Genomic DNA, 115343 nt, shown 5'->3' with positions numbered 1-115343 from the left:
TGCTCTCCCAATACCTCATCTACTTCTGTATTGTACCTGATTTCTATGTTGGGAAGGCTATTTACACGATGCTGCATTGCTTTGGAAGCTCTCATATAATCCTTTCGCACCAACATGGTCACTTTATTACAAATATTGGCCAAATAAGAAGCTTCTTCCGCAGCGGTATCTCCAGCTCCAACGATGGCAACATCCTGTCCTTTATAAAAGAACCCGTCACAAACCGCACAGGCAGAGACGCCTCCTCCCTTTAAACGTTCTTCACTAGGGAGTCCCAAATACTTTGCCGTAGCTCCCGTAGATATAATTACGGTTTCCGCTTCTATAGTTTTACTATCGTCTACAGTCACTTTATGAATACCTCCAACTTCATCGCTGAAATCAACAGCAGTTACCATTCCTATTCGTACTTCGGTTCCAAAGCGCTCTGCTTGTTGTTGCAATTGCACCATCATGGTAGGGCCATCTATGCCCTCCGGATACCCTGGGAAGTTATCTACTTCCGTAGTCGTGGTCAATTGTCCTCCAGGCTCCATTCCCGTATACATTACCGGTTTTAAATCTGCTCTTGCCGCATATATGGCTGCAGTATATCCCGCAGGCCCGGAACCTATTATCAGTGTTTTTAGTCGTTCGATTTTTTCAGACATAATTTAATTCTTCTATATAAAATTACAGTATAAAAGTAGTTTTTTTATGAAAAACCTTACGGTAAAAGTTATCAAAAGTTGTTATGTGCTCATAAAGAAAAGTAACTTCTATCTGCAGTGTACATCCTAAGAATCAAGACTATAGTGAATTGGGGATACATTTTTAAGGGTATCGGCCGCTTGTTCGGCCGTAATATCCCTTTGGGGGTTGGCAAACATTTCGTAACCGACCATGAATTTTTTTACCGTGGCAGAGCGCAATAAGGGAGGATAAAAAGACATATGAAAATGCCACTCCGGATGAGCTTTGCCATCTGTTGGCGCCTGATGTATACCAGCGGAATACGGAAAAGAAGTATTAAAAATATTGTCGTAACGTATGGCAATTGCTTTAAGAATAGCTGCATATGATTGTTTTTCTGCCTTAGAGAGGCCTGCAATATTAGGGAGATGTCTCTTAGGAACCAATAAGGTCTCATACGGCCAAACGGCCCAATAAGGCACTAGAACCATAAAGTGTTCATTTTCTACCACAATACGTTCCTTCATTTCCTGCTCTTGTTGCATATAATCGGACAATATACTCCTCCCCGTTTTATTCCAATAGGATAGCAATTGCTCCGATTTCTTGGCAACCTCCTGAGGTATGCTACGTTGCGCCCAAATTTGCCCATGGGGATGTGGGTTACTGCAGCCCATAATATCGCCCTTGTTTTCAAAAATCTGCACATGGTTTATTCCCTCTAAAGCTCCCAAATCCCCATACTCCTTCTGCCATAAGGCAATTACCTTCTCAATGTCACCTTCATTCATTAAAGCCAAGGTCAACGAATGATCGGGAGAAAAACAGACCACTTTGCAAATACCCGATTCCGATGCGGCCTGCAGCAAACCATTTTCATAAGACTGTGGTTGCACATCCTGTAATAATGCGGAGAAATCGTTCACAAAGGCATATGGTTCGGTATATGACGGGTTCTTTGCCCCTCCCATACGCTCATTGCCAGGACATAAATAACAATGAGGGTCATAGGTAGGTTGCGCAGTAAGCGTTTCCTTTTCTGTTTTCCCCTGCCAAGGTCTTTTGGTTCTATGTGGGGATACCAAGACCCATTCCCCTGTGAGGATATTGTATCTCTTATGGGGGTTCTCATTAAAATCCATTGCTTACTTCTTAAATTTAATTGATGTTCCTTCGCTAGGTGAGGCTTCAAATGCCGTTAGTTGAATTCCAAATGCCTTTTCATATGCCTCGGAAATCTTTTGGATATATACTTCCACGGCATTTTCATGCACAATATTAATGGTACAACCTCCAAAACCACCTCCCATACAACGTGCTCCCAACACTTGTTCATTGCTTTTGGAAAAATCTACCAGAAAGTCGAGCTCAGGACAACTGACTTCATATTCATGCTGTAAACCATGATGGGTGGCATACATCAAGCGTCCCAATTCTTCCAAGTTATTTTCTTGTAGTGCCTGAACCGCCGCGAGGACGCGCTTATTTTCCTGTAAGACATACTTGCATCGGCGATACACCGTATAGGTCATCCCGTATCTACAATCCTCTAACATGTCTTCGGTAACATCTCTAAGAGAAGTAACAGCTGGATACTTTAGTTGAACAACCTTTACACCGTCATCACACTCTTCCCGTCTTGTATTATACCCGCTTGTTGCAAGGTTGTGGGATACATTGGTATTTAACAGCACAATTTTATAGGGTGCCATGGCCAGTGGAATAAAACGATATTCCAAGGATTTACAATCGAGTAGGATTACATGATCTTTCCTACTCATGACAGAGGCAAATTGATCCATAATACCACATTTGGTACCTACATAATGATGTTCCGCATCCCGAGATAGTGCCACCAAAGTTTCTTTGGGGAGTTCCAGATGAAATAATTCATTGAGGCCGTAGGCCAGACCGCATTCCAAGGCCGCGGAGGAACTTACTCCTGAACCTATGGGGACATGACTTTCAATAGTGCAATCAAAACCACGAAGTTTATCGGTTTTTTTAGAAATTTCATAAAGTACCCCTAGAATATAATTCTCCCAGGAGATTTCGCTGATGCGAATCTCTTTTAGGTTTACTGTAAACCCGCTATCCAATCCCTTACTATACACATTGCAAAACCTATCTGAAGTATTTCTTTGAAAATTAAAGGTGATTTTTTTTTCAATGGCCGTCGGAAGTACATATCCCAAATTATAGTCCGTATGTTCCCCAATGATATTTATCCTACCGGGAGAAGCGATACTAAGTGAGGGCTCAAAGTCTTTTAGAAACTGCATTACCTTAATGATATTTTCATTCTCCGGTAAAAGTATTAAAAATATACGTATTTTTTACGTTTATTAATTTTTTAAATGATATTCGAACTAGTTCCTTACTGTTGGGTCAGTAAAATTAGTATAATGAGGGATGTAGTTTTTTTAGGGTCCCACTTTAACATGGGAATTTCAATACTTCAATGGCTACTTTTTCTTCATACGTTTCCATTGTTCCGGCGTCATAATGGCACGAAAACCTACATGATCCTGACTGGAATCCTGACTGGAACGCATACGGGCGCTAGATCGATAGCTACTACAGTAACTTCCATTGCATAAAAAAGAACCTCCCCGCTGTACACGTTGGGGAATTAAAGGTTGTTGGGGATCAAATGGTCTTGTTGCCCCTTCCGGGTTTGTCACCGTCCCAACTTTGGCAGTTTCCGCATAGTAATTGGTGTTATACCAGTCGGAGGTCCACTCCCATACATTTCCGGCCATATCGTAAAGTCCATATCCATTTGGGGCATAGCTACCCACTGGTGCTGTCGTAAAATAACCATCGGCCATACTGTTATACAGCGGGAAAGTACCTTGCCAGGTGTTCGCATGTACCCTGATATTGGTATCATTTCCCCAAGGATAAACAGCATTCTCCATTCCTCCTCTGGCGGCCAATTCCCATTCTGCATCTGTGGGCAGACGTTTTCCTGCCCATTGCACATAGGCTTGCGCATCGTCCCAAGAAACTTGAACAACAGGGTGATCTTCTTTTTGGGCAATACTGCTCTCGGGGCCTTGAGGATGTTTCCAATTGGCATCTTTGACCCAAGACCACCATTGGGACCAGTCTAGCAAGTTTTCCGTTTTCACGGGGGTAAATACCATAGAAGCCGGCACTAGAATAGAATCGTGGGGTTTGGGCGTCTCTGGCGGCAATTGTTTTTTCAATTGCTCCCAATCTGGTTTTTTTTCCGCAGTGGTTTTATATCCTGTTGCCGCTACAAAGGCCCTAAATTGTTTGTTGGTCACTTCCACAGTATCCATCCAAAATCCAGATACTGCTACCCTGTGGGCTGGAAATTCATCACTACGGGCTTCTTTATCTTCTTCAATCGCTCCCATAGTATAGGTGTTCCCAGGAATCCAGACCATTCCCGGAGGGCCATCTTGAGGTACATTTTCACCTTTAGTTTTATGGGACTCTTTATCTTCGCCACCCTTACATCCTATACAAAGTAGTATGGAGCAGATCACCACCATATCAAAAACCTTGCTATTCATATTTTAGGATTAAGATCTTTGTTCGTTGGAGATACCCCTTACTATATCCACATGGAAAAGTTATTTCCATTTTCCAGATGGATGGCAAGGCGCCTATATTGAATTTTCATGGACTTTTACATCTCCTTATATCAAATGTAAGGCAATATTTCGTTTCTGCCCTACCGAGATTTTTCTTTCTATTTTCAATCGTGGAACTTCAAAAAATGAAAGGGGGTTGATCCGCGATGGATTTCATACCATAATTCCCTTTGTTCATCACGACCACCCATTTTTTGAACTTCAAGAATAGTATCTTTATGCCATGCGGTTTAAGCGAATTGAAATACTTATACATGTCCTCTTTTGGGTGGCCATGATTTGGGGATGGGTTTTTGGAAATGGTACTATGGATATGGTCGGGACCGAAATGATCGATGGAAAACAGCATAAAATATTGGTTAGAAATCCTGATAAGGTACATGTCGCAATAGTTTCCCAACTCCTCTTTCTGCTATTCTTTTATGGTGAATTGTATTTAATTGGAAAATTAAAAAAACCAAAAGCAGTACGGGGCTTTGTATTAAAATCCATTGGGCTGTTCTTTGGTATCCTAATGTTCTACCTGCTGTTGCTGGCATTGGTCCTCTTTCCGGATCATAAAAAGTTGTGGGAAATCAATGCTTTCGTATTCGCATGCATATTTTATTTGGCCGTAGTCATATGCTATGGCTTTACAAAAAAGTGGGTGCAGCACGAATACGACAAGCAACAATTGGAATTCATCAAAAACCAAGCAGAATTAAAGCTATTACGGCAGCAGTTACAACCCCACTTTTTATTCAATACGATGAATAATTTGTTGGCCATGGTCAACCAAAGTGACAATCCCAAATTGGCGCAGAGTATTGACAAACTTTCCAACCTCTTGCGCTATGTGGTCTATGATACTGAAAACAGAACTGTGAGTATTGCCGAGGAAATTGCTTTTATTAAAAACTTCGCTGAATTGCATCTATTACGCTATGAAGAGGAAGAAGTAGATTTTAAAATAGACGTTCACGGAAATTGGAATGAGCAACCTATTGAACCCGGTATTTTCTTGTGCTATGTGGAAAATGCCTTTAAGCATGGGGTACAGCCAGAGGAGTTCGCCTATATCCATATTCATTTTGACCTATCGGAAGCTCATAAGGTGGATTTCAACATTAAAAATTCCATCTCCCAACACCGCGCAAATACATCCATTGGTGGCTATGGCATTGCATCGAATCAAGAACGCTTGCAATTGACATATCCCGAACAACATATCCTTAGTATTACCACAACCAAAGAAGAATATAACGTACAATTAACCCTATATACCTATGAAAGTAATAGTCGTTGATGATGAACCCAAAGCTATTGAACTGATCAGTTCTTATTTATCCCTTTTTTCCAATTTTGAACTGGTCAAGACCTTTAGAAATGGACTTAAGGCCTTGGAATTTTTGAATGTCAACCCCGTCGATGTAGTATTTCTGGATATCAACATGCCGCATTTAAGCGGGCTTTCCCTGTCCAAAATGATTTCGCCAAAAACGGCTATTGTGTTCACCACGGCATATTCCGAGCACGCCGTGGAAAGCTACAATATCAATGCATTGGATTATCTCTTAAAGCCAATCAGTTTGGAACGATTTTCCAAAACCATTACAAAGCTCAACACCAAATTTTTGACTCCAAATACTTCGGATACCGTAACCGCTGCGGAAACCATTTTTATCAAAAGCGGTCTGGAAACCCATCAAATTGCCAAGAATAGCATAACCTACCTCAAAAAAGATGGCAATTATATGCACTACATCACGCTAAACCAGAAGATAATGGCCAGACAAAGCATTGCAGAAGCCTTGGCACTATTAGATCGTAATTTTATCCAAGTCCAAAAATCCTATATCGTCAATTTTAAAAAAATCAACTCCATCACCTCAGATTACATTCTTATTGGCAACAAACAAATCCCTATAGGGTTGCAGTTTAAAAATGAACTGCTCAAAAAAGTGAATGGATCTCATTAAGTTTCCCCATCCCATCTTTTCGCCCTAATCGGCTTCTGAAAACGAAAAGGCCTTATCTTAGAAGGGTATTAAGTACTATACATAGATGAAGCACGCTTCCTATTACCTAAGCCTTTTACGAAATGATCGATAAAATCAAAGCATTGGAAAAACACTCCCGCTTGCTAAATCCAGGGCAAGCGCAACGGAATGCGTGGGATTCGGCCGTGTGGGATTACGCCAATACGTTTATCCGACATCTAAACACGACGCAAAGCTTTTTTCCTTCAAGCAAAAAAGAAATCAACAGTACCCATTGGAACATCGGTGAAGCAGGAATTTCTATGGAGGAGATATTGAAGACTGTGGTTCAAAATATTGATGAAGTGGGCTTGAACCCGGCCTCGGCAGGCCACATGGGTTATATTCCGGGCGGCGGACTATATCCTGCAGCCCTCGGGGATTATATCGCTGCCGTGAGCAATCGGTATGCCGGAATATTTTATACAGCTCCCGGAGCCGTTCGTCTAGAAAATATGTTGGTGCGATGGATGTGTCGATTAATGGGGTATCCAGAAACGGCCATAGGAAATTTAACTTCCGGGGGATCCATTGCCAATTTGGTGGCCATTGTTACGGCTAGGGAGTCATATCCCATTACCGCAAAAGACATCCCCACTGCTGTGGTTTATATCTCCGAACAAACGCACCACTCTATACAAAAGGCCATCCGCATTGCAGGTTTGTCCGAAGTTCAAATACGCTATGTTCCCCTAGATGAAGGTTTGCGAATATCCGTTCCTGATTTGGAAAAAACCATTAAAGAGGACATAAAACATGGCCTTACCCCCTTCTTCGTAGTTGCTTCCTTGGGAACAACCAATACCGGAGCTATTGATCCCATTGCGCCCATCGGTAAATTGGCAAAAAAATATGGTCTTTGGTTTCATGTGGATGCCGCTTACGGGGGCTTCTTTAAACTGGTTGCCGCTATGGCGGAAAAATTCCAAGGGGTTGAAATGGCAGATTCCATTACGTTAGATCCTCATAAAACCCTGTTCTTGCCTTTTGGCAGCGGTACCATACTCATAAAAGAACCTAAGAAGTTATTGAAAGCCCATCATTATCTGGCCGATTATATGCAAGATACCTTAAGCGCCAACGAAGAAATTTCTCCTGCCGATATTTCTCCTGAACTCACGAAACACTTTCGAGGAATGCGTTTATGGCTGCCTTTAAAGTTATTTGGTCTAAAACCATTTCGATCTGCCTTGGAAGAAAAATTGTTACTCACACAATATTTTTATGGAAAAGTGCGAGAATGGGACAGCTTTGAAGTTGGCCCGGAACCAGAACTTTCCGTAGCCATGTTCCGATATCTTCCCCGAGCAACCGACCCCAATGCATTTAACAAAGCACTTATTGAAGACATTAAAGAAGATGGCCGTATATTTCTTTCCTCTACTACCATAGCAGGCGTATTCTGGATACGCGTGGCCATTGTTATTTTTCGAACACATTTAGCGGAAGTTGATTTGTTATTGGATATCATTCAAGAAAAAATACGTTTAAGGACACTATAATGCTAACTCACCTACTCTTTTGTGAAGCAAAAGCACTTTGTGCTTTAGGGATTGGGGGTTAAGTTTCATTATAAATTTCTTGTGAAATACTTTGTTATTTTATATATTCGTTACTAGTTACGTATTTAAAAACATATATTATGAATTTTGATGAAATTGGTGAAATGGCTTTAGGAAGTAGACTTCGGGCCTTGAGCACTATAGTGACGGAAGATGCCGAACAGTTGTACAAGCTCTATGACATTGCCTTGAAACCAAAATGGTTTCCCGTTTTCTATACACTGCAGCAAGATGGAAGTAAGTCTATTACTTCCATTGCCCATGACATAGGGCATTCGCATCCCTCGGTCATTAAAATTGTACGTGAAATGTCTAAAGCAGGATTGGTATTGGAGCAAAAAGATGCGGGGGACAAACGCAAAAACAATATTCTATTGACCGCGAAAGGAATGGACCTCTCCCTAAAAATTCAGGAACAATATACCGATGTTGAAAATGCCATAAAAAATGCCCTAAAACAGACAAAGCACAATCTTTGGTATGCCTTGCAGGAGTTTGAATATGTATTAGGTGAAAAATCACTTTTAGCTAGAGTCGCCGAAGAAAGAAAAATTAGGCAGTCTTCCGCGATAACTATTGTGGACTATTTGCCAGAACATCATATGGCTTTTAAAACTTTAAATGAAGAATGGATCAAAGCTTATTTTAAAATCGAGGAAACGGATCGGAAAGCGCTAAATAATCCCAAAGACTACATTCTGGATAAAGGAGGTAAAATCTTAGTTGCCCAACAAAATGATAGTGTTTTGGGCGTTTGCGCCCTTATAAAAATGGAAAACTCAACCTATGATTATGAATTGGCGAAAATGGCCGTTTCCCCAAAAGCCCAAGGTAAAGGTATTGGTTTTCTGTTGGGAAAAGCTGTTATCCAAAAAGCAAAATCCTTAAGGGCCCAAAGTCTGTATTTAGAGAGCAATACCATTTTAAAGCCCGCCATATCCCTTTACGAAAAGCTAGGTTTCCAAAAAGTTGTCGGTCATGATACCCCCTATGAGCGAAGTAATATTCAGATGGCGCTCCAGGTATAACCATGGTATTTCTTGAATTTTTACGCTTACAGGAATCCCTATTTAGTCATTATCGGTAAGGGTCAATATAATCATCGTACGTTCTCCGGCCGTAGTACCATTGGGCAGATCTCCAAGGGTTATCGTAAAGGTTTCATCCTCTTCCATGATATCATCATCCAAGGTATTGATATCAATGGTAGCCGAGGTCTCCCCATTCGCAATGACAAATTGAGTGCTTACCAAACTTACAATGTCCATAGTGGGGTCTACCGTTCCATCAAAAGCAAATGGAAAGCTTAGATTTCCTCCCGTAGCATTCGGTGCGTCCAGACTTAAGGTTACTGTGGCATCCCCACCTTCTTCCACGGTATCTGGTTCTAAAGTAAGTGTAGCTCTTAGTAAGGCCACTTCAGGCACATCGGGTTGGTCCGGTACTTCAGGGCTGTCATCTCCGCCGCTGCTACACGAAAAAGACCATAGTACTATACAAAAGAGCATTGCGAACGCATGAGGGGATTTTTTTAAACGCATCATCATAGTTATTTAATTGATACGTAATCAGTCTAATAATTAGGAAAAACTAACATTTTGTGTTAAAAAAATAAATAGTTCATGTTTATTCCTAAAGAACATAAGGACAATGTTTCTGTTTTTTGGAAATGACAGGATTTAGAGAATCCTATAAAACCGCCGATTAAAAGAGCCTAGATATTATTCAAATCTTTTTGCTATTTAGCGAATTGAGTGTGGTTTTAAGGTTTCAAAAACCGTAGGAATAAACCATTCCATGCTCATTTTTGAACTCCAAATTTTGGACCGTTCCAGCTCCCTCAAAATGAATACTACAGCCAAGAATTTTTTTGGGTTCGTCGGGAATATTAAAAGAAAATACGAGTTGGTTGTCAAGCAATATTTCGAGTTGTCCATTTTTTGAAACGCATTTCAATTCCACAAAGTCCTGAAAATCCACACCAAAGCCTGAAAGATCTGTCTTTTTTCCGTCAATCGTTTTGCCAAATGCGTGGAGCATGATATCGGAGATACACCCTTTGTCCGTGAGCATGATACTTATTGGGCCATCCTCATGGACGATTACCAACTGTGCTGATTGGCAGATACTTTTCCCGGACCTAAAATCATTTCGGACCAAGGCTGACATTTCAAAATTGGAAGTATAGAGCTCTCCAAAATCCTTTATCTGATATAACCCGACAGGAGTGCGGGCTGCCCTTGGGTCAACTCCATATTTTTCCAATGAATCAGCCTTTATTGACAGACTGTTTTCAGATTGGTAATCTACCATATCCAAATAAATAGGAATGGAATCCGTTTCGATGACTCCAACCCAATCCTTGGTCGGAATTAGGATGTCCTTTTCCTTAACGATATTTCCGTCCACCACCAATTTTGATTTGAAAAATCCAGGCCTATAATAGATACTAGTAGATACGCTGTCGTTTTTGTTGACGATTACTCTCTTGCTTTCATCCCAGTCCTGTTGTATCTCGATTTTTGACTGATCGTCTGCAGCCGTGGCATCATAATTAAAAACAACCGAGTTGGGAAGTCCGTTGGAGACCGATTCGCCATTGAAGACAAAATTGTCAGAATCATAAGTGGTCCCGCCAGGATTGATATATAGATACGCAGCCGATAAGAACGCTAGTATGAGCAACAAAAAAAGAATGGCATACTTTGTCGGTATTTTCGTTTTGCCCCAATCACGTCTTTTCAAGACCTGTCCGGTTTCTTTATTGGTAAAGGAAACCCAGTTTGGATAACCGATATATTCCGCCAAGGCATTCAAAGTGGCTTTGTTGGGCTGGGATGCATAACTGACCTTTCCACTAAGCCTTTTTAGCGTGGAAACGCTTAACAGCGTACCGGTCTCCTCTTGGATATGCCTACCGAGATCATTAAAATCATTGGTGTCCCACGCACTTGATGGCCCCCTGCCGAACTTTAGCTCCACTAGCTTAAAACAGGATTCAATATGTTCGGTAGACTTTTTCATTTATAGGCCTTTTTTAACCATGAACGAACTTGAACAAAGATGAATGAAATACCCAAATAAAATCTGGGTCGGTAACATTATATTGGCTTTTAAACATTCATACCATAAAGTTAGTATTATATTATGAAAATCAACATTTATAACTTTCTAATATGTATTGTAGGTATCTCATTGGTATCCTGTCATTGTCAGAACAAAGAGAACAATCCTGTCCAAGAATATGCCTTTAACGACAGTCATTGGAGGATCGAAAACCCTGATGGTTCAGTGGATTCCTTGGAAATTGTGGATTACCAAGGAAGGCAGTCCATATTGCTTGAGCCAGGTCAAAAGGCCTTTCTGAAAGCGTCAGAGTTCAAAGACTTTGCAGTGGAATTCCATTGCAATGGCCAAGTCCCAGGATTTGGCTTTAGGGTAAGGGACCCAAAGAACTATGAATATCTTTACCTCCGGATGATGATGAGCGGGAATAGGGACGCGCTACAGTACACTCCCATTCATAACGGAAACCTGCCCTGGCAATTGTACAATTATCCTCAGTACGAAGGAAATGCGACATATCCGAGAATGGAAGTGGCGAAAATACCACTTTCCCTGGAGGATCAACTGGTCAACGGGAAGGCCAGTGATAGCCTTTTGACCGCCCTTGGAAAAAAAGGCGTTGTGTTTTCAGAGGAATCTTTTGTGGATGTCCCTGATGCAAGTCCGGCCTATATCTACGACCCGAAGAGCAGCGAGGCACTGCTTTTTGAAATAAAAGAAGATGGTATTTTCTTTTTGGATATCCGTACTTGGGTACATGTTAAGACAGAGGTATTGGGAAACCAGATGTCTGTTTACATAAACGATATGGATACGCCTACGTTTGTTGTTGAAGACCTAAAACATGATGCCCAAGCGGGCGCGATAAGTCTGTACAGCAATTTTGGTGAAGTCTATTTCAGTGACTTTTCCATTTCTAAATTAGAAGGGAGAAATACCCAAAGCACCGACAATGATGCAAAACAGATTGCTCCGAACTACATTGCGCAGTGGCGCATGTCGGAGATGTTTGCCAAGGACTCTGTCAATTATCGGCAGCAAGCGGATTCATTGCTAAAGCACAGGGACAAATTCAAAGAGATTAGGGCTGATAAAGATGGACTTGTCAATATCAGCCGTTTTTATGATGACATGGATAAAACGGTCGTACTCACCAGTAAAATTGTTTCCGATGCAGAGAAGGAGGTCATACTCAATTTTGATTACGCCGATCATTTAGTCATTTTATTGAACTCCGAAATCCTCTTCGACGGGGGAATGAACTTTCGTCCACCACCCGAAAAGGGTACCGAAGGAAGAGTGTTCGTGCAAGATGAACAAACTACATTGAAATTGCGCAAAGGCTCAAATTGCCTGGCATTCATGCTCTCCGGTGACAATCGCCAGAAATATAATTGGGGCTGTACCGCCAAACTGGAGAACTTGGATGGTATTTCACTGGAATAAATTTTCACATAAAATGTTAATAGCTGGAATGACAGGATTTAGAGAATCCTATTACATCGCTTTTGTTGCAAGTTAAAGCTTTGCTGTAATTGAAGTCAAATGCAAAAAACTCTCGTTAGAAAATACATTTTCTACGAGAGTTTTCCACTTTAACTTGTCGGGATGACAGGATTTGAACCTGCGACCACACGGCCCCCAGCCGTGTGCGCTACCGGACTGCGCCACATCCCGAAATTTCAATACATGCTCGATGTTTACTTTTTTTCAGCATGTTGAAGAGCTTTCTTCAATATACTGTGGTGCAGCCTGTCCTGAGCAAAGACGAAGGGCCACATCCCGAAATTTTATGCTACACTCATGACCGTTCCTATTCCGAAATAGAAGTGCCCATTTGAGTATGCTGCCCCTTGTTATATCATCCAAATCTTCCGAAAAAGATGTTATTTTAAAAAAGGGTTCGGCAAAAATATACAAATTATGTGAAAGGCTATATTTTTCAACTCCTATTTTTATAGAAAAAATGAAAGACACTGAATATCAATATCTTTCCACGCTTCCTAAATTCAGATTATTTTCTTTAGATACAGAACGAAAATTTTACCGCTGCTTTCTTTTACAAATTCAAAAGAAAATAAGCCTGCTTGCCGTTTAACGATCAATTGATACCTTACAACTGCTTTTTAGCATTTTGTCTTCTTTTTGAGCTAATCATTTCATTATGAAACAAATAACTTAAAACCCTCAAAAACCCATAAACAAAGGGGGTTCGCCGCAATAAAAAGCTTTAACATTATAAACCTTACTTATTCTATGGTTTTTATAATATCATTTGTAGAATTAATATGTTTCTTTATACTTCTGATCTTTAGCGGTATAACGCTAACAACTTGAAAATAAAGTTTGGTAACTCCAAAAAAAATGTTAATTTACAAGACTAATTAAAACCAATGATTATGAAAAAAAACTACCTTGTAGGTGGTTTACGAGAACAATTTCGTGAACCCCTGCGCACCCTACTATTTTTCGTAGCATTCATTTGGGGTTCTGTACAAATGCAGGCCCAGGAAATGAAGCGAATGCCCGTAGACCCTGTGGTCTGTCCGGCATCTTTTGAGGACGCCCATTCTAGAATGGGAATGAAACAATTGAAATCGAAAAAAATGCAGGAGATTCGCAAATCGAGTACCATTCCTGGTGTTAATGCGAACAATTCTGCCGAAATCCTAATTACCTTTGGCCCAGGAGCCCAGGGGAATGCGGAAGTTCAAGCGGCATTTCAATTTGCCATCGATATTTGGGCCCAGGAAATCGTTTCCAGTGAGCCCATCCGAATCTCGGCAGATTTCCAAAATTTAGGGGCCGGTGTTCTGGCTTCTGCAGGTCCTACTACTTTAATCAGTAATTTTCAAGGAGCTCCAGAACAAAACACCTTCTATCCTATCGCTTTGGCCAATTCCCTTGCGGGTACGGATTTAGCTCCAGATTTGGAATTTGATCTTGTCGTGAATATTGGTAGTGGTATTCCATGGTACTTTGGAACCGATGGAAACACCCCTGCAGGACAATTTGATTTTGTTACAGTGGCACTCCATGAAATGGGACACGGCCTTGGTTTTATCGATGGTGGTACAGTAAACAATGCCACTGGTGTCGGTAATATCAATGGGGGTGGAAACCCTTTCATTTTTGATACCTTTATCGTAGATGGAGATGGGAACTCTGTTTTAGACCTTCCCAATCCTTCTGTAGAATTAGGGGATTTTCTTACCAGTGGCGATGTATTTGTCAATGGTCCTTTTGCAGTAGCAGCTTTGGGAGGAACGCTACCGGAACTTTTTGCTCCGAACCCTTTCCAGGGAGGTTCAAGTATCGCCCACTGGGATGAGGCTACCTTCCCTGCCGGAGACCCTAACTCCCTGATGACGCCACAAGCGGCACCAGCGGAATCCAATTTTGACATCGGAGATATTACCCGAGGTCATTTTAGGGATATGGGATGGGTACTTGCAGGTCAAGCAGCAATTACCGTAAATCCAAACTCCATCACAGCAGAACTTTTTGTTGGAGAAACACTTTCCCAAGATATTACGGTAACCAACATATCCGAAGGAGATGTCTCGGTTACAGCAAGCGCCAGTGAAGGGGCACAAGTAATTGCCTCCTTAACGCCTGAAGTATTGAATATTGCACTTTCGGAAAGCGGTACCTTAACCGTGGGAATCGATACGGCCGACTTGCCTGGAGGTTTCTATGATGAAACTGTTATTCTTACCATTGAAGGCCAAGAAACTCCTATTGAGATTCCTGTATCCATACGTGTTTTAGATGGTACAGAAGCACCTATACTAGAGGTTGCACCAACTGCTTTTGATGAAACCATAGAACAATTCCAGGTAGCAAACAGAGATTTAACAATCTCCAACCCTGGAAGTGCTGATTTAAACTTTAGCATTACCGTTAATGGAGAAGCACAAGAAACTTTTGCCAGTCGCGCAGCTAAATCTGCTGCAAATATGACTGCACAAGGGTTTACTTCAAGAAACTTCTCTTCCGGTAACAATGGATTGGCAAGTCTTGTGCGTACAGATGCCGGGACATTCCAACAAACGGAAACTGCAATTTTAGCGGAAGGCTTTGAAGCCTTCGCACCAGGCGAATTAAATGGTCAGTCTGGATGGATCGCTGCTCCTGCGGGAACTTTTAACGTTGCTGCTGAAGGAGCTTTTGAAGGAGCCCAAGGAGTAACTGTTGCTCCAAATGGAACAGGAGCGCAGACTATTGCCTTATCTCCATCAATCACTCCTGGTGATCAATCCTTTATGACGGCTTCCGCCCAATTGCGAATTGAAGGAGATGCTGCAAACTTTGAATTTATTCCACAGTCGCCTACTGCAGGTTCCGTAAATACCAGGGTTCGTTTTAATGCTGATGGATCTATAGACGTATTGGATGCCGGTACAGGTGCTTTTGTTCCTACGGGCGCAACAACACCTGAAGGTTTCTTTAGCGTTCGTATCAGTATCGATCGCGATGATTCCTCATTGCGTGTCTTTATCAATGATGAATTGATCCATAGTGGTACTGGATTTGCTCCCTTAATTGAGCAGATTGTATTTCTTTCCAATAATGCCGGAAGTACTTCTAGCTTTGCCTTTGATAATCTAGAAATTACCGATGGGGATGATAACACCTTTTTCTTAACGGTAAGTCCTCTTTCTGGCACTGTTCCTTTTGGAGGGTCACTAGACGCTAACGTGCGTTTTGATGCCCGTGATTTGGAACCAGGGGAATACGCCGCTACCATAAATATTAGCAGTGATGATCCTGAGAACCCAACTTTAGACGTACCTGTAACGCTAACGGTGTTATCTCCACCTACAATTTCAGTAGATCCAGATAGCTTAAGCGAATCAGTGGATGTACAAGTGGACATACCTCCAACGAGAACGGCTACCGTTACCATTAGCAATAGTGGCCAAAGTGATCTCAATTTCACTACGGCCTTAGGGGCTACCGTATTTACCCCTCCAACATCAGATGGTGGTACCGCGGCTTCGGTTGCTGCGATAGACATGCGTCAGTATGGATTGGGTAATCCTGTAGTGAGCCAAATGCAATCCGTTAAGGCAACAAGTCCTTCCGGATTCGCTAGCGCAAGAGCAGCAGCACAATTCGAAAATACGGGAGTTTTCAACGATTCCATCTTCTATGATTCCGGAATCAACTTCCCGGATAGTTTTGGAGGTTTAAATAATGGAACCCCGATCATTACTGCAGTGCAGTTCGATGCGGTCACAGATTTTACGTTGACTGCTGTTCGTAATGCGTATAGAACGGAAGCATTGACCGATGCCAACATTATCCTTGAAATTTATAGAGGAGGCTCAACACCTGCCGATGGGGAGTTGTTATTACAACAGACCACTACTACCTTGAGCACCGATGGTATTTTCCTATTGGAGGAATTAATGACGCCATTAAATTTCGCTGCAGGGGAAAACTTCTGGGTAGTACATAGCTATCCCGCAGGAATCGATTTCCCGCAAGGACAGGATGACGATACGTCCAACGTACGCCCCGATACCTATTTCTTTAGTTCGGATGGTGGGGCTACCTATACCAATATTACTACCTTCGTATTCCTAACAAGAGCGTTGAGTGGTGATACGGATGGAGGGCCATATATTACCTTAAATCCTGCTTCTGGCACCGTTGCTGCTGGATCTTCTGCAGATGTGGAAGTGACTTTTAACGGAGCGAATCTGGCAAACGGCGTGTACAATACGGACATTCTATTTAATAGTAATGACCCTATGACGCCTACCGCAACAGTAGCTACTACTTTTGAGGTTTCAGGGCAAACTTCCGAGATTGCTGTATCCGACGAGTTGTTGACTTTTGATAATGTTTTCCTTGGAAATTCAAATCAAAGGGTTCTAACTATTACCAATAATGGATTATCGACCTTAAATATCTCTGAACTTTCTTCAGATAATCCCGACTTTAGTGTCGATCCTGCTTCTGCAACAGTGGAAGCCGGGGAAGAGCTCGAAGTAACGGTGACCTTCACCCCTTCAGGTCTTGGAAGTATCAATGGCATTCTAAGTATTAGCAGTGATGCTGATAATACTCCTTCTATTGATGTTATCTTAAACGGAATTGGTGTTGATCCGCCAATGGCTGCATTCGATCCTGCCGAAGTATCGGCAACTACGGATGCCGGAACAACAGTGGACGCTCAGATCACCCTGCGTAATGATGGAAACTCTCCATTGACCTTCTCTTTCCCAGAGTTGGCCGCCGCAAATGCTCTGGCCGATCCAAATGTGCAATTGAACAGTTCGGAAATTCTAAGTTTCAACGATTTCGTACCGGGAGACAAAAATACAAGGGATAATCGTGTAGGTACCCCAGTAGTCTCTGCCGTTGGTTCTGATAGTAACTTTGGATATACGTGGATCGACAGTGATGAGCCAGGAGGACCAGTATTTGCCTTTGAGGACATTACTGGAGTAGGAACAGACATTACCGCAGCAGTGGGTCAGGATGGAACCGCTTCCGGTCCTATCTCTTTCCCCTTTGAATTCTACGGTATAGAATATGAATCTGTCTTTATCAATGCCAATGGTTTCTTATCCTTTACACAGCCTACAGGTTTTACCTTTATCAACAACCAGATTCCTGTAGATGATAACATCAACAATGTTATTGCTGTTTTCTGGGATGATCTTGAACCTCTAAATCAAGGAGGCGCTGTACACGTAGCTGATTTTGGAGATCGTTTCGTGGTACAATGGACCAATGTTAATGTATTCCTTGGCGGTGCGGGCGAAAGCGCTACGTTCCAGGTAGTTTTATATCCTGATGGAAACATCGATATCTTCTACCAAGACGTAGATACGGCCAGCTTCCGTGACAATGCTACGGTGGGTATCGAAAATGCCGATGGTTCCGACGGAGCTCAGGTAGTCTTTAACGCTGATTATATAAGAGATGGTTTGGCTTTACGTTTCAACAGACCTTCTATGCCACTTACTCCTTTTATCAGCGCTATTAGCGATGTATCTGGTGCTATTGCTGCTGGAGGTTCTAGAGAACTTACGGTGACCTTGGATGCTACGGAATTGAATGATGGAGTGTTCTTTGATGAATTGAGCGTTTCTTCCAATGCACCTGATAAGAGTAATAGTACTGCTTTATTTGAGCTTACCGTAATTGGTACTCCAGAAATTGCAGTATCGGATGAAATGCTTGTGTTTGAGCCTATTTTTATTGGTTTAACCAGTGAGGCCATGGTGAGTATTGAAAATACAGGTACCAGTGTTCTTGAAATCAGTGAGCTTTCCAATGAAAATTCTGATTTCCAGTTGGATTTATCTGCACCTATTTCTTTAGATCCAGGAGAAGCGACCGCAGTAACGGTAACATTCGCGCCAACTTCTGTAGGTGAAATAACCGACGATATTACTATTGTCAGTAATGATGGGTTTGGTAACGAATCCATTACCATTAGCTTAAGTGGTGAGGGAATAGATCCTCCAGTTCTTGGTATCGATCCTGCTTCCCTTTCAGTGACCCTGACCGAAGAGGAGACCACAACGGAGAATATTACATTGAGCAACAATGGCGGAAGCCCGTTGGTGTACTCTGTAGCACCTCCTTCTGCCTTTACACCTGAAGGAACGGCTACAGCAACTTTCCCAAGCTATGATCGTTTGGATTTTGAGCCATTGAGAAGTAAGCAAGCTGCCGATAACAGAGTAGGACAAACGTTCCGTAACACGAGTGGTGGTCCGGATAGTTTTGGATACACTTTCGTAGACAGTAATAGCGGTGGACCTGCATTTGACTTTATAGATATCAGTGGAACTGGTATCCAAGCCAATGTAGGAGCCGATGGAAACGAGACTGTTCCACTATCCTTTGACTTCTCTTTCTACGGAGAAATTCAAAATGAAATCACGATTTCTGCGAATGGTTATGTGACCTTCTCTCCTATTGTGGGTATTGATTTTATCAATGCACAAATTCCAGGTACAGGAAGTCCTAATAACTTCATTGCTGGAATGTGGGATGATATTGAGCCACAAAATGGTACCGGGGTCTTCTATGAAGGCAATTCCGAACGTTTTATCATCCAATATGAGGCTACACCACGTTTCTTGGCAAACGATGCTCCTGTGACGTTCCAAATTATTCTATTCCCTGACGGTTCCTTTAAGATGCAGTATGCCGATCTTACTACGGCATTATTGACTTCAAGCACCGTAGGTATTGAAGCTCCAGGAGGAACATCAGGCCTTCAGGTAATCTTTAACAATGCGTACTTGGAGAACAATTTGGCGGTTACTTTTACACCACCTATCACGGGAACTTTAGCACCTGGTGAATCTGTGGATATTCCTATTGAAATCAGTGCAGAAGGCCTTGAAGGTGGTATTACTTATACGTCAGCGGCCATTGTAAGTAGCAATGATCCTATCAACCCGGTTACACCAGTTGACATTACGCTGGAAGTATTGGAAGGTCCGGAAGTCGCTTCGTTCACTTTAGTCGATGCGGATGCCAATGCAATCATTGGTCCATTAGCCGATGGAGATGTCATTGACCTCGCCACGTTGTCCACCTCTAGCCTCAGTGTTATCGCCGAAACTGGAGATACGCCTGTTGGAAGTGTGGTATTCGATCTGAATGGTGAAAATGGAGTACAAACCGAAAACTTTGCACCTTATACCATTGCCGGAGACAATGATGGGAATTTTAATGGTATTAACTTCCCATTAGGGGCAAATACTATTACTGCAACGCCATTCTCTGGACCAAATGGTACAGGAGATGCGGGAAGTGCCGCAACGGTTTCCTTTACCGTAGTGGATTCCAATGCTCCTGCGGTAACCGATCTTGCTTTGATCAACGCGGACACCAACGAAGTTATTCAGTTCTTATCTGAAGGGGATGAAATAAACCTTTCTACTATAGGTGCCGATAACTTGAACATCCAAGCGCTTCTTTCTGAAGACGAAGTGGGCAGTGTAGTCTTTGATTATAATGGAAGACGTTTTACGGAGAACTTCGCTCCTTATGCCCTTGGAGGTGATATTGATGGAGACTTCAGACCTTTTGCATTGGATATTGGAGCCAACTCCTTAACCGTTACTCCTTTCTCAGGAATAGCCGGAAGAGGAAACGCTGGAACTTCATTAAGCGTCAACTTCACCATAGTGGATGACGTGGTACCAATGGCATCCAATTTTGCCCTTGTGAATACAGAAACCAATGAAGTCATTAGACCTCTTACAGAAGGTGAAGTAATCAACCTAGGTGATTTCGATAGTGGCTTGAGCATTATTGTTCAAGTAGATTCCGAGGAAGTGGGAAGCGTTCTTTTCGGATTTAACGGAAATAATAATTTCCGAACTGAAAATGTTGCTCCTTTTGCCCTAAACGGGGATATTGAAGGAGATTACAACGCTATTGAACTTCCTGAAGGTGCCAATACTATTACGGCAACTATATTTACGGGTGCCAATCGAACTGGAGCGATTGCTGATGTTGCTACTTTGAACTTCGAAGTAATAAATCTTCCAGCGGACGCAGAAGCCAATGGAGCGATCTTAACGCCTAATCCCGTACAGGATGTAGCGGAATTCTTAATGCAAGACAAGCCTGAAAAACCAGTGCTCTTGACAGGAGTCATTGTCAATCTTTCAGGACAAGTAGTTTCCAAGCCTTTTGCTGTTGATGTAAACACAGATGGAATCGGTACTATGAATGTTTCTAGTCTGGCACAAGGAATTTATGTATTGCGCATAAGCGATGCTAATGGAAATATTGTTTCCAGAATTAAAATGGTGAAGAAGTAAGACCATAAACTTTACATATAACAAGCTGAAAGGGCGTCAAGATTACTTGACGCCCTTTTTTTAATCTCCCATTGATGCCATGACCAATGCTGTATTTCAAAATGCAAGTATCAGTCAGAAAACTTTAGCTTCAATATTCCATTACTCAAAGAGTTCTGCCTATATTTGAAGGTGTTCAATCTAAAAACCACCCTTATCTTTACAGCTATGTTCAAAATACCACTCATAGCATTCTTACTATTTTATATTCTTTCCTGTACAGCACAGGACAAACCATTGGTGGACCTACAAAAACAACAATGGATTCACGGCAGTGCTGAATGTGCGACCGACACTAATGTTTCCATACAAGTAGTACAATATAATCCCAGCACCTGGATCCTACGTCAAAACAAGTGCTTAAATTACGAAGCCCCCTTTTTGTTTTTATTTTTAGGAGAAGAGAAAGCCTTACTTATGGATACTGGCGCGACTGCAGATCCTTTCACTTTTCCATTACAGAAAACAGTTGGCCGTATTATTGCACAATGGGAAACCACGCTAAAAAAGAAAACCCCTTTGGTTGTTGCACACACCCATGGCCACGGAGATCATCATGCTGCAGATGCACAATTTAAGGAAGTCCCCAACACAACGGTAGTTGGTCTCAGTGCACAAGAAGTGCAACAGTATTTCAACATTAAAAATTGGCCTAAGGAAGAGGTTAACATTAATTTAGGGAATAGAATTTTAGATATTCTTCCTATTCCGGGACACCAATCGGCATCCATTGCTGTATATGATCGGGATTCCCAACTCTTATTGACCGGAGATACTTTTTATCCGGGACGACTCTATGTGGAGGATTGGTTTGCTTTTAAGAAGAGTATAAAACGTCTTGTAGATTTTTCAAACACCCATAAAATACACTATATTCTGGGGAATCATATTGAAATGACCCGTACCCTAGGGAAAGATTATCCTATTGGCACTACCTATCAACCCAATGAACAACCACTTCCTCTTTTTAAGGAAGATTTATATGAACTGCATCAAGCCTTGGAGCATTTGGGTGATGTCCCAACGCGAAAAGTTCATGACAAATTTATTATTTATCCCACGAAATAAACTCACCTATGGCAGCACAACAGCACAAACAACCCAACAATCCCTTACACGGCGTGAAATTGGTAGACATTTTGGAGTATCTTGTTGCCACTCATGGGTGGGAAGAAATGGGGCGTAGAATAAATATCAGATGCTTTACCCATGATCCCTCTATAAAATCCAGCCTCCCTTTTCTACGCAAGAATCTCTGGGCAAGGGAAAAAGTAGAACGCATGTACCTAAAGTCCATTAGAAAGCGACAGCCTTAATAGTAGGGAAATTTAATCTTCGTTCTTTTCAAAATAAAATAGGATTTAAAATCAAATGAGGAACCTCTCAAAATCTTGATGGGTTTTTCAACCTATTTTCCCATACTACTCCATAGGAATCCTAAATCATTCTTAGATATCCATAAACCTAAGCCCTTATCCTTTTATCTTCTTGGGCATAATAATACCGTATTTATCAAAGAGGTAAATCAGACTTGTCATGGTAGCTGCTCCTAATTCCAATTCCCGCTTATTCACGTGTTCAAAGGTATCGTTTTCCGCGTGGTGGTGATCAAAATAACGTTGGGAATCGGGCCGCAATCCTGCCAGAACCATCGTTTCATTTTTTAAAGGGCCAATATCTGCTCCACTACCTCCTTTTACAAACATATGGATCAAATAAGGCTCAAATAATTTTTTCCACGTTTCTACTTGTGCGAAATTTTCATCAGAACAATCGAACGAAAAACCTCTAGGCGTAAACCCTCCAGAATCGCTCTCCAAAGCAAAAACATGATTTTCATTTTTTTGACGGGCTATTTCCGCATATTTATTTCCTCCCCGCAAACCGTTCTCTTCATTCATGAACAAAACAACTCTTATGGTACGCTTAGGTTTATAGCCGGTTTTTTTCAACAAACGCAATACATCCATGCTCTGCACACAACCCGCTCCATCATCATGGGACCCATCTCCCAAATCCCAGGAATCTAGATGTCCTCCAACAATCATAACCTCGTTGGGATACGTACTTCCCCGTATTTCACCAATAACATTATAGGATTCTACGTCCTTTAATTGTTGACAGCTTTGTCTAAAAAAGAACTTGATGTCGGGATTCAGTTTTAAGGTTGTGCTTAACAATTCTGCGCCATTGGTACTAATAGCGGCTGCAGGAATACGATTTTCTACCGGAACATCGCCATAACTCATCGCCCCTGTGTGGGGAAAATTGTCCAGCCTGAGGTTCATAGACCGTACAATAACTCCGGCAGCGCCATACTTCCCTGCTTCTGCAGCGCCCGAATACCGTTGATCTACACAACCAGAATAGGCCGCAAAAGTATTGATTTGTGTTGGCTCCATTGGCCTGTTGAAAAATACAATCTTACCTTCAATCTTGGCTCTTCCAAGGCTTTCCAATTCTTCAATCCCTTGTACTTCAATAACATTTGCCTTAATACCATTGCTCGGTGTCGCCACCGATCCGCCCAAGGCACAAATAGCAACATTATTGGTGACTCCGGGATCGCTCTCTATATAGGCAAATTCTGGTGTGCCTCTCACCCATTTTGGAACCATTACGGGTTGCAACCAGACGCGATCCAACCCTAAGGAATCCAATTGTTTTTTTGTGTACAATACCGCTTGTTGTGCTTCCACTGAGCCAGAAAGTCGTCCTCCGATTTGATTGGAGAGGTAATTTAACCAATCATAGGCCTTTCCATCGGTCAATGCAGCATCATAGATTGCCTTCAATTGCTTTTCGTCATCACTTTGGGCATAACTTTGAGCAACCACCAATACTAGTACAATCCATAGTTTCTTCATAGCGCTTGTTTTATTCATTATTCAATTCGTCTTTATAGATGTCTAAATTAGCTTTTATTTTGTCATCTAGCTCAGGCGCAGCAATATCTTTGTATTTTTTTAACTCCTCCAACAAAATCGAAGCAACAATGACTCGGGCCGCTTTTTTATTATCTGCAGGAATAACATACCAAGGGGCATGTTCTTTTGAGGTTCTGGAAATAGCTTCTTGGTAGCAGCTTTGGTAGGCATCCCACAATTTTCGTTCCTTTAGATCTCCAGGAGAAAATTTCCAATGTTTTTCCGTTAAGGCCAATCTTCGCAGCAATCTATTTCGTTGTTCTTCTTTAGAAAGGTGTAGGTAAAACTTAAACACTATGGTCCCATTTTCGGAAATATGCCGTTCAAAGTTATTGATCTGTTCAAAACGCTTATCCCAAAACCTTTGATCAATATCCGCAACACTGTGAATTCCTGGGATATGCTCTCCCATGATATATTCAGGATGCACTCGGGTGACCAAGACATTTTCATAATGGGTGCGGTTAAATACGCCAAACTTCCCTTTTACCGGTAAGGCAATATAATGTCTCCACAGATAGTCGTGTCCCAACTCCAATTCGGTAGGCACTTTAAAACTATGTACCTCTACCCCCCTAACATTAAAATCCTTGAACACTTCCCGGATAAGGCTATCTTTACCTGCAGTATCCATTCCTTGTAAACATACAAGGACACTATATTTACCATGAGCGTACAGCGTGTCCTGAAGTTCCCCCAGATCCTCCCGGATATCCTCCAATTCTTTTTTCAGTTCTTTATCCGAGCTTCCCAAATTGTTCAGTGTAGGGATTTCAGTTAATCTTATCCCATTGTTTGCCTTAAAATTGCTTGCATTTACTTTATCCATGTGTTGAATATATAATTTTTTGTCGTTGTATTTTGCAATTCACCGAAAAAAAAATTACCGTTAAACGGCATAAGTTTCCGATTCGTCCAAAATCATATTTCAAAATCGTATTTCATCGAAAAACAAAATTCAATTGAAGTATGCGTTACTATCTTTACCCCAGATTTCCCCCAAGAAATCTCCCCCATCTAAAACCTACAATATGCAATTAAATTCCTTATTATTTATTTCATTATACCTATTAACTTTTGCAGTATATGGCAACGTACAACCCTGTAAAAGCACAAATTCCAATATAAGTTACGTTAAAGCGCAAACCAAAAGAGCAATTGGCGCAACAGAAATTAACAAGGTCAAATTCTACACCTATAGAGCTATTAACGCTATAGAAAAAACCAGAAAACAATTGATATCCTGCGATTGCAATTACGCTTCAGATAGTATTTTTGAAAGTTTGGAACAGCTTAAATCTGCTACAAGAACAACGTCTTTAGACAGCACCAAAATCTTTTTAAGAAGGGCTATGGAAAGTACGACCTATGGTTTGAATGCTTTGGAAAGGCATGATTTGCACGATCGCAGCTACGCTACCCATCCCCTTTCTTTAAGTACAATTTCTTCTAGAAGGGAAAAAAGAACTTTGATACTACCGGAAAATAAAATGCTCAAAGAAAAAATTGACCAAAGTTTGGTAGATTTTCAACATTCCTTGGATGAAGTAATCAACACTGTAGATTGCAAAGCAGCCTACAATTTTGCCTATACTTTATATAGAAAATGTGAACGGCAATTAGAGAATAAGAAAATACCAGAAGCTAAGCGTTACTACAATATCAAGGCTAAAACCATGGCATATAAAGCCATACAGAAGTTAGAGGATTGTATCCGTTAGCCAAAAAAATTTGAATACCGTTTGTTTTTTTGTTTAAGCCATAATGAAAAACCTTACCATCATATGATGGTAAGGTTTTATTTTTTTAATTTCACTATAGCTTATTCTTGCTCAAGGCTAAGAGGCTATTTTAAAGAAGGTAGTATTGCCTATTTTAAGGGAAAATGAACCATGCTATCTCTTAGGATCTGTTTCCTCTTAATTGTATACGCGACCCAGCTCCTAAACCTCCTCCTGTTCCAGTAACTTGAACACCAGCCACTTTTCCCTGAAAAGTCTTCATTTCTCCCCCGGAGATATTTTTTAGCGCTGTTCCTGTCAACACTTGTACTTTCAATTTTTTCATAATTCTTTAATTTTGATCGATCTAAAAATTGTTCCTTTTCATGTTTTTCTTCTTCTTATTTACTTGCAAACATGTTTACATCTTCCTCGGTAATCTCACTCCCCCCTAAAATGATTAGACGTTCCACAACATTCCGGAGTTCTCGAATATTCCCTGTCCAATCATAACCTTCCAAAAGACCTACTGCTTTATCCGAAAATGTTTTGGGCGCCGTACCTTGTTCGGAAGCAATTTTCTTTGCAAAATGCGTAATCAACAAAGAAATATCTTCCCTTCTATCATTAAGCGCGGGCACTTTCACTAAAATAACAGCCAAACGATGATACAGATCTTCTCTAAAATTTCCTGCGGCTATTTCTTTCGCCAAGTCTTTATTGGTTGCGGCAACTACCCGTACATTTACTTTAATATCCTTGTCCGTACCTACTCTGGAAATTTTATTCTCTTGCAGTGCCCTTAAAACTTTAGCTTGGGCAGATAAGCTCATATCCCCAATTTCATCCAAGAAAATAGTTCCGTTATTCGCAGCTTCAAACTTACCTGCTCGATCTTTAACGGCTGAAGTAAATGCTCCTTTGACATGACCGAACAATTCACTTTCAATTAATTCCGAAGGTATTGCAGCACAATTTACTTCTATAAAAGGTGCTGTACTACGTTGGCTTTTCTCATGAATCCAATGTGCTACCAGTTCTTTTCCCGTTCCATTAGGCCCTGTAATCAATACACGGGCATCGGTGGGTGCCACTTTCTCTATAATATCTTGGATACGGGTAATAGCCTTACTATCTCCCACCATTTCGTAATTCTTGCTTACTTTTTTCTTTAGAATTTTATTTTCCACCACCAATTCCTTGCGATCCAAAGCATTGCGTACAGCAGTAAGCAAACGATTCAAATCTGGGGGTTTAGAGATATAATCAAAAGCACCCAGACGCATGGTGTTGACCGCTGTATCCAAGTCGCCATGACCCGAAATCATAATAAATGGAATCTCGGGTTTAATTTTACGCACCGCTTCCAATACCTCAACACCATCCATTTTAGGCATCTTAATATCACAGAGCACCAAATCAAAATCTTCTTTTTTTATGACCTCCAAACCTTTTAAACCGTCTTCCTCATCAAAGACTTTATAATTATCATTCTCTTCCGAAAGAATCTTCACCAATACTCTCCGAATGGCCGATTCATCCTCTATAACTAATATTCTTGACATTTATCTCTGATTTAAATTATGATTCTATTATGTTTACTTCGCGTTGCGGGAAAGGTATCTTAATCCCCTCTTCTTTAAATTTTGCGTTGATTTTATACCTGATTTCACTCTTGATCAAGGGATCCCCATAACTATCTGTGGTATAAAAACATACCGCAAAATTCAAGGCGAAATCTCCAAAGTCTTCAAAAAGCACAAAGGGTTTAGGCTTTTTAAGGACTCCTTGTTGTTCACTGACAATTTCTTCCAATATCCTGGTCACCAATTCCACATCGCTTTCATAAGCTACACCTACCCTAACAGCCTCCCGGGTAGTTTTATGATTCTGGGTGTAATTGTAAATCGTGTCCGTTAGGAATTTATGATTTGGGATTACAATAACTTTGTCATCGCGTGTCAATGCCCTTGTGGTACGCAGGCGTATTTCAAATACCCGTCCAACTTTATGTTCTACCTCTATAATATCCCCTACATGCAAGGATTGGTCCAAAATAATTAAAATACCCGAAATGATATCCTGAAAGAGGTACTGCAAGGCGAACCCCAATCCAACAAACAAGGCGGCAGAAGCAGTAAGCAATACTGTTAAATCGACTCCCGAAGATTGTAAGATGATGACTATGGCAATAACATAGAAGAGATACTTGAGAAACCCAAAGATGCTTTCAAATTTATTCTTGTCTTCCTGCGGTAATTTTATCGTAATCAATTTACGCACCAATCGCAGGATATAGGTTACCAGGATAATGGCAATAATAATGGTTAAAAAGGTGCCTACGGTAATATGCACGTTTTCATTGTCAAGAATTTTGTAGTTCAAGAAATCCTTGATAGCTGATAAAATATCCTGTAACTTTTCCATATTAATATTTTAACCACTTAAATATCTCTTTATAGCTTGCTTTCTTCCCGTACATGAGAATCCCCACGCGATAGATTTTTGCTGCCAGCCAGACAATTCCTGCAAAGGTCACGATCAATAACCCTATGGATACAGCCAGTTGCCAAATGGGAACCCCTTCTTCTCCAATACCTCCGGACAAACGCATGAGCATTACAATAGGAGAGGTCAAGGGAAAAAGAGAAAAACCAACGGCAATGGGGCCATTGGGATTGTTCAATACGGAAAAGAATCCCACATAAATGGCCAACATCAGGGGTATAAGTACGGGCACCATAAATTGTTGCGTATCCGTTTCGTTATCTACTGCGGCACCAATAGCGGCATATATTGAGCTATAGATAAGATACCCTAGTACAAAATAGATCAAAAAGAAAGTGACCAAAGTAAACCACGGGAATTTCAAGACCTCTTTTAAATAGAGCTCTACGTCGGTATTTAGGGTATCTACGGCATTAAATTTATTGCTCATCTGAGTTGCCACATCCATATTAGACCCCAAATTACCCATATCGATATCCAAAATAAGGAAGCCTATGGTCAGTAATACGCTAGCCGAAATAATCCAAATTGCAAATTGTGTGATTCCTGCGAGGGAAGTACCGATAATCTTGCCCAACATCAACTGGAAAGGCTTCACGGAAGATATAATGACTTCAATAATTCTACTTGTCTTTTCCTCAATGACACTGCGCATAACAAAGCCACCATATATTATGATAAACATCATGATCAAATAGCCAAAAGCTCCACCAAGTGCTAATTTCACTTCATTGATTCCTTTTAAATTTTGTTCTCCCTTAAAAGTACCGGCATGAATTTCAAAAGGTTGATCTAAAATAGAAAAATCCTTTGTTGAAATCCCCAAGTCTTGAAGGCGTCTTTTTTTTAGTCGGTTTTGAAAAATGGTCTCCAGTCTATTTAGAATCAAGGTATTTGGTGCTTCTTTTGAATAAAAGAAGGCATTCTCAGCTACTTTTTCCAAATCAGGGGCATTGGGGATATGCAGCAGGCCATAATATCCTAAATTGATGACCGAGTCTTTTGCACTTTCCAGGTCAATATCCTTAAAGTTAACATAGGAGGTACTTTCGGTACTTAAAAAATCATTGGAAAAATAATCACTTTGATTAAAAACACCGATAATTCTTTTTTCATTATCATTCAGCTTGGTCAGATAAATGACCAATACTACCATTGCCACCATCAATAGCGGACTTAAAAAAGTCATGATCACGAAGGATTTATTACGAACCTTTGCCAAATATTCCCGTCGTATAATGAGCGATAGTTTATGCATGTACTCCCTTATTTTTAACCGTTTCAATAAAAATATCGTTTGCCGAAGGAATCTGTTCCACAAAATGGTTGATGTTATTCTTTAACGACAGAAAAGCCAGGAGTTCCTTGGTATTATCCGTAGGCAATTGCACTTCTAGTCGGAGTTGTTTTTCAGCAGTATCATAGGCGGAGGATACCAGCGTAAAGCGTTCTTGGATTTCTTTTAGTATTGTGGTATTTTCATCAACATCCAGTCCCACTTCAAAAATATTTTTTTTATATTTTTTCTTTATTTCCGAGAGTTTCCCATCCAATATCTTTTCAGACTTATGAATCAAGGTAATATGTTCACACAACTCTTCAACCGATTCCATGCGATGCGTAGAAAAAATTATAGAAGCCCCATTGTCCTTCAGCTCTAAGATTTCATCCTTTATAATATTGGCATTAATAGGATCAAAACCGCTAAAAGGCTCATCAAAAATCAATAATTTGGGTTGATGCAGCACTGTGACAATAAATTGTATTTTCTGGGCCATTCCTTTAGAGAGCTCTTGTATTTTTTTGTTCCACCAATCTCCGATATCCAATTTTTCAAACCAATACAATAGTCTTTTTTTTGCTTCTTGCTTTTGCATTCCTTTCAATTGGGCCAAATAAAGGGCTTGCTCTCCTACTTTCATATTTTTGTACAAGCCACGTTCTTCAGGAAGATAGCCAATCAATGCAATATGCGTTTGGTCTAGGGGTTTACCATCAAAAAACACTGTTCCTTTATCGGGATAGGTTATTTGATTGATAATTCGTATTAAAGTGGTTTTCCCAGCACCATTGGGGCCCAATAAACCATAAATACTATTTTCAGGAATTTCTAAAGAAACCGAATCAAGTGCAGTATGGTTTCCAAATTTCTTAGTGATCTCCTCAGCGATCAAAATATTCTTCATGAAGTCGGTTTCCCCAAAGATAGTAGAATTGCTTTAAAAGATGGCTGCGATTTTAATGGAAAATAACGCAACGCTTTAATTTTATGAGCACATGTAAGATTATAGGAAACCTATAGGATTTCAACACAAAAGGCTGCATGATTCGCGCATTTTTATTCCCTTATTTTTTTATGGATTTGCTCTAAAAAGCAAAACCCACCCTCAATGAATTAAGGATGGGAAAAAAATTGCTATGAAAAAGAAAATTAATATTGGTTACCCAATATAATGCCAAATATACGTTTTTTATTTAACAATGAAAGTTTATTATGTTATGTGAACATATCTTTAACTTTTTCAAAGAAAGACTTATCAGATTTTTCTGGTTTAGGAGCAAAATTATCGTTCTCCTGCATGCGTTCAAAAAACTCTCGTTGTTCCTTATTCAATTCCTTAGGAGTCCATACATTGACATGTACCAATAAATCTCCACTACCATAGCCATTGATACTGGATATCCCCTTACCTCTTAGGCGTAAAATTTTACCGGATTGTATTCCTGACTCTAGCTTAATACGTACTTTTCCATTGACCGTATCGACCTCTTTGGACGTACCTAGCACCGCTTCGGAAATACTGATATACAAATCATAATGCAAATTATCCCCTTCTCTTTTTAGGGTTGCATGATCAATAGTTTCTATGGCTACGAGTAAATCACCAGCTACACCATTACCAGGAGCTTGATTTCCTTTTCCTGGAACCTTCAATTGCATTCCCTCTTCAACACCTCCGGGTATTTTGATCGAAACCGTTTCTTCTTGAACTTTTAGTCCTTGGGCATCGGCATCACTTGGTCTTCTATCCAATATTTGTCCACTTCCCCCACAAGTACTGCAAGTAGTAGCGGTTTGCATTCTTCCCAAGATTGTGTTAGTTACCTTGGCCACTTGCCCCCTTCCATCACAGGTAGTACAGGTTTTATAAGTAACACCACTGGCTTGGACCTTTCTACGTACTTTTACTTTTTTCTCCACACCATTGGCAACTTCTTCTAAAGTCAGCTTTACCCTTATCCTAAGGTTACTTCCCTTAACTCTACGTTGACCACCTCCACCGAAGCCGCCAAAACCACTAAAACCACTGAAGCCGCCACCGAAGATATCACCAAACTGACTAAAGATGTCGTCCATGTTCATACCGCCACCGCCAAAGCCGCCTCCTTCGAAAGCTGCATGACCGTATTGGTCATATTTTGCTTTTTTGTTGGGGTCGCTCAACACCTCATAGGCTTCTGCAGCTTTTTTAAACATCTCCTCAGCCTTTGCATCTCCCGGGTTTTTATCCGGGTGATATTCTATGGCCTTCTTGCGATATGCCTTTTTTATCTCAGCTGCACTAGCGCCTTTGCTGAGCCCCAGTATTTCGTAAAAATCTTCCTTCATATCCGTAGAATTAATTGCCGACCACCACTTTTGGGTGTCGGATGATTTTATCGCCTAGTTTAAATCCTTTTTCCACCACATCGATCAATTTTCCTTTTAGTTTCTTGTTCGGTGCTGGAATCTGGGTAATGGCGTCATGAATTTCCGCGTCAAAAGCATCACCTTGCTTTGCGCCAATTTCCTGTAAGCCTTTGGTTTTTAGCGTTTCCTTAAACTTATTACTAATCAATTCTACGCCTTTGAACATTTCTTTGTCCTCTGATTTCGACAATTCTTTTAGAGCACGGTCAAAATCATCCATGACAGGAAGTAGGGAAACTATGACTTCTTGACCTGCGGTCTTAAAAAGATCCATGCGTTCTTTAGAAGTTCGTTTCTTATAATTTTCAAATTCGGCAAATAGACGTAAAAATTTATCTTTTTCTTTTTCCAAATCCTCTTTGAGTTGTTCTTCAACTGACAATTCTTCTTCCTCGACAGTGTTGGTATCCTCTACTTCGATAGTTTCTTCCTGCAGTTGCTCGTCCACTTGTTCTTTGGATAGTACTTCGTCTATATCTTCTACTTTATTTTTTTTTGCCATGTATTATCTCATTTTAAATACTAAAATTCTAAGATCGCAAAAGTACTGCCAATTCTTTAAAAATGTCAAAATGTCACAAGACTTTATAAAAAAACACCTGAGGAGACAGGTGTTCTATTGCTATTTTATATTGGATAAAATCTATTTATACATATTCTTTGGTGTATTCCGAATCATTTACGCAGTTCTGCCCCTGTTTTGTATATAGGTTATTTAGAGCCAAACAAATATTCCTAAAATTAAAAATAAAACCTTCTCCTTCAATCTTTTTACTGCTAACACGCTGACTTCCCAATACTACAGCAGCCATTTCCCCAAGAATTGTTTTTAGAACAAACTTGGGTACATTGGGTAAAATTAAAGGTTTCCCAAGAACATCGGCAATCTCCTTCGTAAGCTTGGTATTGGTAATGGGATCGGGCGCAACACCATTAAATACCCCTTCTAGTTCATTTTCTAGAATAAAAAGGAACATTCTAGCCAAATCCTCAATATGAATCCAAGATTGCCATTGCTCTCCAGAACCCAAAGCGGCACCAACATAATTTTTTATGGGTCGCGCCATTTCCTTTAGTGCTCCTCCATCCTTAGACAACACAATGCCAATGCGTATTTTAGCCACTTTAATATCTAAATCCGTAAACTTATCTGCTTCATGTTCCCAAGTTTGCACCACTTCCCCTAAGAAGTTTTTATTTTTTTCCGATTCACTTTCGTCATAATAATTGGAAAGCGAATCAGGGTATACACCAATTGCTGATGCAGAGACGATCGTATTAATGTTATAGGCGTCTACTTTCTGAAGCGCCTTGTAAAGCGTCTGAAGGGTATTGGTCCTACTGGATAAAATCTGTTGTTTATACATGCTATTCCATTTTTTGGCAACACTGGCTCCTGCCAGATTAATAATAGCATCTACCCCTTGAAAGCAACGAAGGTCTATTTCATTGTTTTCGGGCTTCCAATAAAAACCTTGATAATCTGTTTTTGAAACGATTTTGGCCTTGTTCGTAGTGAGGTAATTTACAGCAATTCCCAGCTTGAGGCAATGCCTTGTTATTTCACGCCCCACCAATCCTGTCGCTCCAGTGATTAAAACTCTCATCATCAAATTTTGCGTAAATATATGCGTTTTTAAAGCTGCAGACTTATGATTTAGTGCGCATTTAACACTATTGTTTAATCATTTCTTAATAAAACATAAATGTTATGTTATAATTTAAGTTTGTTTTAGAATTAAAGTACTTTCTTCGTTGCCCGTAACATTTCTCGCTTTCCGGGAGGTCCTGGCAGTCGTTCCACATTAAAACCAACAGCTTGCATAGCCCTCCTTACACTGCCTTTTGCCGAATATGTCACTAAAATTCCGTTATTTCTCAGGGCCTTGAACATTTTTTGAAAAATGCCTTCTGTCCAAAGTTCCGGTTGCACCCTGGCACCGAAAGCATCGAAATAGATAAGATCAAACAAGTTTTGGTCATTTATGTCTTTAAAATCCCTCTTTTGCTTAAGTATCTTAAATTTTTCAGAGAGAATAATTTCAGCTCCCCAAGCTTCTCCATGCATTTTTTCAAACCCAGCTCTATAGGATTCGGCTTCCAAAGTAGTGATATACGACAATTCTTGAATTTCTTCTTTGCACACTGGAAATGCCTCTACTCCAGTATACTGTATTTCCAACCCATAGTTTTCGGATTCTATCCAGCTAATCAATGCATTCAAGCCTGTACCAAAACCGATTTCCAATAGGGCAACGGATTGGTCTTTGAATAAGGACAGTCCATTTTTAATAAAGACATGATACGCTTCTTGTACGGCGCCATGTTTGGAATGGTACTGTTCTCCCCAATCTTTTAGTTGAATGGTCTTGGACCCATCTGCTGTAGTTATGATTTCTCTTTCCATAAAATATTGCTCCTTGCCTTATCCAAGGTATTGCTTTTTTCTATCTACACCTTCATGCGTCCTTAAAAGGCTTTTTTTCTTCATCTTTTTTCGCAATTATCACACAAGAAACACAACTATTGTGTTAAAACCGCACTAATATGACAAAAATTCGAGCTTCCAATGAAAACTGCTTATTTTTGCAAAAGTATAAGAAAATTATTCTTGTGATAATTTCTTAATTTTAATCTTCTAAATAATTATACATGGATACATTAACACCCAATTTGAGTATTGAAAAAACTACCACTTCAAAAATAGATCAAGTAGATTTTGACAATCTCTCCTTTGGAAATGTTTTTGCCGATCATATGGTAGTCTGTGATTTCAAGAACGGGACCTGGGAAGCTCCAAAAATTGTTCCCTACCAGCCCATTACCTTGGAACCGTCTTCCAAAATATTTCATTATGGACAATCTATTTTTGAAGGCATGAAAGCCTATAAAGATGCAGATGGCCATATCTGGATGTTCCGACCAGAAGATAATTTAGAGCGTTTGAATATTTCTGCGAGCAGAATGTCTATGCCGGAACTCCCCAAGGAATACTTTTTAGAGGGCCTAAGAGCACTATTAAAATTAGACTCGGCCTGGATTCCAACTTCAGAAGGCAGTTCCTTATATATTAGACCTTTTATGATTGCGACTGGGACAGGGTTCCACGCCTCTCCTGCCGATGAATATAAATTTATTATTGCTTGTGCTCCTTCTGGTGCGTATTTTTCTGGAAAGGTAAAAGTATTGATCGAAGAGAAATATTCCAGGTCTGCCAATGGTGGTGTAGGATATGCCAAAACCGGAGGAAATTATGCAGGACAGTTCTATCCAACACAACTTGCGGTTGAAAAAGGATACAACCAAGTAATATGGACCGATGACAATACCCATGAATATATTGAAGAGGCAGGGGCAATGAATATTTTTATTCGCATCAATGACACTTTAATAACAGGGCCTACCAGCGATCGTATTTTAGATGGCATTACAAGAAAGAGTTTATTGGAAATCGCCGAAGATGAAGGAATCCATACCGAAGTCCGTAAAATTACGGTACAAGAGGTCGTGGAAGCTGCGAAAAATGGTTCATTAAAGGAAATGTTTGGCGCCGGTACTGCTGCTGTCATCTCTCCTATTGCCGGTTTTGGCTTTAAGGGAACGGACTATGATTTACCAGAATTGGAAGACAATTATGCCACATTACTCAAAAAACGAATCACCGATATTCAATATAATCGGTCGGAAGACAAATATGGATGGCGTTTTAAAGTATAAGCACGCTATTGTGAGAGAAAAACAAGGCCCTGCTCCAAAAGAGCAGGGCTTTTTATTTTTTTAATATCGTAGCAATATCCGGTTTAAAATAGTTGGGTCCTTTCAAAACTTTTCCATCTTCCCGATAAATAGGCTTTCCATCGGCACCAAGTTTACTCATGTTGCTGCGCTGTATTTCCTCAAAGACTTCCTCAATTTTGTACTGCATGCCATGCTCCAGAATGGTTCCACATAGGATATAGAGCATATCGCCCAAAGCATCCGCTACTTCCACCATATCATTCGCCTTGGCTGCTTCCAGGTACTCTTTGTTCTCTTCATCCATTAAATTAAAGCGTAACATATTTTTGCTTTCACCCAAATCTGCTTGTTGTTCCTGGGAAACTCCAAGCCCAAATGATTTATGAAAAAGCGCTACTGCGTCAAGTTTACTTTTCATCTAGTAATTTTTATCTTTTTTTAAATTAGCTTTGCGTAAAAATAGGAAATATGTTCAGTCTGGGACAAATGATTTTTGCAGGACTTTTTGTTGTTGCTTTTATTTTAATTATCGCCTTTTCTTATAAAAAAGATAAAAAACTGCACTCAAAAAATTACAAAGGTGTTAAATGGATTGGGATAACATTTATAATTTTCATAATTGTCCTTTTCATTATTAAGTATATCCTTAAAAATTAACAAAAAAAACGCTTTCACCACAAAAATTCGTCATTTCACAACAAATCTTTATTTTTTATTCTACAGTATAAGAAAAGACGTACTTTTGCGTTATAGTATTATAAATCCGATGTATGGTCACTTTTTTAGGATTACTGGCAGTGTTGATTAGTGTAAATGTCATCTTATTGGCATTCAATGCTATTCGCTCATCGAAAGTGGTAAAGGAAAGCATGAAAACCTTATCCAACGCTTCGACAAAAATCTATCCTATTGATTTAAACACCGCGAAATACAAAAAAGCAGTTTAGTTTTATACTTTTATAGTATGAAACAATTCCTTCTCGTTTTTTTAGGTGGTGGTATTGGTAGCGTCCTGCGTTATGCCCTCGGTAAAACTTTCAATACAACGTTCAACAGTTTTTTTCTCGGGACTTTTTTAGCCAATAGTATAGGTTGCTTGCTTATTGGTCTTATATTGGGACTATCTTATAAAGGGAATTACCTTAGTCAAAATCAAATTCTATTATTAGCTACTGGCTTCTGCGGTGGATTTACTACTTTTTCTACTTTCGCCTTTGAAAATCACAGTTTGCTCAAGTCTGGTGATATATTCCATTTTGCCTTATATACCATTATTAGTATCGTTGTTGGAATACTGGCCGTATCCTTAGGATTATGGTTGGCCAAAGCCCTCTAAAGCATCCATATTTCTTTCCCTTCTTTTCTACACACTTTTTTCCTTAGTGTTGTCGCGATATTTCCTATAACTCAATTTTTTTGGCTTCTCCTTTCAACGATAACCTTTTCTAAATTTATCATCAAATTTTCAGTTTTATAATTTAAAAAAGAAATACCCCTAAAATAATAGGGGTAAAATTAACAATAACATAAAAATTAGATAACACCCCCCTCATTTTTTGCCGGTTAACTTTCTTTTAACATATATTTACCACATAATCAACAAATTAATTATGAAGAAAATTGAGGCGATTATTCGAAAATCAAAATTCGACGATGTAAAAAAAGCATTGCACGAAATCGAAGTTAACTTTTTCAGTTACTGGGATGTAACTGGTGTAGGCAACGAAAAACAAGGTCACGTATATCGTGGAATTTCCTATAGCACTACAGACATCCAGAGAAGGTATTTATCCATTGTGGTATCCGATGAATTTCTGGAACGCACGGTGAATGCCATTTTGGAAGCTGCGTACACCGGCAATGTGGGGGATGGAAAAATCTTTGTCTCCGATATTATCGATGCATACAGAATCAGAACCAAAGAAAATGGTCACGCAGGAATCAACTAACTCATACAAAAACTAACTAATACTTAAGAAATGGACGCAGGATTATTTACAGCGAATAATGTTTGGATGATGGTATGTACGGCCCTAGTGTTTTTTATGCACATGGGATTCTCTTTCCTAGAGATCGGACTTACACGTCAGAAAAACACAATCAATATTTTATTTAAAAACGTATTCATCATATGTGTAGGGCTTCTCCTCTATTATGCATTTGGTTTTAACTTAATGTACCCAGGAGAATTTAACGGGTATATCGGTGGAATTGTTCCAGGAATAGGAGCTCCAGAAAATGGAATGACACCAGAATATGCCGATGGAGGATATACATGGTGGACCGACTTCCTCTTTCAAGGAATGTTTGCCGCAACAGCAGCCACCATTGTATCAGGAGCCGTAGCCGAGCGTATTAAATTGGTTCCTTTCATGGTCTTTACCATTATCTACGTTGGCTTTATATACCCAATCGTAGGATCTTGGCAATGGGGAGGTGGCTTCTTGTCTACCTTGGGAAACGAAGTTAATTCTGCCGGAGAAACCATAAAAGAAGCTGGTTTTCATGACTTCGCCGGTTCAACCTTAGTACATTCCGTTGGCGGATGGGCCGCTTTAATCGCCGTTTATTTATTAGGATCTCGTATCGGTAAATTCGGCGAGGATGGCAAACCTAAGGCCATTCCCGGGCACAACATTCCCTTAGCTGCGGGAGGTGTCCTCATTCTATGGTTAGGATGGTTCGGATTCAACGGAGGTTCCGTACTCTCCGCAGACCCAGAAGGAACATCACTGGTATTGGTAACTACCTGTCTTGCAGCAGCAGCAGGAGGTGTTGGCGCCTTTGTTCTTTCCACAATACTCTATAAAAACTTTGACCTTACCATGTTCCTTAATGGAATATTAGGTGGCTTGGTCGGAATTACTGCTGGTGCAGACCTCATGAGTCCCAATGAAGCAGTTGTGATTGGTCTTCTTGCCGGTATCATTATTGTTTTAGGGGTAGCATTGATCGATAAGCTAAAATTGGATGATCCCGTAGGAGCCATAGCCGTTCACTTAATTTGTGGTATCTGGGGTACCCTTGCTGTAGGCCTTTTTGGCAGCAAAGCCGGGGGAGAACAATTGATTTACCAATTGACAGGTATTGGAGCCACCGGAGCATTCTGCTGTATTACGGCATTTATCATCATATTCTCATTAAAGAAAATTTCTGGAATCCGAGTTTCCAAAGAAGAAGAATTGGAAGGATTGGATCTTCACGAGCATGGAATGGATGCATATCCTGACTTTAGAATTAACGAATAAAAATAACAAACGGAGCATTCGGCAAAATGCTCCGTTCTATAACCTTTTCATTTTAAACCTATAGCATTAAATAACAGATTCCTTCGGAGGGATATCTAAATTCAACAGATTTATGAAAACGATTACGACCACAAATTACATAAAAAAATCAGTACTATTGGCCTTATTACTTTTTACGGGCTTCACAAGTATTGCTCAGGATGCTCCTGCTGAAGAAGAAAAGAAAAAAGTAACTGTATCAGGAAGTGTAGATGCGTATTACAGAACAAATCTAAGTGCCACTGATAGAGCCATTTTTGGCGATAACGGTGATGAAGCATTGGCCCCAGGAACGTCTTTTGCAAACCAAACTGGCTTTGCCCTTGGCTTTGCCAATGTAATAGCGGCCTATGAGGGTGAAAAAACAGGTGCGGTAGCCGATCTTGTTTTTGGTCCCCGTGGAGTGCAAGCCATTACTGGATTAAATATTAACCAATTGTATGCGTATTGGAATGTAAGCGAAAACACAAAACTTACCGTTGGGCGATTCAATACTTTTTTAGGGTATGAGGTTATTGCACCTGCAGCTAACTTTAACTATAGTACTTCTTATTTATTTTCAAGCGGTCCTTTCTCCCATACGGGTATAAAAGCCGATTTTGATCTTGGAGGGGATTTCTCTTTAATGCTGGCTTTCATCAATGTTACGGATGTAGACAACAACCTAACCGGGAACTACGCTGCCGGATTACAATTGGGATATTCCGGACAATACCTCAACCTGTATTATGATAATGAAGCCAATTTAGGTTTCGAGATCGATTATACCGGAGGTTTTGATATTACGGATACTTTTTATCTTGGAATCAATGCAGCCTATGCAGATAACGATGGTGACGGTTTTTCAGGAGTGGCCCTATATCCGCAATTGGCAACTTCAGACACCTTCAAAATTGGGTTAAGAGGAGAATTGTTTGGCGCACATGCAGATGCCGTTGACGATTTACCCAGTGTTTTTGCCCTTACCCTAACAGGAAACATTGTTATAGATGACAATTTGATCGTTAAACCTGAAATACGCCTGGATTCATGGAGCGACGATTTTGAGCCTTTCTTTGATAATGACCTTGCGCCAAGTGCCAGTTTATCTTCCTTCTTGGTTGCTGCAATTTATTCCTTCTAAAACAAGACATTGTTGATTCTTAATAAGAAGACCTCTAGAGCACTATTGCTTTAGGGGTCTTTTATTTTTTGTTGAAATCTTTAACACCTGCCTTAATCTCCGTTTTTAAGTCGTTCACTTTAGGAACTATGGGGCAAGAATATTTTTTATTATATGCGCAGTAGGGATTATAAGCTTTGTTAAAATCAATCTGAATATGCGCTCCTTTCGGAATCTCAAGATCAATATACCTCCCACCTGCATAGGTTTGGTTATCATTGGTCTGATCTAAAAAAGGAAGAAAAAGATAGTTTTCATACCCTTCCTCTTTACTTTGCTCAGGGCTTTGGTATATCTCCAATTGATAGGCCTTCCCCTTTAGTTCAAAATGGGCTACTCCATACACGACTTCCCTAGATTGGTCATTGGTTGTGGTAGGCATCATAAAAGGAATAGCATTGGGAGTGCGCACCAAGGTGGCTGTTACGACATAATTGGTATCTGGGGCAAAAAAATCCAGCCCCTCAAAATTCTTCCGATAGCGATCGGGCAATGGGGATGTTTTTGGATCTTTAAAGGTTTTATTAAGATCTCTCTGAAACTTCAGAATATCGTTAATAGCACTTATAGGGGATTCTTCTATGGCTTCTTCTGCAGTATCATGGTATTTCCGTTGCTCTCCACAAGCCATGATCAGAAAAGCAGCACTATAAAATATCAAAATATAGATCTTCCGTATTTTCAGGGTCGTCTTGCCAAATTGAAAGACATTTAAGTCCGGTTTTATTTTTCCCATAGCTCGATACGCTTTTTTATTTTAACATTCTCCTTTCAAAAATACAATATCCCATTTTTTTGATTAGCTTTACACTCAAGAAAATCCAATTATGCAAGTTTTATCAATTTTTACAAAGACGAATGTGTATCCTATACGATGGGTTCCCTGTTGTTGTTAAATTGATTTTAATAATACTAAAAAAGCCCTGTCGTCTTCGCCAGGGCTTTTTTTTTTACAAAAAACCAAATGAAGAAATTATATCTTAATTACCTGGATTCCTTTAAAGGACTATCTCCCGAAGTTTGGTGGTTGGCTTTGATTACCTTAATCAATAGAGCTGGTACCATGGTAATTCCATTTCTATCTCTTTATCTCAAAGAAGATTTAGATTTTAGTCCGGAAAACGTCGGAGCGGTCATGACTTGCTTTGGATTGGGTTCTCTGGTGGGAGCTTGGATCGGGGGAAAACTGACCGATCTTTTTGGCTATTATAAAATTATGGTTTTGAGTTTAGTCCTAACCGGGCTGCTCTTTATGTCCCTACAATTTCTAGATGGATTGTGGCCTGTATGCCTTGGCGTTTTTATTTTGATGATTGCTGCAGATGCTTTTAGACCTGCTTCCTACGTTGCCTTAGACGCCTACAGCAAACTTGAAAACAGAACAAGATCAATAACACTGATACGTTTGGCCATCAATTTAGGCTTTTCTGCTGGGCCGGCTCTTGGTGGTGTTATTATCGCTCATATGGGTTATGAGGGTCTTTTCTGGACAGATGGAAGTACTTGTGTTGTAGCAGGAATTCTTTTGCTGTTTATACTGCATCCTAAAAAAGCGAAAGAAATTGAAGTTACTAAAAATACGGCTCCCAAATCGGCCTATACGGATATCCCCTATCTGATATTCATCTTTGCCATGGTACTGTTTGGGTCTGCCTTTGTACAATATTTTTCCACAGTTCCCATCTATTACAAGGACATCCATTTTTTAAGCGAAGATCGTATTGGTCTACTATTGGCGATGAATGGTTTTCTCATTTTTGCTCTGGAAATGCCTTTAATCAAATATTTGGAGAGAAAGAACTGGTCCAAAATGCTATTGATCATCTTTGGTTTTGCCTTAGTGGGACTGAGTTTTGTCATCCTAAATCTTTCTTCTTGGACAGGAGTACTTCTTATTGGAATGTTGTTGATGACCTTGGGGGAAATGATTGCATTTCCTTTTTCCAATACCTTGGCCATGGATCGATCCAAACGGGGCAACTTGGGAGAATATATGGGACTATACAGTATTGCTTTCGCAACCGCCCATATCTTTGCCCATAATGGCGGGATGCGATCTATAGCGAATTTCGGATATATTGCTACATGGTATGGTATTGGCGTTCTTTGCTTGTTTAGTATTTGCTTACTTTTATATCTTAGAAAAGCCTTAAATACAAAACCTCGTTTTAAATGAAAAATATACCATTGCTCCTGATTGTCTTTCTCAGTCTTTCTGCTTGTAACCAAAAAAAGGAAGCAACTCCCATAAACGAATCAGAAAAGGGAATAGCCATTCCCTTGGAACCCAATCGCTACAATGTGGCTTTCTTGATCATGGATGGCACCTATAATACCGAATTTACGGCTCCATATGATATTTTTCAACATACGCAGTACCGAAAGAACATTAAGGCCATGAACACTTTTACGGTGGCGGACACCAAAGACCCTATAACTACTTTTGAAGGCCTTCGCATTCTTCCCGATTTTGATTATACCCAAGACAACCTACCTCCAATAGATATTTTGGTCGTACCCAGTGCCGAACATCATTTGGACAGCGATTTGGAAAACACAGTGCTGATCGATTTTATCAAGGAGGTCGATAAAGAGGCTTTGTTTATGACTTCGCATTGCGATGGCGCTTTTGTTTTGGCAAAAGCAGGGATATTAGATCAGGTGACCTCTACTACTTTTCCCAGCGACATTGAAGCCTACAAAAAGAAATTTCCGCAATTAAAGGTAAAGGATAGTGTCTTATTTGTTCACGATCAGAAATACATTACTTCGGCAGGAGGAGCAAAAAGCTTTGAAGCGGCCCTCTATTTATGTGAATACCTTTACGGAAAGGAAATTACGGAATCCTTGGCCAAAGGGCTTGTGATTGATTGGGATTTGACGACCGTACCTCATTTAGTTATTCCTCAGTAGGATATCTAGCGGCCTTCAAATAAGTGTCTATAATTTTGTTATACTCCGGTCCTATTTTAATCAAAGTAGTATGTTCCAACGCATAGAGGGAATCTACATCGGTATAACCATTCTTCAGCAACTCCTCTAAATAAAACAATGTAGTGTCATCATCACCGACTTTAGCACTTAACGAAATGACATTTAAATAGTATTGGTATTCTTTGGGCGCAATGATGGTTTTTAACATCCATAGAAAGAGAATCCCTTCTTCGTCCATCTTTTTTTCTGCTTGCAAGGCCTCAATATTATCTTCGGTGAGTGCATTCACATACCCATAGAGGCGTTTGCCCATTTTTTTTACGGCAATCTCCGGACTTTCTTGGTACTTTTTAAGTTCGGCCATTTGATAGTTCCACCACCCCAAATTGTTGAAATTATAGGTAGAGACATCTTCATCTATAGAATAGAAATAATCTTCTTTGATAAAAGATTCTTTGAAAAGAACGGCATTTTCGCTTCTTCTTAAACTTCGATAACTCTTATTTTTACGCAATTCACGTCTTCGTAACTTCAAGGCATCCACGCTTTGATGTGGTCGGTATATTTCTAACATATCTTCCAAAATATCCTCGGCCTGGAGCATCTTATTGTTAGTGACCAACGCCTCCATCTCCTCTATATCTTCTTGATAACTTTTTCGTATAAATGTGGAATCCGATGCTACAAAACCTTTGGCCATTGCAGACAAGGTTAATATTTTCAATGCACGATTTAGGTGTTTTTTTTCAGGCCATTTATGACCTCCATCGTAACGCAATAGTTGGTTGGGAAATTTTAAGCTATTCAAGGTCTTTTCCAAAGTCAACATCTCAGGGAACCTAAAATCCTCTTCCCCCACGAGGCCAATAAAATGAAAGGGTTTCTTTGCATTTAGAATTTCTGCATTTAAGTTACCACTCCCTATGGCAATAACACCTTCTACGTTCTTAATAAAAATGGGAATTATGGAAGAAAACTTACCAGCATTGGAAAAGCCTGAAGCGTACAGTCTATTATTATGAAGCGGAAGGACATCTTTTACTGCATTGATCATTCTATTGGCAATGATAATATTTTGGGCGGTAGACAAACTATCATTGACATTGTTGGATGCTGCTAAAATATATCCGTTATTCTCTGCCACTTCCCTGTAGACGCCCAAGGCCTGTTTCGCCTTTCCGTTTAAATCGAAAACAAAGAGAATAGGCCATTTCTTTGCCGTATCGAAAGTCGAAGGCAAGTATAACGAATAATGCTCCTGGAGACTATCATTGGGGATAGCTATTTTATCCATTATCATCCCTTTTTTAAGGGTCAATTGTTGCGCAGAAATGCTATTTACAAAAAAGAAGATCGTAAAAAGAAGCGGTGGTAATAGTTTTCTCATAAGATGTATTCCATCAAAAATCTAGCCAAAAATGATATGCCTTAAAGTTACAACATTTGAAAGGAGCCGACCCATATTTTTAACCCACTTGTAACATTTACCTTTCCTATGTTTCAAGTAGGCTTAATTCAATACTTTCGAATGATGTATTGCTTCATCATTCCCATAACAAAGCTACCTATGCCCTTACGGGTTTCAAAATTTTAAGAGAAAAAGATAATTAAACTATTCTTAAAGAAATATAGTATCACATCTCTCCCATTCTATTTATAAAAATAGAAAACTATCTTTTTAATGAAAAATGACTTTTGAATTCTTTAGGAACACCTTCCTGCAAATACGATATCCTAAACCAATAATCACTTTCGGGCATTCTTCTTCCTCGAACGGTTCCGTCCCAGCCCGTATTCCCTGAAATTTGAAACAACAACCGACCAAATCGATCAAAAATGGTAATCTCGGGATTTTCAATTTCTTCCAAGCCTACAATATTCCATTGATCATTGATTCCATCTTCGTTAGGTGAAAAAAATCGCGGAAAATCCACAATCGTAAAGGCTTGGGACAAGGTTGTACATTGCTCAACATCCCTTACGAAGGCCGTATGTGTTCCCGGAGCAAGATTCCTAAATTCAGGGTTTTCAACAAAAGGTTCGTCATCTACACTAAATTCATAGGTGCTTTCCCCTTCGGCGCGAATACGAATAGCATTTGCTTCCACAAAAAGCTCCGAAACAATATCCACTTCAAAAACCACTGGCGGAAAAATACCGTTGACCCTAGTGGATAATTCCAAACTGCAACCAATATCCCTATTGGTCAAAACTACAACATATCTTCCTACCCTATCTGCCCTAATGGAAGAACTTATAGCTCCATTAATTCTATTTTCCGGGGCTACCGTATCAAAATACCATTCAAAATCATAATCACTTTCAAGCAATTGGGTATCTATTAAACTAAGCTCCCCATTCGGCAAACCATCTTCCCCGATACAGAGCATGTGTGTCTCGGGCAAACTGAACTCTCCTTCCAAAGCATTCAGGTTTATGACAAAAGAAGCGCTTGCAATACAGGTGTCATTTGCCCTTACCCGTACATATATTGTTTTGGTACTTTCACCGAACACAAAGGTTTCCGGATTGGAAATTGCATTTTGATCTGCATTTAAATCCTCCATGCTTTCATAAAAATCCACGGTATAAATACGATCATCCTGTGTTCCTAAAACTAAAGGAATATTACTGGACAAATCAAAAACTTCACTTCCATCCCCATCAAAATCACAAGCAATGATATCTTCTGGCGGACTAGCGATTTCAGGAGGAGCAACATATTCCAAATTTATCATTCCATTGGAAATACAGATACTTGAAAACTCCACTTCCACACGATACACCCCCGTTTCACTTACCGAAATAACGGGCATATCCCTATACTGCGGCATTTCCACTTCATCCACAAACCATGTATACGATTGTGCACCAACCTCCGTGGCATCCAATACTGTATCTTCTCCAATACATACCGGGTTACCGTTAAATACTATTCGATCTTCCCCTAAATCCACATCAATGGAAAAACTTCCTCCTTCTAGGAATACACCGGAATCAAAGGCAAAATCCGCATTATCGGCGATGACCATTTTTATGGTATAGGTTTCTCCAGGAACCACAATGGCCGAAGCTTGCAATTCTACAGTCTGACCCGCAAAATCCGTAGGAGAATTGACCGGATTTAAGCCTGCAAAAAAATCTTCATTTTCAGGAGGACAATTGTCAGGAACTCCAGGTCTGACCGTAGTAACACTCACCGGTTGATCGCTACCGGGAATCAAGGCCAAATTCCGTTGTTCCCCATTGGGCTCAGTTAAAATAAAGGCAAAAACATCGGAAAAATTACATTGAAAATTTTCCAAGTATTCTTCAGAGGCCATAATAAAGTTGAAACTCATACGACTCGCCTGAGGTACAAAATCAAATTGAATAAAGGAGGCATTGAATAGATTTGACGTTCCCGTGATATTTCTTAGGTCATCATCCCCAACCCAAGCTTCCGAACCCGAAGAAATAATGCCTACATTAGGGCCCGGTGCATTCCTAGCACTACCGGTAGAAAGCAGTATACCTTCCTCAAAGGGAAAATTAGAACCATTTGCATTAAAATAACCAATACCATTGATACCCGAAGCATCTCCGGTAAACGAAACAAAATTACTGACCGTGGCACAACTACTGTTCACCAGCACGTCCCGAACCAGTTCTTCTACCGTCCGATTCTGTTCCACAATAATTTGGGCAGAAGTTAAATAGGTACATAGTACCATTCCAATAAAAACAATCTTTTTCAAAGCTAGCAACTTTCATAAGTGTCTCTAAATATAACATTAATTTATTAGCCTATGGAGGAGTCTGACATACAATTGGTTAACGGACTTTCTTTTCCGATAAACGAATAGCTTTCCTGTACTTTTGCAATTCTTGTTTTACCACAGGTAAAAGAACAAAAAGACCAATCATATTAGGTACCAGCATCGCAAATATCATGGCATCAGAGAATTCAGTGACTGCATTCAGGCTCGCTGCACCTCCAACAATGACAAAGAAGCAAAATAAGCTTTTATAGAGATATTCCACCGAGCGTTTTCGCCCAAAGAGATAAGACCAGGCCTGATAGCCATAGTACGACCAGGAAATCATTGAAGAAAAAGCAAATAAAATAGCGGCCAAGGACAAAAGATATGGAAACCATGAAATGCCGCTTTCCAAGGCATTTGCCGTTAAAACTACCCCCTGTGCATCCGAAATTTCAGCACCCACTACGATTTGCCCTGTAATGACCAATACCAAAGCTGTCATGGTACACACTACTACCGTATCTATAAAAGGTTCCAACAAGGCCACCAAGCCTTCACTAGCCGCGTATTTGGTCTTTACGGCGGAGTGTGCTATAGAAGAAGAACCTATCCCCGCCTCATTGGAAAATGCGGCACGCCGAAACCCTTGAATCATAACTCCCAAGAAACCTCCAGTGATTCCTTCCGGACTAAATGCGCCATTGATGATGGCCATAAAAGCATTGGGGATTTCTCTAAAATTGATGACTAGTATGGTACATACGGCAAGAATATAAAGTACTACCATTGCCGGAACTATTTTGTCTGTGACCTTGGCTATTTTCTTAATTCCCCCTATAATCACAATGCCAACAAAAACAGCCATGACCAACCCAAATAACCAACCTTTACCATATATAAAGCTCTCTTCTCCACCAGTTACATACTCAAACAACTGAAAAGCCTGGTTCACTTGGAACATATTGCCCCCTCCAAAAGACCCTCCAATACACATGATGGCAAAGATGACTGCCAAAAGCTTTCCCAACTTTCCCCATCCTCTTTCCTGAAACCCTTTTTTAAGGTAATACATTGGTCCTCCATATACGGTTCCTTCTGCATCTACCTCCCTATATTTTACGCCCAAAGTACATTCTACGAACTTGGATGCCATTCCCAAAAAACCCACGAGAATCATCCAAAAGGTAGCTCCCGCCCCTCCTATGGACAGGGCAATGGCCACACCCCCTATATTTCCAAGGCCTACGGTAGCGGACAATGCAGCAGTCAATGCTTGAAAATGAGAAACTTCCCCTGTGGTCTCTTTTTCATGGCCACTAGCCTTGTTTTCTTCCAGATCATCGTATTTTCCTTGTATCACTCGTATAGAAGTTCCAATACCTTTTAGGTTGATTCCCTTAAAATACAAGCTAAAAAAGCTGGCGCCTACGATTAATATGATCAGTACCCAAGGGATACCCAAGGTTCCTGTAAGCGGTATCTCGGCAAAAATGGCATCTACAAACCAAGAAGTGGCTTTTTCAAAAGTTTGATTTATAGTTTTGTCCCAGCCTTCAGTTATCGATAGGTTTTTGGGGAATTCCATAATGACAGAAAATAGCGCTATACACCTCATATCCAATAATTTGATTTGGATTCAAAGTTGCTTTTTCTCGCAATGGAAGTAAAGGTTACACAGTATTGAAAATTTAAAGGAACTTAGGTTACGTATATGCTTAACCTATTGGGAATATCATCCTTTTTTGATGGTAGCGTACTGTAAAAGCTCATGGTCCTTGGCATACTGTATCAGCTGCGTTTTTCCTTCGCTTCCGCTAATATTCAGTACTTTCTTGATTTGATGGATATGGGTTTGAAAACCGTCCACACTAATATGCATTTCAGCAGCTATCTCCGTGTATGATTTTTGCATCCCCCATAGGCCCAAATTCCCTAAAACTTCTTTTTGTCGATCAGAAAGTTCAATTTTAGTGGCCTCTTTTAAGTCTAAAAGCTCACGTGATAAGCGTTCAATGGTATCTAAATGACTTTCATTGGCGATGTCCAACTGTTTGATTCGTTTGGTTAAAACAAGGTTTTCTGCGTTGACGATTTCCAATTGTCCTTGTTGTTCTTCTTTTTGGGCTAAAAATTTCCAGCTGTACAGTAAGATCGAAAAAAGGAGAATAAATAAAAACTTAAATGAAATTGCCGTTACCGTACCCAATACACTCCAGGCCGATGGTTCCATCAAGAGAGGAATATTGTCTTGGGGCACAATACGATGAGTGACCGCAATTAGAATCAAAATAAACAATGCCATACTGGGAAGGAACATAAATCGCATTTTCCTATTGGAAAATGCCTTGTTCAGGGCATTTAACAGGGCAAAGGCCACTACAACAGAGATAGGGATATCCATGAGCCAAATTAAGGCATTATCTATTCCGCCCCCGCTGTAGGACAGTGTTACAAAAACTATCGCCAGCATCACTAGTATTCCCCCAAAAATCATAAAAAACTCACGTTCCGAAAAGCGTTCCACCAATTGAATTACAATATTCTTTTTACCACCGTGTTCAATGGATGGGAGCGACAAGAGAATAAAAAAGGAATTCAATAGGGATATGAGAACCCCAAAATAAATAAGCACTTTATGGGTAGGGGGCCATTGAAAACCAGTGACCATAATCAAATTAAAAAGTCCTCCAATACCCCATGTAAAAATAGCCAATCCAAACCACATAATGCCCTTAATTTCCTGAGCCTGGGCATTGGATTTTTTTTCTTTGTGATAGATGCGTTGAATCACTACAGCGGTAATTAAACAAACTAGGGCCGTAACGGTATATTCCAACGTATAGAACATGAAGTAAATGGTTTAAATGAATCGACTAAAGTTAGTCAAAATCTTAAGACATCTCTCTTTTTTCAATAGGGGCATCGGAAATCACATCCGACAAAATAATATGGGTTCTTGCTTCCCCATATTGAATTAATTTATCTATAAATTGTTCTAGATGAAATTGATCCTTAAGGACTACCTGCATAATAATGTTTTCATTCCCTGTAATTCTATGACAATTTACCACTTCTTTAAAAGTGCTTACCTTTTGCAAAAAGGGCTTTAATTTTCCCATGAATGCACGTAAGGTAATGATGGCTTTTAACTGGTACCCCGCTTCCGTATGGGAAACTACGGCCTTGTATCCTGTTAAAATACCTGCATCTTCCATTTTCTTTACCCGCTCGGCCACGGCAGGAGATGTAAGGCCCACTTTCCTACCGATATTGGCAAAAGATTCCCTTGCATTTTCTTGAAGACAGTGCAAGATTTTCCAATTCAAATCATCAATCTTTATATTCAAAATTATTTTGATTTAAAAATTTAGTATTTAAAGCTAAAATAATAATTCTCTTTTAAATCAAAAGCAGAAAAAGCCAAAACTAACGTATTTTTATAGTCTATTAAACTTATAGAGTATTCACAAGATGTCTTATAAAAATTTACGAACTATTCCGGTCTATATGAAGTCCTTGGCGCTGTGCAAAATGAGCCGGGAGATTGCCGCTTATGTATCGTACAATAAAGACTTTTTAAAATTATACCAATCCAATAGCCTTAGGGATAATATTGCAGACGCTTTAATTACAGATGCCATTCTTATTCCTCAAAATATTGCACAGGCAGAATGCTCTGAATCTTATGCAACTCGTCTGAGAAGTGTTCGATTTATCAATACCATTACGCAAAATATACTTTCATATTGCAATGGCTTGGAGAAAGATGGTGTCAAGGAGAAAGAATATCTGAACCTCCTTCGCAATGAAGTTAATGGCTTTAGAAAGTCATTTATTTCCTGGAAAAAATCCATCCAAAGTAATGATGGGTCCAGTATGGGCTAATTGGTCAACACAGGGCGCACCTAAACAAAGAGATTAAAATTCCCTTATCCCCATTTCCCGAGAGTTATTACGATTATGCTGACTCAAAAAGTAATGACCGAATATACAAAAAACCCTATATGAACAACATATAGGGTTTATACTATAACCATGGATTTTGTTTGCAATTTTAATTCGTCACAAGGCGTAGCCCCTTTATCAAAAAACGCTTTGGCTTCACTCAGTATACGCAAATTGCACATTTCACTTGCGACGCTGTCTTAGTTCAATGGCACAAAACACCTATCACCTCATTAAAATACACTTCGGCTTCGCTCAGTATAAGCAAATTGCACATTTCACTTGCGACGCTGTCTTAGTTCAATGGCATAAAACACCTATCACCTCATTAAAATATACTTCGGCTTCGCTCAGTATAAGCAAATTGCACATTTCACTTGCGACGCTGTCTTAGTTCAATGGCATTTGCTTACATATTTCGTCTATACTGTCCCCCTACTTCAAAAAGCGCACTGGTAATTTGTCCTAAAGAACAGCTCTTGGTTACCTCCATAAGTTCTTCAAAAATATTTCCGTTTTCAATGGCCGTTTTCTGTAATTGGGACAATTTAGCATCGGTGTCTTCCTGATTTCTTTGGTGTAAATTTTCCAAAGTGGATATTTGTGCCATTTTTTCTTCCTCTGTAGCCCGTATTACCTCAGCGGGCAATACCGTAGGCGAACCTTTGGAACTCAAAAATGTATTTACGCCAATTATGGGGAATTCCCCAGTATGTTTCAAGGTTTCATAGTACAGACTCTCTTCTTGTATTTTGGAGCGTTGGTACATGGTTTCCATAGCACCAAGGACTCCTCCACGTTCTGTAATTCTATCGAACTCCAATAACACGGCTTCTTCTACCAAATCCGTCAACTCTTCTATAATGAATGATCCCTGTAAAGGGTTTTCATTTTTGGCCAAGCCCAATTCTTTATTGATAATCAATTGTATGGCCATAGCCCTTCGTACAGATTCTTCTGTAGGCGTCGTTATCGCTTCATCATACGCATTGGTATGCAAGGAGTTACAATTGTCATAAATGGCATACAGGGCCTGTAGCGTTGTACGTATATCGTTAAAATCTATTTCTTGGGCATGCAGACTTCGTCCAGAGGTTTGGATATGATATTTCAGCATCTGCGCTCTGGGGTCTGCTCCGTATTTGTGTTTCAATGCCTTAGACCATATTTTTCTAGCAACCCTTCCGATAACAGCATACTCTGGATCTATTCCATTGGAGAAAAAGAAAGAAAGGTTGGGGCCAAATTTATTGATATCCATTCCCCTACTCAAATAATACTCTACATAGGTAAATCCGTTAGATAAGGTAAAGGCCAATTGTGTAATAGGATTGGCCCCTGCTTCTGCAATATGGTATCCAGATATGGAAACCGAATAAAAATTCCGCACCTCTTTTTGAATAAAATACTCCTGTACATCTCCCATTAACCGCAAAGCAAATTCGGTAGAAAAAATACAAGTATTTTGCGCTTGATCTTCTTTTAAGATATCGGCCTGTACCGTTCCCCTGACTTGGTTAAGAGTTTTTAGTTTGATCGTATCATAAACCGTCTTGGACAACACTTGATCTCCAGTAACCCCAAGGAGCATTAATCCCAAACCGTCATTGCCCTCAGGCAATTCTCCTAAGTACTGCGGTCTTTCTGCCCCACTTTTCGTATAAATGGCATTAATTTTAGCAGTTACTTCTTCTTCTAGGCCATTTTCTTTAATGTATTTCTCACAATTTTGATCAATGGCGGCATTCATGAAGAACCCTAATAGCATCGGTGCAGGCCCATTGATAGTCATACTCACTGAAGTCATCGGATTACTAAGGTCAAATCCGGAATATAATTTCTTGGCATCGTCCAAGCAACATATGGACACCCCTGCATTTCCTATCTTCCCATAGATATCCGGGCGATGCCCTGGATCGTTCCCATAGAGTGTCACAGAATCAAATGCCGTGGATAGTCTTTTTGCGGGCATTCCCAAACTTACATAGTGAAAACGCCTATTGGTCCGTTCTGGTCCACCTTCCCCAGCAAACATCCTTGTAGGGTCTTCCCCAGTTCTCTTAAAAGGATATAAACCTGCGGTATATGGAAACTCCCCGGGAACATTTTCTTGAAGGCTCCAACGGAGCACATCGCCCCAAGCATTATACTTGGGAAGTACAACTTTTGGAATCTGCAGATGGGACAATGATTCGGAATGTGTATCAATATGAATTTCCTTTCCTCTTACTTTAAAAGTATATACGGGGTCTTTATAGCGTTTAATTTTAGCTTCCCAATGTAAAATAATTTCCCAATTGTAAGGATCAAGGTCCATTTTTACACGATCAAATTCGTTGATCAATAGCTTTAGAAAAGGGATATCCTCTTCTGATTTCGCCATTTTCAGAATTTCTTCATTATCAACTCCTTTGGTTGAAAGTAAGGCTTCTTGACTTTCCTTCCCTACTTTGACTACGGATAATATGGTTTGAAATACTCCGTATAAACGCTGGGCCACTTCCGTTTGGGAAGCTGCTTTAACGTCATAGGCCCTGTTATTTTCTGCAATTTCCGACAAGTATCGTGTTCGGGCCGGGGGAATGACAAATATTTTTTCGGTTTTCTCTAAGGTCGCTTCAAAAGTGGAGTGGAGATCAGCTCCTGTTTTTTCAATTAAGGTATCCATAACGGAACGATACAATCTGTTCATTCCGGGGTCATTAAATTGTGACGCAATTGTTCCAAAAATGGGAAGTTCGTCATGATCAATATCCCAAAGCCCATGATTGCGGACATATTGTTTCTTTACATCCCGTAAACCATCCAATGCGCCTCTTTTATCGAATTTATTGATGGCCACCAAATCTGCAAAATCCAACATATCTATTTTCTCCAGTTGCGTTGCCGCACCAAATTCTGGAGTCATCACATACAAGGATATGTCACTATGTTCTATAATTTCCGTGTCGGACTGGCCAATTCCCGAAGTCTCCAAAATAATCAAATCAAAATTGGCTACTTTAAGGACTTCAAGGGCCTCGCCTACATATTGGGAAAGTGCCAAATTGGATTGTCGCGTCGCTAAGGAGCGCATATACACACGATCATTATTGATAGCGTTCATTCGAATTCGATCTCCCAACAAAGCTCCTCCCGTTTTTCGTTTTGACGGATCTACAGAAATTAAGCCTATTGTTTTTTCTGGAAAATCGATCAAATATCTTCGAACCAATTCATCCACCAAACTAGACTTACCGGCACCCCCAGTTCCTGTGATTCCCAAAACAGGTACTTTAGCTTCAGACTTGGTGATTTTTGAAAAATGAGTTTCAAATTCATCATGTCTATTTTCTGCCAGGCTAATTAATCGGGCAATGGCATTAACCTCTTTTTGTTTCAGGGCATCTCCTAAACATTCGTCCTTCTTAAGCGTCAAAGCCGGTACTGGAAAATCACTTTGTTGAACCAGATCATTGATCATGCCTTGTAAGCCCAATTTTCTTCCATCATCGGGAGAGTAAATCCGCGTGATACCGTAATCCATCAGGTCTTCTATCTCCTTTGGCAGGATTACACCACCGCCGCCTCCAAAAATTTTAATATGTCCAGCGCCTCTTTCCTGCAACAGATCGTACATGTACTTAAAATATTCATTATGTCCGCCTTGATAGGAAGTCATTGCAATGGCATTTACATCTTCCTGAATTGCACAATCCACAACTTCCGCTACGCTGCGATCATGTCCTAAATGAATGACTTCAACTCCGGTAGACTGTATGATTCTGCGCATAACATTGATGGCCGCATCATGCCCATCAAACAGGGACGCTGCAGTTACAATTCTTACTTTATTTTTAGGGGTATACGGTTTTGTTTGTTCCATCTGTAAAAAAACAACATTTTTATCGGCGCAATTTACGGAAAATGCAAAAAAGAAAGGGATGCAATTAGAATTTTATAAAAATATTAAACTATAGTCCCCTCTGGCCATTAATATTCTAATTTTATCGGCTTAAACCTGTCATTTTGAAAGCAATTATACTTATACATTGTCCCGATACTTATGGTATTATTCATTCGGTTACCGGTTTTATTCACTCCTACGGTGGTAATATTGTTTATTTGGATCAACATGTTGATGAGGCTTCCGGTATATTTTTTATGCGATTGGAAAGTGATTTCAATACAGCCACAACTTCTCTGGAAAATTTTAAGGCAGAATTTGAGCAAAGAATGGCGTTGCCCTATCAAATGGCTTGGAGCATTCACAAGTACGAAAACAAACCTAAGATGGGTTTATTTGTTTCTAAATACAACCACTGCCTATATGATATTTTAAGTAGGTTTAATTCTGGTGAACTTCATGTTGAAATCCCTTTCATTATCAGTAATCATAATGATTTGAAGGGAATTGCGGCACAATTCCAAATTCCATTTTACCATATTCCCGTGAGCAAGGACACAAAAGCCCAAGCCGAAGATGAACAGCTTAAAATTTTGAAACAATACCAGGTAGATTTTATTGTACTCGCAAGATATATGCAAATTGTTACTTCTAAAATCATTGATCAATACCGGAATAACATTATAAATATCCATCATTCTTTTCTTCCTGCTTTTGCCGGAGCAAAACCTTATCATGCTGCTTTTGAAAGGGGGGTAAAAATTATTGGAGCTACCAGTCATTACGTTACAAAAGATTTGGATGCAGGCCCCATTATTGAACAGGACGTTACTACTGTATCCCATTCCCACAGTATTAAAGACCTTATTGCCAAAGGCCGCGATCTGGAAAAAATTGTACTTTCCAGGGCCGTGAAACTCCATTTGGAACGCAAGACAATGGTCTACAACAATAAGACCGTTATTTTTTCTTAGGACAAATCCCTACAATAGCAGTAACTTTACCTAAACTTTAAACATACCCCAAAATGAAAAGAATTTTAGTTTTACTGGTTATTTTTCAATGTTTTGCCTGCGATGGATTGCAGCAAGTTGTGAATCAACTTCCCCAGGGAGTTCCCGTAGGAAATACCGAAATAGCCCAGGGACTACGAGAAGCCTTGAATAAAGGAATAGATAAACAGGTAAGTACCCTTACACAGAAAGATGGCTTTTTCAAGAATGAATTGACCAAGATATTGCTTCCCCAAGAACTTCAGAAGGTAGACAAAACCTTACGTGATATTGGGCTTGGCAACTTAGCCGACGAAGGCTTGAAAATTTTGAACCGAGCTGCCGAAGATGCCGTTAGTGAGGCCACTCCCATTTTTGTGAATGCCGTAAAGGAGATTACTTTTGACGATGCCAAAAAAATACTTTTGGGAAATGACGATGCTGCTACGCAATATCTCACGGCCAAAACGGACAAGCAATTGTACGCAAAATTCAATCCTGTCATCAATAATTCCTTTAAAAAGGTAGGTGCAGATAAAATATGGAACAACCTCATCAATAAATACAATGCTATTCCATTGACCAAAAATGTGAATCCGGATTTAACAGACTATGTCACTCAAGAAGCATTGAAAGGCGTGTTCACTATGATTGCTGTAGAAGAAAAAGAAATCAGGACAAAAGTATCTTCTCGAACCACTGCTGTCCTCAAAAAAGTATTTGCACTACAAGATTAAATTTTCGATAAAGCGTAGTCTTTACAAATATTTTTTCTATCTTTAAAGTGCTGTGCAATATAGCGTTAGGCTAACAAGTATTCGTTGTTATACTACATTTCTTATTAAAGGACAATAAATAACAATTATTATCGTTAGTACTATATATTCATGACAAACACAAATTACCGATATTGGCCTAACTTCTTGGCATAATTGAAAGTAATTTACACAAATATTATTTTGAATTATTAATTTTTGAGTTAGTTAGTTTAAAACCGGTGGGAGCGCCGGTTTTTTTTGTGCACATAAATTGCTTACTAAAAATACTTCAACCCATTTGCTCCCATAAAGAATCAATAGTATTGAAAAATACTTTTATTTTATTTTCCAAGGGTAAGCTATTATCGGGGCTTACTCTTTTTGTGATAATTTTAAGAGGGTCTGCTCGAAATAATCATTAATTTTTCATTGCTAATTCATCAATCAAATCAAACAAATGCAAAAGGGAGTAATAATCACTTTACTGCTATTTGTATGTTTTTCCGTACCAGCCAATGCTTCCTTTCCCAAGGGTATTTTCAATAGCACTGTGGAGATATATGCAGATTCAAATTTGCAGTTGGCAAAAGCCGATAGTCTTTATCATACGCAAAACTATCTCGAAGCTGCAAAAGCTTATGAGAAAATTGCGAAAAATCCTGAACTCTATCAAATTCCCGTACTTAAAAAGTTGGCATTCTGTTATGCCGCGCTGAACAGCCCAAATAGATCCATAGCTTATATTGATCAATATCTTTTGACTGAATTTGACACTACTATTTTAATGGATGATGCCTTTGACCCCATCAAAGATTCAAAGGAATTCAAGGCAGTGGTTAAAAAATATACGCCCAATTTCAGTATTATTTCCTTTATCTATTTTTGGGTGGCACTCATTGGTTTTTTTATCACCATAACACTTAGTTTAAATAAAAGAATTGAAAACATTTCCAAGATTCTGATTGGTGCCTTTATCTTTATACATTCCTTTTTCATTCTCCATATTTGCTTGAATATTACCAATTATCAATACCAATTCCCTCACTCTTATCTTATGTCCACTTCATTTTCATTTTTGTATGGACCCCTATTATATTTCTACTTTAAACGGGTAACTTTACAATATACCTTTAGAAAAAAAGATGTTTTACATCTAATTCCAACCTTACTTTTCCTCATCTACATTGTCCCCATTTATGCGCTCACCAAAGATGAAAAATTGGCTGTTATGTTGGGCAATGCCAGTAAAAACTACAATCCGGCAGATTCTGTATATGTAGGCCTGATCGTAAGTCTAAAATTGGCTTCTTTGGTCATCTACGGGTATTTCATACGAAAACTATACCTCTCGAGTAGAAAAAATGTGGATTATCCTAAAGAACATAGAGCTTGGTTAAAGAATGTATTTGGTATACACTTCTTTTATATTCTCAGCTATGCCATCTATGGGGCTTTGATCAGCAATCATATTTCGTCCGGTTTTTTCTATCATTTTCAAATTGCGTGTATGTCCAGCATGGTCATATACGTAGGTTATATCGCCAATGTGCAACCCAACGTTTTCAATTGGAATTTCGTCGCGAACAATAAACTCAGTTTAAAATATGAAAAATCAGGCCTCACCCAGAGTCTATCCAATGAACTCAAAACACAATTGATTCAATTGTTCAACGAAGAGAAAATATACAAGGAAAGTAATATTAATCTAGAGATACTTGCAAAAAGTCTAAATACGACAAGACATAATGCCTCACAGGTAATCAATGAACATTTTAATATGAGTTTTCATGAATTGATCAATACCTATAGAATCCATGAGGCCAAGCAGATTTTGAACAATGACAACAATAGAAACTTCAATATTATAGATATTGCTTACGAAGTTGGATACAATAACAAGGTTACTTTCAACAAGGCCTTCAAAAAAGAGACCAATCTTACACCAAGTGAATACCAAAGAAAGCAATCCTTCCGAATATCATCGTAAATAAGCCGTAAACTTTCATCGGACAGGTAAACGTTTATAGGCCTTACCCCTAAATACTCCAATAGCTTTTTACTTTGATTCTACGAACTAAACTATATGTAAAAGCAGCTCTGGAAACATACTCCAAAACATAAGCAAACTTCGGTCTTATTTACAAGGGTATTATTTTTTTGAATTAGTCAGCAAAAAATTCAGGGCTGCCATTTTACACTATAAATTTAAAATCATAACAATATGAAAAAAAGTAAATGGTTGTGTATGCTATTTCTATTTGGAGTTTCAATGGCATTCGCTCAGGTAAGAACAATCTCAGGGCTGGTAACCGATCAAGGAGGGCTACCATTACCTGGGGTCAATGTGTTATTAAAAGGTACAACAACGGGAACGCAATCCGATTTTGACGGTAATTATAGTATTCAGGCCAGCACCGGGGATATTCTTATATTCTCATATGTTGGCCAAAAGACCAAAGAGGTCACGGTGACCTCTTCCAATACGCTCAATGTACAAATGGAAGATGATACCCAAGCTTTGGAAGAAGTTATTGTTGTAGCTTATGGTACGCAAAAGAAAGAAGAGATAACGGGTTCCGTAACCACAGTGAAATCAGAAGAACTTACCAACGTGCAAGCGGGTAGTGTTGTACAAGGCTTAGTAGGTAAGATATCAGGGGTTCAGATCATTAATCAATCCGGGGTTCCAGGTGCGGATCCTTCTGTACGTTTTCGTGGTATTGGATCCATTAACTCCTCCAATGCACCTTTATACGTTGTAGATGGGGTAGTTTTTAACGGAAATCTGAATTCGATCAATAATCAGGATATCGAATCCTTAACCTTCTTAAAGGACGCTTCTGCAAATGCCTTATACGGAAGTAGAGGAGCCAATGGAGTGGTAATCATTACAACAAAAAAGGGCGCTTCGGACAGATTGGAAGTAACCGTAGATAGTAAGGTAGGATTTACCACCAGAGCCGTTCCCGAATATGACATTTTCACGGATCCAGGAGAATATTATGAAGCTGCCTTTGATCGGTGGAGAATTGGTTTGATCGATACTGGTATTGACCCTGTGGTAGCTGCGCAGACCGCTGCGAGTCAAATTGTATCTGGTGGAGATTTCTCCTTAGGATACAACAATTACAATGTACCCGACGATCAGGTCATAGACCCCACTACAGGAAGGATCAATCCAAACGCCAGATTACTCTATCAAGACAGTTGGTTGGATGAATCTTATAAAACTGGATTCCGAAGGGAGAACTACCTAAGTTTACGGTATAGAAATGATGTATCCAATACCTTTTTATCTATTGGACATTTAAATGACGAAGGTATTATCATTAATTCGGGCTTTGAACGAACCACAGCTCGTCTGGCATCTGATTTTAAACCTACAAAATGGCTAAAAATAGGAGGTAGCATCAACTATGCCCATACTTTACAGGACAATCCATTTTTAGGGCGAGGATCTGGAAACGTTAGTAATATTTCCAATTGGGCCAGAACCGTGGCCCCTGTATATCCTGTTTTTGGAAGAGATGCCCAAGGGAATATCCTCACCAATACCGATGGCAGTCCTATTTTTGACTTCGGAACAGGAAGTAATGGTACTGTTGGCGTACGACCCGCTTTTAGAGCCAATGCTAACCCCGTGGCTACAGGATTGTTGGATATTGATGGTAATGTGGCCGATAACTTCTCTGGAAGGTTCAATACTTCGGTAACGTTCTTAAAAGATTTTGAATTCACCTATAACCTCTCTGTAGATATTACCAACGGAAACATTACAGAGTTCGCTACACCCATAGGTGGAGATGCGGTACAGGTAAATGGTAGAATTACGACACGTGCCAATAGAGGGGTCACTTTTGCCCATCAGCAATTATTGAACTGGAAAAGAGATTTTGGGAACCATAGTTTAGCCGTTTTATTGGGACACGAAAGCAATGACTTTAACTTTAGGTTATTGCAAGGACAAGTGACCGAAACGGTAATTGATGGTTTGGCCGTATTGGATAATGGTGTCAACATTCAATTTTTACAGGGCTATGAAAAAGACTATACGGTAGAGGGATACTTTTCCCGTCTTACCTATGACTTTGATGATAAATACTTTATCAATGGAAGTTTTAGACGCGATGGCACTTCGGTTTTTTCACCAGAAAACAGATGGGGTAACTTTTACGGACTGGGTGTGGCCTGGTCTGCACATAAAGAAAATTTCTTAAGTGAGGTATCCTGGTTAAACAATTTGAGATTAAAAGCCAGTATCGGGCAACAAGGGAACGATGCCATTCTTTACGAGGATAACCGCACCACTTCTGGCGATTTGGACAATAGAAATTACTACGCTTATACCGACCAATTCGATATTGTAAATGCCGGAAACAATGTACCCGGAATTACCTTTTTTCAATTGGGCAATGAAGATTTGCAATGGGAAACTTCCACAAACCTCAATGCCGGTTTTGAGATGGGCTTGTTCCAAAACAGAATCAGTCTAAATGCAGAATATTTTGAACGAAAAGTAGAAGACCTTTTATTCTTTAATCCCATTGCCAACTCCGAAGGTGTAGGTACGCGGCCAGAAAATGTAGGCGATATGCAGAATACGGGTATAGAAATAGAAATAGGGGCCGATATCATACGCAGTGAAAATTTCAATTGGTCCTTTAATATCAATGGAACCCATTATAAAAATGAGATTACCCGATTACCGGTGGAGTTCATAGATGATCCCAATAATGGTAATTTTAGACTGGAAGAAGGCAGATCCCGGTTTGATTACTTTATGCGGGAATTTGCAGGAGTGGACCCTGTAAATGGGGATGCCCTTTGGTTCACCGATGTTCTGGATGCCCAGGGCAATCCAACCGGAGAACGGGAAACCACCAACGACCGTCCCAATGCCACAGAGTACTTTATAGGGAAAACGGCGATTCCGGATGTATATGGTGGGTTTTCAAGTGCCTTTTCCTACAAAAACTTTGGGTTGAACGTAAGTTTTGCGTACCAAATAGGAGGCTATGGATATGATGGTATCTATCAAACCTTATTGGGAACAAATTCTGCTGGAGACAATTACCACAGAGATGTACTCAATTCTTGGACTCCTGAAAACACACAAGCTTCAATTCCACGATTGGATGTTTTTGACCCCAATCAAGCTGGAGGTTCGGACTTCTTCCTTGTAGATGCTTCTTACCTCAGTTTACAGGACGTTACCTTAACCTATAATTTTAGTGGTAAGCTACTGGATTATATTGGGTTAACAGCGGCAAGATTGTACGCCACAGGAAACAATCTATTTTTATGGACCAAGGCAAGAAGGGGCTATGACCCCAGGTTAAGCGTTACCGGAAATGCGATTAACGAATTTGGTTTGGGAAGAACAACTTCTTTAGGTTTAACACTTAATTTTTAAACGTTATGAAAAAGTATCATTTTTTAAGTTTATTTATCGCCATAGCCTTATTCATGGGATGCGAAAGCGATTTTTTGGATACGGCACCTGCCCGATCTATTTCAACGGAACAAGTAGCTGGAACTCCAGCGGCCAATGATGCCCTTATCAATGGAATATACGCAAACTTACGTTCTTTCGGTATTGGAAACCCCACTCGTGTAGATGTAGATTATGGCCATAAAGGAGTCACTGCCGGTTTTGATATGATGGCACAAGACATTGTGTTGAACAATTTTAATTGGTATATCTTTTTTTATAATTATAATGGGATACAACAGACCAGTAGTAGAACACGGATTGTCTGGAATACCTATTACGCGGCAATTGCCGATGCCAATAGTGTTATTACCGGATTAGAGGACAAGGAAGAAGAACTTACCGCAGAAGAAAATGCGCTATTGGGACAAGCCTTGGCCATCAAGAGTTTTTGTTTATTTAATCTGGTCAGGGTATACGCCTTTACCTATATAGGCCATGAAAACGATCCTGGAATCCCAATTCCGGACCGTAGAAATTTTGAGGGAAAACCTAGGGGGACCGTTCAAGATGTGTACGACCAGATCATTCCTGACCTGGAAAGAGCCATAGGCCTATTAGATGGTTTTGTACGTGCCAACAAACAGCAGATCGATCGCAGTGTTGCCCAAGGAATTCTGGCCAATGTTTATTTGGAAACCGGAAATTGGGCGCAAGCGGAATTAAATGCCATTGCTGCTAGGGCCAATTTTGGATTGATGACCGGAGAACAATGGGCCACTGAAGGCTTTGATGAAATTTCTAACCTGGAATGGATGTGGGGTGCAGACATTGACAGTGAATCTACCACCACCTTCATCTCTTTCTTCTCTCATTTTGACAGTTCCCTTGGTGGGTATGGGGGAGAGCTTGGGGGATATAAATTGATCGATGCCCGGTTGTATGATCAAATTCCGGATACAGATTTAAGAAAAACAGCCTTTGCCGACCCGCTAGACAATACGACAGGTTTCCCAGATTATGCCAATACTAAATTCGACGATGGTACCGAGGCATTTGAAGGAGATTACGTGTACATGCGCGCAGCCGAAATGTTTTTGATCGAAGCCGAAGCAAAAGCCAGACAAGGAAATGCCGCAGCAGCAGATGTTTTATTTGACCTGGTAAGTACACGAGATCCAGGATATGTACGATCTGGCGCCACGGGCGATGCCCTTGTGGAAGAAATATACCTTCAGCGCAGGATAGAACTTTGGGGGGAGGGAGTTTCCTGGTTCGATTTGAAACGCTTAAAAAGACCCTTGGACCGTACTTCTGCCGGCACAAACCACAAAGATTTTGGGTTGATCGATTTTGGTATAGAAGCCAATTCGTTCCGTATGCAAATTCCAGAAGTGGAACTTAACTCCAATGAAAACATCAATGTTGAAGATCAGAATCCAAGTTAATTGATCATAACCAAACACAAACAACTACACAAAAAAGCCTTTGCATATGCAAGGGCTTTACTCGTATTTAAGGGGCATTATTTCATACCCATGGCGTAAATTTCATGTAAAAGTATATCGGAGGAGTAAATGTTTATAGGCTTTACCTAAACCTATCAAAAAGTATTGTTCCTTTAACTGGTAAACTAAATGTAAAGCGGCTCTGGAGCACTACTCCCATAAAGACAAAACTACCATTTATAGTTTGTTTGAGTATGTATTTGAATTAGCTGTCAAAACCCTTCAGAGCTGCAATTTAGACGAATTGGAAAAACGAAGAGCAACATTATATATGGCTATAGCGTACGTTGGGAAAGGTATGCAATAACCTTATCATTAAAAACCTTGGGTTGTTCCACATTGACTACATGACCACATTCTGGCACCACAAAAAGTTCCGATGTGGTGTGCTTTTTTACAATCTTTTCAATGGAAGGAAGAAATAAATAATCTTCTTTACCCATAACATATAAGGTTGGGATCTTAATATCTACGGTTCTAAAAAAACGAAGCAAAGGGTTTATTTCCGATGTAAGCTTAAACCAACGGATGAATTCTTTCTGATATAATTTCTTTGCCTCCCGGACAAATAGCAATCGGGATTCTTTGTGATTCTTGTTGGGCATGATTACAAATGCAAAGAATTTGTAGAGCCACAGATAAGGAATTATAGACTTAAAAATAATCCCCAATCGCATAAGCACTTGAGATCTGAAGTTTAACTTCATAATGGCTCCGCCCATGACCATGCTTTCTACTTTTTCGGGATATTTCTCCGCCAGATTACGAATAAGTATCGTGCCCAAAGAAATTCCTATAAAATGTGATTTTTGAATGTTTTCATGTTCAATGACCTCAACGATATCCTGGGTAATGGAATCAAAGGTGTATTTATCGCTAAAAGCGTCCTTTAGGTTAGGTTTTGAGTTTCCGTGCCCCCGTAAATCCAATAACAATACATTAAAATGTTTTTTAAACTCCCGGACTTGTTTAAACCAAATGGAAGAACTTCCCCCTGCTCCATGAACAAATGTGACCCATTCTTTTGAAACCTTATGAGGATACGTGGTATAACTGAGCACTCTTATATTTTTTATAAATGTAATTGAATTCTATGATAGTAGCACTAAATTCTTGTTTTTTAGTTAAAATTCCGCCTTTGTTATTCATCGATCATATCTGCATTTTCTGTTTTGAAGCTCCTTTTGTCTTATAATTCTCTTAAATTTTGGATAAAATGCCAAAATAATGGACGTATCCCTATAGATTCGAAAACCATAGCATTCTTTAATCCGTATATTTAAAAAAGTACATAATCGAAAAAATCTTATAATGAACAAGCAATATTGTAGAGTGGGAACTGTAACTTCCATCACGGCAGAAAACCATGCCATTACTATTTTAGAATACCAGTATCAAAATTTTATGGAGAAGGCGTCCAATATTAAATATATGGATACCAAATTAGGGGAATTTTTTGAACAAAAAGCCCAGAAAATCAAAAAGACTTTAGAAGATCTCATGTAATTTTCTCTCAGGAGATTTTTTTCAACTCCTCCTGCATTTGACCTTGTAACTCTTTTGCTTTTGCTGCAGCTTTATTCGCATAATCCATTCCGGAAGAAGCATATATGATTCCCCTAGAGGAATTGATCAAAAGCCCTACCCCACTACTCATACCATAACGGCATACTTCTGTTAAACTACCTCCTTGCGCGCCTACTCCGGGCACTAAAAGGAAGTTGTGGGGCACAATTTTTCGAATATCGGATAAATATTCTGCTTTGGTTGCGCCTACAACATACATGAGGTTTTTAGAATTTTCATAGGTTTTGGAAGTTTCCAATACGGTTTTATACAATTCCTTTTCCCCTATCTTTTTGGTCTGGTAGTCAAAAGCGCCTGCATTAGAGGTCAATGCCAAGAGAATAGTATGCTTATCCGCAAAGGATAAGAAGGGTTCTACAGAATCTTTTCCCATATATGGGGCTATGGTAATGGAATCAAAGCCTAAATTTTCAAAAAAAGCCTTGGCGTACCTTGTAGACGTATTTCCAATATCCCCGCGTTTTGCATCTGCAATGGTAAAAATTTCAGGATAATTACCATTTAAGTATTCCATGGTTTTCTCCAGCGCCATCCATCCCTGTATTCCATAGGCTTCATAAAAAGCTATATTGGGTTTATACGCTACACAAAGGTGATGTGTTGCATCTATAATTCCTTTGTTAAATGCAAAAATAGGATCTTCTTCATCCAAAAGATGTTTTGGAATCTTATCTAAGTCGGTATCCAAACCTATACATAAGAACGATTTTTTCTTATGTATTTCTGCAAGGAGTTTTTCGGTGGTCATATTTCTTGGTACAAGCTCTGGTAATCTAGAAAATCTCAGAGGCCTCTTTAAGTTTTTCGGTATTTTCAACAAGCATCAATTCATCCAATATTTTTTGGATATCGCCACCTATAATATTTTGCAAATCGTACAAGGTAAGTCCAATTCTATGATCGGTAACCCTACCTTGAGGATAATTGTACGTTCTGATTTTTGCAGAACGATCACCACTGCTGACTTGCGAATTACGTTTGGCCGCATCCTCTTCCTGTTTTTTGGCCAATTCTAAATCATACAATCTGGAGCGCAATACCTTAAACGCTTTTTCTTTATTCTTATGCTGGGATTTTTGATCTTGACATTGTGCCACCAATCCTGTAGGAACGTGGGTTAAGCGCACGGCAGAATAAGTCGTATTCACCGATTGCCCCCCTGGCCCGGAAGAACAGAAAAAGTCGATCCGAACATCCTTGGGTTCTATTTGCACGTCAAATTCTTCTGCTTCGGGCAGTACCATCACCGTGGCGGCACTGGTATGCACCCTACCCTGGGTTTCGGTTTGGGGAACCCGTTGTACACGATGCACGCCTGCTTCAAATTTCAAAGTTCCATAAACATCTTCCCCTGTTACTTCAAACTGCACCTCCTTAAAGCCTCCGCTGGTACCTTCACTAAAATCTATAGTACTTGTTTTCCACCCTTTAGATTCACAATATTTGGTATACATGCGGTATAAGTCCCCAGCAAAAATACTAGCTTCGTCCCCTCCCGTTCCAGCACGAATCTCCACGACTACATTCTTGGCATCTTCTGGATCCTTGGGTATCAGCAATAGTTTTATTTCTTCCTCCAGTACAGGTAATCCATTCTTGGCCTCTTCCAATTGCATTTTAGCCATTTCTACCATTTCGGCATCACTCCCATCAGCTATGATTTCTTCCGCTTCGGCTATATTATTGGTAAAGGCAATATATTGATCTCTCTTTTCAATAAGGATTTTTAAATCCTTATACTCTTTGTTCAGCTGCACGTAACGCTTTTGGTCCATGATGATATCCGGTTGGATAATCAAGTCTGAAACCTCATCAAAACGTTGTTTTACAATATTTAATTTATCGATCATAATCTAACTTCACTTGGAATGCGAATTTACAATAATTTTGTACATTTAGACCTATCTACACCCTATATGCCGTCTATTTTTAGAAGAGTTACCTATCGCCTCTGTCTTCATTTTTACATAAAGTTTATGTGGACTCCGATTCTGCTCAGTATTGTTATCTGGTATATTAACCAGTCGTTAGTGGCCATAGTCCTATCCCATATCCTATTCTTTATTCTTGTTTACCTTTCGTATTTTGAATCGGGCAGGCGGAAACAATTGGATTTTTATCAAAACTTTGGGATTTCTAAAGGGGTATTATTTGTAATTTCCACTTGTTATAGTCTTTTAGCTGGTATTTTGCTCTACTACATTCTTAACCTCTTCTAATGCTGGAAATAGATAATGTTGAACTGGAATATGGCCGTAAAAAAGTTCTCTACGGTATTTATATCAAAGCCGAAGCGGGAGAAGTTACCGGTATTTTGGGAAGAAATGGTTCTGGAAAAACTTCTTTATTGCGCATTCTATTTGGCACCTTACACCCCAAGTACAAAAACGTACGTTTAAATGGTGTACATCAAAAAACAGATTTATTCAAAACCAACAGTATTGGATACCTCCCTCAACATCAATTACTACCTCCATCAATTTCTGTAATGAAAACTTTCCATCTCTTTCATCAAAACTGGGAAGGCTTCGTTCAAGAATTTCAGCTTTTTGATAAGTACAAGAAGGCAAAAATCAAACATCTATCTTCTGGAGAGCGCAGAGTCATGGAAACTTATCTGATTTTAATGACCAAAAAGGATATTATTCTCCTAGACGAACCTTTCTCCTTTATTGCACCACTTTATATTGATAAAATCAAAGCATTGATCAGGAGGCAACAAAAGGAAAAAATCATCATGATAACGGATCATTTATATGAAGAGATTCTGGATATCAGCGATACGGTATACTACCTGAAAGACGGACGCTCTAAAATTATAGATTCTAAAGAGGTTTTGATAAATGAGGGATATATCAACAATTCCTTGGATTAAGCCCTTTTCTAGTTACCTACGAAAGTGGTTCCAAGGGTAACGATAAAGGAGTTGAGTCCATCACTACGATCATACGCATTCAATCGCAGGTCTAGCGTTTTTAGGCCAAAATGAAATACTTTGGCTTTGGTAAAAATATCTTTATAACGCACGCCCATACCATATTGATGCGCCGTGTAGGCCGACAAGTCATAGTCTGATGTATAAAAATCAAAAGTAGACAAAGCCCCTTCCTTTGGATTAAAATACTCCGCTTGGGTCTGTGTGTAAAACCTGTAGTTGGGGTATATGGTAAAGGCATCGGTTAATTTTACTGGTATTTCCAAACTTGCGGTATGGGAAGTGATATCCCAGTCGTCCGTGTAGAAACGGTAATATGATCGTAGAATAAAAGTATCGTTTAAATAATAGTTTAAGCGGCCCCCGATAGGAATTTTTAGTCGGGAACTTGGCAAGCGCTCCACATCATCTGCCAGTTGAAAATCATCAATAAAAAAATCTTCGACATCCCCAAAGTTCACACGTTGAAAAGGCGTGCTCAAGAGACCGTTTTGCCGCACGATATCTGCAAAAAGTGCCCCCTGCAGTTTTTTGGATAAAATCTGGGAAAACCCCAGAGAAACCGAATATGAATTCCTATTGACCTCCTCAAAAGGATTAACAATAGGGGCATAAGTCCCATTCCCTACAATTCTATCATCAAAAAAGCCCCCTCGCAATTCAATGGGATACCTAGGGTTCCATGTATCTAAATAGACCTGACCACTAATACTGACTTCTGTATTTTTTTCATTGAATAAACGGGTATATCCGCCTCCAAAACCTATGGAAAAGTAGTCGTATTCCGTAGAGAAATACGCATTGGCCGTCCAAATACTATTTCTATCCTCTGAACTATGTTGATAGGAGGGCCGTAAATGAACCAATTCATCCTTGCGTGAAGCTCCGGAACTTGCTATAAATGCACTTACTGGATCATTTGGATTTCCATCTAAAGGATTCACATTACTACTGGAAGCAGAAGTATAGGCCGAAATCCCAATATCTACCGTAAGAATATCATTGGCATTCATAGGTACCCGCACTACAATACTTGAGGTAAGATCGGTTAACTCCTCAGTACCTTCTCCGGCCGTTACGGCAGCATTCTGGCCATCTTGACCGTAATAACTGAAGAGCAAATCGATTTCAGAAGTTTCCAAAATCCTTTTTTTATAACTGGTGTCCCCTTCTTGACAAAAGGCCCAACCGCTTAAAAAAAGACAACATATGTAAGCTAAGATCCTCACTCTGGACAATCCTCTTGAGGTTCATTTAAATTGCATCCGCAACCTCCACCAGTTTTCCCTCCATTGGCTCCGGACGACGCTTCCCTATAAATCTGAAAATTGGTTTCGAAACGCTCCATACCACGGGCAGACAGCAACATTTCTTCATCATTCAGATACACTTTTTCATATTCTTTCACGGCTACGCAGGAAGAAGAAAATAGGGCTAAAAAAAAGATCAGGGCCAGTTTTTTCATAATTGGTGATTATTGGTTTGTATCCAGGATGATGCCATTGCTCTTATGCATCTTATTATTACTGTCTATGATGATGACATCGGTTCCCCGTAATTGATTGATCAGGGCCAGGCCGGTATTGGTTCCCATGATAAATACCGCTGTGGCCAAAGCATCGCATAACTCTGCTTTTTTTGAAAAAACGGAAACACTATGTATTCCCGAAGTAGGATAACCGGTTCTAGGATCTATGATATGGGAATATTTCTTCCCTTCGTGCATAAAATACTTTTCGTAATTCCCCGAAGTTGCCACGGAAGACTCTACTACGGGCAACCAAGAAAAGAATTTATTCTTATCCAATGGATTTGTAATACCCACTAGCCATTTTTCACCATTAGCCTTTGTTCCCCAGGTAGTTAGATCTCCGGCAGCGTTGATAATACCTGCCTTCACTCCTTTAGAAACCAAAAACTCCTTTGCCTTATCCGCTGCATACCCTTTTCCAATTGCTCCAAAGGCAATTTTCATTCCTTTTTCCTTTAAAAAAATGGTTTGCTTTTTCTCGTCAATAATGATTTTCTGATAGCCAATTTTTGCAATCGACTTCTTGACTTCAAGTTCGTTTGGCAAGACCTTCATACTGCCATCAAACTTCCATATCTCATCTATTGAGGCATAGGAAATATCGAATGCCCCATCGGTGATTACGGATAGTTGTTTTGCACGTATGACCAACTGCAAAATTTCCGGACTGACTTTTACTGGTTTTATTCCGGCATTTCTATTAATCGCACTAGTTTCCGAATTTTTATCCCAGGAAGAGATCTTTTTTTCAATCCTTCGAATCTCGGCTATAGCTTCTGCAACACTGATCTGTCCTATTTCTTCATTTTCTGCGACCACAGTAATCTCAAACTTCGTCCCCATAAGAGTCAAGCCCCTATTTACGGTGACAAGATCTTGACCATAGGTTGCAGAATATATAAAAAAACTTAAGAATACAGCTAGCAGTGATTTCACTTCATAAAAGAGTTTAGGTGTTCTATATAGGTATTGGGGTCCATTTTCTTATACCCGGTTTTTCCCAATACCTTTTCATTTTCATTTAATACCAACACTAAAGGGTAATGCCCCTTAGGGTTATACTTTTCTGCCAAGGCCTTGTTTTGTTCCACAAGTTCTGTTGGCAGTTGATTTTTCTTTTTCTTTGGAAAATCTGCATTGTAGAGCACATAATGTTCCTTTGCATAGGATTTAAAGGCTTCAGATTGCCAAACACTTTTGTTCAAACGTTTACAGGGACCACACCAATCCGAACCTGAAAAGACCAAGACGATGGGTTTATGCTCTTTTTCTGCAGTCGCCAAAGCATCGGCATAATCTGTCTTCCATTCCTGAGAAAAGACACTTAAAGTAAAAAAGAAGCTTAGAATAATTAGGGCATTTTGTTTTTTCATCACAGTAGGTTTTTCTTTATTCAAAAATTCGGAGCATATCTCCTGTAAGTTCCGTATTAAATATCTTTAAAGGGTTACTGGTAATACTATTCAGTGGTTGTCCACTCTGATCAAAGCGGGCGCCGTGTGTAGAACACCTAAAGATGCCACCATTATCATCCAGGAAGCGAACTTCCTCTGTTTGTTGGTGACTACAGACCTGACTTGCCGCAACATAATTGCCTTCTAAATTTTTAACAATGACGACGAAGTTTCTTAAAATAAAGTCACCATTATTCTGCAGTCCGGCGCCATCTGCCGAATTCAGATCAATGGTAAAATCAACACCTGTAGGTATGGGTTTCATGTCCTCAGGAGCAACATCGTCTCCTCCATCTGTAGAACAACCTTGCGCACAGGGAAAGACCAAAGCAAATGCCGCACCGGCACCTAAGGTCCTAAGAAATTGTTTCCTTTCCATAGTAATTTGGGGTATAACGTTAAGTTCAGTACTATTAGAACAACGTTATAAAAAGGATAATCGTATATGTGATCTTGCTAATATGTGAAGATTCCGTAGGGGCTTTCTATCGTCAGTTTTTTCTCTTTTGAAGCTTCTACCCTACCCACAATTTTGGCAGCGACTCCAAAACTTTCCGAAATTTCGATAATATCTTGGGCAATTTCCGGATTTACATACAGTTCTAAACGGTGACCACAATTAAAAACCTGATACATTTCTTTCCAATCGGTTCCAGATTGTTCCTGTATTAATTTAAACAAGGGTGGCACCTCAAAAAGATTGTCTTTAATGATGTGCAGATCATCTACGAAATGAAGGATTTTGGTCTGTGCCCCTCCACTGCAATGCACCATTCCATGAAGGTCTTTTGCTGTATACTTTGTGTTTATTTTCTTGACGATGGGAGCGTAGGTTCGGGTTGGGGACAGCACCAATTTTCCGGCATCCAATGGAGCTCCTTCCACCGCATCGGTCAGTGTAGCAGTGCCTGAATATACCAATGCTTCCGGAACAGCAGCATCAAAACTTTCCGGGTATTTTTCTGCTAAATATTTTGAAAAAACATCATGGCGGGCCGACGTTAGACCATTACTTCCCATTCCCCCATTATAGGAGGTTTCATAAGTAGCTTGTCCAAAAGATTCCAGGCCTACAATAACATCGCCTGCTTGTATATTGGCATTGTCTATGACATCGCTTCGCTTCATGCGTGCCGTGACTGTAGAGTCCACAATTATAGTCCGTACCAAATCTCCTACATCTGCAGTCTCCCCTCCTGTTGAATGTATGCGAATCCCATGCTTGGAAAGATCTTCTATAAGTTCTTCCGTACCATTGATAATTGCTGAGATAACCTCTCCCGGGATGTTGTTTTTATTGCGGCCAATAGTTGAAGACAACATGATATTGTCCGTAGCACCCACACAGATCAAATCATCTATATTCATGACCAAGGCATCCTGAGCAATGCCCTTCCAGACGGAAATATCACCAGTTTCTTTCCAGTACATATAGGCCAATGAAGATTTTGTTCCTGCTCCATCGGCATGCATGACCAAACAATAGTCTTCATCATTCGTTAAGTAGTCTGGAACTATTTTACAAAATGCCTTAGGATAGAGGCCCTTATCGATATTTTTGATGGCATTGTGCACATCTTCTTTCGAAGCAGAAACACCACGTTGCTGATAACGTTCACTATGGGATGAGCTCATGGTCATTAGTTTGGCGCAAAAATAGCGCAATACTTAAAAAAGAAAAGACGAATGCCATAAAAATTATATTTATTTATTCACTCTTCCTTAAAAGTAACATTATAATATCGGGGAAACCTGTTATTCCTAGAACTCCCGGTTACTGTCCCAAGATTCCAAATACTCTGCCACGGCTTTGATAAACATACCTCCCAAAGCACCATTGACCACTCTATGGTCATAACTATGGGATAAGAACATTTTGCTGCGGATTCCAATAAAATCCCCTTCAGCAGTTTCAATCACAGCAGGCATTTTACGGATAGCTCCCAGAGCAAGAATTCCTACTTGTGGCTGATTAATGATCGGTGTTCCAAAAACACTCCCAAAGGTACCCACGTTTGTCACCGTATAGGTACCTCCTTGTATTTCATCAGGTTTCAAAGCATTATTTCTGGAACGTGTGGCCAAATCATTTACCGCTTTGGTCATACCCACCAGGTTCAACTGATCCGCATTTTTAATCACCGGTACAATAAGGTTTCCATCGGGCAATGCCGCTGCCATACCAATATTGATATTCTTTTTCTTTATGATTTTATCCCCATCCACAGAAATATTCAACATCGGGAAGTTCTTTAGTGCTTTTGCAACGGCTTCCATAAATATTGGAGTGAATGTCAATTTCTCCCCTTCACGTTCCTGAAAGGATTTTTTCACTTTGTTTCTCCAATTTACAATATTCGTTACATCTACCTCAATAAAACTCTGTACATGGGCCGAAGTCGATACACTGGCGGCCATATGTTGGGCAATGAGTTTTCCCATACGGGTCATCTCAATGGTCTCATCTCCCGCCGCAACCGGTACTGGTGCAGCAGCTGGTTTTGAAACAACCTTGGCCGGAGCAACTTTTTCTGCTACTGGAGGCGTTGTGGTTTTAACGCCTGATTTTCGTTCTTCTACGAAGTTTAGGATATCATTTTTGGTTACTCGGGCTTCTTTTCCCGTACCAACGATAGCATCCAGTTCAGCTACGGAAATACCTTCTTGTTTGGCTATATTTTTTACCAAGGGGGAATAAAAACGGGTAGTCCCATTAAAATCCACAGTGCTGGCTGTAGCCGTATCTTTCGCTACAGCTATATTATTTTCCAATTCCGCAACAACTTCTTCCTCTACAGCACCAGCTGTCTCTTCTTTTGGTGTATCCACTGCGACACTTTCTTCTCCTTCAATTTCAATGATAGCCACCGTCTGCCCTACTTTAATAACATCGTCAATCGCAAAGCGTTTTTCTACCAATACACCATCAACTTCACTGGGAACCTCTGAATCTACCTTATCGGTAGCGATTTCAAAAACGGCTTCATCCATCTCAATGGTATCGCCAACTTCTTTCAACCAAGAGGTAAGGGTTGCTTCTGCAACACTTTCCCCCATCTGCGGTAACTTTAATTCAAACTTTGACATATTCTTATTTAATGGGCTTTCAGGATTAATTTTTTTGCAAAAATAATAAAAAGAAGGCCATATTTTTGAATTTAATATATTTTTATGCTTTTATTTAATTCGCCTTCATGGAATTTTCAAAAGGTATTCTATTCAGAATACTTCTTCCCAGGGTTACTTCATCAGCATATTCCAATTCATCTCCTACCGCAATACCTCTTGCAATGGTGGAAGTCTTTACAGCGGTTCCATCCAGTTGTTTATAAATATAAAAATTAGTGGTATCTCCTTCCATCGTGGAACTCAGTGCAAAAATAAGTTCTTTTATTTTACCTTCCTTAACCTTTTGAATTAAGGAATCTATAAATAGATCCTGGGGGCCTACTCCTTCCATAGGTGAAATCTTCCCTCCCAACACATGGTACAAACCTCTATATTGTCCTGTATTTTCAATAGCCATGACATCCCTAATATCTTCCACAACGCATACAACAGTTTCGTCTCTTTTGGGATTTGCGCAAATTTCACAGAGCTTGGTATCCGAGATATTATGACAACTGGAACAAAACTTAATTGTTCCCCTGAGTTCCTGAAGGGCATTGGTTAAATGTGCCGTTTGTTCCTTAGGTTGTTTTAACAAATGTAACACCAATCGTAAGGCAGTTCTTTTTCCAATCCCTGGAAGTTGAGACATTTCGTAAACAGCATTTTCCAAGAGTTTCGATGAAAATTCCATAGCTACAAAATTACGATATTATTCCCGTAAATTTGGTCCTTCCATCAGATTGTATTCCTTACTTAAGTTTTTGTATTTTGCATCTATAATTTACTTTTTATGACGGCTTTTCAAATTCTACTGCTCATTGGTGGATATTTCCTATTACTTTTAGTAATCTCCCATTTTACGGGAAAAAATGATTCCAATGTCGATTTTTTTAAGGCCGGAAAGAAATCCCCTTGGTATCTTGTTGCATTTGGAATGATAGGCACTTCCCTATCTGGGGTTACTTTTATTTCTGTTCCAGGTTGGGTCGATGGAGCGCAATTTGGCTATATGCAGGTCGTCTTCGGGTATTTATTCGGTTATTTTGTTATTGCCTACGTATTGCTTCCCATTTATTACCGTTTGAACGTCACCTCTATCTACGAATATTTAGAACAGCGCTTTGGGGTCACCAGTTATAAGACCGGCGCTTTTTTCTTTTTTATATCCCGGGTATTAGGTGCCGCATTTCGTCTTTTCCTGGTCACCTTGGTATTGCAACAATTTGTGTTCGACGATTTTGGCATTCCCTTTGAGTTCACCGCGGTGCTCTCTATTGTATTGATCTGGATCTATACGTTTAGAGGTGGAATTAAAACCATTGTATGGACCGATACCTTACAAACTTTTTTTATGCTTTTGGCTGTTGGCCTTTCCATTTATTTTATCAATGATAAATTGGATTGGGATTTTGCAAGCTTTTTAGCTTCGGATGAGCTTAAAAACTATAATACTATCTTGTTTACCGAGGACTTTTTAGCCAAAAATCATTTTATAAAATCCTTCCTCGGAGGCGTCTTCATCACGATTTGCATGACGGGTTTGGATCAAGATATGATGCAAAAAAACCTAAGTTGCAAAAACTTGAAGGAAGCGCAGAAGAATATCATTTCTTTTAGCATCGTACTGGTTCTCGTGAATTTTGTATTTCTGCTGCTAGGAGCACTTTTATTTATTTATGCCGATGCCTTTAATATTGCAACACCTATGATGGATGGAAGTCCAAAAACAGATTTGCTATTTCCGGAAATAGCTATGAATTCCGGATTGGGAATTCTGGTAACCATGACATTTATGCTAGGGCTTATTGCGGCTGCGTATAGTAGTGCCGATAGTGCCTTGACGGCCTTGACCACCTCCTTTTGTATAGATTTTCTGAATTTTGGCAAGAAAACAGAGTTGGAACAAAAAAGAATTCGCAAGAAAACCCATGTGGGTATGAGCGCACTTTTAGTTGTCGTGATCATTATCTTTAAACATGTATTGGATAGAAATGTCATTGACAGCTTACTTACCGTAGCAACATATACTTATGGGCCATTACTAGGGCTTTTTGCCTTTGGTATTTTCACAAAATATAGCATTAAGGATCGGTACGCCTGGATTGTTGCTCTAGTGGCTGTACTTATTATTTATAGTATTGCCAATATTCCAAAGGAATATTTAGGAGGTTATGTAGTGGGTTATGAATTATTACCCATTAACGGACTTTTGACTTTTATAGGTTTATTTTTAATTCGACAATCCAAAACTGGAGGAAGTTTAAAGGCAAAGAATTAATGGGTTTCGTCATATTGATGCGTAGCCAATAGTACTAATGTACAAGCTTGGACCGGTACAATATCATATTTTCTTAGCAACGGATAAAACTCAGGGTTCTCTGTTCCTGGATTAAAAATCACTCGGTTCGGTCGTAATTGAATAATTTTGTCGTAATATAAGGCTTGAATTTTAGGATTAACATACAAAGTGATGGTGTGAATATTTTGAAAGTCATCCAAATTCGTTTTTATTTGTATTCCGTGAATTTCTCCTGGTCGAATACCATACGCGACCACTGACTTCTTAGCATCTACCAAACGTTTTATAGCAATGCCGCTATAACGACCTGGTTTTGTGGAAGCTCCGAAAACAAGTGTTGTCATCATGGGGATATTTTTGGTGTTAAAGTCTGTTAAGTATTGTAACTATTTAAATAAAACCGCGTCTTTTGTAGAAGAGATTAAATCTTTGATAAGTTATATATTTTATAGTTAATGGTTAGTGTTTAGTATAGCTTATCAATAAAAAAACCCGAGGCAAATGCCTCGGGTTTTGAATTTATTTCCTTATTCACCTCATCTCTAGATAGATACTCTATTCCTTTTTAAAAAAATTAATTCAGGTATGTTAAAATATGCATACTCGCGTAACAATTCATATTTCGTTTCGTCATTACTATAACATCGATCAAAAGCATAATTTGGTTAGCTTTACTTAGAGGGTTAGTTGGTTTTCTCTAAAAAGTGCACCAAAAGAAAACCCGGGAGATATCCCGGGTTTTTAAGTATCTAGCTGCACATGTTTGCTACATTCTCCTATTCTTTGTTCAATTCTTGTTCCAGACTTGTTTTCTTTTGCTGCAAGGCTTTCATTTTTTGTCGCTCTTGATAGGTCCATACAGTATGTCCCAGAAAACAAAAAAGCGTATAAAAGATAAGGGATAAGGCTCCAATTTTCAGGTAGTTCATGCCCGTAATATCCCTCATTGTTCCCTCAAAACCTCGTTCATGAAATGGTGCCCAAAGGGAAAAAACAATCCCAAAGAAAATTATTTTAATACGATTTTTTCTAAAAAACCCAGATTCTTTGTGAAGACGTGCAATCTTAGCTTTGGTCGCCAATGGTGCCTTTTCCTTATAGTACCGAGACATTAGGCATGGAGCTTTACCATTTCATAATAACACTGCCCCAAGTAAAGCCACTTCCAAATGCGGCAAGTACCACCAAATCTCCTTCATTCACTTTTCCTTCCTGCCATGCCTCGGTCAATGCAATTGGAATAGAAGCAGCTGTTGTATTCCCATAACTCATAATATTATTGAATACTTGGTCATTGCTAAGCTTGAATTTCTTTTGAACAAATTGGGATATTCTTAAATTGGCTTGATGGGGTACCAACAAATCGATATCGGCAGGTGTCAATCCATTGGTTTGAAGACCTTCCATAATTACTTCACTAAAACGCACTACGGCATTCTTAAATACAAATTGCCCGTTCATATAGGGGAAGTAGGATTCGTCTTCAGGATCATTATCCTCAATAATATCATTGACCCATCTTTTTCCCATTCCTGGAGCAATCAGCGACAACTCTTCGGCATGTTGGCCTTCGGAATGCAAATGTGTGGATAAAATACCTTTTGAAGTATCTTCTTCCCTGCTTAAGACCGCCGCACCCGCGCCATCTCCAAAAATAACAGAAACCGCCCTTCCACGTGTTGTCATATCCAATCCGTGCGAATGTAGTTCTGAACCAATGACCAAAATATTCTTGTACATGCCACTTTTAATGTACTGATCGGCCACAGACACTCCATAAACAAAACCAGAACATTGGTTTCTAACATCCAAAGCGCCTACGGTTTTTATTCCCAAATCCCGTTGCACCAATACTCCGGGTCCCGGAAAGTAATAATCCGGACTTAGTGTCGCAAAAACAATAAAATCAATATCATCCTTATCTATGCCAGCACGTTCAATAGCTATTTTGGCGGCCTTTACGCCCATTGTGGTCGTAGTATCGCCATCGCCTTTTATGACATGACGCCTTTCCCTGATTCCTGTACGTTCCTGAATCCAGGCATCATTGGTATCCATGATTTTTGAGAGGTCATCGTTAGTAACCACATTTTCGGGCACATAGTGTCCCAAACCTATTATTTTTGAGTTGTACATGTTATACGGAAATCTTTATATCTATTGGTTGAATTAAAAATCTAATATAGCCAAAATATTAAGAGTACATTTTTTTCTGCCCCACTTTTTAGCTATAGGTATTTCTTAAAACTGTTTACACTTACCTTAGCTTTTAAATCATGTAAAAGATTATAGAGTCCAAAAAATGTCCTGTTGATATATAGAAAGTGTTTCGATCCACGGTTACCGTTCATTTTTCTGATTTGTTCATCCTTGGAATAACGTTCGCTCAGGGCTGCAATACGTTCCCAGAATCCGCTAGATCCAAAATCAAATTCCTCTTCATGAAAAGGCATGGTAAATAAGGTCAGTAGTTCTTTGAACATTTCAGTAAAAAACTTCAACTCTTTTGGAGAATCTGTGGCAGTAAGAATCTCTAGTTCGAACAGCTTTTCCTTAAAAATAATGTCATTCTCAATATTTTCTTTCTTGGCCAATTCAAAGTAAGGCACGTAAAACTCTTTGGGTACTTCCTTTATACAACCAAAATCAATAGCTATCAAAGTTTCCTTTTCACTGACTAAAAAATTCCCTGGATGCGGATCGGCATGTACTTTTTTTAACCCGTGCATTTGAAACATATAGAAATCCCATAAGGCCTGTCCCAATTTATTTCCAAGTTTGGCATCAAAGGCAGTGCGCGTAAATTCACTAAGGTGTTTTCCTTGCATCCAATCCATGGTAATAATCCTTTCACTGGACAGTTCTTCGTAGTAGGAAGGAAATTCCATATTAGGAATACATCGGCAAGCTCTTGTAATTTCATTGCTTTGTTTCAATTCCAAAATATAATTGGTTTCCTCAATCAGTTTATGCTCTACCTCTTTAAAATATTTTTCGGAATCTTTAGCTTTAAGATTAAACATCCGTATGGCAATGGGTTTCACCAAAGCCAAATCACTACTGATACTTTCTGCTACACCCGGATATTGAATTTTTACAGCTAATTGCTTATCATCTTTTGTTGCCTTGTGAACCTGACCAATGCTGGCGGCATTTATAGAATCTTTCTCGAAGGTATCATAAATGTCCTCAGGGTATTTCCCCAAATACTTCTTAAAAGTTTTGCGTACCAAAGGTGCGGAAAGCGGGGGAACGGAAAATTGGGATAGCGAGAACTTTTCTACATACGCTCTAGGCAGCATATTTTTTTCCATGCTCAGCATCTGTGCCACTTTTAGGGCACTGCCTTTAAGACTTTTTAAACCATCGTATATGTCCTCTGCATTATTTTCGTTCAGCTCATCCTTTCCCAATTCGGGATTCACCAATTTTTTTCCGTAATATTTTATATAATTACCTCCAATTTTGGCCCCGGTTTTGACCAATTTCCCGGCGCGCTCAATCTTCCCCGTAGGTATTTTATCCAGTGTTTTCAAGCTATGTATTTTTTTGAATATGGGTTTAGGCAAAATTCTCTTTATACAAGAACTTTCCAAAATCTATAATACTATCCAAAGGGGTGTTATCGAAAAGGTCGAAAGCGGTATTCACTGACTTTTCAATAGCCAAATCTGTTTTTTCAAAGCCCGCGGAAGTATCATCCATCCAAAATTTCAGCAAAAATAAAAATTGGAGCCATACGCCCTCAGAAAACAATTTTGGATTGTGTTTTGTAATTTTTAATGTCTTTGTGCTGTTCGCTTCTTCGATCAGCATTGTAGCAAACTCTTTTAAGCGATTACGCAATTCCTTTAGCTGTGTCAATCCCTTTAAAGGGCTTCCGCTTTCTTGTAGGGCAAAGAGTACATAACTCCTATTTAGTGTAAGCAACTCGAAAAAAGAAAAGAAAAAAGTGAGGAGTTTTTCCCTGTTGGAAAAAGAAGCGTACTCTTCATTCTTTTCCATTACCGCTTCCGTGTTCTCGTACAACCTCATCCAAATTCTTTTTCGGAGTCCTTCAAAGGAGCCAAAAAATGCATAAAATGCTTGTTCCTCTATCGCATTATTTTTACAGAACTTGTATACCGATTTGGGCAAGACGCCATTTTCAAGGACGTCATCCATATAAAGTGCAATAATGGTATCTTCTGTATGCTTTTTTGAAGTAGATTTTGCTGTCATCGTATTTTATTTTGTATACTCAAAAGTACAATTATATTAAACAATTAACTGTTAACAAAGCAAAAAATGCTTTATAAAAAAAGTACTTTCCTAGCAGAAAGTACTTTTTTGAACAACCAAACCAATTAATGTCTCAATCCATTATATTGCTATAATCGATATGAAAGCTTTAAACAAAGATATAAATTTTGTTTATCAAAAACTAATAAAGATTAAACAAAATTAAAAATAATCGATTTCTTGGTTTCATTTCCGCTTTAAAAAATCATGCCACTTTGTCACTCCTAGGACTTATGGTATTTTTTTTGACTAGGGAAGATTAGAAATAACTTTAAACTATATAAAAATGGCTACAGGCAAAATCAATGTTTCTGTTGAAAACATTTTTCCATTAATAAAAAAATTCTTGTACAGTGACCATGAAATTTTCTTACGGGAGTTAATTTCAAATGCCACAGATGCTACGATCAAACTAAAACACTTAACTTCTATTGGTGAAGCTAAAGTAGAGTACGGCAACCCCATTATAGAAGTAAAGATAGATAAGGAAGGGAAAAAAATCCATATTATCGATCAAGGTATCGGGATGACTGAGGAAGAAGTTAAAAATTATATCAACCAAGTGGCTTTTTCTGGTGCGGAGGAGTTTTTAAATAAATATGAGGATTCTGCCAAAGATGCAGGAATCATAGGTCATTTCGGATTGGGATTCTATTCGGCCTTTATGGTGGCAGATAAGGTAGAGATCATTACAAAAAGTTATAAGGACGAAGCTGCTGTGCATTGGTCTTGTGATGGTTCTCCTGAATTTACCCTGAAAAAGGCCAAAAAAGAAGACCGTGGTACAGAAATCATTTTGCATGTTGCCGAAGATTCTACAGAATTTCTGGAAGACAGTAAAATCAGTGAACTGTTAAAAAAGTATAATAAGTTTATGCCTGTTCCCATTAAGTTTGGAACAAAAACAGAAACTTTACCGAAACCCGAAGGTGCCAAAGAAGAAGATCCCGCACCCACTCAGGAAGTTGATAATTTCATCAACAACCCTAATCCGGCATGGACCAAACAGCCGGCAGATTTAGAGGAAGAAGATTATAAAGGTTTTTATAGAGAATTGTATCCTATGCAATTTGAAGAACCTCTATTTCATATCCATTTAAATGTAGATTACCCTTTTAACTTAACGGGAATTCTCTATTTCCCTAAAATGACCAACGAACTCAACGTTCAAAAGGATCGCATTCAGTTATATCAAAATCAGGTTTTTGTGACCGATAACGTAGAAGGTATCGTCCCTGAATTTTTAACGATGCTAAGAGGTGTTATTGATTCTCCGGATATCCCGCTCAATGTTTCCCGTTCGTATCTTCAAGCCGATGGTGCGGTGAAGAAAATATCGTCTTACATCACAAGAAAAGTTGCCGATAAATTGAATTCTCTTTTCAAAAACAATCGTGAAGATTTTGAGGCAAAATGGAACGATATCAAAATTGTTATTGAATACGGAATGCTATCTGAGGAGAAATTCTTTGACAAAGCCGAAAAGTTTGCATTATACCCCACAGTAGACGGTACCTATTACACTTTTGAGGAGCTTCAAGAAAAAATCAAAGATAATCAGACCGATAAGGATGAAAAATTGGTCATCTTATACGCTTCCGATAAGGAATCCCAGCATAGCTATATTGAAGCCGCCAAACAAAAAGGGTATGAGGTACTTCTTTTGGATTCTCCAATTGTATCGCATTTGATGCAAAAACTGGAAACTTCCAAAGAGAAGGTTTCTTTTGCTAGGGTAGATACCGATCATGTAGACAATCTGATCAAAAAAGAAGATACCCAGATCTCTAAATTGTCCGAAGAAGAGAAAGAAAAATTAAAAACGGAGCTCGAAGAAGCTATTAAGGAAAAAGGATTTACCATTCAACTGGAAGCTATGGATAGTAATGCCTCTCCTTTTATTATTACGGAACCTGAATTCATGCGCCGTATGAAAGAAATGCAGCAGACCGGAGGCGGCGGAATGTTTGGAATGGGTGGAATGCCTGAAATGTACAATTTGATCGTGAATACGAATCACGAATTGGTCAGTACCATTTTAAACACCAAAACGACCAAAAAGAAAGAGCGATTGATCAATCAATCTTTGGATTTGGCACGTTTGTCCAAAGGACTACTCAAAGGAGAAGAACTCACCAATTTTATCAATAGGAGTTATGACATGGTAAAATAATTCCAACATTCTCTTAAAATGATAGAGCGATTGGTTTAAAAGCCAATCGCTTTCTTTTTATCTTTACCCCATGAATTATCCTTGGCACCTATACTTAATGGCCTTGCTCTATATATTTGCCGGCATCATGCATTTTATAAAACCTAAGATGTATTTGCGCATTATGCCAAGGTATTTGCCCTATCCTAAAGCCTTGGTTATTTGGAGTGGTATCGCGGAAATCCTATTGGGCATAGGATTGTGTATTCCCCTATTGAAAACCATATCAATTTATGGCATTGTTCTTATGCTTTTTGTTTTTTTATTAGTGCACTTTTATATGCTTTCCGGAAAAAAAGAAGCTGCAGGAATTCCCAAATGGATTCTTATACTACGAATTCCATTACAATTTGTATTGATGTATTGGGCGTATTCCTACCTTTCACTGGCATAGAAGCCTTTTAGAGGGCAGTATAACGTTTGTCTACATAACGTTTTAAGAAATAAATTTGAACGTAGATATAAAATAAAAGCCCCAAAGCCCCATATACATATGTAGGAGCTATGGATATATTGGAAAAAGCATTTGCTATAGGGTTAATATAGGCCATCATCTTGATTTCTATCCATTCCAATTCGGTGGTAGTACTTCCAAACATTAAAAAGCTGACAAAAATACTTGCCATGATCACAAAAAGGCCAACCAGAGAATTTTGAGATATCAAAGGTTTATAGGTCGTTATATCCAGTTGTTTCTTTTCTAGATTGACTTTTGCCAATACTTTTGAGGTAAAATCCAAAGAAGGAGCCTCCAGGCCTGCTTCTTTTACGATCTTCTTTATAAAAATGTCTGTAGTATTATCTTCTTTGTTCATACTTTTCCACGGTTTCAGGCGTTAATTTTGTTCTTAAAATCTCTGCCAATTTCTTTCTTGCCCTAAACAAACGTACTTTGAGTACATTCGTTTCTTTTTCCATAATTTCCGAAATCTCTCCTAAAGATAGCTCTTCAAAATAATGGAGCGTAATTAAAACGCTATCATCTCCATTTAATTCTTGGATGGCACTTTTTAAGATAACCATTCTATCCTTACGTTCCAAATCGTCCAAAACGGATGAAATAGAGGGAATATAATATTCGGTCCCAACATCGATAGGAGTCGTATCTACCCTATTTTTTTGTTTTTTTAGGACATCCAAACTTCTATTATACGCAATCCTATAAATCCATGACGAGAATTTTGAATCTCCCTTGAACTTTTCCAAATTGCCATAAACCTTAATAAAGGTGTCTTGTGCAACTTCTTCCGCTTCTTCCTTATTTTTCACCAAGCGTAACGCCAACGTATATACCATATGCTTATAGCGCTCTACAACTACTGAAAAGGCATTGGTATCCCCTTCAATAATCTTATCGATATAATATTGATCGTTATGGCGTTGGTTCATCTATTCTATAAGACGACATATACATCACCTTGGTTACATAATAAAAAAAAATTAAGACAATTGTAACCTCTATTAAAAAACAATCGTCCTATGTAGCAAATAGTTTATTCATCAATTAAAAACATGTGATATGGTAGGAGCTGTATTTATTATTCTTTTTATAATCATTTTTGGAATTTTTTATCTATACTTTTCAACGCGAAATAGAGAGCGATTGGCCTTAATTGAAAAAGGGGCCGATGCCAATATATTTGTTAAGGCCAAACCCGAAAGAACTGCCCCCATCTGGAAAATTCTCATCCTGAACACAGCACTCTTGCTAATGGGTATTGGCGCCGGCGTAGTTATTGGAGGCCTATTCCGAAATTTCAATGTTGAGGAAGAAGTTGCTTTTCCGGGCTCAATTTTCTTTATGGCAGGGACAGCACTTTTAATAGGATTCTTTATTACCAAAAACATGGATAAAGAGGACTAGCGTATTTTACACCCCAAAGTTAATCCACTTAAAACCATCGCATTATAGCGATGGTTTTTTATTTTTAACAGCTATCTCCAAAAATGGACCGTCCTGATTCTTGAATATGCACAAAAATGTAGGTCATTGACCACAATTGTCCTAAATTCAGAAATCCAAACCTTTATTTGTAGGAAAATCTAGGCTACATTATGCTATTCTCGCACCTTTGCACCCCGCTAAAAAAACAGCCTTGTTATTGAAGCGAAACAAAACATTGTCGACTCCCTCTCGACATCAAGAACAAACAAAAGTTAAGGTTATGAAGTGTGTTGAATTGAATCCGGTTGATGGCTTTGATGCTTGGGACCCTGTAAAATTGCAAGAATTGAGAAACGAGCCTATCAGTGATGCTGTGGGAACCCCTTTATTTGAAAATTCTACGATAAAGCTTTGGGAAATTGCCCTTGAACCCAATGAGCGTCTTCCCTTTCGAAAAAGAACCAAGAGTTATACATGGACCTGTTTAACCAATGGTTTGGCAATTACAAGGAATGCCAATGGCCAAATAAAACTATTGCGCTTAAAAAAAGGGGATACCGGATACTGGGAGTTCCAAAGAAATGAAATCATTAGCGATTTAGAGAACATAGGAGAAAATAGCATAAAAATTGTCATCGTGGAATACAAGAGAGTACTCCAAAAAATGCACACCTTGAACTAGCCTATTTATAGCCCTAAAATCCCCCGAAAATAGGGCTATTCCATAAGGTCGTCAAATTTTGACGGCCTTATATTGTCGTATCCCCAAAACCAATCGTTCAACTCAAGAAACCCACCAAGATTTCAGCCAGTTCCTCTCCTTTTTCTTCCTGGATAAAATGTCCCGCGTTGGCAATGATCCGATGTGGTAGTCCTTTTGCGCCGGGCACTTTGGCCTGAAAAAACAGATCTCCACCTTTCATGATTGGATCGGAATCTGCAAAGAGCGTCAAAAATGGTTTTTCCCACTGTTCCAATATAGTCCATGCCGCGTCACAGTCCGGAATAGCGCCATAGGGATCTTCCCCATCGAAAGGAACCAAAGCCGGAAACATCCGGGCACCTGCCTTATAGCTTTCATCTGGAAAAGGCGCGTCATAAGCCGCCATGGTCTCTTGGGATAATTCGGAAACTGTGGCCATCTGTAAAACTGCTCCAGCACTAAAATTAGGGCTGGATTGTGAAAAATCGCGCCATTTTCTAAAAGCTTCATTGGCTTTCACCCCTGTTCTGGGCAAAAAGGTATTGGAAACGGTAATGGTCTTGAAATGGGGTTCCATTTCCGCTGCAATACGCAGTCCTAAGAGTCCCCCCCAATCCTGACAAAACAAATGTATCTCTGTAAGTTTCAACTGTAGTAGGAGGCTTTTTAACCAATCCAAATGATTTTGATAGCTATAAGCTTCTTTGTCCACAGGTTTGTCCGATTTTCCAAAACCTATTAAATCTGGTGCAATGGCCCTAAAACCATTGGACACTAAAATAGGTATCATTTTTCTGTAGAGGTAAGACCAACTTGGCTCTCCGTGCAATAGCAAAATCACAGGGCCCTCTCCTTCATCTAAATAATGCATTTCTAAATTAGGTGCCACCTCACAATAGTTGGGAGCAAAAGGATAATCTTTAAGATGATCAAAGCGGGATTTGGGCGTTTTTAAAATTTCCATAGGGTATTCTTTTTTTAAGTATTTAAGCTATTCAAACATTAAGGAAATAAATTCTGCCACGCAGGCGGGTTTGTCCACCCCTTTAATTTCGACAGTAGTATCCCAAGTGACCTTCAATCCATTGTCTCCATAGGATTCTATGGCATGTATTCTTCCCTTTAGCCGCAGTTCTTGATCAACCATCACCGGATGCGGAAAGCGCACCTTGTTCAATCCATAATTTACGCCCATGGCCATGCTCTTTATTTCCAAAAGATCTCCAAGCATCTTTGACAACAGGGATACCGATAAAAAACCGTGGGCCACTGGTGTTTTAAAGGGAGAGTATTTTTTAGCTTTTTCCACATCCACATGAATCCATTGAAAGTCCAGTGTAGCTTCGGCAAAAGCGTTTATCATCTCTTGGGTAACGGAAATCCATTGTCCTTCTGGCAAAGCTTTTCCTTCAAAAGTCCTAAAATCGCTTAAATTGGCACTGATTAGTTTTTCCATACTTCTTTTTAGCGAGAGACCCCGCCATCAATAGTTAAACATATTCCAGAAACAAATTGTGCTTCATCAGAAGCTAGATAGAGGTAGCCATAGGCAATGTCCAGAGGTTGCGCCGCTTTCTTCAATGGAATTTGTTTTTTTATGGCTTCCATGTGTTCCGCAGGGATTTTTTCAACCATTTCTGTTAGCGTAAATCCTGGTGCTATTGCATTGGCCGTAATGCCATATTTTCCCAATTCTACCGTCCAGGTTTTTGACATGGCAATCACCCCAGCCTTAGTGGCCGCGTAATTAGTTTGTCCAAAATTACCGCGTAATCCTACGTTGGATGCAGCCGATACTATTCTACCATAGCCTGCTTCTTTCATATAGGGAACAACGGCCTGTGTACACAGAAACACTCCTTTAAGGTTTACATCGACGACAGCATCCCACTCCATCTCACTCATCTTCTGCAAAGTTTTATCTCGGGTAATCCCTGCATTATTAATGAGGATATCTATTTTCCCGTATTCCTGATATATTTCCTTCACCGTATTTGCAACAATTTGCTTATCGGTTACGGAAATTCGATGAAATACAGCTTTTCCTCCCTTCGAATTGATGGTCTTAGCGGTCTGCTCACCTTCTTCCAAAACATCCCAAATGACCACAATAGCCCCTTCTTTGGCAAATAATTCTGAAATAGCTTTTCCTATTCCTCTGGCTCCGCCGGTAACAATGGCAACCTTATCTTTTAATCGCATACTTCCTTTTTTCTTGTTTTTTAATCAATTCCTATCACCGCTTTTCCTTTTACCTTCCGTTCCATCATTTCTTCCAAGGCCAATGCCGTATCTTCCAACGGGTAAATTTTATGAATATGGGGTTTTAGTTTTCCCTCCCCATACCATTGCATCAACTGCATGGTATTTTTCATATTTTCTTTCGGTTTTTTCATCGCAAAACTGCCCCAAAAAACCCCTACAAGACTACATCCTTTAAGCAAAGGCAAATTCAGTGGAATCTTAGGAATATTCCCTGCGGCAAATCCTACAATAAGATAACGCCCGTCCCAAGTCATGGCCCGTAAGGCAGCTTCGGTATACGCTCCGCCAACGGGATCATAAATTACATCTACCCCCTTTCCTTCGGTCAAGGCCTTTACTTGTTCTTTCAGGTTTTCTTTGCTATAATCTACCAAATGTGTTGCGCCATATTCTTTACACAGGGCCAATTTTTCTGGCGAGGAAGCGGCTGCGATAACTTTTGCGCCCATTAAATTACCCAATTCCACGGCGGCAAGTCCCACGCCACCAGAAGCACCTAAAACCAATAAGGTCTCCCCTTCTTTTAAATTCCCTCTATTCTTTAACGCAAAATACGATGTGCCATAGGCCATCATAAAAGAAGCTGCAATAGGAAAATCCATTTGCGGAGGTTTTTTAAAGCAGGCATTGGCAGGAACAACAACCTCTTCTGCAAATCCACCATGCACCACAAATCCGAATACCTCATCTCCTTTTTTCAAATGCCTGACTTCGGCCCCCACTTCTTTCACATAGCCCGCAATATCACTTCCGGGCGTGAAGGGCAAATTGGGTTTAAATTGATACAATCCCTGAATAATGAGCGTATCTGGAAAATTAACCCCACTTGCTTTTACCTCCACCAATACTTCATTTTTTTGCGGATGCAATGCAGAAATATCTTTAAGTTTCAATGTATTTGGAGGTCCAAATTCTTCGCATACAATAGCTTTCATACAATAGATTTAGTCATTTTTAGGATAAGGCATCAGTCTTCAATAACTTTAAGCACTAATTTTCCCATTTTATCTCCAGTGAAAAGGCGCGCATAGGTTTCCGGAAAATTTGCGATTCCTTCATAAATGGCTTCTCTGCTCTTTAACTTTCCCTGCATTAACCACATGCCCATTTCTTGGGCCGCTTTTCCATAATCCTGGGCATAATCCAATACGACCATTCCCTGCATACTGGCTCTATTCACTAATAAAGAAAGATAATTGGAAGGTCCCTTTACATTCTCCTTATTGTTGTACTGGGAAATAGCTCCGCAGATGATTACCCGGGCCCTTGTTCTTAATCGCGTTAATGCCGCATCTAAAATTGCCCCTCCTACATTGTCAAAATACACATCTATTCCTTTTGGACATTCTCTCTTCAGTGCATCCATCATATTTTCCGATTTATAATCAATAGCTCCATCAAAGCCCAGTTCCTCAACTACATAATCGCACTTGGCTTTTCCTCCGGCAATTCCGATTACCCGACAGCCTTTGATTTTGGCAATTTGCCCTACAATACTGCCAACAGCTCCAGCAGCACCAGATACCAGCACAATATCTCCTTCTTTGATTTTAGCTTCCTGTAATATTCCAAAATAAGCCGTCATCCCGGGCATTCCCAGTACGCCAATATACATGGGCAAGGATGCCAATTTGGGATCTACTTGATACCAATTGTCTCCATTGGTCACTACATATTGTTGTACACCTCCCCAACCCGTAACAAAATCACCTTCCTTGAATTTAGGATGTTGATTGGATTTAATTACCTGGCCCACAGACCCTGCGCGCATCACATCGTCAATAGCCACTGGCTCTATATACGACCGGGTATCGTTCATCCATCCCCGCATGGCCGGGTCAAGGGAAATATAATGATGCTGTATCAGCACTTCCCCTTCTTTTGGTTCTGGTATACTGTTGGTTTCCAAAGCCCAGGTATCCGCATCCGGCATTCCTTTAGGTCTTTTTTTGAATATGATCTGTTTGTTCATTTTTTGTATCTATTTTATCGTTTAAACCTTAAAATTATAGCGATGTACCACCATCCAAGGTTATGGTCTGTCCCGTAATGAATTTTGTATTGTCCGAAGCCAGCCAAACAATAGCTTCGGCTATTTCGGAAGCATCACCATAACGTTTCATGGGGATGACGCTCTTGAGCATGGCGTCCATATCTTCCCGTGCTGACAGGAGCTGGTCTAATAAAGGAGATGAAGTATAACCCGGACACACGGCATTGATTCGTATATTTTTGGTGGCGTACTCCAGAGCCGCGGATTTGGTCATGCCGACTACAGCAAATTTACTGGCACTATAACTTAAATTGTTCAATGATGCCTTTAGGCCTGCCAGGGAAGCCACATTCACAATATTTCCATGTCCTTGTTCCAACATTTGTTTTAAAGCAATTTTCATACAATAAAAGACTCCTGTTTGATTTACTTGTATGACATTGTCCCAATCTTCCAAGGTATGCCTATCTGTCTTCAATAAATATTTGGGTCCTATCCCCGCATTATTAACCATAACATCCAAACGGCCAAATTGCGTTACTGTTTTCGCTACTAGCTCCTCTACTTCCCCATAAATGCCAACATTGGTCTTAATGCTTATGGCCTTACCGCCAATTTTTGTGATTTCCGAAACTACTTTTGCCGCAGTATCCTCATTAATATCGGATACGATTAGCTGTGCCCCATGCTGTGCAAAATGCAAGGCAGTTGCTTTTCCAATACCCGAACCGGCACCCGTAACGACTACTACTTTATCTTTCATGTTCTCTTTGGTTTCGTTTCCATATTTTCCTTTATCCCCAGCAATTCCTTATTTACAGAATACCAATCTGGAATCCTTTAGGGCGCGTTTGCGCAAATGTCCAGGATATCCCTCCATTTCGATCAGGCTTAAAAAATCCCTTTTTGTAGCATAAGTCACAATAAGGATTTCGTCCCAAAGGTCTTCATCTTCAGGTCCAATGACCATTAAAGAAGGGGCTCCCTTAAAAGTAATCTTAGCGTTAATACGTTGAAAAAAAGGCGTGGCTTTTTCCATATATTCCCGATATACTTCTCTCCCCGTTTTTCCCGAACTCTCATCGACCTCTTTATACTTGAGATAATTGATCATATGTACCGGTTTGTGCTCTGGATATGCTAGTAGTTTTTGTAATATATTTAAGTTGACGTCTGTATATATTTTGTTCATTTTATCCATCGATTTTATGCGTTTGAATTGCTTTTAAGGCCAAATTACAGCAAAGCGCGGCCGCTTTATTCAAATTTGCGAAGCGGGGATCTGTAGTATACCCCTGTTTATATCTAAAATAAATTTGTTGGGCAATAACAGCGATCTTAAAAAGGCCATAGGCATAGTAAAAGACTAAATGATTTATGGAGGCTCCGCTTTTTTTGGCATAGTGTTCCACAATTTCACTGCGTTTGGGATTTCCTTCAAAAATGGTTGGAGATGGAATCCCCTGCTTTACCATATCATGATCGGTATGTATAGTCCAATACCCTAATGAAGTTCCTAAATCCATCAAAGGGTCTCCAAGAGTAGCCATTTCCCAATCCAATACGGCACTTATCTCGTTCCATTGATCATTTTTAAAAACAACGTTGTCGTATTTGTAATCATTATGAATGAGACTGTAGCCATATTCCTTGGGTTGATGTTCTTCCATCCATCGCATCACCTGTGCCGCCGCAGGAACATCATCCGTGGCCGCCTTGATATACTGTTTTCCCCAATTGGTTACTTGGCGAGCCACATATCCTTCCGGTTTTCCTAAATCTGTTAAACCCGCTGCCTTGTAATCTACCTTATGGAGTGCCACAAAAGTATCTAACCATGTCATGGCAATAGTCTCGTAGGCCTTTGGGGGGAGTTGCATTTTTTTTGCTTGTTGATGACTTAAAATAAGGCCATCCATGCGTTCCATAAGATAAAAAGGGCTACCCAGTATAGTGGTATCGTCGGTATAGGCGTACATTTTTGGCACTTTTGAAAATTGTGCTTCGATGGCCTTTTGCACACGATACTCACGCCCCATATCATGTCCTCTTTTTATAGCTCCAAAGGGAGGTTTTCGCAATACATAGTCGGTATCTTCCGTAGTTAAGAGATAGGTAAGATTAGAATAGCCATGCGTAAATTGCGTTACCGAAATGGAAGCATTGCTGCTGGAAATAAGCTTATTTTCATACAAGAATTTTTGCAAGGGAACAATATTCAACTCTTCCCCTTTCCTAACCTTTTGGTGCTTATCCTCGGCCATTTTAATGACTGTATTTTTTAATTGTACTTTTTCCCAATTGATACAGATGTACTTCATCCGGACCATCCGCCAGGCGTAACATCCGTGCCGCCACAAAATAATGGGCCAAGGGCGTATCTGGCCCCACACCCTTTCCTCCAAAAATTTGGATAGCGCGATCAATAACTTGGAGGGCCATATTTGGGGCCACAATTTTAATCATGGCTATAAGGTCTTTTGCCACTTTATTTCCTTCTTTATCCATTTTATCCGCCGCGGATAAGGTCAATAGTCGTGCTTGGGTTACCTCACATTGGGATTTGGCAATCTCCTGCCGAATGCTACTAAAGTCCTTAAATGTTTTTCCAAAGGCCATACGCTCTGAAGCTCGTTTGGCCATTAATTCCAGAGCGCGTTGCGCCATTCCTGTCAGTCGCATACAATGATGTATCCTCCCCGGCCCCAAACGCCCTTGGGCTATTTCGAATCCTCTGCCTTCTCCCAACAATAGATTTTCTTTGGGAACTCTTACGTTCTCCAATATAATTTCGGCATGTCCTTCAGGGGAATCATAATATCCAAAAACGGACAATGGCCTGACTATCGTCAAGCCTGGTGTATTCATAGGTACTAAAATCATACTCTGCTGTTGATGTCTCGGAGCATCAAAATCAGTTTTTCCCATAACAATAGCTATTTCACATCTGGGGTCCATTCCCCCCGAAGACCACCATTTTCTCCCATTAATGACATATTCGTCCCCTTCCAAAGTAATAGAGGTCTCTATATTGGTAGCATCGGAGGAGGCCACATCGGGTTCGGTCATTAAAAATGCAGACCGTATCTTCCCTTCCAACAGTGGTTTCAACCATTTTTCTTGTTGGGATACACTTCCATATTTAGCTAAAACTTCCATGTTACCCGTATCCGGAGCACTACAATTAAATACTTCTGAAGACCAAATGACCCTCCCCATAATTTCAGCCAAAGGGGCATATTCCAAATTACTTAAACCAGGACTTAAATCCCCATATCCTTTTGGCAGGAACAGATTCCAGAGATCTGCTTCCTTTGCTTTCTGTTTTAAGGCCTCCAATCCCGGCCAGGTTTTCCATCTGTGCTCCGGATTCGTATGAAAAGCATACACTTCATCTTCCACAGGCAAAATATGGGCTTCCATAAAGCTTTGTAACTTTTTTTGCAATGCCTTTGATCGTGCTGTATATTCAAAATCCATATATCGTTCTTATCCTAGTTCCTATTAACCCGCAATCATATATCCTCCATCGGCCGTATATACACCACCTGTCATATAAGCCCCCGCATTGGAAGCCAGTAAGCATACCAGACCTTCCATTTCTTCGGGCATTCCCATACGCCCTGTAGGTAAAGATCGTTCTATTTTCTGCAGTACTTTTTCATTTTGCCACAGTGCGGCGCTAAATTTTGTCTTGATAAGACCAGGACATAATGCATTGGCCCTAACGTTGTACTTACCCCACTCCTTTGCCTGATTTTTAGTGAGCATGACCAGGGCCGCTTTGCTGGTACTGTACAATCCCAAACCCATTCCTGGAGTCAATGCTTCTACCGAGGCAATATTGATAATGCTTCCTCCGCCACGTTCTTTCATTGTGGGCAGTAAAAGATTGGAAAGCATCCACGGTGCTTTTACATTGACATCCATAATTTTATCAAAAATTGTTTCAGGAGCATCCTCTATTGGTCCAAAAACGGGGTTTATAGCGGCGTTATTTACTAAAATATCCACTCCTCCCAATGTAGAGGTCACCTGTGCTACCAGATGTTTACGTTGGGCTTCTTTTCCAATATGGCAGGCTACTCCCAATGCCTTTAGGCCTTTGCTCTCCAATTCTTCAACCACGGCATCGCAAGCTTCTTGATTTCTACTACTGATAACCACATGGGCTCCATTTTCTGCCAGCCCTATGGCAATTGCTTTTCCAATTCCTTTACTGGAGCCCGTAACGATAGCTACTTTTCCAGAGAGGTCAAACTGCTGTTTAATTGTATTCATGTGCTTTTACCTTCGTGTATTACGCGTTATTTTAAATAAATACCTCTTTTTCGGTTTTTATAGTAAGTGTTTCTGGACTCAAGAGCGTTTCTGCAAGTCCGCTGGTTTTGGGCATTTCATATTTAAAGTAAAACTTCATACTGTGTATTTTACTTTCGTAAAAGGCATTGGAAAAACTGGTATCCTGTGTAGCTATTGATTTTTTAGCATGTACGGCGATATCAAGCCATAACCACCCTACTACAGAAATACTGAATAGTTCCATAAAGACGTTCGCATCGGACAAATAGCGTTCATAATCGCCTTTTTTTGCAAAAGGCACCAAAAATTCCATGACTTCTTGTATGCTTGTTAACTTTCTTCCCAATTGAGATGCATAGGGTTTTAATTCCTCATGCTGCACCGCTGCATTGATGGTTTGCATGATCTCGGCAGTGAGCAATTGCAATCCTTTTCCATTCTCCATAGGTACTTTTCTTCCCAGCAGATCCTGGGATTGGATTCCGGTAGTTCCCTCGTATATTGCGGAGATACGAATATCCCGATAATATTGTTGTAGGATAAAGTCAGAACAGAATCCATATCCACCCAAAACTTGCAAGCCATTATCTACGGCTTCCGCACCTGCTTCCGAAGGAAACGTTTTTACCACGGGAATTATCATTTCCAACAATAAGGCGTATTTCTTTTTCTCTTCTGAATCTTTGGTAGCCTGTGCGATATCTTGATATTTTGAGGCCAGTAAAACCAGGCTCAATGCACTTTCCACGATGCTTTTCTGCAGCAGCAACATTCTTCTTACATCCGGATGCTCAATGATAAGGCTTTGTCGTTCATCAGGATTTTTCTTTCCCGTGCTGGTTAATTTACGTCCTTGTGGGCGTTCATTGGCGTATTCTAAAGATGCGCAATAGGCCGCCATGGCGATAGCAGCAGCTCCTCGTCCAACACTGATACGGGCACCATTCATCATCAAAAACATATATTTCAATCCCTGATGGGGCTCCCCAACCAGCCATCCCCGACAATCTTCAGCATCACCAAATCCCAAATGTGTCGTGCAATAGCCACGTTGTCCCATTTTTTGAAAATCGGCAACCGTTGTGACATCGTTCCCTTCCAAAACCCCTTGGGCATCGGGTCGATGCTTAGGTACCACAAACAAAGAAATTCCTTTGGTTCCGGATGGGGCTCCCTCAATCCTCGCCAATACCAGATGTACTATATTTTCAGCATACTGATGATCTCCTCCTGAAATGAATATTTTTTGCCCGCTAATTTTATAATAATCCTGTGCTGTTGGGGTAGCCTTGGTCACAATATCGGATAACGAGCTACCGGCCTGGGGTTCGGTTAGGCACATAGTACCTCCCCACGTACCTGAAAGCATCCGGGGAACATAGGTTTCCTTTAAGTGTTCATTCCCAAAATGTACAATGAGTTCAGCAGCACCTTGTGTAAGTCCGGCATAACCAGGAAGGTGATTGTTTGCTGCATCCTGAATATAGCTGGTTGCCGTTTGTACCATAAAAGGGATTTGCAGGCCCCCAATATCATAATCGAAAGGAGCAGCGATAAGGCCCATCTCGCCTCCTTTTTTCATCATTACCGCAACTTGTTCATGTACGATTACCGTTCCATTTTTATGATAGGCCGGATTCTCATCCATTTCCTTCACATAGGGGAACAGCTCCCGATCCGAAAACTCTTTTACGGCATCTATGTACAAATTAAGTGACTCTTTATCGTGATCTTGAAAACGCTCATAGGTAAGTAATTCTTCCAGTCCATGGACATGGTACACCAAATATTTTAGGCTGTCCATATCAATATATTCTTTGGCCATCTGTGTCTTTTTTAGGTTGTTGTTTTTGCATTCCCGCTATGCTGCTTTTAGACCTGTACTCCTTTTAAGGGTATAGATTTCCCATTTGTGGAATACGCCTAAATCTATATGAGATATTGCTTACAATAGTTCCTATAAAGTAAAGGAATATTATGCAGAATCTTATTAAACAGGTTTAATAAATCCTATGGGGTCCGTTAAGAAAAGTATCCAAAGAAGGTACCGATCATCACTTGGTCTTTTCCAAACCTTGTGAAAGTCGTTTTCTGATTTTGGAAAGGCCTACAGGGGTAAGACCTAAGTAAGAAGCAATGAGGTACTGTGGTACACGTTGAAACAGATTGGGTCTTTTTTGAAGAAGCCTTACATAGCGCTCCTGATGGCTAAGATTCTTCAAATGGTTGTTGCGTCGGAATATTGCCGCAAAAGCAGATTGCATGGACAAACGCCCAAAACGTTCCAAATCGTGCGAATGATCAAAAGAACGCAAAACGTCTTCCTTCAAAATCGCATAGATGGTGCAATCTTCGGTAGCGCTGAGATAACTGGCAGAAGGGATCTCTTCGATATAAGCATACAGATCTGTAAAAAAAGTATCTTCCGTAAAAAACTCCATCACTTTTACTCCTGAACTATCCTCGGTATAATAACAAACACATCCTTTGTCCATATAATAGAAGTGTTTCACATACTGTTGGGGCTTGATCAATAATTCCCCTTTGGCCACATGCACTTTTTTATAAAATTGAAGTGAATATTCCAAGTCGGCATTATTAACCGTAGTATAGGATTGTATTTTATGTTTTAAATTTTCCAGAAAAGACTGCCTTTTATCCTTTCAAAAATAAGTAGCCCGTTGAGAAATAGCAATTGTTTCACCAAAAAACGATATTAGCCCTCTTTTTGCCCTCAACTTTAAACATAAAAAGTCTTTATTTTAGCCTTCACCCACTTCAGTAATCTTCAATAAAATCGTATCTTGTAGAAGTGCATTTTGACTACTGAATATGGAACTCAATTACAATTTCATCTCACTGTTGGATACCGTTGGCGTAGTACAAGGAATGACCTTAGGCACACTATTGATCATTCTAAATAAGAGGAAGTACAAAAGCACTTTTTTTCTTGGTGTATTACTCATACTCTTTGCATTACAGCGTATCCCTTTAATTCTGAAGGATTTGGATTTTTATTCCTATTATCCCGATTTCCTGAGGCTCCCTTTTAACTTTTTCTGGCTTCTTTTTCCTGTATTTTTTATTTATACCCAACAAGTATCTGTTTTCGCTCAACACAAGACCAAGTATTGGGTGCTCTACCCTGGAATTATTGCCTTTTTTATACAATGTGCCATTTTTATTTTACCATACGGCACAAAACTCTCCCTCACAGAACATATAGGGTTTCAATTTTTTATTGTTTCTGGCATATTTTATAGTTGGGCCATTGGCATTTGGAACCTCAAACTCTTATATCGGCATAAAATTGAGGTGAACAATTACTTTTCTATGGTGGAATCCAAAGAAATGCGATGGGCGAGAACTTTTCTTTTTTTCTTCTTAATAGGATCAATCGCCTATATTGTACAATTTTATGCTCTTCCAGAAAACATCTATTCCAGAATTTTCTACTTGATTTTTGACCTCACCATCATTTATTGGCTATCCTTCCATGGTGTTGTTCAGCGCAATGTTCTTTCCATTATCGCAAAAAAGGAGCTTCTGTTTGTAGAAAACAAGCCTGCATCATCTGAAAATAGCGCTTCGGCCATGACCATTGAAAACAGAAAAGCACTGATCAAAAAGTTGGATGACTATATGATCAATTCGGAGAGTTTTATGCACACCGAACTCACGATTGTTGATATTGCCGAAAAACTGAAAGTACATCCAAGGAGGATTTCAGTTGCCATTAATAGCATCCATCACCAAAACTTCAACACCTATGTGAATCAATTTCGCATAAAAAAAGCAGAAGTACTCTTGGCAGATGAAAACTTAAATAACCTCAGCATTGAAGGCATTGGCCTAGAAGTAGGTTTTCACAGTAAAAGTGCTTTTTATTCCGCTTTTAAAAAAGTTACGGGAACTACGCCATCACATTACAAAAAAACCTTAATTCAGAGCTAGCACAATTGTAAAGGTCCTTAGATTGCGACTTAGGTTTTCATGCATTTTGCATCCAAGCTTATCGTTATTTTCAGCACACTTTATTTATCTTTATGCCATGAAAGTTATCGCTACAAATATTGGAACTTCCACTACAATTCAATGGAAAGGTCAGGAGGTGCAAACAGGAATTTATAAATACCCAACACAGGAACCGCTACATCTGGGCAAAGAGGATGTTGCAAAAGATTCGGTCGTAGATCGCAGGTATCACGGAGGTGTCGATAAAGCCTGCTATCTTTTTTCTGCAGAGCAATATCCGTATTGGAAAGCGCTTTACCCCGACCTGGATTGGGACTGGGGTATGTTGGGTGAAAACCTTACCGTAGAAGGATTGGACGAAAGCCAAATACGTATTGGCAATATCTATAGATTAGGCACTGCTTTGGTGCAAATTTCGCAGCCAAGACAGCCTTGTTATAAATTAGGAGTTCGCTTTAATAATCAGGATATTCTAGGACAATTTGTAGCTAAAGCCTGCCCTGGCACCTATGTACGGGTATTGGAAGAAGGAACTGTTACCGCAGGAGATACTTTTGAACTCGTAGAAGTTTCGGAAAATGAATTAACTGTAAAACAGTACTTTCAATTCTTGTACCAAAGGGTAAAAGACCCCGAAACTTTGGCTCTTGCCCGCACCAATACCGCACTGCCCCAAAGCCATCAAGAAGACCTAAAAAAAATAAAACAGTAATTTTCAGAAAAAGAATATTCCACTGAGTAAAATTCAAATTCAAATGAAGAAACCACTATCCCTACTTCTATTATTGTGCCTTTTTGCCTGTAAAGAATCCGCTAAAGATGCGGAAAAAGTTGGATCTGTTACCGCGGACAATGCCTCCTTTGGCATGCTATTGGACAACTACTATGAAGAAAGTTTAAAATTGTATCCTATGAACGCGACCGCGCAAGGCGATGATAGGTATAATGATCTTTTACCCAATCCCCTCACCGATGCTTTTCAAAAACGGGAAAAAGCCTTTTATACCAATTATAAAAATAAGTTGAATGCGTTTGAGGATAGTTCGTTGTCCGAAGATGAGCAAATGAGTAAGGCCATATTGTTATGGGAATGCGATATTTATTTGGAGAAAAGTAATTTTAGGGAAGATTTTTTTCCAATAGATCAGATGTGGACCTTACAATTGAACATTGGACAGTGGGCAGGAGGTACCAGTGCACAACCGTTTAAAACCGTACAGGATTACAAAAATTGGTTGGTTCGTCTGGAAGCGTATCTCGGATGGATGAAATCTGCTGAAGAACGCATGCGGGAAGGTATGCAACAAGGCTACGTGCTTCCTAAATCCTTAATCCGAAAGGTAATTCCCCAACTTGCAGCCCTAACCACAAAAAGCTTGGATGACCATCTTTTTTACAGCCCGATCAAGACAATGCCCGAAGGCTTCAGCGCCGAGGATAAAAAGACGCTACAAGAAGCGTACAGCCGTATTATCATCGAAAAAATTGTTCCTGCATACCAACAATTACACGACTTTATGAATACAGATTACCTCAGTGCCGGAAGGAGTTCTAGTGGTATTGAAGGAATCCCAGACGGAAAAGCATATTATGCGCATTCCATAAAAGAGTATACCACCACTACCATGACAGCGGATGAAATTCACGACTTGGGACTACAAGAGGTGGCAAGGATTTCATCCGAAATGGAAAAAGTTAAGGAACAAGTAGGTTTTAAGGGAGATTTGAAGGCCTTTTTTAATCACGTACGTCAGAAAAAAGAATTGATGCCTTTTAAAGACCCTCAGGAAGTCATTGCCAATTTCAATGCCATCCATGAAAAAATGAAACCACAGATTGAAAAATTGTTCGACAAGAAGCCTATTACTCCTTTTGAAGTAAGGCGTACAGAGGCATTCCGTGAAGCATCTGCCAGTGCAGAATACAATCCTGGTTCCTTGGATGGCACGCGTCCCGGTATCTTTTATGTCCCCATTCCTAATGTAAATGCCTATAATATGTACTCCGATGAGGATTTGTTTTTGCACGAAGCCATACCCGGCCATCATTTTCAGATTTCGCTGACCCAAGAGAATAAAGACCTTCCCAAATTCAGGAAAAGCCTTTGGTATAGTGCCTATGGGGAAGGTTGGGCCTTATATACGGAATCTCTTGGCACAGAATTAGGCCTATATGAAGACCCCTACCAATATTTTGGCATGTTGGGTGCAGAAATGCATAGAGCCATTCGCTTGGTCGTAGATACAGGTTTACATGCTAAAGGCTGGTCTCGGGAAAAAGCCATTCAATATTCTTTGGACAATGAAGCGGAATCGGAAGCCAGTATCATTTCAGAAATAGAACGATATATGGCCAATCCGGGACAGGCACTTTCTTATAAAATAGGACAGCTAAAAATCCGTGAGTTGCGTGCGCGCGCTGAAAAAGCTTTAGGTGAAACCTTCGATATCCGAGAATTCCACAATCAAGTTTTGGAGACCGGATGTGTTCCCCTTGCTTTACTGGAAGCAAAAATCGATACTTGGATAAGTTCACTACAAAAATAAAAAAGGGGCCATTTAATATGGCCCCTTTTTGCATCTTCTATGCATACTTTATTTTATACGTACTTCGTGGTAATATACACCTTTACTGGTTTTAACCATCAAGGTATAGGTTCCTTTAAACGCATTTTCAAAATTAAATGCTTTTCCCACTAGAAACTGATCTGTTAACGTTTCTTCAAAAATGGTTCTATTCGCCTGATCTACCAATTCCATTTTTACTTTTTCGCCAGTTTGATTTAAAAGATTCATATATAAAACATTTGCTCTTTCGTTAAACACTGGCTTTGCTACCTCTTTTTTATCCAGAATGGTTACCGCTTGCTTATTAATATCCAAGCTATAGGTTACGGTTTTCAAGGCATTATCGGTCTTAAAAAAGTAACGTCCATTCTCGAGATTGGTCAAATCGAATTTCTTTATATAATTCTTCTGATCTTCAACGGACTCTGAATAAATAACATTTCCTTGTTCATCGGTAAGTCTAATGTTCATTTCTTCATTGGACGCATCTAATTGAAAAACGATACTTTTTGTGTCGTTGTCCGTTACCAGTGTATGCTTAGCATTGCTTGCATAGCCCAAATTTGCACATAATACCAAGGCTAAAATTGCCGTAAATTTCAATGTTGTTTTCATAGTTTTTTGATTTAAGTGAATACTAACGATTTACAGGTCAAAATTATACACTTATGTAAGGTGATACTACTAGTCCATTACCCAATTTATATGCTATTTTATCCTGCTTTACCTTTCACTTATAACAATGGGTTAAAATAGCATAGATTTTGGTTAATTTTGTAAAGATATAATTGTTGGGGTCTTTTTAATTTTATTCCATAAACCCAAAAAGAACAATGAAAAAGCAAAAACCTACATTTGAAGCGATCGCTCCTGATTTTGGATACTCATTTACCTATCAAAAATTCGGGAAGAGCAAAGTGAACAATAATGATGTGTGGCACTATCATCCAGAGATAGAATTGGTTTATGTCAATGGAGGGACGGGAAAACGTCAAATCGGAAGTCACGTATCCTATTACACCAATGGCGATCTTATCCTAATTGGTTCCAACCTACCTCACTGTGGTTTTACGGATAGCCTTACCGGAAATAAAAGCGAAACCGTAGTGCAAATGAAACAGGATTTTCTAGGAAGTGATTTTTTTGGTATTCCGGAAATGAAAAAAATCCAAAACCTCTTTGAAATTTCCAAAGGAGGGGTTGCCTTTTATGGAAAATCCAAAGAAGAGATTGGGAAAAAAATGGAGGTTCTGGAAGATCAAACCGATTTTCAACGACTTTTATCCATTCTCAATATCCTAAATGAGTTGGGAAGCTCCCAAGAGTTCAAGGTGTTGAATGCTGAAGGCTTTTCCATGGAAACAGAAATTAAAGATAATGACCGCATCAATATTATTTTTAATTACGTTAAAGCCAACTTTAAGCAAGAAATCCCCTTAGAGTTCATAGCGGACCTGGTCAGTATGACCGTACCTTCTTTTTGTCGTTATTTTAAGAAAATGACCCATAAGACTTTTACTAAGTTTGTCAACGAATATCGCTTGGTACATGCCTCAAAATTGCTGGCCGAAAAACCAATGAGCATTACCGAAGTTTGTTATGAAAGTGGGTTCAATAACTTTTCCCATTTTAACAAACTCTTTAAAGCGTTTACTGGACAGAATCCCTCTGAATATAGAAATCAGCTTAAAACAATATTAAAATAATGACTATTTTTCCCCATAACCCCATTTCTCTTGATCTTCCTGATGCCACTATTGATTACTATCCCGCTTTTTTTTCACAACAGGAAGCTGATTCCCTATTTTTGGAAATAAAAGGCCAAACGCCCTGGCAACAAGATGACATTACCGTTTTTGGGAAGACCTATCCTCAACCTAGGTTAACCGCCTTGTACAGTAGTAATGGGAAACCCTATTCCTATTCCAATATTATCATGAATCCGCATGCATTTACACCAAGTTTGTTGACTATTAAGCGGAAAATTGAAACCGTAAGCCCCGCGCTATTTACCACTTGTTTACTGAATCTGTACCGAAATGGACAGGACAGCAACGGTTGGCATGCCGATGATGAAAAAGCATTGGGAACTAACCCTATTATTGCTTCCGTAAGTCTTGGGGAAGAACGTTTCTTTAAACTAAAACATAAAAAACAGCCGCACTTGAAGTTTAAATTGCTATTGGAACACGGCAGTTTATTGCTCATGCAAGGAAGTACACAGCACCATTGGTTACACCAAATCCCAAAAACTGCAAAACCGGTAAAGGAGCGTATCAACCTTACCTTTCGCGTTATCCTTTAAAGGCATTTTTAAAAAAGATCATTCAATATTTTTGCAAGCCGCAAACCACCTTTTTGTAATTGACTGCGTACAAGATCAGTATATTTATAACTGTATTGGTACCCTACTTCCTCTCCAATCTCAACAGATTTATACAGTTCGTTTGCTAATAGTTTGGATTCCTGAACCCAAGTTAAAATAGATCCAGATTGAATTTTTTTCCGTTCCCTTTTTTTTACGGGAGGCAGATTTTTGGCCAACTCCGTATACCCCATACCAAAGGAATTTATAAGGTTACTATCCCATAAACGGTGTAGGTTGGTTCCTTCTCCAAACCATTGCAATTGAATGTCGTTTCCTCCCTTATCCTCGGCTTGACCTGCGTGTAGGGGTTGATGCAGGTCTCCCACTAAATGCACCAACATCTTCAAATAAAAGTTTTTATCCGCATCACTACTATTTTTGTCCTTTATGATCGCTATGCATTTTCTAATTCCTGTGATAAGATCTCCTTTTGGACTCGGAGAAACATCCGTGTATTTTTTATCTGCAGGAAAATTTACATAATGCCATGGACTAAAATGCGAATAACTACGATCCGCCTTTATCTCATCGGCAAACGTAGATACTAAAGCCAGGCTTTCTCCCTTCAATATTTTCTTAATAGCCCTTTTTGCCCTTCCTTTAAGGTGTTGCTGTGCTACTTCGCCCACAGTTCTATGTCCCGTTTTGGACCATATAATGGCGTTGCCAAATGTAAATTGGACCATAAAAAATGCAAGAAGGGTAATCCGTTTCATGATGTTTAATTTTTTTCAAAAATAGAGAATGGAGGTTAAATTCACATTACGCCTTATATATTTAATTGAAAAGAGCAATCTCTGCTGTAGCGTAAAAAAATAGTCTCCCCGAAATAAGTGTTAAAATCCATTACGCATTTTCATTTCAACAGGGATAACAAACTATAGATATGAGCTGTAGTATTCACAAAGTATATCATAAAAATAAAAACCATCAGAAAAAACAATAGTGTTCCTTAAAAAAATTGGGATTTTTTTAACGACATAATCACTTAAATTTGCGCGGATTAATTCTGTAAAACCTAATGACTAAAACCCTTTCTTCTATTGTCTTTTTACTTTTTTCCATCACGCTTTTTGGACAAAATGAAGACAAGAAATTTGTTGTTAAATATATATCCGATGTTATTGTTGGTGACGGAGATTTAAACGAGGCTGTTTGGGAAACCGCTGAAGCCGCCAATAGTTTTTGGGAATATTTTCCAATAGATTCTATTCAGGCAAAACAGCAGACAGAAATCAAAATGCTATTTGATGACAAAAACCTTTATGTGGGCTTAAAGGTGTATACTGCTGGCCAGGATTATGCCATAGAATCTTTGCGCAGGGATTTTAGAGCGGGAAATAGTGACAATATCACCTTACTTTTTGACACTTTCAATGATGGTACCAATGCCTTCATCTTTGGCACCAATCCTTATGGTGTACGCCGTGAAGGTTTGCTTTCTGGGGGAGGCTCCAATGGTGGACGGGATTTTAATTTTGCCTGGGATGTAAAATGGCGAGGAAATTCAAAAATTTACGATGGGTATTATACCTCTGAAATGATCATCCCCCTTAGTTCTTTTAAATTTAGGGAAGGAGAGACTAAATGGAGGTTCAATACCTATCGTTTTGACACCCAATCCAACGAACAGAGCACTTGGGTAAGGATTCCACAAAATCAGCCTATTTTCAATATGGCCTTTATGGGAGATATGGTATTTGAAAGACCTTTAAAAAAATCACGTACACCTCTTGCTATAATCCCTTATATCAATACGCTTTCACAACGCGATTTTGTTTTGGATGAAAGTAATTCTGATTTTAAAGTTGGTGGCGATGCTAAAATTGGAATTGGGAATAGTCTCAATTTAGACGTTACCATAAATCCAGATTTTTCGAATGTAGAGGTAGATAATGTCATCGTAAATCTTACCCGATTTGAGGTTTCCCTTCCTGAAAGACGACAGTTTTTTATAGATAACAGTGATCTTTTTGGAGGCTTTGGAGGAGGTAGGGATGCCAATCCTTTCTTTTCCAGGCGCATTGGAATAGCAAGAGACCGCGATGGGAATTCCATTGAAAATAGAATTGTGGCAGGGGCACGCTTAAGTGGAAAATTAACCAATGATATTCGACTGGGTCTCTTAAACATTCAAACGGAGGAAGACGCTGAGAACGGAATTCCCTCGAACAACAATACTGTTGTTGCCCTTCAAAAGAAAGTGTTCTCGCGTTCCAATATTGGTGTACTATTCGTCAATCGTCAATCTTTTGACGATAGCGAACTGGTTACGCCCGAAGATCGCTACAATAGAGTTGTGGGAATCGATTATAACCTTGCCTCGGAGGATAATACCTGGAATGGGAAATTCTATACCCATAAGTCTTTTCAATCTGCAGACCGTCCTTTTGGCAAAGAGTTGTCATCTGGAGTAAACCTACGTTATAATTCCAGAAAATTGAACGTATTTACGGATTGGGTCTACGTTGGGGAAGATTTTAGATCAGACCTAGGATTCATTCGAAGAACTGATATCGTCACAGGACTTTTAGGTTTTGAGCGTCAATTTTGGCCCGAAAAAGGAGCTCTTAACCGTCATAGTATTGAGCTTTTCCCAGTGATTACATGGCGTCCCGGATTAGATTTTCAAAATACGGATCGCAATGTTCGCCTTGGGTGGAATGCACGATTCAACGATCAATCCCAATTGAATGCAGGAATCTCATACAGGTATACCTTTTTAACTGGCACTTTTGATCCTACAGGAACCGAAGGGGCAACTCCCTTGCCTGCAGATGTTGGATACAATTATACGGAGTTTCAGTTACGTTATCAATCCGACCGAAGGAAATTATTTTCGTATACCTTAAACCCAACTGCTGGGGAATTTTTTAACGGGTATCGTTATTCTTTACGAGCGAATGCCAATTTGCGCGTACAACCTAAGGTTTTCTTATCCATGAACATCAATTATAACCGTATTGAGTTACCAGAACCTTTTGCAAGTGGCGATATTTGGTTGATCAGTCCCCGAGCGGATATTACGTTCAGCAAAACACTTTTTTGGTCCACTCTCGTGCAGTTTAGCGACCAAAGTGATAATCTTGGTATTAACTCCAGGATACAATGGCGTTTCGCTCCTTTATCTGATTTGTTCATCGTATATAATGACAATTACTTTGTGGACAATTTTCAACCTAGGAATCGGTCCATAAACCTAAAATTGACCTACTGGTTAAATATATAAGATGAAATATCGCCTACTTTGTTCCGATTTGGATGGTACCCTGCTCACCACAAAGGATGATGTATCCGAAGTTACCATATCCCAAATCTCCAGAATAAAGTCATCTACTTCCATTATTCTCGTGTCGGCACGCATGCCACAATCCATAATCTATTTGCAGAAGCGCTTGGACATCTTGGAAGAACCTATTATTTGTTATAATGGCGCACTCATTTTAAAAGGAAGTCAGGAAATCTTATCGGTAACCATTCCCATATCTGATATCGAAGAAATCCAGATTTTGGCTAAAACCTATGGCATTCATTTAGGATTGTATTACAAAGAAGAATGGTATGTCCCTACGACTTCCGAACGCGTTCAAAAGGAAATTCGCCATACGAGGGCCAACCCCATATATGAATCAACAACTACAACCTTAAATCATTGGAAAAAAAGGGATATTGGCGCTCATAAAATCATGCTAATGGGTACCAAATTGGCTATGGACGAGGTCTTCGAAAAACTTCGGCTCACCCTCAATTCCTTGCAGTTTTACCGATCCAATGACACTTTAATAGAAGTTGCTCCCAAAGCAATTTCAAAGCATTCTGCCATCTTAAAAGTATTGCCCCCCAAAACCTCTATGAACGATGTTATCGCCTTTGGAGATAATTATAACGACATAGAAATGTTAACCCATGCCAGCTGCGGGGTTGCTATGGGAAATGCCCGGGAAGAGGTAAAGCAAATAGCAAATTATACTACTTTAAAAAATACCGAAGACGGAGTTGCCCATTTTATACAGGAACATCTTTGAATTTGATTATATTTGGAATTGATGTAATTCTTTTTCCATGATCGACACTACCCATATTAAACCTGAACCATTGATAACAGACGATGCTATTATTTTTGGTTTATTGGCCTTGTGCCTTGGCTTTATTTTCTTTACTTCTTCCATAAAAACAGGTTTTTGGAAAAAATTCTATGGTATTGTTCCTGGGGTATTGATGTGTTATTTATTACCTGCCATATTGGCTTCTTCCGGTATCATAGGTCATGAATGGGAAACGGTAAGTGAATCGGGGGAAATTGTGGAACATAGTTCTAATGTGTATTATGTGGTGAGCAGGTACCTATTACCTGCTGCCTTGGTTCTGATGACACTTAGTATTGATTTAAAGGCCATCGCGAGTTTGGGTTCCAAAGCGCTGATCATGTTCCTTACCGGAAGTATTGGAATTATTATAGGAGGGCCCTTGGCCATTTTGATTGTGTCTATATTTTCTCCGGAGACTGTTGGAGGAGCCGATTTTGATGCGGTGTGGCGTGGACTATCGACCATTGCCGGCAGTTGGATCGGAGGAAGTGCAAATCAAGCTGCCATGCTGGAGATTTTTCAATACAATAAAGATAAGTTTGGTGCCATGGTCCTTGTTGATATTGTGGTGGCCAATATCTGGATGGCCATTATTTTATTGGGTGTTGGAAAAACGAAAAGAATCGATCGTTGGTTAAATGCAGATGCTTCTTCTATTGAAGCCCTAAAACAGAAAGTCTCCACATTTACGGAAAAGATAACTCGGGTCCCTAGCTTGAACGATTATATGATGTTGTTCTTTTTTGCCTTTACTGCGGTAGGTCTGGCTCATTTTTTTGGTTCCAATATCAGTACATATCTCACCGAAAATTTTGAAGTTGTTGCCAATAAGAAGAGTTTTTTATCCTTTCTGGGATCGGGATTTTTTTGGTTGGTCATTATTGCTACTATAGCAGGAATAGCCCTTTCTTTTACCAAAGCGAAAAATTATGAAGGCGCAGGGGCCAGTAAATTGGGGAGAATGTTTGTTTATATTCTTGTAGCTACCATAGGAATTCAAATGGATTTAAGACAAGTTACCGAAAATCCCGGACTGCTTGTGATAGGTCTTATTTGGATCAGTATCCATGCTGGTTTGTTAATACTCATGGCCAAATTGATCCGCGCCCCATATTTCTTTTTGGCCGTTGGTAGTCAAGCAAATGTTGGAGGTGCCGCCTCGGCGCCCGTGGTTGCTGCCGAATTCCATTCTTCTTTGACTTCTGTGGGGGTATTACTGGCCGTTTTTGGTTATGTAGTAGGGACTGGAGGCGCATTATTGTGCGCTTATCTTATGGAAATTGCTTCTGCAATGCCCTAAGACCTCTTTACTTAGGATATTATTTTTTGACCCTAAATAGGGTAAAGAACCCAAAATTTTATGCATATTTGCGCGATTAAATGTTTAGCATGAAGAAAATTTTATTTGTAGGCCTCCTTAGTGCATTTTTTATTGCCTGTAGTGGAGATACGGCGAATACAATGACCGTTAGTGGAAATATCAAAGGGTTGAAAGAAGGGACGCTATACTTACAACATGTACCCGATACGATACTTGTAACTTTAGATTCTATCAAAATAGATGGGGATGCCAATTTTGTTTTTAAAACAGAAATAACCACTCCCGAAGTTTTTTATCTATATCTGAGTAAAAAAGATAATAATGCTATCAATGATCGTATTCCCTTCTTTGGTGAACCGGGTCAGCTGACCATTAATTCTGCTTGGAATACTTTTGATACCAATGCAAAAATTGAAGGCTCCAAAACACAAAAATTGTGGGAAGAGTATCAAGAAATCATGACTGAATTCAATAAAAAGAGTTTTGGCTATATGTCCGCTTCCATGGATACTATACTTCAAAAAAATCCAGCGGCTATAGACTCCTTACAAAAAGCAAGTGATGCCAATACGGTAGCGAAGTATCGGTATGCCATTAATTTTGCACTATTCCATACAGATTCCCATCTTGCACCTTATATTGCCATCAAGGATATACCTGATGCCAATATCACCTATTTAGATTCTATTTATAATTCCTTAGACCCTAATGTTGTTGCGGCAAAATATGGAAAGGCATTGGAGGAACATCTCAAAAAAATGAGAGCGGCACAGTAAATAATAGCATAAAAAAAGCATCCTCTTAGGGATGCTTTTTTTATTAAAATCTCGATTTTATCTTAGGCCGTCAATCCATTTAATTTTTCAATTAATGCCGTAGCCTCCTTTTCCAATTCCGCTCGTATCCCATTAAAATGTTGCTTCTTGTTCTCTACATTCTTCTGATTTACTTTTTCAATAAGTGTATCAAAAATTTTAATGGCATTGTCAATAATGGCTGAGCCCTCTTTTGAATTTTTATTCTTCGTAGCCGATTCCCATAAAAAAACAGCCTCAATGATATCTCCTAAAACAAAATTGATATCTTTCTTTAAATCTCTAATATTTGCCATCGATTATTTTTTTTGCAAAAATACACTTTTTGCCCATATCCTTCCTATTTGTTTCGATTTTGATTCTAGGAATCTTATTATTTTTAAATAGTTACTTCTAAAATTTTAGCCCCAGAAGTTCGCAAGCTAATACGCTTTGATATGGCTGGCAGCAAGACGGTCTCCCCTTTTTGGATGCTTGCCTTCCCAAAATCATTAATCACCTCTACTTCTCCTCCAACACACATATATATCGTAAATGCGTCCCTTTCAGAAACGTCTATTTCCAAGGTTTCTGTTAGGGTTATATAATTGGTTTTAAAATAAGGACAGGTTACCATAGTATTTATGGCATCAGGTTTCTTGTCATAGGCTACGACGAAATCATCCTTTTTTGTGTAGTCGATAGCATCTAAGGCTAAATCAGTATGTAATTCCCTTAAATTCCCCTCTTTATCCCTTCGGTTAAAATCAAACACACGATAGGTGATATCTGAAGTTTGTTGTATTTCTGCCAATAAAACACCCGCGCCTATCGCATGTATTTTTCCAGTATTGATAAAAAAAGTATCGCCTTCTTTCACCTTTTCATAATTCAACAATTCCAGCAACCTATCATTTTCAAGACTTTCTGTATATTCTTCTTTGCTCACATCTTTATTAAAGCCCACAATAAGATTAGCATCATCATCGGCGTCCATGATATACCACATTTCTGTTTTCCCGAAGGAATCATGACGCAATTTGGCCAATTCATCATTTGGATGAAGTTGAATGGACAAATCTTTTTTTGCATCTATGAATTTAATTAGGATAGGGAATTCTTTTCCAAATCGATCTACAACATTCTTCCCCAAAAGGGCTTCGGCATGTTGATCCATCAAGCTTTGCAAAGAAGTTCCCGCAAATGCTCCATTGGCCACAATAGATACATCTCCCGCAACTCCAGAAAGCTCCCAACTTTCCCCAGTAATATCTGAAGAAATTGATTTGCCTAAGACTTCTTTTAATTTTACTCCACCCCAGAGTCTTTCCTTTAAAATGGGATGAAACTTTAGAGGGTATATATTCATACGTTTAGTTTTAGTCGGTTTTTAATTCAGAAACAACACATTTATTAAGCCCATACCAAAGATCATCCGGTATAGGTTACAAAATTCCGCGCTGTTTCATAAAGTACGACCTCCAATTCTTTATCCTTTGTGATATGGGGTCTCAAGGTATCCCAGATAAACACAGCAATATTCTCTGCTGTAGGATTCTTTGTTTTGAATATAGGAACCTCCATATTGAGGTTCTTGTGGTCCAAAACTTCCTCTACCTCTTTTTTAATGAGGTCTTTTAACACTTTCATATCCATCACAAATCCTGTCTCAGGATCTATCTCTCCCGTTACGCTGACAATCAGTTCATAATTATGTCCATGAAAATTGGGATTATTGCACTTCCCAAACATACGATCATTTTCTTCGAAGCTCCAATCTGATCGATATAACCGATGTGCCGCATTGAAGTGTGCCTTTCTGCTAACTTTGACTCTCATAGCGATTTTTCTTCAATAAGATGGTTATAGAATTTCTCAAAGATAATTTTAAACCATGCCGTATACCGCTGTGGGTGTTTTGCGATATCTTCTTGGACTGCTTCGGGCATCATCCATTTCCAAGCAGCAACTTCTTCTGTATTGATCAAGGGAGCTTCCTCATAATTTCCGACCATTACATGATCTAGTTCATGCTCGGTAAGACCATTATCAAAGGGAGCTTTATAAATGAATGAAAAGAGTTCTTTAAGTTCTGTTTCAAAACCCATTTCTTCCTTCAATCTTCTTTTTCCAGCACTTATATTATCTTCTCCTTCCCGTTGATGACTACAACAAGTATTTGTCCATAATAAAGGGGAATGATACTTATGTGCTGCTCGCTGCTGTAACATCATTTCTCCATTTTTGTTTAGGATAAAAACGGAAAAAGCACGATGTAACACCGCTTTTTCGTGAGCCTCCATCTTGGGCATGGTCCCTATTTGTTCATCAAATTCATTGACCAATATTACCTTTTCTTCTTGCATGAAGTAAAAATAAGGTCTTTCCTGTATTCCCCGTAATTCAAGAGGGAATTTTTTTAATTATTTTGGATCTATGTTTTCTTACTTTTGACAGGATAGGACCTTTATTTTCCTGTTCTCTAGCCCTATTAGAAGAAGCGCGGCGTTTTGATATTACCTATGACACGCGCAAAGTCATAGCGCAAGATAACTTCAAAAGACCCGTCATTAAAGCGTGCAGCTCCCAACTCCGTAGTCTCTTTGTCGTAAGCAATTCCAATTAAAAATTCGTTGGATACTTGAAAACCTGCCATGGCACTTAAGGCTGCATCCCATCGATAGGCAAGCCCTGCAACAAACTTTTCCCTTATGAGAAAGTTTGCCGATACATCAACTTGTAAGGGTGCTCCTTGAACAGCTTTGGTCAACAATGTAGGTTTGAACTTTAGTAGTGGATTAAGTTCAAAAACATAGCCTGTAATAAAATAGAGATTCATTTGCTCTTTGGCCGTGGATAAGGATGATTCATCAAAATGGGATGTTTCTAAAAACCGGGGTACGGAAAGGCCTGCATAAAACTTTTCATTATGGAGATATACACCAGCACCTACGTTAGGGGACAATCTATTTTGAATATCAAATTGCAATGTGGGATCAGGACCGTTGGGGTTGGTAAAATCCTGATTCAATTCTGAAAAACGAATATCCAATAAATTGGCACTTCCTTTTAAACCAAAACTCAATTTATTCTTGGTGGAAAGGTATATGGTATACGAAAAGTCAATATCAAAATTGGTTTCCGATGTAGGCCCAATAACATCATTTACAATAGAAAATCCCAGCCCTACACCCCGATAACCAATGGGAGAATGAATATTAAAGGTTTGTGTCTTGGGAGCCCCATCCAGGCCAACCCATTGTGAACGGTGCAATGCCCCAATACTTATATTTCCCCTAGAACCTGCATAGGCCGGGTTTACGCTTACCGTATTATACATGTATTGGGTGTATTGTGCATCTTGTTGTGCATAAAGGCCTGCCGTAAAGAAGATACTTAAAAAAAGTATCCTTAATCCGGTTAATTTTATGATTTTTATGTGTTTATGAGCCATCTGCATCTGCATTATCTATTTATGTATATATAGCCCGAAAGCGATTTCATTGTTCCTGTCGCATCTTCATAATTAAGAATATAGAAATAGGTTCCTACAGGTAATTTATTGTCTCGATTTACAGTAACCCTTCCTGTTGAAGTACCGTCAAAGACATTACCTTGGGTGTTATATGCTCGAGTAGAATACACCAATACGCCCCATCTATTGTATATGTTGATGGTATTGTTCGGGAAATCCTCTAAGCCTCTAATGGTCAAGACATCATGGATACCATCCCCATTTGGTGTAATCACGTTGAAAATTTCAACTTCATCGGCATTCGGATCTAAATCGCTTTCCAAATAATCGGGAGTACCATTACTATTCACATCATCGTTGGCAAAATTTCCATCGCCATTGGAATCTTCATCCACAGTTTCAATACCGTCATCATCGTCATCGGTATCCCTATAATCCGATTCTTCATCTTCATCCGTATTTGGCAAATCATTGAAAGGATCATCTATTTCGTCATTCACATCGATATCAATAGACGTATCGCCTTCATATCCATCATCCAATCCATCATTGTCTTTGTCCGAACCTATATAGGTTACATCTGGCACACCATCGTGATCGTGATCATGCGCTTCAATATTATCGGGTACTCCGTCATTATCACTATCTTCATCTAGATAATCAGGTAAGTTGTCCCCATCGGTATCTATGGGGAAAATTCCAACTTCACCATTCGTCTCATAAGCATCGTCCAATCCATTTCCATTGGCATCAACACCACTTGGAGGGATATAATCTGCCGTAGTCTGTGCTTCCACATTATCCGGTACACCATCATCGTCACTATCGATATCCAAATAATCCGGAATACCATCTCCATCAGAATCTGTTGGATCTGTAGAAGGATCTCCATCCCCATCTAGGTTAAGATCTTCCAAAGTATCTACGATGCCATCATCATCACTATCCAAGTCTACTCCCGGAGGATTTACCACAACGGTTACTGTGGCAGTACTGCAGTTTCCAAGGTCATCACATAGGGTATAGGTGAAGCTATCCGTTCCTGAAAAACCAGGATCTGGAGTATAAATTATGGTATCGTCCGAAGGATCATTTGGAGTTCCATTATCATCTATGGTCACCGTTCCGTTTGCCGGATCGGTTGCCGTCATTGTCCCAAGGGTGGGAATATCATTATCGTTGGCCAATACATCTATGGTAATGGTCTGATCTTGATTGGTAGCCACCATATCATCAATGGCATCTACAATAGGAAGCACATCAATATTCACGGTTGCCGTACTACAATCCCCAAAGGAATTACATACCGTATAATCAAAAGAATCGGGTCCATTATAATCCGGATCAGGGGTATAGGTCACAATATCATCTGTGGGGTCATTTGGGGTTCCATTATCGTCTATGGTGACCGTTCCGTTCGCAGGGTCTGTAGTCGTTAAAGTACCTGTTGATGGCAAATTGCTATCATTATCATAAATAGGCACGACCACTGAAGTATCTTCGTCTACTGTGACCACATCATCTTCCAAAATTGCGGCTTGCGCCATACAAACTACTGTAAAATTTGGCAAGCTTGTTGAATTTCCTGCTTTAGTGACCGTAGCCGTATATCGTACAACACTTTGTGAGGCAATAACCAAAGGACGCAAGGGATCTCCAGTAACAGCGGGACTCCAACTCACTGTAGCTGTTGCTCCTACACTTGCCGAAATATCTAATGTAACTTCATTATCTGGTGTAGTACAATCGGTCAAGATAAAATACCCCGTGGCATTAGAACCACATAGGGTACCATCATAGGTGGCAAAATAGACCCCTGGTCTTGTTGCTTCATAGAAAAAATCAGTACTCAAGACCGTAGTTGTATCCGAAGCTTCGAACCATCTATAGTTATTTTCATCACCGCTATTGGGCGCTTGCAATAAAAACTGCGCATTCCCTACAGCTGTCCCAAGCAATAGTGCTAGGAAAAAAGTGTATAAAAATTGATGTCTATTCTTTGGTTTCAAAATTTGGGTCGGTCCGTTATATTAGTATTTATTTTACGACGAAAACTACATTGATCAATGCATTGAAATCGGCAGGTTGTCCAATAATGGTGTAGGTTAACATGCCATCCGCATCTATGGTCATTTGTGTAGGCCCCGAAGTAGAGGTTGTATCAAAAACCGTAGGATCGGCAAAAGTCACATAATAGTACAATTCATCCGCTGCATAGGTTGGGACTGCCGCAGGTGCTCCAGCACTTCCTACAGTCGGTGTACCGTACTGTGCCACATACTGTGCATGCAGATCAATCGTAAATGTTCCATTGGTAGATGCATCTACCGCTATGGATGGCGGATAAAAGATTCGCGCTGCTTTAGATACTATAGGCGCAATATCCTGAATAACATCTTCAACGGTATCTTCTGTTGTTCCGTCACCATCTACATCAACCGGAGTATCCGAATTTACTTCCGATGCCGTTTGGTCATCGTCAACAGGAATATCGATCCAATTGGTGCCAGTTGCCGTGGAACTCAATATTTGTCCAGAAGTTCCAACATCACCACTACTATCCCCATAAGTTCCTGTTACATTTAAATTGCCCTGTACCGTAGTATTATCTTGTAATTGAATTCCAGTAGCGCCAGAAATTTGAGTAACTCCACCCGTAGATCCCAATTGGAATGCTCCTGTGCTAAAAAACTGTGCGGTAGTACTGGAAAATTGCAAAGCATTAATATTGGTAAAAGTCAGGGAATTATTTCCTCCTGTCAATGTTCTGGATGCTGCCAAAGTACCATCATCTGTATAGATATTCGTATTGCTCGGTAAGGTTACCGTGTTTCCTCCGGAGATTGATAAATCATTGCCAACGAGACTTAAATTTTGTATTTCATTGGTATCGGATAAATCGCCGTCAGCTGCGATATGGTTTGCAAGGTTTACGGCATTTGTCGTAATATCCGCAGATTCTTCTAAACTAGATAAATCTACTGTTGCCGAACTACCACTTTCGATATCTATCTGCAGTTCGTTGCTACCATTTAAGGTTGCACCAGTAAGGTTCTGGTTATCGGTATTGTCCAAGAAGGGCGTCAGGTTCACCGTGCCTCCGTCCTCAAGGGTCAGGATATTTCCTGCCGCCAAGGTCAGTTGCTGGTTGTCCGCCGCTGCCAAGATCGTACT

General features: G+C 39.6%; 103 protein-coding genes and 1 tRNA gene (1 of these 104 running past the window's edge). 39 read left to right on the top strand and 65 right to left on the bottom strand.

The features are described from left to right. The 4 genes from trxB to ACEXOE_RS19355 form a co-directional block, all read right to left on the bottom strand. Nucleotides 1-650, bottom strand: partial view of a thioredoxin-disulfide reductase gene (trxB, locus tag ACEXOE_RS19370; RefSeq protein WP_394750510.1) — the 5' portion only. The gene continues 316 nt to the left of window position 1, outside the view; only the first 650 of its 966 coding nucleotides appear in the window; it begins with the start codon at nt 648-650; its stop codon lies off the left edge, out of view. A 126-nt stretch (nt 651-776) separates the two neighbouring features. Beyond that, nucleotides 777-1814 carry a UDP-glucose--hexose-1-phosphate uridylyltransferase gene (locus ACEXOE_RS19365; protein ID WP_394750509.1) on the bottom strand — a complete coding sequence of 346 codons (1038 nt, stop codon included), beginning with the start codon at nt 1812-1814 and terminating at the stop codon, nt 777-779. A gap of 3 nt (nt 1815-1817) precedes the next feature. Beyond that, nucleotides 1818-2954: a galactokinase gene (gene galK / locus ACEXOE_RS19360; RefSeq protein WP_394750508.1), complete on the bottom strand. Its 1137-nt coding sequence runs from the start codon at nt 2952-2954 to the stop codon at nt 1818-1820. A 183-nt stretch (nt 2955-3137) separates the two neighbouring features. Further along, a complete protein-coding gene (locus ACEXOE_RS19355) occupies nt 3138-4217 on the bottom strand; it encodes a formylglycine-generating enzyme family protein (RefSeq protein WP_394750507.1) in 1080 nt (359 codons plus the stop codon). A 304-nt stretch (nt 4218-4521) separates the two neighbouring features. Between ACEXOE_RS19355 and ACEXOE_RS19350 the strand changes: the two genes are divergently transcribed. From ACEXOE_RS19350 to ACEXOE_RS19335, 4 genes are all read left to right on the top strand, one after another. Then, nucleotides 4522-5583: a sensor histidine kinase gene (locus ACEXOE_RS19350; protein WP_394750506.1), complete on the top strand. Its 1062-nt coding sequence runs from the start codon at nt 4522-4524 to the stop codon at nt 5581-5583. Then, nucleotides 5564-6256 (top strand): LytR/AlgR family response regulator transcription factor, encoded by a 693-nt coding sequence (locus ACEXOE_RS19345; RefSeq protein WP_394750505.1) that lies wholly within the window; start codon nt 5564-5566, stop codon nt 6254-6256. The genes ACEXOE_RS19350 and ACEXOE_RS19345 overlap by 20 nt, the downstream gene beginning before the upstream one ends. 122 nt (nt 6257-6378) lie before the next feature. Continuing rightward, nucleotides 6379-7818 (top strand): pyridoxal phosphate-dependent decarboxylase family protein, encoded by a 1440-nt coding sequence (locus ACEXOE_RS19340; protein ID WP_394750504.1) that lies wholly within the window; start codon nt 6379-6381, stop codon nt 7816-7818. A gap of 140 nt (nt 7819-7958) precedes the next feature. After that, nucleotides 7959-8906, top strand: a complete 948-nt coding sequence (locus tag ACEXOE_RS19335; RefSeq protein ID WP_394750503.1) for a bifunctional helix-turn-helix transcriptional regulator/GNAT family N-acetyltransferase — start codon at nt 7959-7961, stop codon at nt 8904-8906. A 42-nt stretch (nt 8907-8948) separates the two neighbouring features. On the opposite strand, the gene ACEXOE_RS19330 is transcribed toward ACEXOE_RS19335, so the two are convergent. Both ACEXOE_RS19330 and ACEXOE_RS19325 read right to left on the bottom strand, forming a co-directional pair. Next, nucleotides 8949-9425, bottom strand: coding sequence for a Calx-beta domain-containing protein (locus ACEXOE_RS19330; RefSeq protein ID WP_394750502.1), 477 nt, complete (start codon nt 9423-9425; stop codon nt 8949-8951). Between the two features lie 223 nt (nt 9426-9648). After that, nucleotides 9649-10902: a hypothetical protein gene (locus ACEXOE_RS19325; protein WP_394750501.1), complete on the bottom strand. Its 1254-nt coding sequence runs from the start codon at nt 10900-10902 to the stop codon at nt 9649-9651. A 123-nt stretch (nt 10903-11025) separates the two neighbouring features. On the opposite strand from ACEXOE_RS19325, the gene ACEXOE_RS19320 reads away from it, so the two are divergent. Beyond that, nucleotides 11026-12390, top strand: a complete 1365-nt coding sequence (locus tag ACEXOE_RS19320) for a hypothetical protein (RefSeq protein WP_394750500.1) — start codon at nt 11026-11028, stop codon at nt 12388-12390. A 157-nt stretch (nt 12391-12547) separates the two neighbouring features. Here the strand turns inward: ACEXOE_RS19320 and ACEXOE_RS19315 are convergent. Beyond that, nucleotides 12548-12621: transfer RNA gene (locus ACEXOE_RS19315), tRNA-Pro, on the bottom strand. A gap of 722 nt (nt 12622-13343) precedes the next feature. Between ACEXOE_RS19315 and ACEXOE_RS19310 the strand changes: the two genes are divergently transcribed. The 3 genes from ACEXOE_RS19310 to ACEXOE_RS19300 all read left to right on the top strand — a co-directional run bounded on the left by ACEXOE_RS19310 (nt 13344) and on the right by ACEXOE_RS19300 (nt 22108). After that, complete coding sequence (locus ACEXOE_RS19310) at nt 13344-20753, top strand: Ig-like domain-containing protein (protein WP_394750499.1); 7410 nt, start codon at nt 13344-13346, stop codon at nt 20751-20753. A 207-nt stretch (nt 20754-20960) separates the two neighbouring features. Next, entirely contained in the window at nt 20961-21860 is a 900-nt protein-coding gene (locus tag ACEXOE_RS19305) for an MBL fold metallo-hydrolase (protein WP_394750498.1), read from the top strand. Between the two features lie 8 nt (nt 21861-21868). Beyond that, complete coding sequence (locus tag ACEXOE_RS19300) at nt 21869-22108, top strand: VF530 family protein (RefSeq protein WP_394750497.1); 240 nt, start codon at nt 21869-21871, stop codon at nt 22106-22108. Between the two features lie 156 nt (nt 22109-22264). On the opposite strand, the gene ACEXOE_RS19295 is transcribed toward ACEXOE_RS19300, so the two are convergent. Continuing rightward, nucleotides 22265-23659 carry a M20/M25/M40 family metallo-hydrolase gene (locus ACEXOE_RS19295; protein ID WP_394750496.1) on the bottom strand — a complete coding sequence of 465 codons (1395 nt, stop codon included), beginning with the start codon at nt 23657-23659 and terminating at the stop codon, nt 22265-22267. Nucleotides 23660-23669: 10 nt separating this feature from the next. Beyond that, on the bottom strand, nt 23670-24548 hold the full coding sequence (locus tag ACEXOE_RS19290) for a PPK2 family polyphosphate kinase (protein WP_394750495.1): 879 nt from the start codon (nt 24546-24548) through the stop codon (nt 23670-23672). A 202-nt stretch (nt 24549-24750) separates the two neighbouring features. Between ACEXOE_RS19290 and ACEXOE_RS19285 the strand changes: the two genes are divergently transcribed. Further along, a complete protein-coding gene (locus ACEXOE_RS19285; protein WP_394750494.1) occupies nt 24751-25440 on the top strand; it encodes a hypothetical protein in 690 nt (229 codons plus the stop codon). Nucleotides 25441-25621: 181 nt separating this feature from the next. Here ACEXOE_RS19285 and ACEXOE_RS19280 read toward each other — a convergent pair whose 3' ends face one another. From ACEXOE_RS19280 to mnmD, 9 genes are all read right to left on the bottom strand, one after another. Next, entirely contained in the window at nt 25622-25786 is a 165-nt protein-coding gene (locus tag ACEXOE_RS19280) for a hypothetical protein (RefSeq protein ID WP_394750493.1), read from the bottom strand. A gap of 55 nt (nt 25787-25841) precedes the next feature. After that, nucleotides 25842-27005, bottom strand: a complete 1164-nt coding sequence (locus ACEXOE_RS19275; RefSeq protein WP_394750492.1) for a sigma-54-dependent transcriptional regulator — start codon at nt 27003-27005, stop codon at nt 25842-25844. Nucleotides 27006-27021: 16 nt separating this feature from the next. Then, a complete protein-coding gene (locus ACEXOE_RS19270) occupies nt 27022-27867 on the bottom strand; it encodes a mechanosensitive ion channel family protein (RefSeq protein WP_394750491.1) in 846 nt (281 codons plus the stop codon). 1 nt (nt 27868) lies between these two features. Further along, complete coding sequence (locus tag ACEXOE_RS19265; protein WP_394750490.1) at nt 27869-29206, bottom strand: ABC transporter permease; 1338 nt, start codon at nt 29204-29206, stop codon at nt 27869-27871. Continuing rightward, nucleotides 29199-30134 carry an ABC transporter ATP-binding protein gene (locus ACEXOE_RS19260; protein WP_394750489.1) on the bottom strand — a complete coding sequence of 312 codons (936 nt, stop codon included), beginning with the start codon at nt 30132-30134 and terminating at the stop codon, nt 29199-29201. The genes ACEXOE_RS19265 and ACEXOE_RS19260 overlap by 8 nt, the downstream gene beginning before the upstream one ends. 311 nt (nt 30135-30445) lie before the next feature. Beyond that, nucleotides 30446-31558: a molecular chaperone DnaJ gene (gene dnaJ / locus ACEXOE_RS19255; RefSeq protein WP_394750488.1), complete on the bottom strand. Its 1113-nt coding sequence runs from the start codon at nt 31556-31558 to the stop codon at nt 30446-30448. Between the two features lie 10 nt (nt 31559-31568). After that, nucleotides 31569-32141, bottom strand: a complete 573-nt coding sequence (locus ACEXOE_RS19250) for a nucleotide exchange factor GrpE (RefSeq protein WP_394750487.1) — start codon at nt 32139-32141, stop codon at nt 31569-31571. Nucleotides 32142-32286: 145 nt separating this feature from the next. Further along, on the bottom strand, nt 32287-33249 hold the full coding sequence (locus ACEXOE_RS19245; RefSeq protein WP_394750486.1) for a TIGR01777 family oxidoreductase: 963 nt from the start codon (nt 33247-33249) through the stop codon (nt 32287-32289). Between the two features lie 128 nt (nt 33250-33377). After that, on the bottom strand, nt 33378-34046 hold the full coding sequence (mnmD, locus tag ACEXOE_RS19240) for a tRNA (5-methylaminomethyl-2-thiouridine)(34)-methyltransferase MnmD (RefSeq protein ID WP_394750485.1): 669 nt from the start codon (nt 34044-34046) through the stop codon (nt 33378-33380). 245 nt (nt 34047-34291) lie between these two features. Here mnmD and ACEXOE_RS19235 point away from each other — a divergent pair, with 245 nt between their 5' ends. After that, the gene (locus ACEXOE_RS19235; protein WP_394750484.1) at nt 34292-35356 is read left to right on the top strand and encodes a branched-chain amino acid aminotransferase; all 1065 of its coding nucleotides are present in this window, start codon (nt 34292-34294) and stop codon (nt 35354-35356) included. A 52-nt stretch (nt 35357-35408) separates the two neighbouring features. Here the strand turns inward: ACEXOE_RS19235 and ACEXOE_RS19230 are convergent, their stop codons facing one another. Continuing rightward, nucleotides 35409-35795, bottom strand: coding sequence for a pyrophosphohydrolase domain-containing protein (locus ACEXOE_RS19230; RefSeq protein WP_394750483.1), 387 nt, complete (start codon nt 35793-35795; stop codon nt 35409-35411). Nucleotides 35796-36147: 352 nt separating this feature from the next. Between ACEXOE_RS19230 and ACEXOE_RS19225 the strand changes: the two genes are divergently transcribed. From ACEXOE_RS19225 to ACEXOE_RS19205, 5 genes are all read left to right on the top strand, one after another. Beyond that, nucleotides 36148-36324: a hypothetical protein gene (locus ACEXOE_RS19225; RefSeq protein WP_394750482.1), complete on the top strand. Its 177-nt coding sequence runs from the start codon at nt 36148-36150 to the stop codon at nt 36322-36324. Nucleotides 36325-36341: 17 nt separating this feature from the next. After that, complete coding sequence (gene crcB / locus ACEXOE_RS19220) at nt 36342-36713, top strand: fluoride efflux transporter CrcB (protein WP_394750481.1); 372 nt, start codon at nt 36342-36344, stop codon at nt 36711-36713. A 274-nt stretch (nt 36714-36987) separates the two neighbouring features. Beyond that, nucleotides 36988-37326 (top strand): P-II family nitrogen regulator, encoded by a 339-nt coding sequence (locus ACEXOE_RS19215; RefSeq protein WP_394750480.1) that lies wholly within the window; start codon nt 36988-36990, stop codon nt 37324-37326. Nucleotides 37327-37356: 30 nt separating this feature from the next. Continuing rightward, complete coding sequence (locus tag ACEXOE_RS19210; RefSeq protein WP_394750479.1) at nt 37357-38625, top strand: ammonium transporter; 1269 nt, start codon at nt 37357-37359, stop codon at nt 38623-38625. A gap of 112 nt (nt 38626-38737) precedes the next feature. After that, nucleotides 38738-39787 carry an outer membrane beta-barrel protein gene (locus tag ACEXOE_RS19205; protein ID WP_394750478.1) on the top strand — a complete coding sequence of 350 codons (1050 nt, stop codon included), beginning with the start codon at nt 38738-38740 and terminating at the stop codon, nt 39785-39787. 61 nt (nt 39788-39848) lie between these two features. Here the strand turns inward: ACEXOE_RS19205 and ACEXOE_RS19200 are convergent, their stop codons facing one another. After that, complete coding sequence (locus tag ACEXOE_RS19200) at nt 39849-40562, bottom strand: DUF1684 domain-containing protein (protein WP_394750477.1); 714 nt, start codon at nt 40560-40562, stop codon at nt 39849-39851. Nucleotides 40563-40790: 228 nt separating this feature from the next. Between ACEXOE_RS19200 and ACEXOE_RS19195 the strand changes: the two genes are divergently transcribed. Continuing rightward, nucleotides 40791-42002: an MDR family MFS transporter gene (locus ACEXOE_RS19195; RefSeq protein WP_394750476.1), complete on the top strand. Its 1212-nt coding sequence runs from the start codon at nt 40791-40793 to the stop codon at nt 42000-42002. Further along, nucleotides 41999-42739, top strand: a complete 741-nt coding sequence (locus tag ACEXOE_RS19190; RefSeq protein ID WP_394750475.1) for a DJ-1/PfpI family protein — start codon at nt 41999-42001, stop codon at nt 42737-42739. Before ACEXOE_RS19195 ends, ACEXOE_RS19190 begins: the two co-directional genes overlap by 4 nt. Here the strand turns inward: ACEXOE_RS19190 and ACEXOE_RS19185 are convergent. From ACEXOE_RS19185 to ACEXOE_RS19165, 5 genes are all read right to left on the bottom strand, one after another. Further along, complete coding sequence (locus ACEXOE_RS19185) at nt 42726-44147, bottom strand: alpha/beta hydrolase (RefSeq protein ID WP_394750474.1); 1422 nt, start codon at nt 44145-44147, stop codon at nt 42726-42728. The genes ACEXOE_RS19190 and ACEXOE_RS19185 overlap by 14 nt on opposite strands. Nucleotides 44148-44430: 283 nt before the next feature. Further along, the gene (locus ACEXOE_RS19180; protein ID WP_394750473.1) at nt 44431-46497 is read right to left on the bottom strand and encodes a T9SS type B sorting domain-containing protein; all 2067 of its coding nucleotides are present in this window, start codon (nt 46495-46497) and stop codon (nt 44431-44433) included. Nucleotides 46498-46573: 76 nt separating this feature from the next. Then, nucleotides 46574-48118 carry an alanine/glycine:cation symporter family protein gene (locus ACEXOE_RS19175; RefSeq protein WP_394750472.1) on the bottom strand — a complete coding sequence of 515 codons (1545 nt, stop codon included), beginning with the start codon at nt 48116-48118 and terminating at the stop codon, nt 46574-46576. A gap of 117 nt (nt 48119-48235) precedes the next feature. Beyond that, entirely contained in the window at nt 48236-49351 is a 1116-nt protein-coding gene (locus tag ACEXOE_RS19170) for a response regulator transcription factor (RefSeq protein ID WP_394750471.1), read from the bottom strand. 43 nt (nt 49352-49394) lie between these two features. Then, nucleotides 49395-49850 carry an Lrp/AsnC family transcriptional regulator gene (locus ACEXOE_RS19165; protein WP_394750470.1) on the bottom strand — a complete coding sequence of 152 codons (456 nt, stop codon included), beginning with the start codon at nt 49848-49850 and terminating at the stop codon, nt 49395-49397. A gap of 124 nt (nt 49851-49974) precedes the next feature. On the opposite strand from ACEXOE_RS19165, the gene ACEXOE_RS19160 reads away from it, so the two are divergent. Further along, nucleotides 49975-50388: a hypothetical protein gene (locus ACEXOE_RS19160; RefSeq protein ID WP_394750469.1), complete on the top strand. Its 414-nt coding sequence runs from the start codon at nt 49975-49977 to the stop codon at nt 50386-50388. A 469-nt stretch (nt 50389-50857) separates the two neighbouring features. On the opposite strand, the gene ACEXOE_RS19155 is transcribed toward ACEXOE_RS19160, so the two are convergent. Then, nucleotides 50858-54313 carry a methylmalonyl-CoA mutase family protein gene (locus ACEXOE_RS19155; protein WP_394750468.1) on the bottom strand — a complete coding sequence of 1152 codons (3456 nt, stop codon included), beginning with the start codon at nt 54311-54313 and terminating at the stop codon, nt 50858-50860. 143 nt (nt 54314-54456) lie between these two features. Here ACEXOE_RS19155 and purU point away from each other — a divergent pair, with 143 nt between their 5' ends. The 5 genes from purU (at nt 54457) to ACEXOE_RS19130 (ending at nt 62963) form a co-directional block, all read left to right on the top strand. Further along, nucleotides 54457-55308 carry a formyltetrahydrofolate deformylase gene (gene purU / locus ACEXOE_RS19150; protein ID WP_394750467.1) on the top strand — a complete coding sequence of 284 codons (852 nt, stop codon included), beginning with the start codon at nt 54457-54459 and terminating at the stop codon, nt 55306-55308. A gap of 53 nt (nt 55309-55361) precedes the next feature. Continuing rightward, complete coding sequence (locus ACEXOE_RS19145) at nt 55362-56063, top strand: DUF4197 domain-containing protein (protein WP_394750466.1); 702 nt, start codon at nt 55362-55364, stop codon at nt 56061-56063. Between the two features lie 478 nt (nt 56064-56541). After that, on the top strand, nt 56542-58071 hold the full coding sequence (locus tag ACEXOE_RS19140) for a helix-turn-helix domain-containing protein (protein WP_394750465.1): 1530 nt from the start codon (nt 56542-56544) through the stop codon (nt 58069-58071). A gap of 234 nt (nt 58072-58305) precedes the next feature. Then, nucleotides 58306-61497, top strand: a complete 3192-nt coding sequence (locus ACEXOE_RS19135; RefSeq protein WP_394750464.1) for a SusC/RagA family TonB-linked outer membrane protein — start codon at nt 58306-58308, stop codon at nt 61495-61497. 5 nt (nt 61498-61502) lie between these two features. After that, nucleotides 61503-62963 (top strand): RagB/SusD family nutrient uptake outer membrane protein, encoded by a 1461-nt coding sequence (locus tag ACEXOE_RS19130; RefSeq protein WP_394750463.1) that lies wholly within the window; start codon nt 61503-61505, stop codon nt 62961-62963. Between the two features lie 335 nt (nt 62964-63298). Here the strand turns inward: ACEXOE_RS19130 and ACEXOE_RS19125 are convergent, their stop codons facing one another. Further along, nucleotides 63299-64084 (bottom strand): alpha/beta fold hydrolase, encoded by a 786-nt coding sequence (locus ACEXOE_RS19125; RefSeq protein ID WP_394750462.1) that lies wholly within the window; start codon nt 64082-64084, stop codon nt 63299-63301. 250 nt (nt 64085-64334) lie between these two features. On the opposite strand from ACEXOE_RS19125, the gene ACEXOE_RS19120 reads away from it, so the two are divergent. Then, entirely contained in the window at nt 64335-64529 is a 195-nt protein-coding gene (locus ACEXOE_RS19120) for a hypothetical protein (protein ID WP_394750461.1), read from the top strand. Nucleotides 64530-64536: 7 nt separating this feature from the next. On the opposite strand, the gene pyrF is transcribed toward ACEXOE_RS19120, so the two are convergent. Both pyrF and prfA read right to left on the bottom strand, forming a co-directional pair. After that, nucleotides 64537-65358, bottom strand: a complete 822-nt coding sequence (gene pyrF, locus ACEXOE_RS19115; protein ID WP_394750460.1) for an orotidine-5'-phosphate decarboxylase — start codon at nt 65356-65358, stop codon at nt 64537-64539. Between the two features lie 25 nt (nt 65359-65383). Next, nucleotides 65384-66460 carry a peptide chain release factor 1 gene (prfA, locus tag ACEXOE_RS19110; RefSeq protein ID WP_394750459.1) on the bottom strand — a complete coding sequence of 359 codons (1077 nt, stop codon included), beginning with the start codon at nt 66458-66460 and terminating at the stop codon, nt 65384-65386. 368 nt (nt 66461-66828) lie between these two features. Here prfA and ACEXOE_RS19105 point away from each other — a divergent pair, with 368 nt between their 5' ends. Continuing rightward, the gene (locus ACEXOE_RS19105; RefSeq protein WP_394750458.1) at nt 66829-67485 is read left to right on the top strand and encodes an ATP-binding cassette domain-containing protein; all 657 of its coding nucleotides are present in this window, start codon (nt 66829-66831) and stop codon (nt 67483-67485) included. Between the two features lie 8 nt (nt 67486-67493). Here ACEXOE_RS19105 and ACEXOE_RS19100 read toward each other — a convergent pair whose 3' ends face one another. The 8 genes from ACEXOE_RS19100 to recR all read right to left on the bottom strand — a co-directional run bounded on the left by ACEXOE_RS19100 (nt 67494) and on the right by recR (nt 74332). After that, nucleotides 67494-68768: a DUF3570 domain-containing protein gene (locus ACEXOE_RS19100; protein ID WP_394750674.1), complete on the bottom strand. Its 1275-nt coding sequence runs from the start codon at nt 68766-68768 to the stop codon at nt 67494-67496. Between the two features lie 2 nt (nt 68769-68770). After that, entirely contained in the window at nt 68771-69010 is a 240-nt protein-coding gene (locus ACEXOE_RS19095; protein ID WP_394750457.1) for a DUF4266 domain-containing protein, read from the bottom strand. Between the two features lie 9 nt (nt 69011-69019). Continuing rightward, nucleotides 69020-70012 (bottom strand): FAD:protein FMN transferase, encoded by a 993-nt coding sequence (locus tag ACEXOE_RS19090; protein ID WP_394750456.1) that lies wholly within the window; start codon nt 70010-70012, stop codon nt 69020-69022. Beyond that, on the bottom strand, nt 70009-70449 hold the full coding sequence (locus tag ACEXOE_RS19085) for a thioredoxin family protein (protein ID WP_394750455.1): 441 nt from the start codon (nt 70447-70449) through the stop codon (nt 70009-70011). Before ACEXOE_RS19085 ends, ACEXOE_RS19090 begins: the two co-directional genes overlap by 4 nt. A gap of 16 nt (nt 70450-70465) precedes the next feature. Further along, nucleotides 70466-70909, bottom strand: a complete 444-nt coding sequence (locus tag ACEXOE_RS19080; protein WP_394750454.1) for a QcrA and Rieske domain-containing protein — start codon at nt 70907-70909, stop codon at nt 70466-70468. Between the two features lie 77 nt (nt 70910-70986). Beyond that, on the bottom strand, nt 70987-72165 hold the full coding sequence (locus ACEXOE_RS19075) for an AIR synthase related protein (protein WP_394750453.1): 1179 nt from the start codon (nt 72163-72165) through the stop codon (nt 70987-70989). Nucleotides 72166-72291: 126 nt separating this feature from the next. Continuing rightward, entirely contained in the window at nt 72292-73617 is a 1326-nt protein-coding gene (locus ACEXOE_RS19070; RefSeq protein WP_394750452.1) for a dihydrolipoamide acetyltransferase family protein, read from the bottom strand. A gap of 94 nt (nt 73618-73711) precedes the next feature. Continuing rightward, nucleotides 73712-74332: a recombination mediator RecR gene (gene recR / locus ACEXOE_RS19065; RefSeq protein WP_394750451.1), complete on the bottom strand. Its 621-nt coding sequence runs from the start codon at nt 74330-74332 to the stop codon at nt 73712-73714. Between the two features lie 99 nt (nt 74333-74431). On the opposite strand from recR, the gene ACEXOE_RS19060 reads away from it, so the two are divergent. Then, nucleotides 74432-75919: a sodium:solute symporter gene (locus ACEXOE_RS19060; RefSeq protein WP_394750450.1), complete on the top strand. Its 1488-nt coding sequence runs from the start codon at nt 74432-74434 to the stop codon at nt 75917-75919. Here the strand turns inward: ACEXOE_RS19060 and ACEXOE_RS19055 are convergent. The 5 genes from ACEXOE_RS19055 to ACEXOE_RS19035 form a co-directional block, all read right to left on the bottom strand. Beyond that, a complete protein-coding gene (locus ACEXOE_RS19055; RefSeq protein ID WP_394750449.1) occupies nt 75916-76287 on the bottom strand; it encodes a CoA-binding protein in 372 nt (123 codons plus the stop codon). The genes ACEXOE_RS19060 and ACEXOE_RS19055 overlap by 4 nt on opposite strands. Nucleotides 76288-76716: 429 nt before the next feature. Continuing rightward, nucleotides 76717-77052 carry a hypothetical protein gene (locus ACEXOE_RS19050; RefSeq protein ID WP_394750448.1) on the bottom strand — a complete coding sequence of 112 codons (336 nt, stop codon included), beginning with the start codon at nt 77050-77052 and terminating at the stop codon, nt 76717-76719. Between the two features lie 13 nt (nt 77053-77065). Continuing rightward, entirely contained in the window at nt 77066-78076 is a 1011-nt protein-coding gene (locus ACEXOE_RS19045; RefSeq protein ID WP_394750447.1) for a 3-oxoacyl-ACP synthase III family protein, read from the bottom strand. A 92-nt stretch (nt 78077-78168) separates the two neighbouring features. Further along, nucleotides 78169-79476, bottom strand: coding sequence for an ABC1 kinase family protein (locus tag ACEXOE_RS19040; RefSeq protein WP_394750446.1), 1308 nt, complete (start codon nt 79474-79476; stop codon nt 78169-78171). Nucleotides 79477-79501: 25 nt separating this feature from the next. Beyond that, complete coding sequence (locus ACEXOE_RS19035; protein ID WP_394750445.1) at nt 79502-80161, bottom strand: TetR family transcriptional regulator C-terminal domain-containing protein; 660 nt, start codon at nt 80159-80161, stop codon at nt 79502-79504. Between the two features lie 346 nt (nt 80162-80507). On the opposite strand from ACEXOE_RS19035, the gene htpG reads away from it, so the two are divergent. Together htpG and ACEXOE_RS19025 are read left to right on the top strand one after the other, a co-directional pair. Then, the gene (htpG, locus tag ACEXOE_RS19030; RefSeq protein ID WP_394750444.1) at nt 80508-82394 is read left to right on the top strand and encodes a molecular chaperone HtpG; all 1887 of its coding nucleotides are present in this window, start codon (nt 80508-80510) and stop codon (nt 82392-82394) included. A gap of 70 nt (nt 82395-82464) precedes the next feature. Next, nucleotides 82465-82827 (top strand): DoxX family protein, encoded by a 363-nt coding sequence (locus ACEXOE_RS19025; protein WP_394750443.1) that lies wholly within the window; start codon nt 82465-82467, stop codon nt 82825-82827. Between the two features lie 7 nt (nt 82828-82834). Here ACEXOE_RS19025 and ACEXOE_RS19020 read toward each other — a convergent pair whose 3' ends face one another. Together ACEXOE_RS19020 and ACEXOE_RS19015 are read right to left on the bottom strand one after the other, a co-directional pair. Continuing rightward, the gene (locus ACEXOE_RS19020) at nt 82835-83248 is read right to left on the bottom strand and encodes a hypothetical protein (protein WP_394750442.1); all 414 of its coding nucleotides are present in this window, start codon (nt 83246-83248) and stop codon (nt 82835-82837) included. After that, nucleotides 83232-83822 carry an RNA polymerase sigma factor gene (locus ACEXOE_RS19015; protein ID WP_394750441.1) on the bottom strand — a complete coding sequence of 197 codons (591 nt, stop codon included), beginning with the start codon at nt 83820-83822 and terminating at the stop codon, nt 83232-83234. Before ACEXOE_RS19015 ends, ACEXOE_RS19020 begins: the two co-directional genes overlap by 17 nt. A gap of 130 nt (nt 83823-83952) precedes the next feature. Between ACEXOE_RS19015 and ACEXOE_RS19010 the strand changes: the two genes are divergently transcribed. Both ACEXOE_RS19010 and ACEXOE_RS19005 read left to right on the top strand, forming a co-directional pair. Then, a complete protein-coding gene (locus ACEXOE_RS19010; RefSeq protein ID WP_394750440.1) occupies nt 83953-84297 on the top strand; it encodes a DUF6249 domain-containing protein in 345 nt (114 codons plus the stop codon). Nucleotides 84298-84598: 301 nt separating this feature from the next. Continuing rightward, on the top strand, nt 84599-85000 hold the full coding sequence (locus ACEXOE_RS19005; RefSeq protein WP_394750439.1) for a hypothetical protein: 402 nt from the start codon (nt 84599-84601) through the stop codon (nt 84998-85000). A gap of 97 nt (nt 85001-85097) precedes the next feature. On the opposite strand, the gene ACEXOE_RS19000 is transcribed toward ACEXOE_RS19005, so the two are convergent. From ACEXOE_RS19000 to ACEXOE_RS18945, 12 genes are all read right to left on the bottom strand, one after another. After that, the gene (locus ACEXOE_RS19000; protein WP_394750438.1) at nt 85098-85985 is read right to left on the bottom strand and encodes a haloalkane dehalogenase; all 888 of its coding nucleotides are present in this window, start codon (nt 85983-85985) and stop codon (nt 85098-85100) included. A 27-nt stretch (nt 85986-86012) separates the two neighbouring features. Next, nucleotides 86013-86477 (bottom strand): MaoC family dehydratase, encoded by a 465-nt coding sequence (locus ACEXOE_RS18995; protein ID WP_394750437.1) that lies wholly within the window; start codon nt 86475-86477, stop codon nt 86013-86015. An 8-nt stretch (nt 86478-86485) separates the two neighbouring features. Then, a complete protein-coding gene (locus ACEXOE_RS18990; protein ID WP_394750436.1) occupies nt 86486-87223 on the bottom strand; it encodes an SDR family NAD(P)-dependent oxidoreductase in 738 nt (245 codons plus the stop codon). Between the two features lie 20 nt (nt 87224-87243). Next, complete coding sequence (locus ACEXOE_RS18985; RefSeq protein WP_394750435.1) at nt 87244-88221, bottom strand: NADPH:quinone oxidoreductase family protein; 978 nt, start codon at nt 88219-88221, stop codon at nt 87244-87246. 32 nt (nt 88222-88253) lie between these two features. Next, nucleotides 88254-89258: an NADP-dependent oxidoreductase gene (locus ACEXOE_RS18980; protein WP_394750434.1), complete on the bottom strand. Its 1005-nt coding sequence runs from the start codon at nt 89256-89258 to the stop codon at nt 88254-88256. Between the two features lie 34 nt (nt 89259-89292). Continuing rightward, the gene (locus ACEXOE_RS18975) at nt 89293-90042 is read right to left on the bottom strand and encodes an SDR family NAD(P)-dependent oxidoreductase (protein ID WP_394750433.1); all 750 of its coding nucleotides are present in this window, start codon (nt 90040-90042) and stop codon (nt 89293-89295) included. 48 nt (nt 90043-90090) lie between these two features. Beyond that, the gene (locus ACEXOE_RS18970) at nt 90091-90471 is read right to left on the bottom strand and encodes a hypothetical protein (protein ID WP_394750432.1); all 381 of its coding nucleotides are present in this window, start codon (nt 90469-90471) and stop codon (nt 90091-90093) included. A 1-nt stretch (nt 90472) separates the two neighbouring features. Further along, nucleotides 90473-91543, bottom strand: coding sequence for a phosphotransferase family protein (locus ACEXOE_RS18965; RefSeq protein ID WP_394750431.1), 1071 nt, complete (start codon nt 91541-91543; stop codon nt 90473-90475). A 1-nt stretch (nt 91544) separates the two neighbouring features. Continuing rightward, complete coding sequence (locus tag ACEXOE_RS18960) at nt 91545-92759, bottom strand: acyl-CoA dehydrogenase family protein (RefSeq protein WP_394750430.1); 1215 nt, start codon at nt 92757-92759, stop codon at nt 91545-91547. Nucleotides 92760-92783: 24 nt separating this feature from the next. Next, a complete protein-coding gene (locus tag ACEXOE_RS18955) occupies nt 92784-93560 on the bottom strand; it encodes an SDR family NAD(P)-dependent oxidoreductase (RefSeq protein ID WP_394750429.1) in 777 nt (258 codons plus the stop codon). A 31-nt stretch (nt 93561-93591) separates the two neighbouring features. Then, on the bottom strand, nt 93592-95406 hold the full coding sequence (locus ACEXOE_RS18950; RefSeq protein ID WP_394750428.1) for an acyl-CoA dehydrogenase: 1815 nt from the start codon (nt 95404-95406) through the stop codon (nt 93592-93594). Nucleotides 95407-95635: 229 nt separating this feature from the next. Next, nucleotides 95636-96169, bottom strand: a complete 534-nt coding sequence (locus ACEXOE_RS18945) for a Crp/Fnr family transcriptional regulator (protein WP_394750427.1) — start codon at nt 96167-96169, stop codon at nt 95636-95638. A gap of 244 nt (nt 96170-96413) precedes the next feature. Between ACEXOE_RS18945 and ACEXOE_RS18940 the strand changes: the two genes are divergently transcribed. The 3 genes from ACEXOE_RS18940 (at nt 96414) to ACEXOE_RS18930 (ending at nt 100102) form a co-directional block, all read left to right on the top strand. After that, complete coding sequence (locus ACEXOE_RS18940; protein ID WP_394750426.1) at nt 96414-97535, top strand: helix-turn-helix domain-containing protein; 1122 nt, start codon at nt 96414-96416, stop codon at nt 97533-97535. Nucleotides 97536-97632: 97 nt separating this feature from the next. Next, the gene (locus ACEXOE_RS18935; protein WP_394750425.1) at nt 97633-98268 is read left to right on the top strand and encodes an MOSC domain-containing protein; all 636 of its coding nucleotides are present in this window, start codon (nt 97633-97635) and stop codon (nt 98266-98268) included. 43 nt (nt 98269-98311) lie between these two features. Continuing rightward, nucleotides 98312-100102: a DUF885 domain-containing protein gene (locus ACEXOE_RS18930; RefSeq protein ID WP_394750424.1), complete on the top strand. Its 1791-nt coding sequence runs from the start codon at nt 98312-98314 to the stop codon at nt 100100-100102. Nucleotides 100103-100150: 48 nt separating this feature from the next. Here ACEXOE_RS18930 and ACEXOE_RS18925 read toward each other — a convergent pair whose 3' ends face one another. Beyond that, complete coding sequence (locus ACEXOE_RS18925) at nt 100151-100738, bottom strand: hypothetical protein (RefSeq protein ID WP_394750423.1); 588 nt, start codon at nt 100736-100738, stop codon at nt 100151-100153. Nucleotides 100739-100956: 218 nt separating this feature from the next. Here ACEXOE_RS18925 and ACEXOE_RS18920 point away from each other — a divergent pair, with 218 nt between their 5' ends. Both ACEXOE_RS18920 and ACEXOE_RS18915 read left to right on the top strand, forming a co-directional pair. Continuing rightward, the gene (locus ACEXOE_RS18920; protein WP_394750422.1) at nt 100957-101829 is read left to right on the top strand and encodes an AraC family transcriptional regulator; all 873 of its coding nucleotides are present in this window, start codon (nt 100957-100959) and stop codon (nt 101827-101829) included. Then, nucleotides 101829-102428, top strand: coding sequence for an alpha-ketoglutarate-dependent dioxygenase AlkB family protein (locus tag ACEXOE_RS18915; RefSeq protein ID WP_394750421.1), 600 nt, complete (start codon nt 101829-101831; stop codon nt 102426-102428). Before ACEXOE_RS18920 ends, ACEXOE_RS18915 begins: the two co-directional genes overlap by 1 nt. Before the next feature lie 8 nt (nt 102429-102436). Here ACEXOE_RS18915 and ACEXOE_RS18910 read toward each other — a convergent pair whose 3' ends face one another. Then, nucleotides 102437-103207 (bottom strand): S1/P1 nuclease, encoded by a 771-nt coding sequence (locus ACEXOE_RS18910; RefSeq protein ID WP_394750420.1) that lies wholly within the window; start codon nt 103205-103207, stop codon nt 102437-102439. A 305-nt stretch (nt 103208-103512) separates the two neighbouring features. Here ACEXOE_RS18910 and ACEXOE_RS18905 point away from each other — a divergent pair, with 305 nt between their 5' ends. The 4 genes from ACEXOE_RS18905 to ACEXOE_RS18890 all read left to right on the top strand — a co-directional run bounded on the left by ACEXOE_RS18905 (nt 103513) and on the right by ACEXOE_RS18890 (nt 108676). Further along, a complete protein-coding gene (locus ACEXOE_RS18905; RefSeq protein ID WP_394750419.1) occupies nt 103513-105720 on the top strand; it encodes a DUF5916 domain-containing protein in 2208 nt (735 codons plus the stop codon). Nucleotide 105721: 1 nt separating this feature from the next. Beyond that, complete coding sequence (locus ACEXOE_RS18900) at nt 105722-106516, top strand: Cof-type HAD-IIB family hydrolase (RefSeq protein WP_394750418.1); 795 nt, start codon at nt 105722-105724, stop codon at nt 106514-106516. 37 nt (nt 106517-106553) lie between these two features. After that, on the top strand, nt 106554-107879 hold the full coding sequence (locus tag ACEXOE_RS18895) for a DUF819 family protein (RefSeq protein WP_394750417.1): 1326 nt from the start codon (nt 106554-106556) through the stop codon (nt 107877-107879). An 89-nt stretch (nt 107880-107968) separates the two neighbouring features. Beyond that, nucleotides 107969-108676 (top strand): DUF4369 domain-containing protein, encoded by a 708-nt coding sequence (locus ACEXOE_RS18890; RefSeq protein ID WP_394750416.1) that lies wholly within the window; start codon nt 107969-107971, stop codon nt 108674-108676. Between the two features lie 62 nt (nt 108677-108738). Here the strand turns inward: ACEXOE_RS18890 and ACEXOE_RS18885 are convergent, their stop codons facing one another. From ACEXOE_RS18885 to ACEXOE_RS18855, 7 genes are all read right to left on the bottom strand, one after another. Next, a complete protein-coding gene (locus tag ACEXOE_RS18885; protein WP_394750415.1) occupies nt 108739-109011 on the bottom strand; it encodes a hypothetical protein in 273 nt (90 codons plus the stop codon). Between the two features lie 83 nt (nt 109012-109094). Then, a complete protein-coding gene (locus ACEXOE_RS18880) occupies nt 109095-110057 on the bottom strand; it encodes a type I phosphomannose isomerase catalytic subunit (protein WP_394750673.1) in 963 nt (320 codons plus the stop codon). Between the two features lie 68 nt (nt 110058-110125). Further along, nucleotides 110126-110533 carry a 6-pyruvoyl trahydropterin synthase family protein gene (locus ACEXOE_RS18875; protein ID WP_394750414.1) on the bottom strand — a complete coding sequence of 136 codons (408 nt, stop codon included), beginning with the start codon at nt 110531-110533 and terminating at the stop codon, nt 110126-110128. Next, a complete protein-coding gene (gene idi / locus ACEXOE_RS18870) occupies nt 110530-111060 on the bottom strand; it encodes an isopentenyl-diphosphate Delta-isomerase (RefSeq protein WP_394750413.1) in 531 nt (176 codons plus the stop codon). The genes ACEXOE_RS18875 and idi overlap by 4 nt, the downstream gene beginning before the upstream one ends. A 125-nt stretch (nt 111061-111185) precedes the next feature. Continuing rightward, nucleotides 111186-112148, bottom strand: coding sequence for a PorP/SprF family type IX secretion system membrane protein (locus ACEXOE_RS18865; protein ID WP_394750412.1), 963 nt, complete (start codon nt 112146-112148; stop codon nt 111186-111188). An 11-nt stretch (nt 112149-112159) separates the two neighbouring features. After that, nucleotides 112160-114127, bottom strand: coding sequence for an Ig-like domain-containing protein (locus ACEXOE_RS18860; protein WP_449619020.1), 1968 nt, complete (start codon nt 114125-114127; stop codon nt 112160-112162). A 79-nt stretch (nt 114128-114206) separates the two neighbouring features. Further along, nucleotides 114207-115343: hypothetical protein (locus tag ACEXOE_RS18855; protein WP_394750410.1), on the bottom strand; the 1137-nt coding region annotated here is incomplete at its 5' end.

Source organism: Spongiimicrobium salis, assembly GCF_043678055.1.
Taxonomy (GTDB): domain Bacteria; phylum Bacteroidota; class Bacteroidia; order Flavobacteriales; family Flavobacteriaceae; genus Spongiimicrobium; species Spongiimicrobium salis.
Note: the sequence above shows the minus strand (reverse complement) of the source record. Positions and strands in the feature narration are given on the sequence as shown.

Bases quoted from the DNA above. Each gene is read 5' to 3' on its own strand.
- ACEXOE_RS19170 (WP_394750471.1), bottom strand. From the start codon at position 49,351: ATGTTCTATACGTTGGAATATACCGTTACGGCCCTAGTTTGTTTAATT.
- ACEXOE_RS19015 (WP_394750441.1), bottom strand. From the start codon at position 83,822: ATGAACCAACGCCATAACGATCAATATTATATCGATAAGATTATTGAA.
- ACEXOE_RS19135 (WP_394750464.1), top strand. From the start codon at position 58,306: ATGAAAAAAAGTAAATGGTTGTGTATGCTATTTCTATTTGGAGTTTCA.
- ACEXOE_RS19300 (WP_394750497.1), top strand. From the start codon at position 21,869: ATGGCAGCACAACAGCACAAACAACCCAACAATCCCTTACACGGCGTG.
- ACEXOE_RS18940 (WP_394750426.1), top strand. From the start codon at position 96,414: ATGGAACTCAATTACAATTTCATCTCACTGTTGGATACCGTTGGCGTA.
- ACEXOE_RS18990 (WP_394750436.1), bottom strand. From the start codon at position 87,223: ATGCGATTAAAAGATAAGGTTGCCATTGTTACCGGCGGAGCCAGAGGA.
- prfA (WP_394750459.1), bottom strand. From the start codon at position 66,460: ATGATCGATAAATTAAATATTGTAAAACAACGTTTTGATGAGGTTTCA.
- ACEXOE_RS18920 (WP_394750422.1), top strand. From the start codon at position 100,957: ATGAAAAAGCAAAAACCTACATTTGAAGCGATCGCTCCTGATTTTGGA.
- galK (WP_394750508.1), bottom strand. From the start codon at position 2,954: ATGCAGTTTCTAAAAGACTTTGAGCCCTCACTTAGTATCGCTTCTCCC.
- ACEXOE_RS19285 (WP_394750494.1), top strand. From the start codon at position 24,751: ATGCAATTAAATTCCTTATTATTTATTTCATTATACCTATTAACTTTT.
- ACEXOE_RS19250 (WP_394750487.1), bottom strand. From the start codon at position 32,141: ATGGCAAAAAAAAATAAAGTAGAAGATATAGACGAAGTACTATCCAAA.
- ACEXOE_RS19310 (WP_394750499.1), top strand. From the start codon at position 13,344: ATGAAAAAAAACTACCTTGTAGGTGGTTTACGAGAACAATTTCGTGAA.
- ACEXOE_RS18895 (WP_394750417.1), top strand. From the start codon at position 106,554: ATGATCGACACTACCCATATTAAACCTGAACCATTGATAACAGACGAT.
- ACEXOE_RS19145 (WP_394750466.1), top strand. From the start codon at position 55,362: ATGAAAAGAATTTTAGTTTTACTGGTTATTTTTCAATGTTTTGCCTGC.
- ACEXOE_RS18935 (WP_394750425.1), top strand. From the start codon at position 97,633: ATGAAAGTTATCGCTACAAATATTGGAACTTCCACTACAATTCAATGG.
- ACEXOE_RS18925 (WP_394750423.1), bottom strand. From the start codon at position 100,738: ATGAAAACAACATTGAAATTTACGGCAATTTTAGCCTTGGTATTATGT.
- mnmD (WP_394750485.1), bottom strand. From the start codon at position 34,046: ATGGAAAGAGAAATCATAACTACAGCAGATGGGTCCAAGACCATTCAA.
- ACEXOE_RS19075 (WP_394750453.1), bottom strand. From the start codon at position 72,165: ATGAGCTCATCCCATAGTGAACGTTATCAGCAACGTGGTGTTTCTGCT.
- ACEXOE_RS19325 (WP_394750501.1), bottom strand. From the start codon at position 10,902: ATGAAAAAGTCTACCGAACATATTGAATCCTGTTTTAAGCTAGTGGAG.
- ACEXOE_RS18915 (WP_394750421.1), top strand. From the start codon at position 101,829: ATGACTATTTTTCCCCATAACCCCATTTCTCTTGATCTTCCTGATGCC.
- recR (WP_394750451.1), bottom strand. From the start codon at position 74,332: ATGGAATTTTCATCGAAACTCTTGGAAAATGCTGTTTACGAAATGTCT.
- ACEXOE_RS19080 (WP_394750454.1), bottom strand. From the start codon at position 70,909: ATGGAAAGGAAACAATTTCTTAGGACCTTAGGTGCCGGTGCGGCATTT.
- ACEXOE_RS19210 (WP_394750479.1), top strand. From the start codon at position 37,357: ATGGACGCAGGATTATTTACAGCGAATAATGTTTGGATGATGGTATGT.
- ACEXOE_RS19205 (WP_394750478.1), top strand. From the start codon at position 38,738: ATGAAAACGATTACGACCACAAATTACATAAAAAAATCAGTACTATTG.
- ACEXOE_RS19035 (WP_394750445.1), bottom strand. From the start codon at position 80,161: ATGACAGCAAAATCTACTTCAAAAAAGCATACAGAAGATACCATTATT.
- ACEXOE_RS18975 (WP_394750433.1), bottom strand. From the start codon at position 90,042: ATGAAAGATAAAGTAGTAGTCGTTACGGGTGCCGGTTCGGGTATTGGA.
- ACEXOE_RS19320 (WP_394750500.1), top strand. From the start codon at position 11,026: ATGAAAATCAACATTTATAACTTTCTAATATGTATTGTAGGTATCTCA.
- ACEXOE_RS19105 (WP_394750458.1), top strand. From the start codon at position 66,829: ATGCTGGAAATAGATAATGTTGAACTGGAATATGGCCGTAAAAAAGTT.
- ACEXOE_RS19130 (WP_394750463.1), top strand. From the start codon at position 61,503: ATGAAAAAGTATCATTTTTTAAGTTTATTTATCGCCATAGCCTTATTC.
- ACEXOE_RS18980 (WP_394750434.1), bottom strand. From the start codon at position 89,258: ATGAACAAACAGATCATATTCAAAAAAAGACCTAAAGGAATGCCGGAT.
- ACEXOE_RS19195 (WP_394750476.1), top strand. From the start codon at position 40,791: ATGAAGAAATTATATCTTAATTACCTGGATTCCTTTAAAGGACTATCT.
- ACEXOE_RS19335 (WP_394750503.1), top strand. From the start codon at position 7,959: ATGAATTTTGATGAAATTGGTGAAATGGCTTTAGGAAGTAGACTTCGG.
- ACEXOE_RS19230 (WP_394750483.1), bottom strand. From the start codon at position 35,795: ATGAAAAGTAAACTTGACGCAGTAGCGCTTTTTCATAAATCATTTGGG.
- ACEXOE_RS19330 (WP_394750502.1), bottom strand. From the start codon at position 9,425: ATGATGATGCGTTTAAAAAAATCCCCTCATGCGTTCGCAATGCTCTTT.
- pyrF (WP_394750460.1), bottom strand. From the start codon at position 65,358: ATGACCACCGAAAAACTCCTTGCAGAAATACATAAGAAAAAATCGTTC.
- ACEXOE_RS19175 (WP_394750472.1), bottom strand. From the start codon at position 48,118: ATGAGGTGTATAGCGCTATTTTCTGTCATTATGGAATTCCCCAAAAAC.
- ACEXOE_RS18900 (WP_394750418.1), top strand. From the start codon at position 105,722: ATGAAATATCGCCTACTTTGTTCCGATTTGGATGGTACCCTGCTCACC.
- ACEXOE_RS19280 (WP_394750493.1), bottom strand. From the start codon at position 25,786: ATGAAAAAATTGAAAGTACAAGTGTTGACAGGAACAGCGCTAAAAAAT.
- ACEXOE_RS19355 (WP_394750507.1), bottom strand. From the start codon at position 4,217: ATGAATAGCAAGGTTTTTGATATGGTGGTGATCTGCTCCATACTACTT.
- ACEXOE_RS18905 (WP_394750419.1), top strand. From the start codon at position 103,513: ATGACTAAAACCCTTTCTTCTATTGTCTTTTTACTTTTTTCCATCACG.
- ACEXOE_RS19305 (WP_394750498.1), top strand. From the start codon at position 20,961: ATGTTCAAAATACCACTCATAGCATTCTTACTATTTTATATTCTTTCC.
- crcB (WP_394750481.1), top strand. From the start codon at position 36,342: ATGAAACAATTCCTTCTCGTTTTTTTAGGTGGTGGTATTGGTAGCGTC.
- ACEXOE_RS18875 (WP_394750414.1), bottom strand. From the start codon at position 110,533: ATGAGAGTCAAAGTTAGCAGAAAGGCACACTTCAATGCGGCACATCGG.
- ACEXOE_RS19290 (WP_394750495.1), bottom strand. From the start codon at position 24,548: ATGGATAAAGTAAATGCAAGCAATTTTAAGGCAAACAATGGGATAAGA.
- ACEXOE_RS19295 (WP_394750496.1), bottom strand. From the start codon at position 23,659: ATGAAGAAACTATGGATTGTACTAGTATTGGTGGTTGCTCAAAGTTAT.
- ACEXOE_RS19225 (WP_394750482.1), top strand. From the start codon at position 36,148: ATGGTCACTTTTTTAGGATTACTGGCAGTGTTGATTAGTGTAAATGTC.
- ACEXOE_RS19045 (WP_394750447.1), bottom strand. From the start codon at position 78,076: ATGTACAACTCAAAAATAATAGGTTTGGGACACTATGTGCCCGAAAAT.
- ACEXOE_RS19190 (WP_394750475.1), top strand. From the start codon at position 41,999: ATGAAAAATATACCATTGCTCCTGATTGTCTTTCTCAGTCTTTCTGCT.
- ACEXOE_RS19160 (WP_394750469.1), top strand. From the start codon at position 49,975: ATGTCTTATAAAAATTTACGAACTATTCCGGTCTATATGAAGTCCTTG.
- ACEXOE_RS19095 (WP_394750457.1), bottom strand. From the start codon at position 69,010: ATGAAAAAACTGGCCCTGATCTTTTTTTTAGCCCTATTTTCTTCTTCC.
- ACEXOE_RS18950 (WP_394750428.1), bottom strand. From the start codon at position 95,406: ATGGCCAAAGAATATATTGATATGGACAGCCTAAAATATTTGGTGTAC.
- ACEXOE_RS19245 (WP_394750486.1), bottom strand. From the start codon at position 33,249: ATGATGAGAGTTTTAATCACTGGAGCGACAGGATTGGTGGGGCGTGAA.
- idi (WP_394750413.1), bottom strand. From the start codon at position 111,060: ATGCAAGAAGAAAAGGTAATATTGGTCAATGAATTTGATGAACAAATA.
- ACEXOE_RS19155 (WP_394750468.1), bottom strand. From the start codon at position 54,313: ATGGAACAAACAAAACCGTATACCCCTAAAAATAAAGTAAGAATTGTA.
- ACEXOE_RS19345 (WP_394750505.1), top strand. From the start codon at position 5,564: ATGAAAGTAATAGTCGTTGATGATGAACCCAAAGCTATTGAACTGATC.
- ACEXOE_RS19010 (WP_394750440.1), top strand. From the start codon at position 83,953: ATGGTAGGAGCTGTATTTATTATTCTTTTTATAATCATTTTTGGAATT.
- ACEXOE_RS19000 (WP_394750438.1), bottom strand. From the start codon at position 85,985: ATGGAAATTTTAAAAACGCCCAAATCCCGCTTTGATCATCTTAAAGAT.
- ACEXOE_RS19025 (WP_394750443.1), top strand. From the start codon at position 82,465: ATGAATTATCCTTGGCACCTATACTTAATGGCCTTGCTCTATATATTT.
- ACEXOE_RS19085 (WP_394750455.1), bottom strand. From the start codon at position 70,449: ATGAAAAAACAAAATGCCCTAATTATTCTAAGCTTCTTTTTTACTTTA.
- ACEXOE_RS18960 (WP_394750430.1), bottom strand. From the start codon at position 92,759: ATGGATTTTGAATATACAGCACGATCAAAGGCATTGCAAAAAAAGTTA.
- ACEXOE_RS18955 (WP_394750429.1), bottom strand. From the start codon at position 93,560: ATGAATACAATTAAACAGCAGTTTGACCTCTCTGGAAAAGTAGCTATC.
- ACEXOE_RS19260 (WP_394750489.1), bottom strand. From the start codon at position 30,134: ATGAAGAATATTTTGATCGCTGAGGAGATCACTAAGAAATTTGGAAAC.
- ACEXOE_RS19060 (WP_394750450.1), top strand. From the start codon at position 74,432: ATGACGGCTTTTCAAATTCTACTGCTCATTGGTGGATATTTCCTATTA.
- ACEXOE_RS19020 (WP_394750442.1), bottom strand. From the start codon at position 83,248: ATGAACAAAGAAGATAATACTACAGACATTTTTATAAAGAAGATCGTA.
- ACEXOE_RS19275 (WP_394750492.1), bottom strand. From the start codon at position 27,005: ATGTCAAGAATATTAGTTATAGAGGATGAATCGGCCATTCGGAGAGTA.
- ACEXOE_RS18970 (WP_394750432.1), bottom strand. From the start codon at position 90,471: ATGAACAAAATATATACAGACGTCAACTTAAATATATTACAAAAACTA.
- ACEXOE_RS19200 (WP_394750477.1), bottom strand. From the start codon at position 40,562: ATGGGAAAAATAAAACCGGACTTAAATGTCTTTCAATTTGGCAAGACG.
- ACEXOE_RS19340 (WP_394750504.1), top strand. From the start codon at position 6,379: ATGATCGATAAAATCAAAGCATTGGAAAAACACTCCCGCTTGCTAAAT.
- ACEXOE_RS19185 (WP_394750474.1), bottom strand. From the start codon at position 44,147: ATGAGAAAACTATTACCACCGCTTCTTTTTACGATCTTCTTTTTTGTA.
- ACEXOE_RS18885 (WP_394750415.1), bottom strand. From the start codon at position 109,011: ATGGCAAATATTAGAGATTTAAAGAAAGATATCAATTTTGTTTTAGGA.
- ACEXOE_RS19055 (WP_394750449.1), bottom strand. From the start codon at position 76,287: ATGATGACAACACTTGTTTTCGGAGCTTCCACAAAACCAGGTCGTTAT.
- ACEXOE_RS18965 (WP_394750431.1), bottom strand. From the start codon at position 91,543: ATGGCCGAGGATAAGCACCAAAAGGTTAGGAAAGGGGAAGAGTTGAAT.
- ACEXOE_RS19350 (WP_394750506.1), top strand. From the start codon at position 4,522: ATGCGGTTTAAGCGAATTGAAATACTTATACATGTCCTCTTTTGGGTG.
- ACEXOE_RS19070 (WP_394750452.1), bottom strand. From the start codon at position 73,617: ATGTCAAAGTTTGAATTAAAGTTACCGCAGATGGGGGAAAGTGTTGCA.
- ACEXOE_RS18985 (WP_394750435.1), bottom strand. From the start codon at position 88,221: ATGAAAGCTATTGTATGCGAAGAATTTGGACCTCCAAATACATTGAAA.
- ACEXOE_RS19270 (WP_394750491.1), bottom strand. From the start codon at position 27,867: ATGGAAAAGTTACAGGATATTTTATCAGCTATCAAGGATTTCTTGAAC.
- ACEXOE_RS19215 (WP_394750480.1), top strand. From the start codon at position 36,988: ATGAAGAAAATTGAGGCGATTATTCGAAAATCAAAATTCGACGATGTA.
- ACEXOE_RS18930 (WP_394750424.1), top strand. From the start codon at position 98,312: ATGAAGAAACCACTATCCCTACTTCTATTATTGTGCCTTTTTGCCTGT.
- ACEXOE_RS19265 (WP_394750490.1), bottom strand. From the start codon at position 29,206: ATGCATAAACTATCGCTCATTATACGACGGGAATATTTGGCAAAGGTT.
- ACEXOE_RS18865 (WP_394750412.1), bottom strand. From the start codon at position 112,148: ATGGCTCATAAACACATAAAAATCATAAAATTAACCGGATTAAGGATA.
- ACEXOE_RS19050 (WP_394750448.1), bottom strand. From the start codon at position 77,052: ATGTCTCGGTACTATAAGGAAAAGGCACCATTGGCGACCAAAGCTAAG.
- ACEXOE_RS19365 (WP_394750509.1), bottom strand. From the start codon at position 1,814: ATGGATTTTAATGAGAACCCCCATAAGAGATACAATATCCTCACAGGG.
- ACEXOE_RS19235 (WP_394750484.1), top strand. From the start codon at position 34,292: ATGGATACATTAACACCCAATTTGAGTATTGAAAAAACTACCACTTCA.
- dnaJ (WP_394750488.1), bottom strand. From the start codon at position 31,558: ATGAAGGAAGATTTTTACGAAATACTGGGGCTCAGCAAAGGCGCTAGT.
- ACEXOE_RS18995 (WP_394750437.1), bottom strand. From the start codon at position 86,477: ATGGAAAAACTAATCAGTGCCAATTTAAGCGATTTTAGGACTTTTGAA.
- htpG (WP_394750444.1), top strand. From the start codon at position 80,508: ATGGCTACAGGCAAAATCAATGTTTCTGTTGAAAACATTTTTCCATTA.
- ACEXOE_RS19005 (WP_394750439.1), top strand. From the start codon at position 84,599: ATGAAGTGTGTTGAATTGAATCCGGTTGATGGCTTTGATGCTTGGGAC.
- ACEXOE_RS18910 (WP_394750420.1), bottom strand. From the start codon at position 103,207: ATGAAACGGATTACCCTTCTTGCATTTTTTATGGTCCAATTTACATTT.
- ACEXOE_RS18890 (WP_394750416.1), top strand. From the start codon at position 107,969: ATGAAGAAAATTTTATTTGTAGGCCTCCTTAGTGCATTTTTTATTGCC.
- ACEXOE_RS19140 (WP_394750465.1), top strand. From the start codon at position 56,542: ATGCAAAAGGGAGTAATAATCACTTTACTGCTATTTGTATGTTTTTCC.
- ACEXOE_RS19120 (WP_394750461.1), top strand. From the start codon at position 64,335: ATGAACAAGCAATATTGTAGAGTGGGAACTGTAACTTCCATCACGGCA.